The organism is Mesorhizobium sp. M0991, from assembly GCF_040318915.1.
Taxonomy (GTDB): domain Bacteria; phylum Pseudomonadota; class Alphaproteobacteria; order Rhizobiales; family Rhizobiaceae; genus Mesorhizobium.
Genome location: NZ_JAMYNE010000001.1, coordinates 614,308 through 724,381 on the forward strand (window position 1 = coordinate 614,308; position 110,074 = coordinate 724,381).

A 110,074-nucleotide genomic window follows, 5' to 3' on the forward strand; every position below is an offset into this window, starting at 1 on the left:
CCGGAACTGTTGGAAGGCGGTTGGGTCGATGATCACGCGGGCTCGCTGGCTGGTGCTTCGGCTCGCAAGGTCTAGGACATCGGCCCCAATGTGGAAACCGGTATTGCAGCGGCAATACCGGCTTGTGGCAATGTCGGCAGTGCGAGCGGCCGCCGTTACAGGGCGACCGCCCTGTTTGTATCGTCAGCGCACGACGTACACGATACGCCGGCTGCTCGGATCGACCAGCGCCGGCTGGCCGTTCACATAGACGTAGCGATAATCATAATCGGGTATCTCGCGCAGCTCGACGGTGTCGGGCAAAGTCGCGCCGGTAACCACCTCACCCTCGAGATAGACCGGATCGAGCCGGTTCGTTTCGACATAGGTGCGGATTTCCGCCGGTGGCCGCCGGATGGGCTCGATTGCCTCGCCGGCAACGATCGCTCCGGTATAGGTGTCGGAATATTCGGCGCTATCGGCAGGCGGTGTCACGACGGCAATGTCGGCGCTGGCCGGACGCTGTGTCAGGACCACACGGCTGCCGCCGAAATCGGCCGTCACATAGTCGGAATAGACCCAGCCCTGGCCGTTGGCCTCGGCGATGGTGCACCATTTGCTATTGGCGATGCAGCCGTCGAGCGTCGCCGACTGGCCGGCGGCGAGCACACCGATGACCGGATATTGCGGCCCGGGGCCGGCGCGTACATTGAGATCGGTGATGGCCGAGACCGCAGTGTCGGCCAAAGCAGAGCCCGACATCGCTATGAGCGCTCCGGCCACCACCGGAAGCAATATGCGTTTCATGGTTTTCTCTCCGTTTCACAGTCCCTCGGGACCGAAAACGAAGCAAAGCCGCATGCGTTCCGGCTAAAAGGCTTCGGCCGGCTCACGATTTGTTCCAGTAGTTTTCGGCAGGTCGGTCAAAAGCTCGTGAACAAAAGCAAGTTTTTGCGCCGCCACGTCCGAGATGACGAAGGGATAGAGATCGGGCAGGCCCATGCAGCGGTTGATCGAGTTGGACGCCTCCGACAGCACCAGCCAGCGGTCGAGAATCCTTTCGAAAGGCTCTGGCCTGGCGGCGGGTTCCGATGGTGCCGGCTGCAGCTCGCCGCCGGTGTCGGCGCGCGGCAGCTCGTTGGCTTCGACGGTCTCCAGCCGGCCGAGCGGGAAATTCAGGGCATGCACCATCTCCAGTGTGTCGGTGATGTGCATGTGATGCGCCCATGTCTCGGCCCAGTCCTCCCATGGGTGCGACGTCGCATAGGCCGAAATATGCCGCTGCTGCCAGTCGGGCGGCGCGCCATCGGCATAATAGGTTTTCAGCGCTTGTTCGTAGTCGGCGCGTTCGTCGCCGAACAAGGCGCGAAAACCGGCAAGCTTCTGCGGATCGTCGCGAATCAGGCGGTCCCAATAGTAATGGCCGAGCTCGTGGCGGAAATGGCCGAGCAGCGTGCGGTAGTTCTCGCCCATCTCGACGCGCCGCCGCTCGCGCTCAGCCGAGTCCGCCTCGGCGACGTTGAGCGTGATCAGGCCGTTGTCATGGCCGGTCAGGATGCGCTCGCCGCCGGGACCGCCACCGATCGGATCGGCAAGAAAATCGAACGCAAGGCCGATCTCGTCGCCAGGGTTCTGCTTGGGTGCGACCGGCAGGCCGAAGGCGAGCAGCGAATAGACGGCACGCTTCTTTGCCGCCTCGACACGGATCCAGCGGCGGCGATTGCCGTCGACCGACAGATCCGGGATCAACTGGTTCAGCGCACAGGCGCGGCAGAAGGCGTGGCCGGGCTCCGCCATCCAGTTGCAGGCGGATTCGTCGGCGTTGGTGCAGTGAAAGGCATCGGCGCCGGACAGCGCGAAGCGCGCATGCTCGGGATCGTAGAGCACGAGGCTGGCGCAGTTCAGGCATTGCGCGTTCTCGAAATAGAGACGGTGGCCACAATGCGGGCAGTCGAAAAGCTTCATTGGCGTCTCAAATCATTCGAAATGCGGAGGACGATGCGAGCAGGAGAACGCCAAACGCCTGTCAGCTGCCCGCGTTCCTGCCGGCCGATGCTATTTTGCCGCAAGCTGGGCGACGACCTCCTTGGCCACTGCCTCGCCCGATAGCCTGGCGCCGCCGCAGGTCTGCATCAGCGGACCGGCCAAATGCTCGCCGGCGAAGAAGATCTTTTTCGCCACCGGCTGCATCAGCGTGGCGCGCGCTTGCGAACGGCCGGGCCGCGCCGCCGCATAGGCGCCGCGCACGAACCGCTCTGCGCCCCAATTGGTCATCATCGCGCGTCCGACATGTTTTCGCACGTCGCCGCCGAAGATGCCGCAGAGCCGGTCGACGACGAAGTCGATGCCGGCCGCCTCGCCAGCCGCCGACATCTCCCAGGCGAAATCGCCGCCGACGAAACCGACCATCAGATCGAGGTCGAAGGGAAAGCAGAGGAAGTAGATGTCGTGCCTGGCCAGCCGCTCGATCAGCAAATCGTCGAACGGCTCCAGGCCGAGCCTTGTACCGGATATTTCGACCGGCAGCTTGGTCAGCATGCCCATCGGCAGGTCGAAGAAGGCAGCGAAATGCGCATCGGGGAGTGCAGGCGAGAACGCAATCTCCTCGAAGGCGAGCACTGCCGGCGAGGCGGTGACGACGATAGCCTTGGCGCGGATGGTGCCGCGATCGGTGACGCAGGCTACGCCCGGCCCATCCCAGATGATCTTGCGCACCGGTGTCGACAGCTCCACCGGCACGTCGGCACCGAAGCGGGCAACCAGCGTACCGAAGCCTTCCCTGGTGAAATAGTTCGGATCGAGATCGGCGGCGGCGTGAAAGTCGCGGATCGATATCTCGTCCTCGTCGGCGCCGAAATCCATCGGCCCGGCGAAGGTTGCGGCGGCGCGCGGCGCGTGTCCCTTGGCGAGCAACGCCGAAAGGCGATCATCGTCGCCTTCCCTCACCTGATGTGCCGCCACCAGTTCGAACAGCCTTGCGTCGGCCACCTTCATCGCGGCCTCTTCGGCTTCGCTTGCCTTTCGCTCACGGTAATAGAGATGATCGACATTCATGTCGTGGCGATGAAGTGTCCAGGCGGCGGCTTTCGCCTCGGGAAAGTAAGGGTTGCGGTCTGCGGCATGCAGCCAGGCGCAGCCGATGTCGAACGGCACGCCGAAATGCTGGTCGCTGGTCCAGGCGCGGCCGCCGATGCGGTTCATCGCTTCTAACAATTTGAAGGAAAAACCGGCGGCGCGCAGGGTCTTGGCAGCTGAAAGTCCGGCCGAACCGGCACCGATGATCACGACATCAACGTCTTCCATGCTTATTCTGTCCCCGCCACAATAATTACTTGATCGTAGGCAAATTCCCGGACATCCGCCAGTGTGGTGGATTTGAAGTTCCTGCTGTATTGAGTGCATCGGCGCAGCGCCGGGACAGTGACAAGCAGGTGTTTCGCTGGCAAATTCGCAATTGGGAACGTGATTCAGGCAACCAGGAGAGCAGCATGGCATTTCTTGCCAAGGGGAAGATGTTTGTAGTGGCCACGGTGGTGGCGGTGCTTGCGCTGGCGACGGGCGCGCAGGCGGCGGCCAGTTGTGGCAAAAACGGCGCCGGCTTCGAGGCGTGGAAACCGGAGTTTGCCGCGGAGGCCAAGGCCGACGGTGTCGGCTCGAAGGGTCTGGCCGCTCTGGCTCGCGCAACCTACGCGACAAAGACGATCTCCGTCGACCGCGCCATCCATAAGGCTTTCAGCGGCTCGGTGGAAGCTTTCATGAAGCGCCGTGGCGCGTCCGCGATCATTGCCAGGGGCCGTGCGCTGAAGAAGGCCAATGCTGCGCTGTTCGACAAGATCGAAGGGACCTACGGCGTGTCGCCGGGTGTGTTGCTCGCCATCTGGGGTATGGAGACGGGCTTCGGTTCCGCCATGGGCAACCAGAATACGGTCTCTGCCATTTTAACGCTTGCCTATGATTGCCGCCGTCCGGAGTTCTTCTATCCGCATGCCATTGCAGCCCTGAAGCTGGTTGATCGCGGAGCGCTGAGCGCCTCGTCGGTTGGTGCCGCGCATGGCGAGATTGGCCACACGCAGTTCCTGCCCGGAAATGTGTTGACGTATGGCGTAGGCAACAAAAATCTGCGCGACAAGAGCACTGCGTTGGCTTCCACCGCCAACTTCCTCAAGGGTCATGGTTGGCGGCCGGGCGCCAGCGCGCAGGCGAATATCGGCGCAATTGCTGGCTGGAATTCGGCGAGCGTCTATCAACAGGCCATCGCCCGCATGGCCACGGCGATCGATGCCGACTGACAGAAAACTCTAGAGCTTTGTTTTAACGCAATTCCGGACAGAAACCGTTTCACACTTTTCCTGGAATTGCTCTTCGGCAGAAAGCCCGGCCACGCGCCGGGCTTTCTATTTCACGTCGAGCGCGTAGGAGCAGCCGGCGAGCACCTTGCCGGGATGTGAATCAACGGTTGAGACATTGAGCGCAATGCGCGTGGAAAATGTTATGCCGTCGGCTTCCTCGCTGCTTTCAACGAGCACCTTCTCGCCAAGGAATTTGTCCGGTGTCGCGAGTTCGGGTGTGATGCCGAGCTCGCGGGCAAGGTCCGGTGCGGAAACGCCGTCAAACACCGCCATCGGCCCGGTTGCGGCAAAGACGACGGACGCCGTCTCGCGCCCGAAGACGTGGACCGGGACAGGCAACTGATATTGCCGGAGGAAGGGACTGCCGGCGGGAACTTCCTTCCAGCCAAGTTTTTCCGCCGCGCCGGGCTCACCGCTCAGCCACAAGGCGACCCGCTATAGGCCGGCACGTCGGCCCTGCATTCAATCAGCGACGCGAGGTCGAGCGAGGCGGGGTCATAGTCGTTGGCTTTGGCGACAGCCAAGTTCGCGAGAACAGCCAACGCGGGCAGGAAACCGGTTCTAAGAGTGGCCAGGCGCCTGGGCATATCACTCTCAATAATGCGCGTAGCCACTCAAGGGGCATTTCTGTGAAACGGGAGCCTGGAAGGTGCCGTCAACACCGTTGCAGGTGCGAAACTTGAGCGTCATGGCGCCGGGGTGGCCGCTTTTGGCTTGCCCTCGATGACTACCGGGACTCCGGAATCCTGCGCGTAGCCGCTCAACGGGCATTGCTGGGAAACGGGAATCTGGAAGGGGCCGTTAAAACTTTTGCAGGTACGGAATTTGGAGTTCAGCGGGGCCGGGGTAGCCGCCTTTGGCTTGCCCCCGATGACTGTCGGGACTCGGGGACCCTGCGCGTAGCCGCTCAACGGGCATTGCTGGGAAGCGGGAATCTGGAAGGGGCCGTCAAAACTTTTGCAGGTATGGAATTTGGATGTTTGCCCCGACGGGGGTTGCGTCGATTGACATCCGGTAAAGACGGCCACCGCCGCAAGCATAAGAAAAATTCTGTTTTTCACTTGTCAAAGCCCTCCGATCCGCAAGACAAGTAAGATTAAACCATCGAAAAGGTCAAACAGGAAACGATCTGAGAGCGCGGCCTCGATTATATTAGGTACGCCAAATAAAACCTGGCGTATTCACCGGGTTCCTAACTCGTCTAAGCATTTGGCCTGTTGGAATATCAGCCCTTGCGGTTGCGCGCCGCCAGCGTGCGCAGCCTGAGCGCGTTGAGGCGGATGAAGCCTTCGGCGTCCTTCTGATCGTAGGCGCCGCGGTCGTCCTCGAAGGTGACCAGCGCATCGGAATAGAGCGTCTTCCTCGACTTGCGGCCGATGATCATGACGTTGCCTTTGTAGAGTTTTAGCCGCACCGTGCCTTCGACGTCTTCCTGGCTCTTGTCGATCATCGCCTGCAGCATCAGCCGCTCGGGCGCGAACCAGAAGCCGTTGTAAATGAGCTCGGCGTAGCGCGGCATGAACTCGTCCTTGAGATGGGCGGCTCCGCGGTCGAGCGTGATCGATTCGATCGCCCGGTGGGCCGATATCAGGATGGTGCCGCCGGGGGTCTCGTAGACACCGCGCGATTTCATGCCGACGAAACGGTTCTCGACCAGGTCGAGCCGGCCGATGCCATTGTCGCGGCCGAGATCGTTCAGCGCCGCCAGCATCGTCGCCGGCGACAGCTTCTTGCCGTTGAGCGCAACCGGATCGCCCTTGAGGAATTCAATCTCGATCTCGGTGACCTCATCGGGCGCATCCATCGGCGAGATGGTGCGCTGGTGGACGAATTCCGGCGGCTCGCTCCAAGGGTCTTCCAGCACCTTGCCCTCGGAGGAGGAGTGCAGCAGGTTGGCATCGACCGAGAAGGGTGCGTCGCCCTTCTTGTCCTTCGGCACCGGGATCTGGTGCTGCTCGGCGAAGTTGATGAGGTCGGTGCGCGACTTGAACGACCAGTCGCGCCAGGGCGCGATGACCTTGATGTCGGGGTTGAGCGCATAGGCCGAGAGCTCGAAACGCACCTGGTCGTTGCCCTTGCCGGTGGCGCCATGGGCGATCGCGTCGGCGCCGGTCTCCCTGGCGATTTCGACAAGATGTTTCGAGATCAGTGGCCGGGCGATCGAGGTGCCGAGCAGATACGTGCCTTCATAGACAGCGTTGGCGCGGAACATCGGAAAGACGAAATCGGATACGAACTCCTCGCGGACATCGACGATGCGGATATCCTTGATGCCCATCATCTCGGCCTTGCGCCTGGCCGGCTCCAGTTCGCCACCCTGGCCTAGATCGGCGGTGAAGGTGACGACCTCGGCGCCGAGCTCGGTCTGCAGCCATTTCAGGATGATCGAGGTGTCAAGGCCGCCGGAATAGGCGAGCACGACTTTCTTGACGGCTTTTGCTTTCGACATGGTGGGCGGTTCCGCGACAGGGGTTCTTCGCGGGCGAGGTATCACGGCGTTTTAGGCCAGCGCAAGGGACGAACGATGCCTGGACCAGATGCTGCATCTCCCAGAGGCTGGCGAGAATACGGCTCTTGCGGTATGGCTGCGCCGTCTTTTTGCCGCTACGAGACGAGCCATGTCCTTCATCCCCGACAGTACGACGCTTATCCAGTTCTCCATCGCCACCTTCATCCTGGCGATCACGCCTGGGCCTGATATGACGCTGTTCGTGTCGCGCACGCTGAGTCAGGGCCGCGCCACCGGCTTTGCCTCGATGGCCGGCGCCTTGTGCGGCACGCTGATCCACACCACGCTAGTGGTGGTCGGCGTCTCGGCGCTGATCGTCGCTTCGCCGATGGCGTTCTTCGTGCTGAAGATTTTCGGCGCCGGCTATCTGGTCTTCCTGGCATGGCAGGCGATCACAAAAGGTTCGGCGTTTTCACCGGAGAAGAAGAGCGGGCCGCAGATCTCGCTGTTCCGCAGCTGGGCGGCGGGGCTCGGGGTCAATCTGCTCAACCCGAAGATCATCCTGTTCTTCATGACCTTCCTGCCGCAATTCGTCTCCGCGCATGATCCCAACGCGCCGGGAAAACTGTTCTTCCTCGGCGCGATGTTCGTCGTGCTGGCGATCCCGGTGACGGCGCCGATGGTGCTGGCGGCGGAAAAGTTCTCGGCCGCGATGAAATCCAGCCCGCGCGTGACGCGCGTCGTCGACTATCTCTTTGCCGGAGTTTTTTCGGCCTTCGCGCTCAAGATCCTGACGGCCCAGGCGAAATAGGGCGTCCGATCTGACGCCAGCTTCCGGCCGAGCGCCCGGCGCTCAGCCAGTAGAAAATACCGCCGACCATGCCGCAGCCGATCACCGCCAGCATGACGCTGGTGTTGGTAACCTCGAAATTGGCATCGGCCGTCTGGTGGACGAAGCCGAGGAAGACCGCCGCCACCGCCGCGCCCGCCAGTGCATAGAACAGCCAGTCGCGCCGGCCGAGGATTTCGGAAACCAGGATGGCGATCGCCGCCGGCATGAAAGCGAAATAGGCGACGAACAGCGCGACGAAAGGGACGGAAAACCACAGGGAGGCCTGCGCCGCCGGTTGCGTCTCGTCCGTCATCAGCCCAAGAGACGCCAGGAACATGATGTTAAGGAAGGCGCTTGCCGCCAGCGAAGCAACACCATAGCCGACAAGGATGACGGCGAAGCGGATCAGATAGGCGACGAGGCGATTCACGCCTCGCCGTGCCCCGCGATCATCATCGCTTCCAGCGCCAGCCGGTCGACTTTGCGCATGCGCTCGGAGTCCGACTTGAGCTGGCCGCAGGCGGCGAGGATGTCGCGGCCGCGCGGCGTGCGGATCGGCGAGGCATAGCCGGCATTGTTGATGTAGTCGGCGAATTTCTCGATCGTCTCCCAGTCCGAGCACTGGTAGTTGGTGCCCGGCCACGGATTGAACGGGATCAGATTGATCTTGGCCGGAATGCCCTTGAGCAGCTTGACCAGCGCCTTGGCGTCTTCGATGGAATCGTTGACGTCCTTCAGCATCACATATTCGAAGGTGATCCGCTTGGCGTTGGACAGGCCGGGATAGGCACGGCAGGCAGCGATCAGCTCGCTCAGCGGATATTTCTTGTTGATCGGCACCAAAAGGTCGCGCAGATCGTCGTTGGTGGCGTGCAGCGAGATCGCCAGCATGACGCCGATCTCCTCACCGGTGCGGAAGATCTCGGGCACGACGCCCGACGTCGAGAGCGTGATGCGCCTCTTCGACAGGGAAAGCCCGTCGCCGTCGGATGCGATAAGCAGCGCCTTCTTTACCGCCTCGAAATTATAGAGCGGCTCGCCCATGCCCATCATGACGACGTTGGACACTTTCCTGCCCTCGGCCGGGACGATGGCGCCGTCGGGCGTGTCGCGGTCGGGAAAGTCGCCGAGCCGATCGCGGGCGGTCAAAAGCTGGGCGAGGATTTCCTCGGCGGTCAGGTTGCGCACCAGCTTCTGCGTGCCGGTGTGGCAGAAGGAACAGGTCAGGGTGCAGCCGACCTGCGAGGAGATGCAGAGCGTGCCGCGGCCTTCTTCGGGAATGTAGACGGTCTCGATCTCGACCGGCCGGCCGGCGCCGCGCGGCGGAAAGCGGAACAGCCATTTGCGCGTGCCGTCGGAGGAAATCTGCTCCTCGACAATCTCGGGCCTGGCGACGGTGAAATGCTTGTCGAGTGCGGCGCGCAGATCCTTGGAGATGTTGAACATGCCGGCAAAATCGGAAACGCCGCGCACATAGATCCAATGCCAGAGCTGTTGGGCCCGCATCTTCGCCTGGCGCTCCGGCACGATGCCGGCAGCGACAAGGGCGGCCCCGAGTTCGGCGCGCGTCAAGCCGATCAGCGACGGCTTTTCAGGCGGCGTGCGGGAGCGCAACGCGTCACGCGCGCCTCCGGCGGTAAGATCGAATGAAAGGGTCATTGTTGCGCCAATATAAGCGATTTGCGGCCGAATACAGCATCGTGCCCGAAATGAAGCGCGGCGCATAGCACAGCTTGATGGCGGAGTCATGCTGGGGGTTCTCCCTTCTCCCGCAAGGGAAAAGGAAAGACCGCACGAACGCTGGGTCCTTTACGCTGCTGTGTTAGGTAGTGAACATCCCGGACGAGGACTCTACTTGCACTTGGCGATCGAGGCCAGCGCCGCCGAGATGCCCTTCAGCGAGAAGACGTAGGTGGTGGTGTTGCCGCGGCCGGACTTGGCCGACACCTTCATGTCGGTGCCGGTCTTCATTGCGGCGATCAGCACCGGCTCCTCGGCGGCGTTCTCGACCCAGGCCGACTTGCCGCGCGTGAACATCGAGAAAGACTTCTTGTCGATGGTGACGGTGGCCTTGGAACCCTCCTGGAAGGTATAGCCGGCGATGAATTGCGGCTCGTAGGACACTTGCTGCCCCGGCCGCTGGCTGACGAAGAAGAACATATCGCCGTGATCGAGCGTCGGCGGCTGCTTGTCGGTTGGCACCGTCAGGACATAGCAGACCTTGCCGCCGCCCGACGCCTGATAACTGTAGGTGCCCCAGGCATTGTGCTGGCCGATCTTGGTTGCCGACTGCGCCAGCGCGGGCACCGTCAAGGCCGCCAGGGCCAGGCTGGAAACTATAGCAATCAATCCGCGCATCGCTTTTCCCGTATTCCACTGGTGCGGCGGCAGGCCGGCCCGGCGTCCTGCCCGTCGCTTCATTTTGATTTAATCTGGGTTACCAAACGGTGAATTTCCCCTGAGAAAAGGATGTTCACGCCAGGAAACCGCCGCCGTCTTCGCGCTGCCGCTCGAAAAAGCGGCTGGCGCAATGTCCCTGCCGCGACTTGGAGGCCACGAAAACGGCAAGAGTTTGACTTTTCAAGCAGCTAGGTCTTGCGGCGATTCTCGCTTTTTTGAGGTGCGTGACGAATTTCCCTGCAGGCGGTACCATGTCTGCGTTCGCCGCCACGGCACTCGGCCAGGGTGCCCTCCTTGGCGGCTTACGGGAGATTTGGTCATGGCCATTTCCGAGACAGTTCTGATCCTGGCGGGCGGCACAGTCGTCCTGGCGATCGTGTTCGGCATTCGTGTCGCCGTCCGCGCGGCGGCCAGCGGCGCGGTGCCACGGTCGGATGGCGGAGAGATGGCAGGCGGATCGGGCGCGCCTGACGTGCCCGGGGTCATTGCGCTGCCGCCTTTGATCTTCCTCGGCTTCCTGGCGGCGGCAACCGTGCTCGAGGTGCTCGCGCCGCTCCCGGTCATGGCCGGGCAGGCCCTCGCCCGCTATCTGGCCGGCGCTGTGCTCGCGGTGTGCGGCTTTGTGCTCATCTTTATGGCGGCGGGCCGCTTTCAGGCCGCTGGAACCAACATACCACCGACCTTGCCAACGACCGCGCTGGTCGTCGACGGGGTCTATCGGCGGACCAGGAACCCGTTCTATCTGGGAGCGACCCTCATCTATCTGGGCCTCGGCGTCGCGGCCGGAAGTCTTTGGGCTATCGCGCTCGTCATCCCCCTGCTGTGGGTGATCAATACCGGCGTCATCGAGCCGGAAGAGCGCTACCTCGAGCGGAAGTTCGGAGATGTCTATCGCGCCTACAAGGCGCGGGTGCGGCGGTGGGTTTGACGGCCGGAAAGTCGGATCTCGCGCGATTTTTTGCGTCGCACCGGCTCAGCTCTTGTCGGCGATGGCCTGCTTGGCGGCGAGCCGGTGCGCCGGCGTGATGTGGGCGCTGACGGCAGTAATCGCGGCGGTCAGCACGGCGATGTCGTCGGTGAAGCCTAGCCCAAGGATGAAATCGGGGATGACGTCCGTCGGCAGCACGAAATAGCCGAGCGCAGCCAGCAAGGTGCCCTTGGCGCGCAGCGGCGTCTTCTTGTCCATGGCGCAGTAATAGGCGGCGACCACCTCTTCCATGAACGGGATCTGCCGGGCGGCCCTCTTCGCCGTACGCCAGAACTTTTCGCGCACTTCGCTCTCATTGCCCGGCTTGCTGCCGAGGCCGAAGAAATCAAAACCGGATTTTTGCGCCATCAATCTCTCCTTGCCGCCGTCGCGTGACTTCACGCGTGACCGCGAGGCAAAATGTGGTGAAAGCTGAACCTCGCTGCAAGGTGCAGATAGGCTCAGCCGCCGAAATAGCGGTTCATCTTCCTGGCCAGATCGAAATCCAGCGCCGTCAGGCCGCCGGCGTCGTGCGTGTTGAGGGTCACGTTTACCGTCTTGTAGACGTTCGACCAGTCGGGATGGTGGTCCATCTTCTCCGCCGCCAGGGCGACGCGGGTCATGAAGGCAAAGGCTTCGGAGAAATTCTTGAAGGTGAAGGTGCGCGAGATCGAGCCACCATCCTTGGCCAGCGACCAGCCGTCGAGGCCGGCAAGTTCGGCGCTAATCGCTTCCTTTGCAAGTTTCTCCCTGGCCATGTCCGTCTACCGCATGATCCGCGAAGCGTCGGCGGCACCGACCAAACGGCTGGCGGCCCGGCTGTCGGCACCCGAAAGCGGCCAAGCTTCCTCGACGACGTAAGGCCCGCCGCCGACCGAGTCGCGCGACGACATCAGCACGAAGCGGCCGACCCGGAACGGCAGCGTCGAAAAATTGCCGCGCGCCGACAGATACTGGGCGACGTCGAGCGGGCTCGAATTGCGCAGGCGGGCCAGCGTCACATGCGGCATGAACTTGCGCGGGTCGGCCGGGATGCCGAGCCGCTGGCAGATGCGCTCGATCTCGGCCTGCAATGCGGAAAGATCGGGCGAAGCGGCGACCCCGGCCCACACCGCATGCGGCTTTTTCTGGCCGAAGGCGCCAACGCCGGACAGCGTCAGCGGGAAGGACGGGCGGTGAACGCGGTCGAGCGCGTTGGCGATCTCGTCGGCGACATGGCCCTCGACATCGCCGATGAAGCGCAGCGTCAGATGATAGTTTTCGACGTCGATCCAGCGGGCTCCAGGCAGGCCGCCCCTGAGCAGGGACAACGAAAGAGCGGCATCACGCGGTATTTCGAGGGCGGTAAAAAGACGCGGCATGGGAAGCCTCCTGTCCTCGAATCGAACTCTTGCCCTAGCGAATCATCGATATTCAAACGGGGCAAGGGGTTTGTTGGTCGCAGGCCTGCCTAAAAGCTTCCCCTGCGGAAGGTGTTGCGGCGGCGAACCCTCCCCTTCAGGAATTGCCCCGGACCGCTTCAATGGTCTTCTCCACGCTGGGCAGGATACCTTCGACGATGCGGTCGACGCCTCGGGCGTTTGGATGAAGACCGTCTTCGAGCTGCAGGACGGATTGGCCGGCGATGCCCTCGAGAAAGAAAGGATAGAGCGGCACGCCGTATTTTTCAGCCAGTCTCGGAAAGGTCGCGTCGAAGGCGGTCTGGTAATCGGCGCCGAGATTGGGCGCCGCGCGCATCCCGGCCAGCAACACAGCGATCTTGCGCTGCTTCAGCTTTGCCAGCATGGCGTCCAGGTTCTTTTCCGCTATGGCGGGCGAAACGCCGCGCAGCATGTCGTTGGCGCCGAGCTCCAGGATGACCAGTTGCGTGCCGTCCGGCACCGACCAGTCGAGCCGCGACAGGCCGCCGCTCGTCGTATCGCCGGAGACGCCGGCATTGGTGACCGTGACATCGTAGCCCTTGGCGCGCAGCGCCGCCTGCAGCTTTTCGGTAAAGCCTTCCCCTGGCCCGAGCCCAAAGCCTGCCATCAAGCTGTCGCCGAAACCGACAATGGTGAAGGGCTCGGCGCGTGCCGACGGAATGGCGCCGCAGATTGTGAGGAAAAGGGCGAAGGCCGCGGCAAAGGTGTGTTTGAAAGCCATGCGGCAGGCCCCATATGACGAGGAACATCGGTTTGCGAAGGCAGGTTTTCATCTTTGTCGAGCATCTGATGCTCTGCCCTCATTCCCCCATATAGGACGATTTGATTTTGGAAGAAGCCGTCATTTCGCTGAAAGACGTATCGCTGACACTCGGCGAAGGTGCATCCTCGGTCCATGTGCTGAAGGGCGTCAGCCTTGATGTCGCGGCCGGCGAGGCAACCGGCATCGTTGGACCTTCAGGTTCGGGAAAGTCGACATTGCTGATGGTCTTGGCCGGGCTTGAAAGGGTCGATTCGGGAGCGGTACGAATTGCCGGCGAGCTGCTCAACGGCAAAAGCGAAGATCAGATCGCATCGTTTCGGGGACGAAACATCGGTATCGTGTTCCAGTCTTTCCATCTCATCCCCAATATGACGGCGCTGGAAAACGTCGCCGTCCCGCTGGAGCTTGCCGGTCATGTCGATCCGTTCGGCGTGGCGGCGCGCGAGCTGGCGGCGGTCGGTCTCAGGGATCGCGTCACCCATTACCCCGGCGAATTGTCTGGCGGCGAGCAGCAGCGCGTGGCGATCGCCCGGGCGCTGGCGCCGTCGCCGCGCATCCTGATCGCCGACGAGCCGACCGGCAATCTCGACCAGGCGACGGGGCGGCACGTCGCCGACCTGCTGTTTGCCAAGGCGGCCGAACGCGGCATGACGCTGGTGCTGGTCACGCATGACCCGGTGCTCGCGGCGCGCTGCTCGCGCCAGGTGTCGATGCGGTCGGGGCTGATCGAGGACGCGCCTGAGCCGGCCACCAGGGCCGGCAAGGTGACCGCCTGATGCCGCTGTCGCAAACGCTGAGGCTCGCCTTTCGGTTTTCTCTGCGAGAAATGCGTGGCGGGCTGTCCGGCTTCCTGATCTTCCTTGCCTGCATCGCGCTCGGCGTCGCGGCAATCGGCGGCGTCAATTCGGTGGCGCAAGCGATTTCCGCCGGTGTTGCCGACCAGGGCCAGACGCTGCTCGGCGGCGATCTCCGCTTCCAGCTCAACCAGCGCGATCCGACCAGAGCCGAACGCAGCTTCCTCGACCGGCTTGGCACGGTTTCGCACAGTGCCAACATGCGCTCGATGGCGAGGCTCGAGGACGGCTCCGACCAAGCGCTGGTCGAGGCCAAGGCGGTCGACGGCGCCTATCCGCTCTATGGCGCGCTGGAGACCGAGCCGGTGCTGTCGCGAGAGGATCTGTTCGACCACAAATCCGGAGTCTTCGGCGCCGCGGCGCCGGACCTTTTGTTCGAGCGGCTGAACCTTGGCATCGGTGACCGGCTGAAGCTCGGCAGCGCGACCTTCGAGCTGCGCGCCAGGCTGGTCAACGAGCCGGATGCGGTGTCGGATGGCTTCGGCTTTGCGCCGCGGCTGATGGTGTCGACCGACGGGCTTGCCGCTTCCGGCCTGATCCAGCCGGGCAGCCTGGTCGAGAATGCCTATAAGGTCCGCCTGCCCGGCGGCACTACTGAGACACAGATCAAGGCGATCCAGGAGCAGGCGGCAAAAGAGTTCCCGCAGGCCGGCTGGTCGATCCGCACGCGCAGCAACGCAGCGCCGGCGCTGTCCTCGAACATCGAGCGGTTTTCGCAATTCCTGACGCTGGTCGGGCTGACGGCGCTGGTGGTCGGGGGCGTCGGCGTGGCCAATGCCGTGCGTGCCTATCTCGACGGCAAGCGCGGCGTCATCGCCACCTTCAAGAGCCTGGGGGCTTCGGGAGGGTTCGTCTTTGCCGTCTATCTGGTGCAGATCCTGATGATCGCCGCCCTCGGCATCACGCTGGGCCTGGTGCTCGGCGCATTGATGCCGTTTGTTGCAAGTGCCGCGCTGCAGTCGGTCATTCCGGTGCCGGCGGAAGGTGGGTTCTATCCCGGCGCGCTCGGCATGGCAGCGCTGTTCGGGCTGCTGGTGACGCTGGCTTTCGCCTTGCTGCCGCTCGGCCGCGCCCGCGACGTGCCGGCAACGGCGCTGTTTCGCGAAATGGGTTTCGAGGGCCGGGGTTTTCCCCGCCCGCTCTATATCGCCGCGGCATTGGGTATCGCGCTGCTCCTGGCGGTACTGGCGATCCTGTTTTCCGGCGACCGCCGTATTGCCTCGATCTTCGTCGGCGCCACGGTCTTTTCGTTCCTGGTGCTGCGTGTCGTCGGCACGCTGGTGCAGTGGGCGGCGAAGAAAAGCCCGCGCGTGCGCTCGACCGCGCTCAGGCTCGCCATCGGCAACATCCATCGGCCTGGCGCCTTGACGCCGTCCGTGGTGCTGTCGCTTGGCCTCGGGCTGACGCTCCTGGTCACCTTGGCGCTGATCGACGGCAATCTCAGGCGGCAGATCTCGGGCAGCCTGCCCGAACGGGCGCCGAACTTCTTCTTCGTCGATATCCAGAGCGGCGACGTCGATGCTTTCTCCGCGCTGGTCGGCAAAGAGGCGCCGCAGGGCAGGCTGATCAGGGTCCCGATGCTGCGCGGCCGGGTGATGGCGCTCAACGGCGTCGCTGTCGACAAGGTCAAGGTTCCGGCCGAAGGCGCCTGGGTACTGCGCGGCGATCGCGGCCTGACCTATGACGCAAAGCTGCCGGAGAATGCGACGCTGACCGAGGGCAGCTGGTGGCCGGAGAACTATGCCGGCCAGCCGCTGGTCTCGTTTTCCGCCGAGGAAGGCAAAGAGATCGGGCTGAAGCTCGGCGACACCATCACCGTCAACGTGCTCGGCCGCAACATCACGGCGAAGATCGCCAATTTCCGCCAGGTCGAATGGGAAACCATGGGCATCAATTTCGTCATGGTGTTCTCGCCCAACACATTCGCCGGGGCGCCGCATGGCTGGTTGGCGACGCTGACCGAGACGAATGCGTCGGCGGCCGACGATGCGCGTCTTCTCAACGCCGTCACCCGGGCTTTTCCAGCGGTGACGACGGTCAGGGTCAAGGACGCGCTCGAAATCGTCAATCGGCTGGTGGCGCAGCTCGGCACGGCAATCAGGGCAGCGGCCGGCGTGGCGCTGATCGCCTCGGTGCTGGTGCTGGCCGGGGCGCTCGCCGCCGGCAACCGGGCCCGCATCCACGACGCGGTGGTGCTGAAGACGCTGGGTGCGACCAGGAAAACGCTGATCGCCGCTTTTTCGCTGGAATACATGCTGATCGGCCTTGCCACTGCGATCTTCGCGCTGGCGGCGGGCGGTGTGGCGGCGTGGTTCGTCGTCGCGCGCATCATGACGCTGCCATCGCACTTCATGCCCGAGGTGGCGGTGGCGACCATCGGCTTTTCGCTGGTGGTCACGGTCGGCATCGGCCTTGCCGGGACGTGGCGGGTGCTGGGCCACAAGGCGGCGCCGGTGCTGCGGAATCTTTGAGCCAGAGCCGGTTTTGATTAAATCTCGTTAATGTTTCGGCCGGGAAGGCCAATAAAACCGGATCTCCGGCACTTCACGGAGCATTACGTCCGGTTACGGTCTTGTCCTTTACGCCAAGAACCATCATATTTCGGCGCAGGCATGCTGGAGCCCCGCCAGCGGCGCCTGGGTTCAAATGGACCTGACACCGGACGGGGCAGAAGCAATATGAGGATTTCCATGGCTGATCCCGTTCGCAATTATCAGACGCGCGCCGTGCCCGGCGCCGGCGTCGATGCTGCCATCGACCAGGGCCTGCGCGCCTACATGATCAAAGTCTACAATCTGATGGGGCTTGGCCTCCTCATCACCGGCCTTGCCGCGGTCGGCACAATCATGCTGGCCACCACCAGCGATCCCGCCTCGGCGGTCGCGACGTTGCCAAGCGGCGAGATGCTGACCTCGTTCGGCTACGCAATCTTTGGTTCGCCGCTGAAATGGCTGGTGATCTTTGCCCCTCTGGCAGCGGTGATGTTCCTGTCGTTCCGCGTCCAGTCGATGAGCGTTTCGGCCGCGCAGACGACGTTCTGGGTCTATGCCGGCCTCGTCGGCCTATCTCTCTCGTCGATCTTCCTGGTCTACACCACCGCCAGTATCTCGCAGACCTTCTTCGCCACCGCCGCCGCCTTTGGCGGGCTGTCGCTCTACGGCTACACGACCAAGCGCGATCTCTCGGCGTTCGGTTCGTTCCTGGTCATGGGCCTGGTCGGCCTGATCATCGCGATGGTGATCAACATCTTCCTGCAGTCGTCGGCGCTTTCCTTCGCCGTTTCGGCGATCGGCGTGCTGATCTTCGCAGGCCTCACCGCCTACGACACGCAGAACATCAAGGAGATGTATTTCGAGGGCGACGAGACTGATGTCGCCGGCCGCAAGGCGATCATGGGCGCATTGAGGCTCTATCTCGACTTCATCAACCTGTTCATGTTCCTGCTGCAGTTCATGGGCGACCGTCGCTAGTACGGCGTTCCTTGTCGACCATGATCTTTTCCGAAAACCGGTTTCCACTTTTCGGGATCATGGTCTGACTGGACCAGCGAGTTTGGAAAGGGCGGCCCAATGGCCGCCCTTTTCTTTTGTGCCGGCTTTTGCTGAGATATAGGGCAGATGAACGACTTGCATAAATTATGAGCAGCATCACGTTACGGGCCGCAACGTCGGCCGATCTCGACCGGATCACGGAAATCTATGCCGACGCGGTGACGAGTGGCACGGCGAGCTATGAACTCGAGCCACCAAGCCGGACCGAGATGGGCGCGCGCTTCGACAGCCTGATGGCGGGCGGCTTTCCCTATCTCGTTGCGGAAAAGGCCGGCGGCGTGCTCGGCTATGCCTATGCCGGGGCGTTCCGGCCGCGCCCGGCGTACCGCTTCGTCGTTGAGGATTCCGTCTATGTCGCGCTCGAGGCCAAAGGGCAAGGCGTCGGGCTGCTCTTGATGCAAGGGCTGATCGAGGCGGCCAAGGCGGCGGGTTTTCGCCAGATCATCGCGGTGATCGGCGACGGCCGGCCCGACAGCGCCTCGGTACGGTTGCACGAGAAGCTCGGCTTTCGTCATTCCGGCCGCCTGGAAGGCTCAGGGTATAAGCACGGACGCTGGCTGGATACGGTGTTCATGCAGTTGCCGATCAATGGCGGGGCGTCCATCCCGCCCGATCCGCAATCGCTGCCCGAGCGGAAGTTCCGCGAACAAAAATAAGAGGTTACGCCTCGACCAGCTTCAGCGTTCGGTCGAACACGCCAAGTACCCGGCCGAGCTCCTGGCCGCGCTTGAGGATGCGCCCGCCGGCGGCGATGACGGCGAACGCGCCTTGCCGGCGCGCCAGCTTCGGATCCTTGACGATCTGGAAAAGCGGCACTTCGCTGGTGCGGCGGAAGACAGAAAAAACAGCGCGGTCGGCGAGATGGTCGATGGCATAGTCGCGCCACTCGTTGGCGGCAACCATACGGCCGTAGAGCCTGAGGATCTGGTCCAGTTCGCGCCGGTCGAACCGCACCGGCTGGTCGAGGCGTTCGCGTCTTGCCTCATGCAGCGGGATCAATATTGCGGATGCGTCCCCATCCTCCGTCCCGCTGCTGCGATCAGTCATGCCTGGATCCTCGCAATGAATCGTACGCCGACCAAAGTTGGCGCTTTCGCTGCGGAATTGCAAGGCCCGGCCGGGCAAGGCCAGCACCGCGCGGTTTCTCCAGCGTCCAGTCACGTTTGCGAAACGCCTGTTGGAATTGGTGATGCTTTGCCACAATCCTGCCATTTTTTATCCGTGCTCATGCCCCAATGTCCGACGAATTTATCGGCGTTGCCTGAGACGGTTCGGTCCGGCACCGGCTCGTAAACCCCAAGCCCCCCGCCCACGGGTCTGCGTCGGATCGAACCAACCTCGGTTTTTCCTTGGACAGATCGGGTGCGACGATCCCAAAACCTAAATGACCGGCGTCAGAAGCAAGCTGACGCCGGTTTTTTATTGGCCGGCCGCTGGGATCGCCTCCGAAAGCGGGGCACGTTAAGACGGCCATGCGAGGGCCCCTAATTGCGTTATGATCGTCGGTCTGCGCAGCCCCTCATTGCCCTGCCGGGCGTTTCTCCCCGTACAGCGACGGGGAGAAAGACGCAGTCGGCCACGGTTTTGCCAATCACCAGCGTTGCACGAAGAACGCCGATGCCGCGGCCAGTTCCGTTCTCCCCGTCACTATACGGGGAGAAGATGGCGGCAGGCGGATGAGGGGCAGCGCGACGTTTCAGTTCAAGGCTTGCGGATAAAGGCTGCACCCAGGATCGGACCGGGCATGCCGTCCTTGCCGACCGACTGCAGCAGCACGGCGCAGCCGCCCTTCTTGGCGATCTCGCTCATTGGCAGTTCGTAGCGCTGCGCCTTGCCGTGCCACATGCCGGCGGTCTGGATGCTGGAGACGGCGTTCCAGTAGGTCATGCTGCGGCCGCTGTTTTCGCCCTTGCCGATCTTTATCGTCTGCGGCGGATTGAAATAGACGATGACGACATGCGCGTCGGTGGGGCCGGTCACGGCGTCGCCGGCATCGATCATGACGCGATCGCTGGTCCGGCTGACCTTGATGCCGACGCGCATGCCTTCGCCGACCCTCTCCATGCGGGCCAGCGCGCCGTCGACTTCCTTGCGGCTGGCGCCGTTGACATGGCTGCGGCCGTTTATGACGGCTTGCGGGGTGTAGACGGAACGACTGCCGAAGGCGCGCATATACTCATATTGCCGCTCGGTATTTTCCTTGCGGCTCAGCGTGTCCTGCCAGCCGAGGTAATCCCAATAATCGACATGATAGGCGAGCGCGACGATGTCCTCCTTGGCGGCGAGCTCGGCGAAGAATTCGTCGGCCGGCGGACAGGAGTTGCATCCCTGGCTGGTGAAGAGCTCGATGACGCCTAATGGCTTGTCGGTTGGCTCGGCAAGGGCCCTGCCGGCAAACGCCGAGAGGGCCAGCGCAAGGGCCGCAAGCCGCAATGGTCTTCGAGATGGCATGACCGTTCCGATCCCGCCGGTGACGCCGGCTTTGTTCTGGTTATCGAAATATGTGGCAGAAGCGGCAGTCAACGGGAAGTCACGTTGCGGTGAAATTTTGCCGTTGCAACCGCTGGCAAGGGCGCAATAGGTGGACTTGCACTTCACCATGGAAGCGATTCGGGCGGCAATCAGCATGTGGCAATCTCTCCTGGCGCCGGTCGATCTTTATTGCGAACGGACGGGGCCGGAATTCTGGGCCGAACCGCTCAATGCGCTGAGCAATCTGGCTTTTTTTGCCGCCGGGCTATGGGGTGTCTGGCAGGTGCGCACGCGCGGAACCGGCACCTTCGCCGAAGTGCTGGCCTGGTGGGTGGTGGCGATCGGCGTTGGGTCGTCGCTGTTCCACACCTTTGCCACAAGGGCAATGATCCTGGCCGACGTGCTGCCCATTGCAGGGTTCACGCTGGCCTACACGCTGTTCAACCTGCGACGTTTTCTCGGCATGAAATGGGGCAAGGCGATCGCCATCTTCGTCGCCTTTTACGCCGTTGCCGGGCTGGTGACCTTTGCCGTGCCGGACTGGCTGCGCCAAGCGTCGAACGGGACGACCGGCTATCTGCCGCCGTTTCTGGCGCTCGCCTTCTTCGGCGCCTGGGTGGCGGCCAGCGGCAATCGCGCCGGCTGGTACAATCTGGCGGGTTCGGCGATCTTCGTCGTGTCGGTCATCTGCAGGATGATCGATCCGCTGGTCTGCGGCGGCTTTCCGCTCGGCACGCATTTCCTGTGGCACATATTCAACGGGCTGATGCTCGGCGTGCTGCTGGCGGCGACAGCGCGGTTTGGCAAGCCAAGAACAGGGCAAGTAGGGCAGTAGGGCAGTAGGGCAGTAGGGCAGTAGGTGGCTTGTCCTGGCTCCCTACTGCCCTACTCCCTTATTGCCCTACTCCCTTAAGCCGCAAGATCGCGCAGCACGTATTGCAGGATGCCGCCATTCTTGAAGTAGTCGAGCTCGTCCAGCGTATCGATGCGGCAGATGATCGGAACCTCTTTGACGCTGCCGTCGCCATAGGTGATCCCGGCGATCATCTTCTGCCGCGGCTTGATGTTGCTCAGTCCGTCGATCTCGACCAGCTCGTCGCCCTTGAGGTTGAGCGAGGCCCATGAGGTGCCTTCCTCGAAGACGAAGGGGATGACGCCCATGCCGACCAAATTGGAACGGTGGATGCGCTCGAAGGACTGGGCGATGACCGCGCGGACGCCCAGCAAATTGGTGCCCTTGGCCGCCCAGTCGCGCGACGAGCCGTTGCCATATTCGACGCCGGCGAAGATGACCAGCGGCACGCCCTCCTTCTTGTAGTGCATGGCTGCGTCGTAGATCGATTCCTCTTCCTTCGACGGGTAATGGATGGTGTAGCCGCCCTCGCGGCCGTTCTCGCCCAGCATATGGTTGCGGATGCGGATATTGGCGAAGGTGCCGCGCATCATCACCTCATGGTTGCCCCGGCGCGTGCCGTACTGGTTGAAATCGGCGACGCCGACGCCGTGGTCGGTGAGGTACTTGCCGGCCGGCGAGGCCGCCTTGATCGAACCGGCCGGCGAAATGTGGTCGGTGGTGATCTTGTCGCCGAACAGGCCGAGCACACGCGCGCCCTTGATATCGCCGATCTTGCCGAAGCCTGACGTCATGCCGGCGAAATAGGGCGGGTTCTGCACATAGGTCGAATTGTCGTCCCAGGCATAGGTCTGGCCTTCCGGCGCCTTGACGTTCTGCCAGTACTCGTCGCCCTTGAAGACGTCGGCATATTTGCGGGCGAACAATTCGCGCGTGACGTTCTTCTCGATGAATTCCTGGATCTCGGCCGAACTCGGCCAGATGTCCTTGAGATAGACTGGATTGCCGTTGCGATCCTCGCCGAGCGGCTCCGTGGTCAAATCCTTGGTCACGGTCCCGACCAGCGCGTGGGCGACGACCAGCGGCGGCGAGGCGAGATAGTTCGCCTGCACGTCGGGCGAGACGCGGCCTTCGAAATTGCGGTTGCCAGACAAGACTGCCGCCGCAATCAAGCCCTTATCGTTGATGGTCTTTGAGATCGGCGCCGGCAGCGGGCCGGAATTGCCGATGCAGGTGGTGCAGCCGAAGCCGACCAGGTTGAAGCCGATCTGGTCGAGCTCCTTCTGCAGGCCGGATTTCTCGAGATATTCGGCGACGACCTGGCTGCCCGGCGCCAAGGAGGTCTTGACCCACGGCTTCTGCTTGAGGCCGAGCCGGTTGGCGTTACGCGCCAACAGCCCAGCGCCGATCAGCACGCTCGGGTTCGAGGTGTTGGTGCAGGAGGTGATGGCGGCGATGACGACATCGCCATGGCCAAGATCGTAGTCCGTGCCTTCGACGGCATAGCGCTTGTCGATTTCGGCGGCCTTCTTGTATTCGGTCTCCATGGCCTTGGCGAAGCCGGCCGGAATGCCTTCAAGTGCGACCCGGCCTTCCGGCCGCTTCGGGCCGGCCATCGACGGGACGACACTGCCGAGATCAAGCTCGAGCAGGTCGGTGAAGACCGGATCGGCCGAGCCGGCATCGCGCCACAAGCCCTGTGCCTTCGAGTAGGCCTCGACCAGGGCAATACGGCTTTCGTCACGGCCGGACATGGTGAGATAGCGGATGGTTTCGCTGTCGACCGGGAAGAAGCCGCAGGTGGCGCCATACTCGGGCGCCATGTTGCCGATGGTGGCGCGGTCGGCCAGCGTCATGTTGGACAGGCCCGGCCCGAAGAATTCGACGAACTTGCCGACGACGCCCTTCTTGCGCAGCATCTGGGTGACGGTGAGCACCAGGTCGGTAGCGGTGACGCCTTCCCTCAGCCTGCCGGTGAGCCGGAAGCCGATGACTTCAGGCAGCAGCATGGAGACCGGCTGGCCAAGCATCGCGGCCTCCGCCTCGATGCCGCCGACGCCCCAGCCGAGAACGCCGAGGCCGTTGATCATGGTGGTGTGCGAATCGGTGCCGACGCAGGTGTCGGGATAGGCGGTGGTCTCGCCGTCTTCGCTGTTGGTCCACACGACCTGGCCGAGGTACTCAAGGTTGACCTGATGGCAGATGCCGGTGCCGGGCGGCACGACGCGGAAATTGCGGAAGGCCTGCTGGCCCCATTTCAGGAATTTATAGCGTTCCTCATTGCGCTCATACTCAAGCTCGACATTGCGGGCGAAAGCCATCGGCGTGCCGAACTCATCGACGATGACCGAGTGGTCGATGACCAGATCGACCGGCACCAGCGGATTGATCTTTTGCGGGTCGCCGCCGAGCGAGGCCATGGCGTCGCGCATGGCGGCAAGGTCGACCACGGCTGGAACGCCGGTGAAATCCTGCATCAGCACGCGGGCCGGGCGATAGGCGATCTCGACGCCGGCGGCGCCCCTGTCGGTCAGCCAGCCGGCGACCGCCTGGATGCTCTCCTTGGTAACGGAACGGCCGTCCTCGTTGCGCAGCAGGTTCTCCAGCAGCACCTTCATCGAATAAGGCAATTGGGCAATGCCGGTGAGGCCGTTCTTTTCGGCCTCGACAAGATCATAGTAGATGTACTCGGTGCCGCCGGCGGTCAGCGTGCAGCGGCAATTGAAGCTGTCGAGTGATTTGGACACGTGCGATCCCTAACTGTCGGTTGCCGGGAGGAAACGGACGCCAGTGGGCATGCAAATCACGCGCAAAGGTGCGGGTACGGCCATTTCCGCTGTCCGTTCCCAAGCGTCCGGGCCGTTCAAGGCGGCACGCGCGCTGGTTCGGCGCAAATTCGGTTCCCGTGCCGACCGCTGGCACGGATGATGCGGATATAGAGAATTTTCCGGAATAGTTCTAGACACGGAATTGCCATTTTTGCTGCGGCGCACCGAAGCCGCGCTTGAACTTTCGGCGAAGGGGAACGGATGCGGCTGATCGCCGAAAATCTGGGCGGCGAACGCGGCGGCGAGACGGTATTTTCCGGCATCGAATTCGCGCTGGGGGAAGGCCAGGCGCTGGTCGTCACCGGGCCCAACGGCGCCGGCAAATCGACGCTGCTCAGGATCATCGCCGGACTGTTGCCGGTGGCGGCAGGCCGTGTGCGATTCGAAGGTGGTGGCGAAGACTTTCCGTCGGCCGCCTCGGCCTGTCACTATCTCGGCCACCTCGACGCGATGAAGACGGCATTGAGCGTTAAGGAGAACCTGTGCTTCTGGCGCGATTTTTCGGGCGCAGGTTCCAAGGGTGTTGAAGAGGCGCTGGAGACCGTCGGGCTGGGCGGCATCGGCCATCTGCCGTTCGGCTATCTCTCGACCGGCCAGCGCCGGCGGGCGGCGATTGCAAAACTGCTGGTCAGCCACCGGCCATTGTGGCTGCTGGATGAGCCGACGGCAGGGCTGGACAAGGTTTCGGAGGAGAGATTCGGCGAATTGATGGGGAAGCACCTCAATGGTGGGGGGATCGTGGTTGCGGCCACGCATTTGCCGCTGGGGATCGCGGGGGCACAAGGGCTGGTGATGGGCGAGGCCGCTTGATGTTGGTGCTCTACGCGATGGAACTCCATCCTTTGCTTGGCCTTCACGCATGCATCGGGACCAAACAATAATGTGGTCACTCTTCCTGCGCGACATCCGCCTGAGTATCCGCGCCGGCGGCGGGGCGCTGACCGGCGTGATTTTCTTTCTCGCCGTGATCGCGACCATCCCTTTCGGCGTCGGTCCCGACCTGAGGCTGCTGGCCCGCGTCGGCCCGGCGATCCTGTGGATTGCCGCCTTGCTGGCCTGCCTGCTCGGCCTCGACCGGCTGTTCCAGGCCGACCGCGAGGACGGCTCGCTCGATCTTCTGGTGCTTGGCAACGATCGGCACATGCTGGCCTTGACCGTCCTGACGAAATGCCTGGCGCATTGGACGGGAAGCGTGCTGCCGCTGGTCATCGCCGCTCCGCTGCTCGGCCTGTTCATGAACATGGAGCCGGCCGGCATCGGCGCCACGGCGCTGACGCTTCTGGTCGGCACGCCGGCGATCACCTTCATCGGTGCTGCCGGTGCAGCGGTGGCAGTGGCGTTGCCGCGTGGCGGGCTGCTGATCTCTGTGCTGGTGCTGCCGCTGACCATTCCCGTGCTGATCTTCGGCGTATCGGCCAGCTATGGCGCGGTGGCGGACCCCGATCCCTTCCTGCAGCCCTTCCTCATTCTTGCCGCGCTGACCCTGTTCCTTGCCGTGCTCGGGCCGGTGGCGGCGGCGCTGGCGCTGCGGCACGGAACGGATTGATGTGTTGGCTTCGGCTCATGCCTGCGGCGCGGCGAACAATTGCGGAGCCGATGGCGCGGCGTTAAGAGAAGACATGTCGGAACAAGGCGAGACGGACCGGTTGGAAAGCGCCGCGGAGCGAAAAGCATGAGCGTACACGCGCTTTATGTCACCGCCGCCTATGCGATCACGGCCGTGGTGCTGGGCGGGCTGATCGGCTGGATCCTGCTCGACCAGCGCGGCCGCAGGCGAGAGCTCGCCGAGCTGGAGGCGTCCGGCTTGCGCAGGCGCTCCGATAAGGCAGCAAAATCATGAGCACGGAAACGGAAACACCGGCGCGCCGCCGCCTGATCGTGCTGGTGCCGCTGCTGGTCTTTCTCGGGCTGGCGGGATTGTTCCTGGCGCAGCTCTTGTCCGGGCGCGACGTGTCGGAAGTGCCGTCGGCGCTGATCGGCCTGCCGGCGCCGCAGACCAACCTGCCGGCGCTCGAGGGCACCAATTTGCCGGGCCTCGATTCAAAACAGTTCGTCGGCCAGGTGACGCTGGTCAACGTCTTCGCGTCCTGGTGCGCGCCGTGCCGCGAAGAGCATCCAGTGCTGCTGGCGCTGTCGCAGGACAGACGCTTCGTCATGGCCGCGCTGAACTACAAGGACCAGCCGGAAAACGCCCGTCGGTTCCTTGGCGATCTCGGCAATCCGTTCCAGGCGATCGGCGTCGACCAGGTCGGGCGCGCGGCGATCGACTGGGGTGTCTACGGCGTGCCGGAGACCTTCGTCATCGGCAAGGATGGCAAGATCGCCTACAAGCATGTCGGGCCGCTGACGCCGGACTCGGCGCAGACGCTGCTGTTGCCCGAAATCGAGAAGGCGCTGACGGCGCGTTGATATTCAGGTGATGCCGGCCTGCAAACGGCGGCTTCCTGCGCTTCCGGTGCTCGCGTACCCAAAGTACGCTCCGCTCCGGTTCTCGGAATCCACCTGTTTGGTCGCTGCGCGCTCGTCTTCGACTCCGACTCGGCCTGACCTGAATATCAACGCGCCTAGGCGCGGCCGAGTTACTCGACCGAAGATTCAGCCGTAGATCTGCTTGTGGACCTGATAGAGCATTTCGCTGCGGTCGGCGCGCATGTCGGCGAGGTCGCGGCTGCTGAAGCTGTCGATTTCGGCGACGAGGCGGTTGTAATGCCGGCGCTTGGCGATGCTGGCGCGAGCGCGGCTCATGAGGCTGTCGATGATCATAGCGAGTTTCCTTTGCGCCGCACTTCGCGGCAAGTGTTCCTCCCTTGATCGATACGAAGCATGACATAGTTATGGTGCGTTGCAAAAATAAGATGTTGCAATGCACCATTGCGCTGGGCGCATAGCCGGTTAACGGGACGTGACCTGCCGTCCGGGCCAGCATTCGCTTCCATAATGCTTCTGACGCATCATCGATCTTGCCATATCGATCGCAGGCTGGCTTGATCGTGCCTCGCCAAGCGACTGCTACCGGGAGGAACCATGGCCAGCGAATTCTACGAAGTTCTCGATCCGCGCTTTTCGCGGCTGTTCAATGGCAATGCACAGGTCGACAGGCTGTTTACCGGCTGCCGATGGGCGGAAGGACCGGCCTGGTTTGCGGCCGGGCGCTATCTGGTCTGGTCCGACATCCCGAACAATCGCATGCTGCGCTACGACGAGACCGACGGCAGCGTCAGCGTGTTCCGTCAGCCGTCCGGCAATTCCAACGGCAACACCGTCGACCGGCAAGGCCGGCTGGTTACTTGCGAGCATTCCGGCCGCCGCGTCAGCCGCACCGAGCATGACGGGTCGGTTATCACCATAGCGGACAAATGGCGCGGCAAGCGGCTGAACTCGCCCAATGACGCGGTGGTCAAGTCCGACGGTTCGATCTGGTTCACCGATCCGAGCTACGGCATCGATACCGATTACGAGGGCGACAAGGCCGAAAGCGAGATCGGCGCCTGCCATGTCTACCGGATCGATCCCGGCACCGGCGAGACCGAGGCGGTGATCACCGACATGGTCAGGCCCAACGGGCTCGCTTTTTCGGTTGACGAGAGCAAGCTCTACGTCGCCGATACCGGCCGCACGCATGGTGCACAAAACCCGGCGCACATCCGGGTGTTCAATGTCGGCCAGGGCGGCAAGACGGTCTCAGGCGAAAAGGCCTTTGCCGACTGCACCGCCGGCCTGTTCGACGGTTTCAGGCTGGATGCGGACGGCCGCATCTGGACCAGCGCCGCGGACGGCATCCATTGCTACGATCCAGACGGGACGCTGATCGGCAAGGTCAAGGTACCGGAAGTCGTTGCCAATTGCGTGTTCGGCGGCAACAAGCTGAACTGCCTCTACATCGCCGGCACGACCTCGCTCTACATGGTCCGGCTCATGGTCAACGGCGCCAAAACCTACTGAGCGGCCGCCAAGCATATCCAAGGGAGGGAACCATGCCATTCGTGAATATCCGCCTGGTCAAGGAGGTGATTGCCGATGACCCGGCCGGCAAAAAGGCCGCGATCGCCGCCCAGGTGACGGCGGCCATCACCGGCGTCACCGGCCTGACCAACAATGATGTCTGGGTGGTCTTCGAGGAGGTCGCTGCACGCGACTGGTTCGTCGGCGAGACCGACGTTGAGACGCGGAGACGGAAGGGCTAGTTCCAGAGTAGGCGCCATCGGCGAAGCTGCCAATCTCCCCCCTTGCGGGGGAGATGCCTGGCAAGGCAGAGGGGGGTGCTGTTCCTCCGACTTACCTGCCAATTATGGCACGCCCTTTCAGGCTGTTCCGGTTGGGAATGGCTGAAGTCGAAAGTTGGCGATCCGTCGCACCCCCTCTGTCCTGCCGGACATCTCCCCCGCAAGGGGGAGATTGGACGTCACTCGGCTTTCGCCAGATGCCAAGGCTATAAGGCCCCGACTGCTCATCGAGCGCCAATGAATTCGGCAAAAGCCGAAACGGCGCCGCGCATCGCCAGCCGGTTTTCCGGTTCCGCCAGGATTTTCTCCACCGCCGGCGGTCCCTTGCCGAGCAGACCGATTTCGAGCGCCCTGTCTTCGTAAAGCGCAAAAGACATTGTCCGCATGATCTCGGCCAGTGCGGCGCGAGCAAACAGCGAGCGCGGCGAGGCATGGACCAGCATGGCCGGTTTGCCGACGGCGGCATCGTGCGACACCAGCCAGTCGAGCGCGTTCTTCAGGCCGCCTGGCACACCGTGGGCATGTTCCGGGCAGGAGACGATGACGCCGTCAGCGGCGGTGACCGCATCGATCAGCGCCGCTGCTTGCGGCGGCGTCCGCTCGCCTTCGTCGTCGGGGTTGAAAATCGGCAGCCGGCCAAGCCCGTCGTAGACGGAGACGTGACAGTCCGGCGGCGCGTTTTGCGCGAGTGCCGCGATCAGGCCCGAATTGGTCGAGGCGGCGCGCAGGCTGCCGGAGATGGCGAGGATGTTGAGCAAAGGAATGGAGACCGGCTTGGGCGATTCGTTGCCGGGCACGCTACCACATGGTCTTCCTGTATTCCCCGTCCAACCAGCGGTCGGTCGCCTCGGCCGAGTCGGCGAGCGCCAGCTGGTCGCGCAGGATCTGGCCGAGCGTCGGCAGCGTCGCGCGGTCGTACCAGCTCTCCGGCTTCCATAGTTCGGAGCGCATGAAGGCCTTGGCGCAATGCATATAGGCGGCCTTGACCGTCACCACGACGACACTTTGCGGTGCCTTGCCGTCGACCGCCAGCCGCTCACGCAATGCCGCATCGACGGTGATGCGGGCATCGCCATTGACACGTAGCGTTTCGTTCATGCCGGGAATGAGGAAGAGCAGCCCGATCGAGGGATTGAGAAGGATGTTCTCCAGCGTGTCGAGCCGGTTGTTCCCGGGCCGGTCGGGGATGGCGATGGTCTTCTCATCGAGCACTGTTACGAAGCCCGGCCTGTCGCCCTTCGGCGTCACATCGGCATTGCCGGCACCGTCGGACGAGCCGATCAGCACGAAAGGGCTCTTGCCGATGAAGGAACGGCAGTGGCCATCCAGGGCCTTCAGCTCCTTGCGGATCGAGCCGTCAGTCGGCCGAGGCGTCTTGTAGATCGTCCTCAACTCGTCGCGCGTGGCGATGAATTCCATGCCCCTCTCCTCTTATTCTGACGCAATTCCGGACGGAAAACCGCTACACACTTTTCCTGGAATTGCTCTATTTGCCGGCCTTCTCTTCCTTGCCGGCCTTGTCCTCTAGTGAATGCCGCAGGATCAACGGCATTTGGCTTAACGTGAAGACAAGTGTAATGGGAATCGTGCCCCAGACCTTGAAATAAAGCCAGGCTTCCTCGGAAAAGTTGCGCCACACAACCTCGTTCAGGGCAGCCAGAAAAAGGAAGAAGAGCCCCCATCGGAAAGTGAGCTTGCGCCAGCCTTCGGCGTCGAGATTGAAGGCGGAATCAAAGACATAGCCCAACAGCGATCTGCCAAACGCCAACCCGCCAAGCAGCGTGATGCCGAACAGGCTGTTGATGATTGTCGGCTTCATGAACGCGAAGGTCTTGTCCTGCAGCCACAGCGCCAGCGCGCCAAACACAAACACCACGATGGCCGAGACCAACGGCATGATCGGCCAGCTGCGCGTCAAAATCCACGAAACGCTGAGCGATAGCGCCGTCGCCACCATAAAGAACGCCGTGGCAATCAGGATAGGCTCGCCGATATGGCCGAGGATCGGAAACTTCCCGACAAGCCACGCGCCGCGGATGGTGGTGAAAAAGAACACCAGGCCAGGCCCGAGTTCGAGCAGGAATTTCAGGCCCGGGTTCAACGCCTTACGTCGCGGATCGGACGGATCGCCTTCGAGGATGGGTGGGTTCATAGGGTCCTTCTTACGCACGATCCAATCCAAAAAGCCTGCAGCTTTTTGGGATCATGCTCGTCAAGCTACGCCAGCGATCGCCCTGGCGAATTCGCTTGCGGAAAAGGGTTCGAGGTCGTCGACCTGTTCGCCGACGCCGATGAAATAGACCGGCAATTTGTGCTTTGCCGCGATCGCCACCAGAATACCGCCGCGCGCCGTGCCGTCCAGCTTGGTCATCACCAGGCCGTTGACGCCGGCGACATTGCGGAAGATCTCGACTTGGTTGAGCGCATTCTGGCCGGTGGTGGCATCAACCGTCTGCAGCACGGTGTGCGGCGCTTCCGGATCGAGCTTGCCCAGCACCCGGACGATCTTTTCCAGTTCCGCCATCAGCTCGGTCTTGTTCTGCAGCCGCCCGGCGGTGTCGATGATCAGCACGTCGGAGCCGGCCTCCTTCGCCCGCTCGAATGCGTCATAGGCGAGGCCGGCGGCGTCGGCGCCGAGCTTCGAGGCAATGACCGGCGAGTTGGTACGCTCGCCCCAGATCTTCAGCTGCTCGATCGCGGCGGCGCGGAAGGTGTCGCCGGCCGCGAGCATCACCGAGAGGCCGCCATCGGTGAGCTTTGCCGCCAGCTTGCCGATGGTTGTTGTTTTCCCCGTGCCGTTGACGCCGACGACCAGGATGACATGCGGCTTGTGGCTGAGGTCCAGCTCCAGCGGCATGGCGACGTGGGTCAGCACCTTTTCCACTTCGGCCGCCATGATGGCGCGGACTTCGGTGTCGGAGACGTCCTTTCCGTAGCGGCTGGCGGAGAGCGCGTCGGTGACGCGCAACGCCGTCTCCATGCCGAGATCGGCGCGGATCAGCACATCCTCCAGGTCCTGCAGCGTGTCGTCGTCCAGCTTGCGTTTGGTGAAGACGCCGGCGATGTTGCCCGACAATTCTCGGGAAGAGCGGGCAAGCCCGTCTCGCATTCGCTGGAACCAGGAGCGCCTCGGAGCCGGTTCGGGCGCCTTCTGGGGCTCGGCTTTCTGCTCGACCTTCTTAGTTACGGTCACCTTACCGGGGGCGGGTTTTGGCTCCGGCGATGGTTGCGAAATGGCCTCTGGTTCGGGCGCGATCTCGGTCAAGACCGGTTTCGTTTCGACCGGGGCGGGCTGGCGGATTGGAGGCGGGATTTCGGCCGGCGGCGCTTCGGGCGCTGGTGGCGTGACTTCGGCCGCGGGTGCCGCGTCTTGCGCAGGTTGGAGCTGCCCTTCACCCTTACCCTCTCCCCGTGAGGTACGGGGAGAGGGGGGCGTCAGCGTTGCAGCTTCTTCTTCGGCGTCCGTGGAAGGGGCTTCTGCGTTACGATGAGCCCCCTTCTCCCCGTCACTATACGGGGAGAAGGTGCCGGCAGGCGGATGAGGGGCAGCGCCAGCTTCCGTGGACGGAGGCTCGGGCTGAACGATCTCCGGCTGCTCCGCCTCAGGAACTGGCTCGGGAGCGACGGGTCCGGCCCGGATCTCCTCCGGCTCTTCAGCAGGCGTTTCCGGCTCCGGCTGGATGTCTGGCTCGGGTGGAATGGTCGGCGACGGTTCGGGCTTCGGCTCTTCCGCGGGCGCCGGTTGCGGTGCCGGAGGCAACTCTGGTTCGACTGGCGGTGGAGGTACGGCTTCGACTTCGGGCCGCGGCTCTTCGCGTTTCAAAAACTCCGGGACGGCCTGCTCTGCGGCCGGCTTCAGCGCTTCCAGTTCATCCCATTTGATCGGCGGCAGCGGTGCGGCCTCGTCGGGCCGCTCTTCGACGACTTCCTTCTTGCCGAACGAAAATATCTTCTTGAAAAACCCAGCCATGTCTTGCGCTCTCAGGCGGCGCGAGCGGCAAGCGGCGCGGCGATCAGTCTGATACCGTCATCGCCGGCGATATCAGCCTCGACGATGTCGCCCGGCGTGCCCGCCGACAATACGGCCAGTGTAAACCCCTCGGTGCGGCCAAGGCCGTCACGCTCGACCAGGATCGACTGACGCGTTCCAGCGAGCGAGGCAAGATGGCGGCGATGGGCGACCTCGCCGGTGGCGCGCAGGCGTGCCGCGCGCTGCTTGACGACGTCGCGGCGGAGCTGCGGCATGCGCGCGGCGGGCGTGCCCTGGCGCGGCGAAAACGGGAAGACATGGAGATGCGTCAGGCCGCATTCCTCGACGATCTTTTCCGAGTTTTCGAACATTGCGTCCGTCTCGGTCGGGAAGCCAGCGATAATGTCGGCGCCGAAAACGATGCCGGGGCGCAGTTTGCGCACATCCTCGCAAAAGCGGATCGACTGGTCGCGGCTGTGCCGGCGCTTCATCCGCTTCAGTATCATGTCGTCACCCGATTGCAGCGACAGATGCAGATGCGGCATCAGCCTCGGCTCGGTGGCGATGGCGTCCAGCAGATCGTCATCGGCCTCGATCGAGTCGATGGAGGAAAGCCGCAGGCGTTTCACGTCCGGCACCTGCTTCAGGATGGTCTTGACCAATTTGCCAAGCTTCGGCGCGCCCGGCAGATCGGCGCCGAAACTGGTCATGTCGACGCCGGTCAGCACGATCTCGGCATAACCATTGCCGACGAGTCGCTTGACCTGCTCGACCACGGCGCCCATCGGCACCGAGCGCGAATTGCCGCGACCGTAGGGAATGATGCAGAAGGTGCAGCGGTGGTCGCAGCCGTTCTGCACCTGGACAAAAGCGCGTGCCCGGCCCTCGATGGCGTCGACCATGTGGGCGGCCGTCTCGCGCACCGAAAAGATATCGTTGACGCGCGCCTTCTCGGTGTCGTTGACGCCGAAATCCGGCAGCGCGCGATAGGAATGCGCCCTGAGCTTTTCCTCATTGCCGAGGACGAGATCGACCTCGTCCATGGCGACGAAATCCTGCGGGCCGGTCTGCGCGGCGCAGCCGGTGACGATGATGCGGGCCTGTGGGTTCTCGCGGCGAGCTTTGCGGATTGACTGCTTGGCCTGGCGCACCGCCTCACCGGTGACGGCGCAGGTATTGAAGATGATGGCGCCGCCTTCGAGGCTACCGAGGCCGGCACTTTCCGCCTCGCGCCGCATCACCTCGGATTCATAGGTGTTCAGCCGGCAGCCGAAGGTGACGACGTCGATACCCCTGTTGCCAAGAGGAGCCATCAGGCGGCGCTTTCGGTGTCGCGCGCCCACGCCCCGGTCGACGGATCGAAGCTGCCGGAAAATTCCCATTCGGCGGCACCGGTCAGGATGACTTGGTCGTCGTCGCGCCACAAAACATGCAGCGAGCCGCCGCCGGGCGTCATCAGCGTGACGCTGCGGCCGGTGCGCCGGGTGCGGGCCGCAGCGACCACGGCGGCGCAAGCGGCCGAGCCGCAGGCCTTGGTCAGGCCGGCGCCGCGCTCCCAGGTACGGATGACCATGGTCTCAGGCGAAGTCACCTGCGCGACGGTGATGTTGGCGCGCTCGGGGAAGATCGGGTGGTTTTCGAGCAGCGGGCCGAAGCGCTCGAGCTCGTAGGACCAGACGTCGCGGTCGACCCAGAAGATGGCGTGCGGATTGCCCATCGAGACGACCGAAGGCGAATGCAGTACCGGGGCATCGATCGGGCCGATCTGCAGCTCGATCATGCGGGTGTCGCGGAATTCCTCGGCCAGCGGGATGTCCTGCCAGCCAAAGCGCGGCCTGCCCATGTCGACCGAGATCATTCCGTCGGCATGTTCCTCGGCATTGAGGATGCCGGCGACTGTTTCAAAGGCAAATGTCTTCTGGCCGGTCTCAGCCGCGAGCGCCTGGACGACACAACGCATGCCGTTGCCGCAGGCTTGCGCGCTGGTTCCGTCGGAATTCAAGATGTCGATGAAAAAGGCGGTGCCCGGCGTCCTGGGGTCGTGGATCGCCATGATCTGGTCGAACCTGGTCGCCGCATCGGCATTAAGCGCGACGGCTGCCGCAGGCGTCACCCGATCGGCACGGCCACGCATATCGGCAACGATGATTTCGTTGCCGATGCCGTTCATCTTGGCGAAAGGGGCCGCGCTTGCCATCGATCGAAAGGTCTCTTGCCGGTTTGGCGCCTATATGGCGGATAGCGGCAGAAATTACCAGCGCGGCGTGATTTTCAAGTCACCACGAAGACGCCAAGCACGATCAGCAGGAAGATGATCAGCACGATGCCGATGAGGATGCGCGCGCCGGTTGCGGCGGCTCCGGCCAGTGCCGGCATGCCGAGCAGGCTCGCCGCGGCCGCGATAATCAAAAGAATGATGATCCACCTGATCATGAGAGACCTCGCAGCCGACAGGTTTGAACACCTACAAACGTCTATGTGATGCCTTAGGTTCCGCCGCGCTAGACCTCCGGCACGTCCCAGACTTCGCCCGGCCGCAAGGCGCGAAAACGTTGCCGCGGCAGGCCGGCAGCATCGAGCGCTTCGCCGAGCTTTCTGGGCGGCTCATCGATCGACTCGTTGGTGAGCCGGAACGTGCCCCAGTGACAGCCGGCGGCATAGGCGGCGTTGCACAAAAGCATGCCTTGCACCGCCTCTTCCGGATCCTGGTGATGCGGCGCCATGAACCAGCGCGGCTCGTAGGCGCCGATCGGCAGGATGGCGAGGCGGAAGCCGCCGTGCTTTTGCGCCATCAGCCGGTAATTGATGCCGCCGTGGAAGCCGGTGTCGCCGGCGAAATAGATCTTTGCGCCGGGTGTCTCGACGACGAAACCCGCCCACAGCGCCATGCGCCGGTCGCGAGTACCGCGGGCCGACCAGTGGTGCACCGGCTCGACATGGACGGCGACGCCATCGCCGATATCGACCCGGTCGCCCCAGTCATGCGCCGAAAGCCGCATACGGGGCACGGCAGCGCCGATGATTGTGTCGTTGCCAAGCGGCGTCAGCAGCAGCGGGTCGTGTCTTGTCTTCAGGCGCTTCAACGTGGCGAGGTCGAGATGGTCGTAATGGTTGTGGCTGACCAGCACGAGGTCGATCGGCGGCAAATGCGAAAAGGCGATGCCCGGTGGATTGACGCGTTTCGGACCGGCGAAGGAGAGCGGCGAGACGCGTCGCGACCAGACCGGGTCGGTCAGGATGTTCAGGCCGGCTGTCTGGACGAGCAGCGAGGAATGACCGACCATGGTGAGGCGCAGCGCAGAACCATCGAGGCGCTCGACCGGTCTTGCCGGTGGAAACGGGCTCGGATCCGCCGCCGGCCATTTCGAGCGCTCGCGACTCAATTGCCATTTCAACAGATCGGCAAAGCGACCCGGCGGCCGGCCGTCGGGATTGAAGAACAAGGTGCCGTCGAAATGATCGCTGGGCGGGCCGCTGTAATAGCGGTTGGCGGCTCTCTTTCTCGCGGCCAAGAAATCGGCTCCCTGCAGTTTGCTGATCGCCAAGAGATAATGCCGGAGCCGGCCCGCGCAAGCATTTGAGGTGAACGCCAAGGTTTTGGCGCCGGTGCGCCGTATCGCATCAACCGGAGGTGCCGGCCAAACGGCCAAGGCGTAACGCAATTCAGGCAATGTGCATTTTGCGACAAATTTGCAACATTAGCGGCGCAAACCGTATTTTAACCATATCGGGTTGAAATTTCGCCACCTTCTCCATCTTGGTGAGGGGGACATTGCGCGGACGGCACCCCCAGCCCGATCCGACGGAGGTTGAGAATGAAATTTTCGAAAACCGGCCTGCTGGCCGTATCGCTGGCCGCGCTCGTTGCGAGCGGCTGTTCAACCTCACGGTTCACATCAATGGACGACCAGCAGCCGGCGCCCCTGGAACCTGCGCCTGCCGGCAAGGTGACCGCAAACCAGCTGCCGCCGCCGGCAACACCCGGCCCGGCCGATCCGTCGAAATTTCCAACCGCACCGCAGAACACCCAGGTCGCCTCGCTGCCGCCGGACGGGACGGCTCCGGCCGGTGCGGCCGACCTTACCGCGTCCAGCGTCGCCGGCGTGTGGAAGGCAAGCGTGTCCGGCCAGAGCTGTCAGGTGGCGACGCCGCAGACGAAATTCGGTTCGGGCTACCGCGCCGGACCGCTGCATTGCCCGGCGCCGCTCGACGGCATCAAATCTTGGAACGTCGCCGGCAAACAGCTGACGCTCTTTGACGAGAACGGCGGCACGCTGGCACGGCTCTATTCCTCGGGCGGCGAGAAATTCGACGGCCAGACTTCCAACGGCCTGCCGATCTCGCTTACAAGGTAAGAGAACGGCCCCCATTGTTACGCAAATCCGGACGGAAAACCGTTACACACTTTTCCTGGAATTGCTCTCTTTTGTTTTTTACGCAATTCCGGACAGAAAACCGCTACACACTTTTCTTGGAATTGCTCCGGACGACGTGACCGATGCATCTGCGTGACGGCCTCCAGACCCATGCGACCGTCAAGCAGCGCTACGACCATCTGGTCGAGACGGGCGCCATCGGGCGCGACCCGGCGCAGGAGCGGATCGCCGCTGCGCTCGACCGGCTGATCGACGAAATATCGGCCAAGCGGCTGGCGCATAAATCAAGCGCGCTGGGGTGGCTGTTCGCCCGCAAGCGCGAAGTGCACGAGGCGGTCAAGGGCCTCTATATCCATGGCGGCGTCGGCCGCGGCAAGACCATGCTGATGGACATGTTCTTCGAGCTGCTGCCGGCGCGGCGCAAGCGCCGGGTGCATTTCAACGACTTCATGGCCGACGTGCAGGACCGCATCCAGAAGCACCGGCAGGCGCGTAAAGAGGGCACGGCCAAGGAGGACGACCCGATCCCGCCGGTGGCGCGCGCGCTGGCCGAGCAAGCCTGGGTGCTGTGCTTCGACGAGTTCTCCGTCACCGACATCGCCGATGCGATGATCCTGTCCAGGTTGTTTTCGGCGTTGTTTGCCAATGGCGTGGTGCTGGTCGCCACCTCCAATGTCGCGCCGCAGGATCTCTACCGCGACGGCCTGAACCGTCAGCTGTTTTTGCCGTTTGTCGCTATGCTGGAGCGCCACGCGCAGGTGCTGGCGCTTGACGCCGACAAGGATTACCGCCTCGACAAGCTCAGCCACATGCTGGTCTACATCACCCCCGCCGATGCCGCCGCTGACCATGCGCTCGACGACGCGTGGGCTGTGATGACGCATGGCAGGCCGACGGCCGAGACGATGCTGACGGTTAAGGGCCGGCACGTCGTAGTGCCGCGTGCTGCCGGCGAGGCGGCGCGGTTTTCCTTCGCCGATCTCTGCGAGAGGCCGCTCGGCGCCCGCGACTATCTTGCCATTGCCAGCCGTTTCTCGACCATCTTCATCGACCATGTGCCGGTGCTCGGCGAAGGCAAGCGCAACGAAGTCAAGCGCTTCATCCTGCTGGTCGATACGCTCTACGATCATCATGTACGGCTGGTGATGAGCGCCGCGGCACCGCCGGCGCAGCTCTATACGGCCAAGCGCGGCAACGAAGTCTTCGAGTTCGAGCGCACCGCATCGCGGCTGATCGAGATGCAGAGCCACGACTGGCTGGAGGACTGGGCGGAGAGGCAGAGGGCGCAGGGATCATCGACGGAGGCACGGCAGGCTCAGGCGTGAAGGATAGTACAGAAGGGGCGCTGCCGCCGGCGCCTATAACCGATAGACATACATGACGAACCCCTCCGCCGGCCCATGCGGCTCTTTTCGCGACGCGTAAAGTGCGCGAGCAGCAACATTGTCCGGCTCGGTGCCGACCCACGCCTCCTCACAGCCATGCTCGCGACCGAGTGCGAACATGGCGCCGAGCATCCTCGTCGCAATGCCCTGGCGTTGAAGGGCCGGCGCCACGCCGACCTCGTCTATGTAGAGTTCGCTCACCTTGTCCGGGTGGCGGTGGATGACGGCTGCGCATTGGCCAACGACGATGCCGTCGGCGAGGGCTACGACCATGAAATGACCGGGCTCCGCGAGATAGGCGGAGAGCCGATCCGGCCTGACCGACTCGTCGAAGACGTCGTCGGCAACCCGCATCACAAGGGCGTCATCGCCAGGAAACAGCCTTCTGATTTCCAGTGCCATTGTGTAGAATTCCTCAAGTCGGCTTCAGAATTTTGACGTTTACGTAATTCCCATTGTTTCTAACCGATTGAAATTACTCACTCCAAAATAATCGTTTGAATTTTTGTGCGACCGGGGCTATTGCGTGCGGCGAATTTCGCGGTTCCGCAGCATTCCGGCCTCTTCCTCCGACGCCGTCATCAAATCGTCAAGGATTTGGGCGCCGTCATAGTCAAAGGGAAAACATCCTGACATGGCACGCAACAAGATAGCGCTCATCGGCTCGGGCATGATCGGCGGCACCCTCGCCCACATGGTCGGCCTCAAGGATCTCGGCGACGTCGTGCTGTTCGATATCGCCGAAGGCATCCCGCAAGGCAAGGGGCTGGACATCGCGCAGTCGTCGCCGGTCGATGGGTTCGACTCCAGGCTGACCGGCGTCAACGACTATGCCGGCATCGAGGGCGCCGACGTCTGCATCGTCACCGCCGGCGTGCCGCGCAAGCCCGGCATGAGCCGCGACGATCTTCTGGGCATCAATCTGAAGGTGATGGAGCAGGTCGGCGCCGGCCTCAAGAAATACGCGCCGAAAGCCTTCGTCATCTGCATCACCAATCCGCTCGACGCCATGGTCTGGGCGCTGCAGAAGTTTTCCGGCCTGCCGAAGAGCCATGTCGTCGGCATGGCCGGCGTGCTCGACAGTTCGCGCTTCCGCTATTTCCTGGCCGAGGAATTCAAGGTCTCGGTCGAGGACGTCACCGCCTTCGTGCTCGGCGGCCACGGTGATTCCATGGTGCCGATGATCCGCTATTCGACGGTTGCCGGCATCCCGTTGCCCGACCTCATCAAGATGGGCTGGACCTCGAAGGAGCGGCTCGACCAGATCGTGCAGCGCACCCGCGACGGCGGCGCCGAGATCGTCGGCCTGCTCAAGACCGGCTCTGCCTTTTATGCGCCGGCCGCCTCGGCCATCGCCATGGCCGAAGCCTATCTCAAGGACAAGAACCGGGTGCTGCCCTGTGCGGCGTACCTCTCCGGCCAATATGGCGTCAAGAACACCTATGTCGGCGTTCCCGTGGTGATCGGCGCCGGCGGCGTCGAGCGGATCATCGAGATCGAGCTCGCGAAGAGCGAGCAGAAGATGTTCGATAATTCGGTCGCGGCGGTGCAGGGCCTGTGCGACGCCTGCGTCAAGATCGCTCCGCATCTCGCGGCCAAGTAAGCCGGCAACCAAGCCCGCCAAGCAAGCTGGAGACATAGCGCATGAACATCCATGAATATCAGGGCAAGGCGCTGCTGAAAGGCTTTGGCGCACCAGTGGCCGAGGGCGTGCCGGTGTTCAAGGCGAGCGAGGCGGAAGCCGCCGCCAAAGCGCTGCCCGGCCCGCTCTATGTGGTCAAGAGCCAGATCCATGCCGGCGGCCGCGGCAAGGGCAAGTTCAGGGAACTCGGGCCCGATGCCAAGGGCGGTGTCAGGCTGGCGAAGACGGTGGCCGAGGTCGTCGCCAACGCCAAGGAGATGCTCGGCCACACGCTGGTCACCAAGCAGACCGGCCCGGCCGGCAAGCAGGTCAACCGGCTCTATATCGAGGACGGCGCCGACATCGAGCGCGAGCTCTATCTGTCGATCCTGGTCGACCGCTCGGTCGGGCGCGTCGCCTTCGTCGTCTCGACGGAGGGCGGCATGGACATCGAGGCGGTCGCCCACGACACGCCGGAAAAGATAATCACCGTCGCCATCGACCCGGAAAAGGGCGTGACGGCCGACGATGTGAAGAAGCTCAACGCCGCACTGAGGCTCGACGGCGACGCGGCCAAGGATGGCGCCATGCTGTTTCCGATCCTCTACAAGGCGTTTGTCGAGAAGGACATGAGCCTGCTCGAGGTCAATCCGCTGATCGTCATGAAGAGCGGCCGGCTGCGCGTGCTCGACGCAAAAGTGTCGTTCGACAACAACGCGCTGTTCCGTCACCCGGACGTGCTCGAATTGCGCGACACCTCCGAAGAGGACGAGAAGGAGATCGAGGCGTCGAAATACGACCTCGCCTATGTCGCGCTCGACGGCAATATCGGCTGCATGGTCAACGGCGCCGGCCTCGCCATGGCGACGATGGATATCATCAAGCTCTACGGCGCCGAACCGGCCAACTTCCTCGACGTCGGCGGCGGCGCGTCCAAGGAAAAAGTGACGGCGGCGTTCAAGATCATCACCAAGGATCCGGCGGTCAAAGGCATTCTGATCAACATCTTCGGCGGCATCATGAAGTGCGACATCATCGCCGAGGGCGTCATCGCCGCGGTCAAGGAGGTCGGCCTGCAAGTGCCGCTGGTGGTGCGGCTGGAAGGCACCAATGCCGAACTCGGCAAGAGGATCATCAACGACAGCGGGCTGAACGTCGTGTCGGCCGATGACCTCGATGACGCAGCCAAGAAGATCGTGGCGGCGGTGAAGGGCTGAGCCTGTGCCTCCGCACAAGATAAACCTCGTCGAGGCGGCGGATACGAAGATCAAGAAGGTCTTCGATCCGCATATTGCCGGCGACGTCAACGATTCCCAGGTCAAGATCGCCAAGTTCGGCGACGTCTTCGACTGGCATGCGCACGACAATGAAGACGAGGCCTTCCTTGTGCTGCGCGGCCGCATCGCCATCGATTTCCGCGACGGCACGGTGGAGCTTTCCAGCGGCGAGTTCATCGTCGTGCCGCGCGCCGTCGAACACCGGCCGCGCTCGCTGAGCGAGGAGCCGGTGGTGCTGATGTTCGAGCCGGCGACGACGCTCAACACCGGCAATGCCAACAGCGACCTCACCGTCGCGGATCTGAAGCGGTTGTGACCATGAGCGCGCGGCCTTCCCCGATCAACGGTTTTTGAAAAGGACCATCATGTCCATTCTCGTCGACAAGAACACCAAGGTGCTGGTGCAGGGCCTGACCGGCAAGACCGGCACGTTCCATACCGAACAGGCGCTGGCCTATCACGGCACAAAAATGGTCGGCGGCATCCACCCCAAGAAAGGCGGCGAGACCTGGACCGGCGCCAAGGGCGAGGCACTGCCGATCTTCGCCACCGTAGCCGAAGGCAAGGCCAAAACCGGCGCCAACGCTTCGGTCGTCTACGTGCCGCCGGCGGGTGCTGCAGAAGCGATTCTGGAAGCGATCGAGGCCGAGATCCCGCTGATCGTCTGCATCACTGAGGGCATACCGGTGATGGACATGATCAAGGTCAAGGCGAGGCTCGACCGCTCGAAATCGCGGCTGATCGGACCGAACTGCCCCGGCGTGCTGACCCCCGACCAATGCAAGATCGGCATCATGCCCGGCAACATCTTCCGCAAGGGTTCGGTCGGCGTTGTTTCGCGCTCGGGAACGCTTACCTATGAGGCGGTGTTCCAGACCACCAATGTCGGCCTCGGCCAGACCACCGCCGTCGGCATCGGCGGCGACCCGGTCAAAGGCACGGAGTTCATCGACGTGCTGGAGATGTTCCTCGCCGACGACGAGACCAAGTCGATCATCATGATCGGTGAGATCGGCGGTTCGGCCGAGGAAGACGCCGCGCAGTTCCTCAAGGACGAGGCAAAGCGCGGCCGCAGCAAGCCGATGGCCGGCTTCATCGCCGGCCGCACCGCGCCGGCGGGCCGCACCATGGGCCATGCGGGCGCGGTCATCTCCGGCGGCAAGGGCGGCGCGGAAGACAAGATCGCGGCGATGGAATCGGCCGGCATCAAGGTTTCGCCATCGCCGGCACGGCTGGGCACGACCCTGGTCGAAGCGATCAAAGGTTAGGGGAGTAAGGGAGTACGGGAATAGGGGAGTAGGGAACAAGACGAGGGCATTTGCCCTACTCCCTTACTCCCCTATTCCCGTACTCCCCTCCAACAAAGGAGACGAAGCAAAGGCTTCGACAGTGACATGGCAAGACAAGATCAGGCCAACGACCAGTTTTCGCTTACCTCTTTCCTCTATGGCGGCAATGCCGATTATATCGACGCGCTCTATGCCGCCTATGAGGACGATCCCGCGTCGGTCGATCCCGAATGGCAGGACTTCTTCGCGGCACTGAAGGACGACGCCGGCGACGTGCGCAAGAATGCCAAGGGCGCGTCATGGGCCAAGCCCTCCTGGCCGATGCAGGCCAATGGCGAGCTTGTCTCGGCGCTGGACGGCAATTGGGGCCTGGTCGAAAAGCACATCGAAAAGAAGGTCAAGGACAGGGCGGTCGGCAACGGCGCAGCGCTTTCCGACGCCGACGTACATCAGGCGACGCGCGATTCCGTCCGCGCCATCATGATGATCCGCGCCTTCCGCATGCGCGGCCACCTGCACGCCAATCTCGATCCGCTCGGCATTGCCAAGCCGCTCGAGGATTATAACGAGCTGTCGCCGGAGAATTACGGATTCACCGAAGCCGATTACGACCGGCCGATCTTCCTCGACAATGTGCTCGGGCTGGAATTCGGCACCATCCGGCAGATGCTCGACATCCTGACCCGGACCTATTGCTCGACGCTCGGCGTCGAATTCATGCATATTTCCGATCCCGAGGAGAAGGCCTGGATCCAGGCGCGCATCGAGGGCACCGACAAGGAGATCTCCTTCACTGCAGCCGGCAAGAAGGCGATCCTGCAGAAGCTGGTCGAGGCGGAAGGCTTCGAGCAGTTCATCGACGTCAAGTACAAGGGCACCAAGCGCTTCGGCCTCGATGGCGGCGAGTCGCTGATCCCGGCGCTGGAGCAGATCATCAAGCGCGGCGGCCAGCTCGGCATGAAGGAGATCGTGCTCGGGATGGCGCATCGCGGCCGGCTGAACGTGCTGTCGCAGGTGATGGCCAAGCCGCACCGCGCCATTTTCCACGAGTTCAAGGGCGGCTCGGCCGCGCCCGACGAGGTCGAAGGCTCGGGCGACGTGAAGTACCATCTCGGTGCCTCGTCGGATCGCGAGTTCGACGGCAACAAGGTGCATCTGTCGCTGACCGCCAATCCCTCGCATTTGGAAATCGTCGACCCGGTGGTGATGGGCAAGGCGCGCGCCAAGCAGGACTATTTGTTCGGCCGCAGCCGCGAGGAGATCGTGCCGCTGGAAGAGCGCGCCAAGGTGCTGCCGCTGCTGTTGCATGGCGACGCCGCCTTTGCCGGCCAGGGCGTGATTGCCGAAATCCTCGGCCTGTCGGGCCTGCGCGGTCACCGCGTCGCCGGCACGCTGCATTTCATCATCAACAACCAGATCGGCTTCACCACCAACCCGCGCTTTTCGCGCTCGTCGCCCTATCCGTCCGATGTGGCCAAGATGATCGAGGCGCCGATCTTCCACGTCAATGGCGACGATCCGGAAGCTGTGGTCCATGCGACCAAGGTGGCGATCGAATTCCGCATGAAGTTCCACAAGCCTGTCGTGGTGGACATGTTCTGCTATCGGCGATTCGGCCACAATGAGGGCGACGAGCCCGCCTTCACCCAGCCGATCATGTATCGCAAGATCCGCAACCAGAAGACGACGGTGCAGATCTATGCCGACCGGCTGATTTCCGAAGGCCACATCACCCAGACCGAGTTCGAAAAGATGAAGGCCGATTGGCGGGCGCATCTCGAGCAGGAATTCGAGGTCGGCCAGCATTACAAGCCAAACAAGGCCGACTGGCTGGACGGCGCCTGGTCCGGCCTGCGCTCGGCCGACAACCAGGACGAGCAGCGGCGCGGCAAGACCGCCGTTTCGGTCAAGACGCTGAAAGAGATCGGCAAGAAACTGACCGAGGTGCCGAAGGATTTCGAGGCGCACAGGACGATCATCCGCTTCCTCGACAACCGCCGCCAGGCGATCGAGTCCGGCGAAGGCATCGACTGGTCGACGGCCGAGGCGCTGGCCTTTGGCGCTATTCTGCTCGACGGCAATCCGATCCGGCTGTCCGGACAGGATTCGGAGCGCGGCACCTTCTCGCAGCGCCATTCCGTGCTCTACGACCAGCGCGACGAGACACGCTATATCCCGCTCAACAATCTGTCGGCGGCGCAGGCCGGTTTCGAGGTCATCAACTCGATGCTGTCGGAAGAGGCCGTGCTCGGCTTCGAATATGGCTACTCGCTGGCCGAGCCGAAGGCGCTGACGCTGTGGGAAGCGCAGTTCGGCGACTTCGCCAACGGCGCCCAGGTGGTGTTCGACCAGTTCATCTCGTCGGGCGAGCGCAAATGGCTCAGAATGTCGGGCCTCGTCTGCCTGCTGCCGCACGGCTATGAAGGCCAGGGGCCTGAGCATTCGTCGGCCCGGCTCGAGCGCTTCCTGCAGCTTTGCGCCGAAGACAACATGCAGGTCGCCAACGTTACGACGCCGGCCAACTACTTCCATATCTTGCGCCGGCAATTGAAGCGGGACTTCCGCAAGCCGCTGATCCTGATGACGCCAAAGTCGCTGCTGCGCCACAAGCGGGCCGTGTCGACGCTGCCGGAGATGTCGGGCGAAAGCGCCTTTCACCGGCTGTTGTGGGACGACGCCCAGCTGCTGTCGGGCCAGGCCATCAAGCTCACCAAGGATTCGAAGATCCGCCGTGTCGTGCTCTGTTCGGGCAAGGTCTATTACGACCTCTACGAGGAGCGCGAGAAGCGCGGCATCAACGACATCTATTTGCTGCGCGTCGAGCAGCTCTATCCGTTCCCGGCCAAGGCGCTGATCACCGAACTGTCGCGCTTCCGCAATGCCGAGATGGTCTGGTGCCAGGAGGAGCCCAAGAACATGGGCGCCTGGTCGTTCATCGATCCGTATCTCGAATGGGTGCTGGCGCATATCGACGCCAAGCATCAGCGGGTGCGCTATACCGGCCGGCCGGCTGCCGCTTCGCCGGCGACCGGATTGATGTCGAAGCATCTCGCCCAGCTTGCAGCCTTGCTCGACGACGCGCTTGGTGAATAGAACAGAACCGAAAAGAAACGGACAGGCACAATGGCAACCGAAATCCGCGTCCCGACACTTGGTGAATCCGTCACCGAGGCGACCATCGGCAAATGGTTCAAGAAGGTCGGCGACGCGATCGCCGCCGATGAGCCGCTGGTCGAACTCGAAACCGACAAGGTGACGGTGGAAGTGCCGGCCGCCGCCGCGGGCACGCTCGCCGAGATCGCCGTCAAGGAAGGCGAGACGGTCGGCGTCGGCGCGCTGCTCGGCACGATTTCGGCAGGCGCCGGCGCGGCAGCCAATGCCGCCGCCGCTCCGGCAACGAAGCAGGAGGCGGTGTCGCAGGCCTCGGCTCCGACTGCGGCCTCGAGCGTCAAGCAGGCCGCGGCTGAGACGGCCAAGATCGCCGGCGACGCCGGCGCAATCGAGACGCGCACAATGCCGCCGGCACCGTCGGCAGCAAAGCTGCTGGCCGAGCACAATCTCGCAGTCGACCAGGTGTCGGGCTCGGGCAAGCGCGGCCAGGTGCTGAAAGGCGACGTGCTCGACCTGATCGCCAGGGGCGCGCCGTCGCAGCCGGCAGAAATGCCGAAGGCAGCGCCTGTTCCGGCACCTGCCGCAGCGCGTGCGCCGTCCTCGGCCGACGATGCGTCGCGCGAGGAGCGCGTGCGCATGACCAAGCTGCGCCAGACCATCGCGCGCCGCCTCAAGGAAGCGCAATCGACCGCCGCCATGCTGACCACCTTCAACGAGGTCGACATGAGCGCGGTGATGGCGCTGAGGAGCAAATACAAGGACGTGTTCGAGAAGAAGCACGGCGTGAAGCTAGGCTTCATGGGCTTCTTCACCAAGGCGGTCACCCATGCGCTGAAGGAGATACCGTCGGTCAATGCCGAGATCGACGGCACCGACATCATCTTCAAGAACTACGCTCATATCGGCGTTGCCGTCGGTACAGAGAAAGGCCTCGTCGTGCCGGTCGTGCGCAATGCCGACCAGATGTCCATCGCCGAAATCGAGAAGGACATCGGCAGGCTGGGGCTTGCGGCGCGCGACGGCAAGCTGTCGGTTGCGGATATGCAAGGCGGCACGTTCACGATTTCCAACGGTGGCGTTTACGGGTCGCTGATGTCGACGCCGATCCTCAATGCGCCGCAGTCGGGCATTTTGGGCATGCACAAGATCCAGGAGCGGCCGATGGTGGTCGGCGGCCAGATCGTCATCCGGCCGATGATGTATCTGGCGCTGTCCTACGACCACCGCATCGTCGACGGCAAGGAAGCGGTGACGTTCCTGGTGCGGGTCAAGGAAAGCCTGGAGGATCCTGAGCGGCTGGTGCTGGATTTGTGACGGCCGAGCGCGCCGTGAGCGGCTGGCTGGAGCATTTAGGATTCAAGCTGGGTCGGGCAGCGGGTCGCATGCTACGAATTTCTCGGCCTACTGCCTCGACCGCTATCTCTTCGCCGGCGACATCGACTGAATGGGATCCGACGCAGGCGAGCAGCAATCTCGGCCTTTTCGCCCTGAGCGAGGCGCAAATGGCCGAGCGGAAGATCACCGTCACCTCGATCGGTGACCTCGAACTGCCGACGGGCGAGATCATCGCCTGCGATCCGCTGACCACCGGAACCGACTGGCCGGCTTTGAGCCGCAACGTCAGACCCGGGCACTACCCCGTTTCGCTGTTCGAGGCGCGAGGCCGTGTGGCCGTCGCTGTGCTGCGTTTCAGGCCCGGCATGCCGGTTCGTTGGGAACTCGCCACTTTGCCCGACCAGGATGTCGCGACATTGAAGGATGACGAGATATTCGGTTATCCCGTCGACGCCGGCCTTGGCTCTTTCATGGACAAGACAGCCATGGCGCTGTTGGACGAGCGGCAGGACAAGCTGGAATACGGCGACTACTACGGTGAGGTGCTGGTCGCCGAGTTCGCTTCCAATCAGGACAGGTTCGCGTTGCATCGCCCGGTTGCCGGCAACCCGCTCAATATTGCGATTTTCTGGAGCGGCTGGGGCGACGGGCTTTATCCATCGTTCTGGGGACTAGACGCGGCGGGCGAACCGCTGCTCTTGATGACCGATTTCGGCGTTCTGGAAAACGCCGATGGCCGCGAGAGCGAGTAAGCCGCCCCGATGCAAAGCATCTCGCCCATCATAGGATCTTTAGCTGGGCTATTGGCCGTTTTGTTTGCGAGTTCTACCTCTCACGCCGCCTGTCCCATCGAGCTCGCCGTCTATGGCGATCCTGAGAACGCCGCCGAGATCGATTTCAGGCCGACCGGCGAGTCTGCTGCCGTCACCAACACCTTCAAGATGGTGCTCGACAACGGCGTCGTGCTCGACGGCATCGTCATGTGGACGGAGGGCGTGGCGCGGCCGCATGGCTCGCTGATGTATAAATGCCCGGCCGGCGACGTCACCGGCGACGAGCTCGCCGCTTGCACCGTGTGGGAGGGCGTCATCTACACTGCCGACGACCAGGGCAATATCGCGCTGCTGCCGGGCGAAGGAAAGGATGCGCCGAAGAAGCTGATCCTTCCCGACTTGGGAGCGTCGTTGCAGATGTCGGCGGCCTATGGCGCCAACGGCTTTTCCAAGGTGCCCTGGGACGTCTTTGCCCTGAAGGGATGTCAGGAATGAGCGCGAGCGGAAAAATCCTGCTGGTGACCGGCGGCAGCCGCGGCATTGGCGCCGCTACATGCAGGCTTGCCGCCAAGGGCGGCTACCGCATTGCGGTCAATTACGCGTCGAATGCAAAAGCAGCCGAAACGGTGGTCGCCGACATCGAGGCCGCTGGCGGAGAAGCCTTCGCAGTCAAGGCCGATGTCGGCAGCGAGACCGACGTGTTGGCCATGTTCGAGGCTGTCGATGCCCGTTTCGGTCGGCTCGACGCGCTCGTCAACAATGCCGGCGTGGTCGACCAGAGCGCGCGCGTCGACGAGCTGAGCGCTGCAAGGCTGGAGCGCATGATGCGCATCAATGTGATCGCGCCGATGCTTTGCGCCCGCGAGGCGGTGAAGCGCATGTCGACCAGGCATGGCGGCAAGGGTGGCGCGATCGTCAATGTTTCTTCGATCGCGGCAAGGCTTGGTGGGCCGGGTCAATATGTCGATTACGCCGCCTCGAAGGGCGCGGTCGATTCCTTCACCATCGGGCTTGCCCGCGAAGTGGCCGGCGAAGGCATTCGTGTCAACGCCGTCAGCCCGGGCATCATCGACACCGAAATTCATGCCTCCGGCGGGCAGCCGGATCGCGTCGAGAGAATGCGCAAGGTGGTGCCCATGCAGCGCGTCGGCACCGCCGAGGAAGTCGCGGCCGCAATTCTCTGGCTGCTGTCGGACGAGGCGTCCTACACAACAGGCGCCAATCTGGAAATCGGCGGCGGCCGCTAAAGCAAAAGGGACAGTATTATGGCCTATGATGTCGTTATCATCGGATCGGGACCAGGCGGCTATGTCTGCGCCATCAAGGCGGCGCAGCTCGGCCTGAAGACGGCGGTGGTCGAAAAGAACCCGACTTTCGGCGGTACCTGCCTCAACATCGGCTGCATCCCGTCAAAGGCGCTGCTGCATGCGTCCGAGGTGTTCGCCGAGGCCGGCCATTCCTTCGATGCGCTTGGCGTCGAGATCGGCGCGCCCAAGCTCAACCTTGGGAAGATGATGGCGCACAAGGATGCGACAGTGACGGCCAACGTCAATGGCGTGGCCTTCCTGTTCAAGAAGAACAAGATCGACAGTTTTCGTGGCACCGGCAAGGTGGTTGCGGCCGGCAAGGTGTCGGTGACCTCCGATGACGGCAAGGTCGAGGAGATCGAGACCAAGAACATCGTCATCGCCACCGGCTCCGACGTCGCCGGCATTCCCGGCGTCAAGGTCGATTTCGACGAGAAGGTGATCATCTCGTCGACCGGCGCGCTGTCGCTGGACAAGGTGCCGGGCCATCTGGTGGTGGTCGGCGGCGGTGTCATCGGTCTGGAGCTCGGCTCGGTATGGGCGCGGCTCGGCGCCAAGGTCACCGTGGTCGAGTTCCTCGACACCATCCTGGGCGGCATGGACGGCGAGATCGCCAAGCAATTCCAGCGCCTGCTGTCGAAGCAGGGCTTTGAGTTCAGGCTGGGCGCCAAGGTGACCGGCGTCGCCAAGGCCAAGAAGGGGGCGACGGTCACCTTCGAACCGGTCAAAGGCGGTGCGGCCGAGACGATCGAGGCGGACGCGGTGCTGATTGCGACGGGACGACGGGCCTATTCGGACGCTCTCGGGCTGAAGGATGCCGGCGTCGACGTCGATGAGCGCGGCCGGGTCAAGACCGACGGTCATCTCAGAACCAATGTGCCCGGCATCTACGCCATCGGCGATGTCATCGCCGGGCCGATGCTTGCCCACAAGGCCGAAGACGAGGGCGTGGCGGTGGCCGAAACCATCGCCGGCCAGGTCGGTCATGTGAACTATGAGGTGATTCCGAGCGTCGTCTACACCACGCCGGAAATCGCCTCGGTCGGCAAGACCGAAGAAGAATTGAAGAAGGCCGGCATCGACTACAAGGCCGGAAAATTTCCGTTCAGCGCCAATGGCCGCGCGCGCGCCATGCTGCACACCGACGGCTTTGTGAAAATCCTGGCCGACAAGGCCAGCGACCGTGTGCTCGGCGTCCACATCGTCGGCTTCGGCGCCGGCGAGATGATCCACGAGGCGGCCGTGCTGATGGAATTTGGCGGCTCGTCGGAAGACCTAGCCCGCACCTGTCACGCCCATCCGACAATGTCGGAGGCGGTAAAGGAGGCGGCATTGGCGACGTTCTTCAAGCCGATCCATATCTGAGCAAACGCGGTGAATCGCAAACCTTAGAGATTGGCTGAAACATCCGCGCTTCGTCATCCCAGGGCGGAGCAGGAGCGAAGCGACGTCGCGGAGACCCTGGGATGGCGAAGCCATCGACGGCTGCTCCCAAAAACAAAACGGCCCGCCTTTCAGCGGGCCGTTCATATATTAAGTCGGCAGTCTGATCACTGAGGGGCCGGTGCTGGTGCCGGGGCCGGGGCCGGGGCTGGCGCAGGGGCCGGAGCGGGTGCAGGTTCTGCCGGTGCGGGAGCCGGAGCGGGTGTCGCCGGAGCTGGCGCAGGAGCCGGTTCGGCTGGCTTCATCGGCTCGGCAGGTGCTGGAGCCGGAGCCGGTGTGCTGGCTGCGGGCGGTTCGGCAGGCGCAGGTGCCTCGCTACGTCTTCCAAAAACATAATAGGCGACAATTGCCAGGATAACGACGACCAGGGCAATCAGCCAGCCACTGCCGCCGCCGCGTGGCCGTGCGGTACCCGGTGAGGTGAATGGGTCGTTCGGATTGGGTGTGTTCGCCATAAAAGTGTCCTCCGTGGATGAAAAACATCAAGTAATAGCCATCAACGTACAATCGTTGAATCGGTTTCACATTAGGCGTTGAAAACGCCGAAAACAGGGCAATTCTGATCCGGAATCGCTTGCAGGCATGCATTTCCACCGCAAAATGGGTACGATCGAGCCAAACCGAACCTTTTTCAGTTTCTTGGCACGAAGCGCAGCTGGTCCGCCGTCGCGCCACGAGTAAGGACTGACCCCGCCTTGGCAATGATTCGGTGTGCAACTCCGCAGTGTTGTTCAGTTGACGGCGGTCACAGTATAGCCGGCCTTGCGGAAACCCTCGACCAAGCCTTGCGCTCCGGGAAGGTGCATGGCGCCGACCGCCATGAAGACGTTGCCGTGGGCGAGGATCGGCGCGGCACGATCGACCATCACCTTGTTGCGGCTGGTGATCATGGTCTGCTCGAATTCGGCGTAACCCGATTGGTCGTCGACCTGTTCGGGAATGACGGTCCGAAACAGCGGTACGTACATGCCAGTGTCGCCACGCCGGTAAAGCACGATCATGGTTTCGTTGACGTCGTTCACCTTGTCGCCAAGCTTCAGCGTATCGACCAGCCCCTTCAGGTGAAAGGCGATCGGCAGCGAAGCCATGGCGCGCAGCTGGTCGGCGATTGTCTCCAGCCCCTCGACTGATTTGCCCGCAGCCTCGGCGTCCTTGGCAAGCTTGACGTCGAGCACCGGCGCACCGCCAGCCTGGCGGGCGACTTCGCATGCAGGCAGCGCCACCATCGCCGACAGCAACCAGGGCTTCATCTTGGCGACGGTCGCTGGCGGGATGCCACGCGCATCGAGCGCCTTGTTGACCACCGCCGCATCGTCCGGCGACAGCAGCGACGAAAGCGTCGTCTTGTCGGTGAACATCATCAGATCCGGCTCTTTCAGCAGTACTGCCATCATCTTCTGCTTGTCGAGCACTTCGGTGGTCTCGATGATGACAGTGCCAGCCGCATCGAATGCCTTCTGCGCGGCGGGTGGCAGCGTGGTGACGCGCGGGTCGGTAACGTGCATGGTGCCGAACAGGAAGGACGGTTTTTCGCCCGATTTTTCGAGCTTCCACAGCAGGCCCTTGCCGTTCGGCGTCGCTGCCGCGTCTGCCTCGATCTTGCGGTAGGCAGCCGGGTCGTCCTTTTGCAGCGCGCTCAGCATGTCGGTACCGGCGCAGGCCGAAGTCTCGGCGCGTGCCTTGCCCGCGGCGAGCAGCGCGATGATGAGGAAGGAGAGGAAAAACAGGGCGTTGAGCGCGACAAGCAGCTTCAGCGACATATGGGTCGCGCGGTCGGCGATGGCGATGAGGCGTTTCATGCTGCGGTTCTAGGCGCAAAAAGCGGCAAAACGGTTAATCGGCGCATCAAAATTGTTGCGAGATGGCCACCGATTCAAGCATCCATCACGCGCGAGGATGAGCTGCTTCGTAAATCTCGAGCAGCCTCGCGGTGTCGACGCCGGTGTATATCTGGGTTGTCGACAGGCTGGCGTGGCCGAGCAACTCCTGGATGGTGCGTAGGTCGCCGCCGCGCCCAAGCAGATGCGTGGCAAAGGAATGGCGCAGTGCATGCGGCGTCGCCGTGTCGGGCAGGTTGAGCGCCGAGCGCAGCTTGGCCATGTCGCGCTGGACGATCGCCGGGTTGAGCGGGCCGCCGCGGGCACCGCGAAACAGCAAGCCCTTGGGATCGAGATGGTAGGGACACAAGCGGCGGTATTCGGCAATCGCGCGCAGCGCCACCGGCAGCACCGGCACCAGCCGCGTCTTGCCGCCCTTGCCGGTGACGCGCAGCACGGTCTCACCAGGCGAGGACAGATCGGCGCCCGACAGCCCGAGTGCCTCGGAAATGCGCAGACCCGACCCATAGAGCAGGGTCAGCACGGCGGCGTTGCGGGCGGCGATCCACGGCTCCTCCGCCAGCTGGCCTTCTACCGAGACAACGTGTTTTGCATCGCTTGCGGTCAGCGGCTTGGGCAGCGATTTCGGCTGTCGCGGCGCGCGCAAGGCTGCCGCACCCGCCGCATTGGCGAGGCCGCGCCGTTCCAGGAAACGCAGCAGCGAGCGGATGCCAGCCAGCCCGCGTCCGAGCGTGCGGGCGCCGGCGCCCTCGGCACGGCGGGCAGCGAGAAAGCCGCGCAAATCAGCGGGGCGCAGATCGGCGATGTCGGAAATGCCGGGCGAGCCGCTGCGATGGCCGGTCAGAAAATGCAGGAACTGGCGTGTGTCGCGCTCATAGGCCTCGACGGTTTCGGGCGACAGCCGGCGTTCGCGCGCCAGCATCTTCAGCCAGGCCTCGCGCGCCGCCTGCAGGTCGGGTTTTGCCGGTATGAGGAATTCCTGCATTTGCGCTCTTCCAATTCCCCGCCATCTTCCGGCACGCGGGTTAGGAAGCGGTGAAGAGCGGCATCATTGAAATGACGACGGGCTGGGGTTAGAGCAAGGCAAAGGATTTTCCGCAGATGAGCAAGCCGCAAAACCCCGTCCAGATGGCCGTGATCGGTGCCGCGCATGGCATCAAGGGCGAATTGCGCGTCAAGAGCTTTACCGGCGACCCGCTGGCGCTGGCCGATTACGGTCCGCTCTACGCCGGGGATGGCCGCGCCTTCCAGATCGTCGATATCAGGCCCGCCAACACCGTGGTGGTGGTGCGGTTCAAAGGCGTCAACGACCGCAATGCCGCCGAGGCGCTCGCCGGCACCGAATTGTTCGTCGATCGTTCGGTGTTGCCCGATGAGGGCGAAGAGGACGAATTCTACCATGCCGACCTCGTCGGGCTGGAGGTCAAGGACGATACCGGTGCGGTCATCGGCAAGGTCGTCGCCGTGCATAATTTCGGCGGCGGCGACATTCTCGACGTGACGCTTGCCGGGCGCAAAGGCGTGCTCATCCCGTTCACGCAGGCCGCCGTTCCGGAAGTGTCGATCGCCGGCGGCTTTGTCCGCGTTGATCCAGCCGCCGCAGGGTTGGTCGAGGACGAGGACGGCGAGCCTGCCGGTGACGACGGTTTCGACCCGAAGGGCAGGCCGCGCGGGCCGAGGGACGCCGGAGGCAACCGGTGAGTTTTTCGGCTTCGGTGCTGACGCTCTATCCCGAGATGTTTCCCGGCGCGCTCGGCCTGTCGCTGGCCGGACGCGCGCTCGAGACCGGCATTTGGTCGCTCGAAACAATCCAGATCCGCGACTTTGCCAGCGATCGTCACCGTACCGTCGATGACACACCGGCCGGCGGCGGCGCCGGCATGGTGATGCGGGCAGACGTGCTGGCCAGCGCCATCGACCGTGCCTCGCCGACAGGCGATCCACGTCCGCGCCTGCTGATGAGCCCGCGCGGCAAGCCGCTGACGCAGCGCCGTGTGCGCGAGCTCGCCGCCGGGCCGGGTGCGGTGATCGTCTGCGGCCGCTTCGAAGGCGTCGACCAGCGGGTCATCGAGGCGCGCGGCCTCGAGGAAGTTTCGATCGGCGACTTCATCCTGTCCGGCGGCGAGCCGGCGGCACTCGTGCTGCTCGATGCCGTGGTGCGCCTGCTGCCCGGCGTCATGGGCAATGCGGTATCGGGCGAGGAAGAGAGCTTTGAAAACGGCCTGCTCGAGCATCCGCATTATACGCGGCCGCAGGAGTTCGAGGGCCGGCCGATTCCCGAAGTGCTGATTTCGGGCAATCACAAGAAGATCGCGGCGTGGCGGCGCGGGGAGTCCGAGAAGCTGACGAAGGAGCGGAGGCCGGATTTGTTGGAAAGTGGCAACAATGGCTGAGATCGCCCAAAGCTCGGCAGGTCTGAGGCTCTTTGGCGACGACCTAGATCCCGTTGAGCTCTCCAGATTGCTAGGCGGAAAACCAACCTATGCAATCAAGAAAGGGGATCTTCATACCTATCCCCCAAATCGACCACCTCGGATTGCGCGGACCGGTTCCTGGAGGCTGTCGTCGGAATACGACAAAGGCGATCAACTCGATCGTCAGATCGTCGATATCCTAAAAGCGCTCACGTTGGACCTTGCGGTCTGGGCCGATCTCGCCCGGCGGTTCAAGGTCGACATGTTCTGCGGCGTTTGGCTTGACGAGGAGAATCAAGGCCTGGGATTGGCTCCGGGTACACTGCAAATGCTGGGCGATCGTGGCATAGAGCTCAATCTGGACATCTACTACGAACCACCCGAGGCCGATGATGGTCCGGAGTCGGAGTGACCTTCTTAGCCCTTGTCGAAATAGTAAAAAGCCAGGAACAGGCCGACGGCGATGACGAAGCCGCGCACCGCGTTCTGCGGCACGCGCCTGGCGATCCAGACGCCGGCATAGCCGCCGAGCGCGCCACCCGGGATCATGATGATCGCCTGCAGCCAGGCGATGACGCCGCCCGAGACGAAGACCAGGATGGCGACCGCAGCGATGACCACGGCCAGCATGTTCTTCAGTGCGTTCAGCCGATGATAGTCGCCGGACTGGGTGAGACCGAGCGTCGCCAGCATCATGACGCCCATGCCGGCGCCGAAGAAGCCGCCATAGACGGCGGTGGCGAACTGCGCCAGCGACCCGACCAGCGAACCCACCGCGGCCTCATGCTCCGGCTTGGGCGCCGGCTTCAGCCATGGCCCGGCAGCGAACAACGCGGTTGCCGCCAGCAGCAGCCAGGGCACCAAGGCGCGGAACGCCGGGTTGTCGAGCCCTAGGAGGATGAGCGCGCCAGACAGCGCACCAAGAGCCGAAATGAGGCTGAGCAGCAGTGCGCCGCGCCAGAAATGCTTGATGTCGTGCCAATAGGCGAGCGTCGAGGTGATGTAGCCAGGAAATTGCGTCACCGATGATGTCGCATTGGCGACGATCGGCGGCAGGCCGGCCAGGGTCATGGCGCCAAAGGTAATGAACGTGCCGCCGCCGGCAACGGCGTTGACCGCGCCTGATAGAAAGCCGGCGAGAAAGAGCAGGACCGCGTCCAAGATTGGCATGAGGGGTGTCGTCGCTGGAGGAAAATGCTTATCTTCCGGCTTAGAAAGCTTGACGCGTGGGCGCAACCCCCTGGACCACAAGCGATCATGGGATTGCCACAGCGGGCGCCAGCCAAAAAGAAGCAGCGCCAAAAAAGAAACAGCGAAGGCGTGACAAAGCGCCGAAATAGCTGTATGTGCGCGCCGAACCGGAAGAAAATTTGCCAAGAGCGATCTTCTGGCCCGTCAACAATGACGGTGTAGTCGCCCCTGCCCGATGTTCTCGAACAGATGTTCTCGAACGAAGGGCATAGCCGAGCGGTCGATGCGACTGCAAGGCGAGTGTCGGACGCTCTGACTGTCGGAAGAACAAGAAGTGGATCTATGAGATGGACATCCTCCGTCAGATCGAGGCCGAGCAGGCCGCCAAGATCGAAGCCAAGCGCAAGCTCCCCGAATTCCAGCCCGGCGACACCGTGCGCGTCCAGGTCCGCGTGACCGAAGGCACCCGCACCCGCGTCCAGGCCTACGAGGGCGTCGTCATCGCCCGCGCCGGCGCCGGTTTCCAGGAGAGCTTCACCGTCCGCAAGATCTCCTACGGCGAAGGCGTGGAGCGTGTGTTCCCGGTCTATTCGCCAATGGTCGAGGGCGTCGAGATCGTGCGCCGCGGCAAGGTGCGTCGCGCCAAGCTGTACTATTTGCGTGACCGTCGCGGCAAGTCGGCCCGCATTTCGGAAAACACCGGCGTGCGCGCCCGCAAGCTGAACGACGAAGAGCGCGATGCGCTGAACGCCGAGAAGGCGCGTATCGAGGCCGAGAAAGTGGCCGCCGCCCAGGCGCTGGCCGCCGAGAAGGCGGCGCAGGACGCCGCCGAGAAGAAGGCCGCCGACGAGGCCGCCAAGGCCGCGGAAGCAGCTGCCGCCGAATAAGGCGTCTTCAAAACCCATGTTTTCGGAAAGGCGGCTTCGGCCGCCTTTTTGTTTCGCGAGGTGGAGTCGATTTTGCCGGGCCACGTAGGTCCGCTATCGAAACGGATCGTTCCGTAATCCCTTCCTTGAAAGCATTGGAATCCATTTTCGTGCCGAACGCCGCATCGGAGCGGCTTGCAAGGCGCCTGCGGAAAGCTAAAGTCGGCGCCGGATTTCCTGCATGCCTCGGTCGATCGAGGCGGTTCAGTTCCTGGGGAGCATAGTCATGATCAATTCGAAACTGCTGCTGGCCGGCCTGCTAGCTTGCCTTCTCGTGCCCGTCGCGGCTCTGGCGCAGGCGCTGCCCGACCTCGGCGGCAAGAAGGTGGTGGTGGTGACCGAAAATGCCTATCCGCCGCTGCAGTTCATCGATGCCAAGACCGGCAAGCAGATCGGCTGGGAGTATGACGCGATGAACGAGATCGCCAAGCGGCTGAACTTCAAGGTTGAGTACCAGAATACCTCCTGGGACGCGATGATCCAAGCGGTTTCCGACAATCAGTACAACATCGGTATGACCGGCATCACCATCAAGGACGACCGCAAGCAGAAGGTCGACTTCTCTGACCCCTATATGCGCTCGGAACAGTTCATGCTGGTGCGCGGCGACGAGAAGCGCTTCAGCGATGCCAAGACGTTTGCCGCCTTCAAGGACGGGCTGATCGGCGCGCAGGCCGGCACCACGCCCTTCTACACCGCCGTCTACAGCGTGCTCGACGGCAATGAGCAGAACCCGCGCATCAAGCTGTTTGAGACATTCGGCGCGACGGTGCAGGCGCTGAAGGCCGGCGACGTCGACGTCGTGCTCACCGACGGCACTGCCGGCAAGGGCTATGTCGATGCGTCCAATGGTGGCCTTAAGCTGATCGGCGGGCCGCTCGGCACCGAGGATTTCGGCTTCATCTTCCCCAAGGGCTCCGACCTGGTGAAGCCGGTCAACGCGGCAATCGCCGCGCTCAAGGCCGATGGCACGCTCGACGCGCTCAACAAGAAGTGGTTCCTCGACTACAAGATGGGGCAGTAGGCCTGCTTGTTGCGCGCATTTCATGACGATTGTGCGCGGGAACTCGCGCTGACTCTGCGCTCGTACACCCCCCTCTGGCCTACCGGCCATCTCCCCCTCAAGGGGGGAGATCGGATTTCGCATCGGTTTTCGCCAATTTTCAGTGTTGCAGAACGGGCGGCGAGGTCAAAGCTGCCGATCTCCCCCCTTGAGGGGGAGATGGCCGGCAGGACAGAGGGGGGTGTGACAGAACGCAGCTTTCGCAACTCTTCCGGCGCCAGCAACGCCTGATGGCAACGCCCCCAGCTCCCACCGCCAAATCCGACTTCCCCTGGTGGCTTGCCGTGGCCGTGGCGATCGCCTTGGCCGCCGCCATCTTCATCGCTTCCAGCGACCTCTATGCCCAGGTGTTCGCGACCGTCGCCAAGGGCATCGGCGTCACCATCTTCGTCACTGTAGTCGCCTTCGCGCTGGCTTGCGCGATCGGGCTCGGCGTCGCGCTGATGGGCCTGTCGGGCTCACGCTGGCTCAGCCAGATCGGCCGCTTCTACGTCGAGATCATCCGCGGCGTGCCGATGCTGGTGCTGTTGTTCTGGATCGCCTTTGCCGGCGCACCGGCCTTCGTCGCGGCGTGGAACGCGCTGACGGCGCCGCTGCAAAGCGCCGGCCTCTTCGGTGAGCTGCTGGTACGCGACGTCTCGCTTTTATGGCGCGCCGTCATGGCGCTGACCATCGGCTATTCCGCCTTCATCTCGGAGGTGTTCCGCGCCGGTATCCAGGCGGTCGAGAAGGGCCAGATCGAGGCGGCGAAGGCGCTCGGGCTGACGCGCACGCAGCGCTTCCGGCTGGTCGTCTTTCCGCAGGCGATCCGCACCATCCTGCCGCCGCTCGGCAATGATTTCGTCGCCATGGTCAAGGATTCCTCGCTGGTCTCGGTGCTCGGCGTCGCCGACATCACCCAGATGGGCAAGATCTACGCCGCCGGCTCGTTCCGCTTCTTCGAAACCTATTCGATCGTCGCCTATATCTATCTCATGCTGACCGTCGGCCTGTCGCTGGCCTTGCGGGCGCTGGAGAAGCGGCTGCGCCACCAGCATGAGGAATAGAAGGCAGGCGAAAACGGCGATACCATCGAGCGGACGCGACCGGGGAGGACCCATGATCATCGACAAGGCCAATGCGGCGCTGGAAGCCGTCTATACGGCCGACACGCCTGAGGCGCTGGCCAAGGCCTATGCGGAATGGGCCGCGACCTATGACGGCGAAACCGCGGCGCTCGGCTATCTCCTGCCGTTCCTGATCACCGCCTGGGTGGCGCGCCACGTGCCGCCGGGCGAAGGGCCGCTACTCGACGCCGGCTGCGGCACCGGCCTGTCGGGGCCGTCGCTCAAGGCGCTCGGCTACCACGATATAGCCGGGCTCGACCTGTCGCAGGACATGCTGAAAATCGCCGGCAGCCGGCAGGCCTACAGCGAGCTGAAACAGGCGATGCTCGGCGGGCCATTGCCCTGGCCGGACGGGTATTTCCGCGCCTTCTTCTCGACCGGCGTGTTCACCATCAGCCACGCGCCGGCGTCGGGCCTGCATGAACTGGTACGCATCACCAGGACGGGCGGCCACGCCATCTTCACAGTTCGCGACCAGGTTTTTGAAAGCGGCGGGTTCAAGGCTGTGCTTGGCGAACTGGAGCAGGCGAAAAAATGGCGGCCGATCGAGGAGAGCCCGTGGTTCCGCTGCTACGCAATCGCCGAGCCCGACGCGCTGGTGAAGACGTTTGTGTTCGAGGTGATTTGAGTAGGCGGTTGCTCCTCGCCCCCGCAAAGCGGGGGAGAGGTGGCCCGGCGAAGCCGGGACGGAGAGGGGGACGGCATTCGCGAAGCCAGAGCCCGGTGAGGATGGGGCGAGAGACCGGCCATATGCGAATCCGCCAAAATGCTCCAACGCCGCGAAGGCCCCTCTCCGTCCCGGCTTCGCCGGGCCACCTCTCCCCACTTCGTGGGGCGAGGAACCCAGGTTCCGGGAAGGCAGACGCGATTGCTGAAAAGCCAAAACATTGATATGAGCAGCGCCATGGAAGAGCTTTTTGGCGATCCGGCCTATACGGGTTTCGTGCTGCAGGACAGAAAACGCCTGCCGTCGCGATTTTCGGCGCGCATCTGCGGGGCGCTGACCAGCCGACTTAGCTAGGGCAGACTCGCCAGGCTGTTTCGCCGGGCCGACCGGCGTCCTTTTCCCTTTTTAAAATCGACGGATTTACGCACATGAGCGCACCGCGCACCCTCTACGACAAGATTTTCGACGACCATGTCGTCGACCGCCAGGATGACGGCACCTGCCTGCTCTACATCGACCGCCACCTCGTCCACGAAGTGACCAGCCCGCAGGCTTTCGAAGGCCTGCGCATGACAGGCCGCAAGGTTCGGCATCCGGAAAAGACGCTGGCCGTGGTCGACCACAATGTGTCGACCTCGCCGGAGCGCAAGTTCGGCATCAAGAACGAGGAAAGCCGCATTCAGGTCGAGGCGCTGGCCAAGAACGCCAAGGATTTTGGCGTCGAGTATTATTCCGAGAAGGACATCCGCCAAGGCATCGTCCACATCATCGGTCCCGAGCAGGGCTTTACGCTGCCCGGCATGACCATCGTCTGCGGCGACAGCCACACCTCGACGCATGGCGCGTTCGGGGCGCTGGCGCATGGCATCGGCACCTCGGAAGTCGAGCATGTGCTGGCGACGCAGACGCTGATCCAGCGCAAGGCCAAGAACATGCTGGTGCGCGTCGACGGCGCGCTGCCGGAAGGCGTCACCGCCAAGGACATCATCCTCGCCATCATCGGCGAGATCGGCACGGCCGGCGGCACCGGCTATGTCATCGAATATGCCGGCGAGGCAATCCGCGCGCTGTCGATGGAAGGCCGCATGACGATCTGCAACATGTCGATCGAAGCCGGCGCGCGCGCCGGCCTGATCGCGCCCGACGAGACCACCTTCGCCTATGTCAAGGACAAGCCGCGCGCCCCTAAGGGCGAAGCCTGGGACGCCGCGCTCGCCTATTGGAAGACGCTGCAGTCCGACGAAGGCGCGCATTTCGACAAGGTGGTCGTGCTCGACGCGGCAAAGCTGCCGCCGATCGTCTCCTGGGGCTCCTCGCCCGAGGACGTGGTCTCGGTGCAAGGCATCGTGCCGAACCCGGACGACATCACCGACGAGAACAAGCGCACGTCCAAGCAACGCGCACTCGACTATATGGGCCTGACGCCGGGCACCAAGATCACCGATATCGAACTTGACCGCGTCTTCATCGGTTCCTGCACCAATGGCCGCATCGAGGATCTGCGCGCCGCCGCCAAGGTGATCGAGGGCAAGAAGGTCAACCCACGGGTCAGTGCGATGATCGTGCCGGGCTCCGGTCTGGTCAAGGAACAGGCAGAGGCCGAAGGCCTCGACAAGATCTTTGTCGCCGCCGGCTTTGACTGGCGCGAGCCGGGCTGCTCGATGTGCCTTGCCATGAACGACGACCGGCTGAAGCCGCATGAGCGCTGCGCCTCGACCTCGAACCGCAATTTCGAAGGGCGCCAAGGCTTCAAGGGCCGCACGCATCTGGTGTCGCCGGCAATGGCGGCGGCGGCGGCGATCGCCGGCCATTTCGTCGACATCCGCGAGTGGAAATAGCGCAGGGCGCGCGCAGTCATGAGGTGCCCGAGCCGCAATGCGGTTCGGGCATTCTTCAGCCGGGCCGTCTGACGAATTCGTGGAATCCCTCACGGCGGCCGGGTTGATCCTTTGCGACGACCAGCGCCAGTTGGCGCTCGTCGAAGAGTTTGAACCATTCGTCCCATTCGACCAGTTCGTAGCCGCCGGCATTGACCGGGCGTTCGGCCTCATCCTGGTCCTGGTAGGCATGCTGGCCGAAGACCAGCCTCAGCATGGGCTGCGTTCCGGCTTCGGGCGACACGTCGACGATCGCCGGAAAGCCGGCGCGCGCCGCGGCCCATGAGCGAATTGCATCGTGATCGGTCAGCATGATCGTGTCGGCCATCGGAGCGTCTCCTGGTTGCCGTCGTGAAACGCCGCTCGCCGTTCGCGGTTCCGCCCAGCGGCTTTGTCGACGCACCCGTCGTATATTCGCTTTCGCTTAACCGCTTGTTTGGGCTTACGCTCTAAGGTCCTCCAAGGGGAAGCGAGGGGAAATTACAGCGCTTGGACACCGGCCTGCTCATAGCGCTGCTCAATCCAGGCATCGCCCTCACACTCGGCGCGGCATTTCTCGTGCTGTGGTTCTATCAGCGCCACCGTTCCTATCTGGCTGTGCTGGCGGCGGGCTACTCGGCCTCGGCCGCAGGCTTCCTGCTCCAGTATTTCACGCTGCCGGTCGGCATGGCACCGACCAAGCTCATCTCGATCCTGTGCTTCACCTTCGCCACCTGCTGTCTCGCCGGCGCGGTCATTGCGCGCTATGGGCGGCGCGTGCCTTACCCGGCGGTCGGCATTCTGGCCTGCGGCGGCCTGGCCGCGTTCTCGTGGTTTCTTTTTGCCCGGCCGGATCTCACCTGGCGCATCCTTGCCATCAATTTCAGCTTCGGCGGCATCAGCCTGGTTGTCGCCGCCGAGTTGCGCGTGGTGCGCAACAACGGCCCGACAGAAATGATCCTGTTCGTGCTGTCGCTGCTTTCCCGCCTGAACTTCCTGGCGCGGACGCTTGCCGTCGTCATCGCGCATGGGCCGTTCACCAGCTATGAAGGGCTTTACACCTCGTCCTATTGGACGACGGCGCTGCTGTCGCATGCATTGCTGTCGCTGCTTATTGCACTTTGCCTGTTCGGCGCCGCCGCGCTCTATGTGATGAAGGCCCTGAAGACCGAAACCCTGACAGACCCGCTGTCGGGCCTGCTCAACCGCCGCGGCTTCGAGGAGCGCGCCATGCTTGTCCTGCAGCACTGTGCCACGGCGCAATTGCCGGTTGCGCTGGTGCTTGCCGATCTCGATCATTTCAAGGCACTTAACGATCAGCATGGCCACGCGGCCGGCGACCGCGTCATCGCCGACTTCGCTGCCAAGCTTCTGTCGGCTGCAGGTACGCGCGGCGTTGCCGGCCGTATCGGCGGCGAAGAGTTCGCCGTGCTGTTGCCGCTCAGCGACCTTGGTGCGGCAAGACTGTTTGCCGAAACCATTCGCACGCTCTATTCGGCGGGCAGAATCGACGGGCTTCCGCCCGAGACAAGAGTGACCGCGAGCTTCGGCGTGGCCGCCCGCACTAGCGACGAAGGGCTGGACCCGCTGATGCGGCGCGCCGACGAAGCGCTCTATAAAGCCAAAAGGAGTGGCCGCGACAGCGTATGCCTGTCCTATCAGCGGCCTGAAACGGTCGTCCTTCCCAATCGGACCAGTGCTGGCTGAGCGTCAGCGGCGGCTTCGAATTAACGTCTTTTTCGCGCGTCGGTGATTTGCTGTTCGGGGGGAGTGCCAAAACGCCATGGGCAGCGCTAATTTCATCCTGGTGATCAACCTGTTCGTTGCCGGGCTGCTGGCGGCGGCGTTCATGACGATAGCGGTCTATGACGCCGGACGTGTATCGGCGCGCTGGCTGGCGTTCGGCTATGCGCTCGGCATGGCCTATTTCGCGATTGAGTTCAGCATCCCTGCCTTCGACAATGCGCGCCCCGTGGTTGTCGCCGCCTTTGCCGCCTTCCTTGGCGCAACCGTCGCCTTCAATGGCGGGCTTGCCCATAAATACCGCGTTTCGCCGCCTTGGCTGCCGATGCTGTTCTTCCTGGTCTTCGCCACCCTCGCGGTCTACTTCGTCCAGGACCTGCCACGCCAATCCTTTGTGCGAATGGCAGCCTACCAGCTTCCCTATGCGGCCATGCAATTCACCGGGCTGGCGATCGTCTTGTCGTCCAGGCAAAGACGCGAGCGGCTCGACTATATGCTGATGGCTGTCCTGGCGGCCAGCACCTTGCAGTTCGCCAGCAAACCCTTCATCGCCCATGCGCTTGGTGGCTGGGGTGCCAACCCGCAATCTTATTTGCAGACCAGCTACGCGTTGGTGTCGCAGTCTATCGGCACCGTGTTCGGCCTGGCGCTTGCGCTGGTGACGCTGGCTATCCTGGTCCGCGACGTGCTCGCCGAGGCGACGTCGAAGTCGGAAACCGACACGCTTTCGCGGCTGCTCAACCGTGGCGGCTTCGAGCGCCATGCCGAGATCGCACTGCGCGATGCCATGCGGCGCGCCGTTCCGGCGGCACTGGTCATTGCCGATCTCGACCATTTCAAGCGCATCAACGATACTTACGGCCACGCGTCCGGCGATCGGGTCATCGAGACCTTTTCCGGTTTCCTCCGCGAGGCCGCGGCCGACCATCATGTCGCCGGCCGCATCGGCGGCGAGGAATTCGCTATTTTCCTGCCGGGGACCAACCTAGCCGCCGCCCGGCTCTTTGCCGAGGGCACGCGTAGCGCCTTCGGTGCCACGCCGATCGACTGCCTGCCGGCGGATCATCGCTGCAGCGCCAGCTTCGGCGTTGCCGAGCTTGGTCCGGGCGAAAGCTTTTCCGACCTGCTGCGGCGCGCCGACAAAGCGCTCTATCAGGCGAAGGGCAGCGGCCGCGACTGCGTGCGTGTCTCGGTGGGGTCGGCTGTAGCCCTGCCGGCGCCGTCGACAAAGGGCGGCGTGGCCGTCAGCGGCAGGGGCTGAGCTCCGGCATCTCGCCGTCGGAGAGGCCGTACATATAGCTGCGGCCCTTCACGAAAACCGGCGGCCTGTAGCAGTCGCCGCTGCGAACATCGTCCGATTCGTTTTCGTAGATCACGTCGGGCTGGCCGGCGCCGGTGTAGTCGGACAATTCCTTGGCCAGCTTGCCCTCGCCGACGAGGATACGCTTGTAGCCGGCGGCGCTTTCGATGACCAGATTGCCGAAGGAATCGGCATAGACGCGGTCGTGGTGGCGCGTCCCGGCGAATGCCGGTGCGGCGATGCCGAAGGCGAGCGCCGCCACTAGGAACCAGGGAAGGCGCGATCCTGCTGAATTCGAATGCATGGCGTGCTGCTCCATTGCTGAGAGGCAAGCCTCCTCGAATCAGAAATTAACCTTTTATTAACCTTTGTTAAGAGGGCAACCGCAGCCGGGGCGAGGTCTCGGAAAACATGGTTAATACTCGATCACCCACCGGCCATCATTCGGCCATGCCTTGTTCCCACCATCGCCGGCATCGAGCGCGACTTAAAAAGCATGAAATCCGGTGGCCTGCCGAAGCATCGCGGCGGGCTCGATGCGCGCGGGGGAAAGCAGCATATGAGATTACGCCGCACGTTTCGGATGGCGCTGGCCATTCCGCCGCTGCTGGCTGCCGCCGCCTGCGCGCCGCAGACCAGCGCGCCCAAGCTCGGCAATACGCCCGCCGCTTCCGTGTCGCTTGCTCCCGCCGCTAGCGAACCGACGGCACCGCAGCCGCGCACTGCAACCTACAAATGCACCGACGGTAGCGTGATGACCATCGAGAACCTGGGCACGTCGGTGCGCGTGCTCGGCCCGGACGGCACCAGCTCCGAGCTGCCGGCGTCACCGGCCAATCAGACCAGCCGTTACGGCGAGGCGCATGACGCAATCGTGATCGATGGGCGTGATGCGCTGGTGATGAAGGGCGGTGCATCACCGCTGGCCTGTAAACGCTGATCCGCCCGGTGCGGCAGCCATATTTTGCAGTGCAGCGACATTGTGCCGGCTCAAGGCGACAGTCCTAATCGATTGAAGCTGAAAGCGTCGCTTTCATCAGACTAAATTACGTTTTCGAAACGGTTTTCCGGCTTTGACGCGGTGCAAAAAGAGCATTAGAAACCGGCTGTCCGAAGTCGCAACCGGAAGCGGCAATGCCGCATTCCCACCTGAGGCTCCAGAGACGCCGAACTGGGGGAGCCATGAGCAAATCACCAGCCACCCGCGAATTTGCCAGACGTGAACGGCCGCTTTCGCCGCACCTGACCGTCTATCGGCCGCCGATCACCATGACGATGTCGATCGTCCACCGCATCACCGGCGGGGCGCTCTATTTCGGCACGCTGCTGGTCGCGCTGTGGCTGATGGCGGCGGCGAGCTCGGAGGCGACCTTCAATGCCGTCAACTGGGCTTTCGGCTCGTGGCTGGGACGGCTGGTGCTGTTCGGCTACAGCTGGGCGCTGATGCACCACATGCTGGGCGGCGTCCGGCATCTTATCTGGGACACTGGGGCAGGGCTGGAAAAGCATACCGCCTCGAGGATCGCCTGGGCGACGCTGGCAGGCTCGGTCACGCTGACGCTGCTGATCTGGATCGCCGGCTACATGGCGCGGGGGAGCCTGACATGAACGGCAAGAACACCGATATGCGCACGCCGCTGGCCAAGGTCCGCGGCCTCGGTTCCGCCCGCGAGGGCACCGGCCATTTCTGGCGCCAGCGGCTGACAGCGATTTCCAACATCCCGCTGGTCCTGTTCTTCGTCGGCTTCCTGATTGCACTCAACGGCGCCAGCTACCTCGAGGTGCGCGCCGCACTTGCCAATCCGTTCGTGGCACTGGTCCTGGCGCTGGTGCTGTTGTCGGTCCTCTACCACATGCGGCTCGGCATGCAGGCAATCATCGAAGACTATGTGCATGGCGAGGGCACCAGGCTGGCGCTGCTCGCTCTCAACACATTCTTTCCCGTAGTCGTCGGCGTCGCTTCGGTCTTCGCCCTGCTTAAACTGGCATTTGGAGGCTGATTTTTGGCCAAGGACGCGAAGAACGCCAACACGGCTTCCGCCTATAGCTATGTCGATCACAAATTCGACGTCGTGGTCGTCGGCGCCGGCGGCGCCGGCCTGCGCGCCACGCTCGGCATGGCCGAGCAGGGCCTGCGCACCGCCTGCATCACCAAAGTGTTCCCGACGCGCTCGCATACGGTGGCGGCGCAGGGCGGCATTGCCGCCTCGCTCGCCAATATGGGGCCAGACAACTGGCAGTGGCATCTCTTCGACACGGTCAAGGGCTCGGATTGGCTGGGCGATACCGACGCTCAGGAATACATGGTGCGCGAAGCGCCGGCGGCTGTCTACGAGCTCGAGCATTACGGCGTTCCCTTCAGCCGCACTGAGGACGGGAAAATCTACCAGCGGCCGTTCGGCGGCATGATGATGAATTTCGGCGAGGGGCCGCCGGTGCAGCGCACCTGTGCGGCCGCCGACCGCACCGGCCACGCCATGCTGCACACGCTCTACGGCCAGTCGCTGAAGCACAATGCGCAGTTCTTCATCGAGTATTTCGCGCTCGACCTGATCATGGAGCCGGACGGCACCTGCACCGGCGTCGTCGCCTGGAACCTCGACGACGGCACCATCCACCGCTTTTCGGCGAAGATGGTGGTGCTGGCGACCGGCGGCTATGGCCGCGCCTATTTCTCGGCCACCTCGGCGCATACCTGCACTGGCGATGGCGGTGGCATGGCCGCACGCGCAGGCCTGCCGCTGCAGGACATGGAGTTCGTGCAGTTCCACCCGACCGGCATCTACGGCGCCGGCTGCCTGATCACCGAGGGTGCCCGCGGCGAGGGCGGCTATCTCGTCAATTCCGAGGGCGAACGCTTCATGGAGCGCTACGCGCCGTCAGCCAAGGATCTGGCTTCCCGAGACGTGGTCTCGCGCTGTATGACGCTGGAGATCCGCGAGGGCCGCGGCGTCGGCCCGAAGAAGGATCACATCTTTCTGCATCTCGACCATCTTGACCCGGCCGTGCTGCACGAGAGGCTTCCCGGTATTTCGGAATCGGCAAAGATCTTTGCCGGCGTCGACCTGACCAAGGAACCGATCCCGGTGCTGCCGACGGTCCACTACAATATGGGCGGCGTGCCGACCAATTATTGGGGCGAGGTGCTGAACCCGACGGCTTTGAACCCGGACCAGGTGTCACCCGGGCTGATGGCGGTCGGCGAAGCCGGCTGCGCCTCGGTGCACGGTGCTAACCGGCTGGGCTCCAACTCGCTGATCGACCTGGTGGTGTTCGGCCGTGCGGCGGCGATCCGGGCCGGCCAGGTGATCGACCGCACATCGGCGATCCCCTCGCCCAACGAGGCCGCCGTCGAAAAAATCATGGACCGCTTCGACCGGCTGCGCCACGCCAACGGCTCGACCCCGACAGCGGTTTTGCGCGAAAAGATGCAGAAGGCGATGCAGGAGGACGCAGCGGTGTTCCGCACCCAGGAATCGCTGGAAAGCGGCTGCAAGCGCATTTCGCAGCTGTGGGGCGAGCTCAAGGACGTAAAAGTGTTCGATCGCTCGATGATCTGGAACTCCGATCTGGTCGAGACGCTGGAGCTGGAAAACCTGATGGCCAACGCCATCACCACCGTCTACGGCGCCGAGGCGCGCAAGGAAAGCCGCGGCGCGCACGCGCGGGAGGACTTTTCGGCCCGCGACGACGCGAACTGGCGCAAGCATACGCTGGCCCGGCTCAACGAAGCCGGCGAGGTGGCGCTCACCTACCGGCCCGTGCACACTGAGACGCTGCTCAAGGAGGCAGACGGCGGCATCAACCCGGCCAAGATTGCACCGAAGGCGAGAGTGTATTGACGATGGCGCTGGCGGTTGCGGGATATTCCGGCACGCCCCTTCCGGCCAAGCTCGGCCTGAAGGACGGGATGATTGCCGCTTTCGTCGCCTTGCCGGCCGAGCTGGACGACCTTGCCGAAGCCGTGGACTTTGCCGAGCTCGACCGGCTGGCTGACTGGTCGGCGATTTCGGGCGTTCATGAGAAATACGATGCCGTACATGCTTTCACCCGGCAGCGCGTCGAGATCGAGGACCGTCTTGGCGACGTCGAAGCGGCGATCAAGCGGAACGGCATGGTCTGGGTGTCATGGCCGAAAAAGGCATCGAAAGTGCCGACCGACGTCACCGAGGACGTTATCCGCGCCGAGGCGCTGAAGCTCGACCTCGTCGACGTCAAGGTCGCCGCCATAAACGAGATCTGGTCCGGGCTGAAGCTCGTCATCCGAAAGGACCTGAGGTAATGGTCGAACTCACGCTTCCGAAAAACTCGAAGATCATGGCCGGAAAAACCTGGCCGAAGCCGGAGGGTGCGACCAATCTGCGCGAATACCGCATCTACCGCTGGTCGCCGGACGATGACGAGAACCCGCGCATGGATACGTATTTCGTCGACATGGACGATTGCGGGCCGATGGTGCTCGACGCGCTGCTCTGGATCAAGAACAAGATCGACCCGACGCTGACGCTGCGCCGCTCCTGCCGCGAAGGCATTTGCGGCTCCTGCGCCATGAACATCGACGGGTCGAACACGCTGGCCTGCACCAAGGGCTGTGACGACATTTCCGGCGCGATCAAGGTCTATCCGCTGCCGCATATGGCCGTGGTCAAGGACCTGGTGCCCGACCTCACCAATTTCTACGCCCAGCACGCCTCGATCGAGCCGTGGCTGAAGACGGTATCGCCCGAGCCGGCCAAGGAATGGCTGCAGAGCCATGAGGACCGCGAAAAGCTCGACGGGCTCTACGAGTGCATATTATGCGCCTGCTGTTCGACCTCCTGCCCGAGCTACTGGTGGAACGGCGAGCGCTATCTCGGCCCGGCGACGCTGCTGCAGGCCTATCGCTGGCTGATCGATTCCAGGGACGAGGCGACGGGCGAGCGGCTCGACAACCTCGAAGACCCGTTCCGGCTCTACCGCTGCCACACCATCATGAACTGCGCCCAGACTTGCCCCAAGGGGCTCAACCCGGCCAAGGCGATCGCCGAGATCAAGAAGATGATGGTGGAGCGACGGGTATAGGCGGCGGGCGGGTTGCAGCCGAGATCGTCTCGTCCGTAGCGATCCTTCGCGCCCCCCTCTGTCCTGCCGGACATCTCCCCCTCTAGTGGGGAGATTGGCAGTTTCGGCCCGGGGCTTTATTCGGCAACGCTGGAGATTGGCGAAATCGGCTATGTTGCCAATCTCCCCCCTAGGGGGGAGATGTCCGGCAGGACAGAGGGGGGCGCTGTCCCGCCGACTTCAAATGGATACCATCTATGACCGACTCCGATCTTCCCATCCTCTCCCCCATCGAAGCGCGCGTCCTCGGTTGCCTGATCGAGAAGAAGGAGCTGACGCCGGACGTCTATCCGCTGACGCTCAATGCGGCACTTGCCGCGGCCAACCAGAAGACGGCGCGCGAGCCGGTGATGTCGGTCGAGCTTGGCGAGGTTAGGCGGGCACTTGGCCAGCTTGAGCAGAAGGGCCTGGTCAGGCAGGTGTTCGCGTCGCGCGTCGAGCGCCATGAGCATGTCGTGGCACAGCGCTTTTCACTGACCTCGGCGCAGATCGCGCTGCTCGGCCTGTTGCTCCTGCGCGGCCCGCAGACGGCCTATGAATTGCTGGCACGAAGCGAGCGCATGGCGCGGCTGCCGTCGATCGACGAGCTTCGCGGCAACCTCGATCTGCTGATCGGCCGCCGGCCACCGCTGGTGCAGCAGATCGATCGCGGGCCAGGCCAGCGCGAGGATCGCTATGTCCATCTGCTCAGCGGACCGCCGCAGCTGCCGGCTGCCGCAGCCCTGCAGTCGTCCTCGCCGGCGTCGGATCTGGAGACGCGCGTGCACGCCCTCGAGCAAGAGGTCGCGGCATTGCGCGCCCGCCTCGACGCGCTGTCCGGCGAAGGCACTACATAGTCACTCGAATGCCGGCGGGACAGCGCCCCCCTCTGTCCTGCCGGACATCTCCCCCTCAAGGGGGGAGATTGCGCTGTCATCTCCACTTTCGCCAATCACCAAGGTTGAAGGACGAGAGCCGTCGCCAAAACTGCCAATCTCCCCACTTGAGGGGGAGATGCCCGGCAGGGCAGAGGGGGGCGCGAAGGATCGCCGACGTTCGTTTGGCGGCTCACCCGAGCCTGGCGTCGAGCGATACTTTGATGGCGCCGAGCGCTTTCGAGACCGGGCATTCGGCCTTGGCCTTCTCGGCCAATTCCTTGAACTTGTCGGCATCGATGCCCGGCACCTTGCCGACCAGCGTGATCGCGCTGCCGGTGATGCCGGTGCCGGGGACCAGCGTTACCACGGCCTTGGCGTCGAGCTCGGCGGCCGGCGTGCCGTTCTCGGCGAGAAAATGCGAAAGCTGCATGGCGTAGCAGCCGGCGTGGGCGGCGGCGATCAGCTCTTCCGGGTTGGTGCCGGATTTGCCGCTTTCGTCCTCGAAACGCATCTTGGCCGAATAGGGCGTGCCCTTCAGCACCCCGCTCTGGGTTTCGAGTGTGCCTTTGCCTTCCTTGAAACTGCCTTTCCAAACGGCGTTGGCGGTGCGGTCCATCAATTCCTCCTTGATTGTCGTGACTGAGCCCGTGATCGGCATCCAGTCGACTATAGCGCGCGCGGGAGCGAAGGCCACCCGCGCTTTCGTATCGGCGGCAGCGTGACACATCATGGTCGGGCAAAAAACGCTCGGGCGAAAAATTCGAAAAAAAACGCGTGCAAAAATGTCGACTTCCATCTGTCCCGGCCGTCCTGGGGGCGGCCATGGAATTGGTGGCCGGATGGAGGACCACATGAACAATCTGTTTTCTGCTCACTGGACAAACACCTGCCGCGGGACCGGTGAACAGCAAGCCGACTGGTCGCGCCTGCGGCCTTCCGGTTTTGGCCGACTGCTTGCGGCGATTGCCATCATCGGCATTGCGGTGTCCTTTCTCGATTATGCAGCGGGTCTCGATTATGCAGCGGGCAAAGGCCCGGCCGATGTTTCCGTAGCCTCGTCCTACGGTCCAACCCAGGAATGGAGGTAAAGATGAAATATGTTTGCCTGGTCTACGGTGAAGAAAAAGATCTCTACGCAATGACGCCTGCGAGGCTGGCCAAGCTCGACGCCGATTCGCTGGCCTATGACAAGTCGGTGGCGCAAAGCGGCCGGCTGATCATCGCGCAGGCGCTGCAATCGGTGCAGACGTCGAAGACCGTGCGCCGGCGCAAAGGCAAGCGGCTGGTCACCGACGGCCCTTTCGCCGAGACCAAGGAGCAGTTGCTCGGTTTCGTCATGATCGAGGCCGAGGACCTCGACGAGGCGCTGGAGATCGCAGGCGGCATTCCGCTGGCGGAAATCGGCACGATCGAGGTGCGGGCGATCTACAACGTGCCGGGGTCGTAGAGATGTCGGCGGCCGGCGACTGGCGCAGGCTTTCGTTTTCTTCAATTGACGCAACTTTTGCGTGTTGAAGCGAAGCAATACTTCTCCTATCGTCACCGAGATTGGGGATCTTGGGGCATGCATATATTGATTGCTGCAATCGGCCTACTGGGGGCAGCGGCGTTCTGGTGGTACCGGCTGAAGACCATGAACGACGCGGCGCGTGAGGTTGCCGACGTCGTTGGCCGCGTCCAGGGCAATATCCGCCGCAAGAAACTGCGCAAGCAGGCGGCGCTCTCGCCGCTGACGGCGATCGACGATCCGGTCGTGGCCGCCGCGACGCTGATCACCGCGATCATTTCGGAACACGGCCCTGTGCTGCCGCAACGCGAAGCTGCCATTCGATCGGTGATCTCGGAGATTGCCGACAAAAAGCAGACCGATGAAGCGGTGATCTACGCCAAATGGGCGGCATCGCAAATCGACGACGTCACGGTCGTCATCGACAAGCTGGCGCCGTTCCTGCGCGAGCGGCTCGACGCGGCCGAAAGGAGCGATCTGCTGCAGATGGTCAGCCGGGCGGCGGAAGCCGACGGGCAAAGCCTGCAGATTTCCGACCAGCGAATGCTGCGGCTCCGCCAGAAACTGGGCTTCGAGGTCAACTGACCGAACGCCAGTAAAACGCGCGCTTGCCGGGGCTAGAGCGGTTCGCCCTTCAACAGTTTCGGCGTGTCGCCGGACAGACCCGACGCCTGGCGGATGAAGAAGCCCTTCAGGCGGGGCATGCGTTCGACAAGGCCGAGGCCGATGTCGCGCAAAGCGCGCAGCGGGCCGAAATCGTTGGAAAACAGCCGGTTCAGCACATCGGTGGTGATGCCCATCTGCACCGTGTCGAAGCGCCGCCATTGCTGGTAGCGTTCGAGCACATCGAGCGCGCCGATGTCTTGGCCGAGCCGGTCGGCCTCGACCACCACTTCGGCAAGTGCAGCCACGTCCTTGAAGCCGAGATTGAGGCCCTGGCCGGCGATCGGATGGATGCCGTGGGCGGCGTCGCCGGCCAAGGCGATGCGCGGCGCGACGAAGGCGCGCGCAATGGTCAGCCCGAGCGGCCAGGCGCGGGGCTTGTCGGCGATATGGATTTCGCCGAGCTTGAGGCCAAAGCGGTGCTCGAGCTCATACTCCAGGACCAGGGTGTCGCCCGCGACCAGCTTTTCGGCATCCTGCGATCGTTCGACCCAGACGATCGACGAACGGTTGGTGCCGTCCTTGCCCGGCTTGAGTGGCAGCGTGGCAAAGGGGCCGGCTGGCAGAAAATGCTCTTCGGCGCGGCCGTTGTGCGGCCGCTCGTGCGCCACCGTGCAGACGATGCCGGACTGGCCATACTCCCATTTCACCGTCTTGATGCCGGCCATGTCGCGCAGCTTCGAGTTGACGCCGTCGGCCGCAACCAGCAGCCGCGCCTTCAGCGTCGCGCCATCGGCAAGATGCACGGTGATGCCGGCACCGTTGATGTCGAAGGCGCTGACGGCGACGCCTTCGATGATGCCGATGCCGAGTTGTTCGGCGCGCCGGCGCAAGGCGCCGTTCAAATCCTTGTTGGCGACCATATGCGCAAAGGGTTCGCCGGGCGCGACCTCGCCGTCGAAGGTGAGGAACACCGGACGGACCGGATCCGTCGTGCGCGAATCGGTGACGATCATTTCGGTGATCGCCTGCGCCTCCGGCGCGATCTCGTTCCAGACGCCGAGCTGGTCGAGCATGCGGCACGCGGCGGCGGCAATCGCCGAGGCGCGGCCGTCCTTCTGCCAGACGCCGGCGGGTGCTGCATCGACGACGGCAACCGCAAGGCTCGGCCGCGCCTGCTTCAGCGATACGGCGGCGGCCAGGCCGATATAGCCGGCGCCGGCGACCAGAACGTCGAGCGAATTCTTGCTGTCCACCATGGCAATTCCTTTCGCAGCCTGACTGTCGCCGGGCATTCCGCCCTTGACTGCCCGCTGTTCCTGTCGGAAACCGCCATGGTAATTTTGCGGCGAGGTCAAGATGACGGCAGCCATGGACGAGCTTCTCGGCATTCTCGACCTCGAGCAGCTGGAACACAATCTGTATCGTGGTCGCAGCCCCAAGCTCGACTGGCAGCGCATCTTCGGCGGCCAGACCATCGCCCAGGCGCTGGTCGCCGCGCAGCGAACGGTCGAGCCCGAGCGCCACGTGCATTCGCTGCATGGCTATTTCATGCGGCCGGGCGACACCAAGGTGCCGATCATCTACGAGGTCGACCGCATCCGCGACGGCGGCTCCTTTACTACGCGCCGCGTCGTGGCGATCCAGCACGGCCAGGCGATCTTTTCGCTCGAAGCTTCGTTCCAGCAGGATGAGGTCGGCCTGGAACATCAGGTGCCAATGCCGCAGGACGTGCCGGCGCCCGACACGTTGCTGTCGCAGCGCGAATTGCTGGGCAAGTTCGGCGAAGCCGTGCCCGACGGCATCAAGCGCTATTGGGAGCGCGACCGGCCGATCGAGATGAAGCCGGTGATGCTGAAGCATTATACCAGCCGGGAAAAGCTCGAGCCGAAGCAGAACATCTGGATCCGCACCACCGGCCCGGTGCCGGCGGACCGCGCCACGCAGGCGGCCGTGCTCGCTTACCTCTCCGACATGACGCTGCTCGACACCTCGACCTTTGCCCATGGCCGCGCCATTTTCGATCGCGATATCCAGGCAGCCAGCCTCGACCACGCCATGTGGTTCCATCGCAGCCATCCGCTCGACGACTGGATGCTGTACACGCAAGACAGCCCGTCGACGCAAGGATCGCGAGGCTTTACCCGCGGCTCGCTGTTTGCGCGCGACGGCACGTTGATCGCCTCGGTTGCCCAAGAAGGACTCATCCGGCTGAAGCGGCCGCCTGCGGAGTAGGCATTTTTCGAAATTTGCCTATTTTTTAAGCATATGCACTGCCGCGCCTGTGAACAGGCAGTCGGCAAACCTTCCCGATTTCGTTGTTTAACAACAGCTTAACACCCTGCTTCGGCAATTGGCACGGAGCTTGAATCCTAGCGGGCACTCTCCGGCTCTCATGGGGATCGGCGAAGTCGTGCAAACGCGGGGACCCGCAACAGCAAAGGGTGAAACCTTATGAAGATCGTGATGGCAATCATAAAGCCGTTCAAGCTCGACGAGGTGCGCGAGGCGCTCACCGCAGTCGGCATCCAGGGCCTGACCGTCACCGAAGTAAAAGGCTACGGACGTCAGAAGGGGCACACGGAAATCTATCGCGGGGCGGAATACGCGGTCAGCTTCCTGCCGAAGATCAAGATCGAAGTCGCGGTCGCCGTCGACATGGTCGACAAGGCCGTCGACGCCATCACCGCGGCGGCCAAGACCGGCCAGATCGGCGACGGCAAGATCTTCGTTTTCGGCATCGACCAGGCGGTGCGCATTCGCACCGGCGAAACAGACACCGACGCGCTTTGAGCCGCGGATACGTATTCCAATGGAGAGTTCAATGAATATTCCTTCCACCTTGAAGATAACGGGACGCGCGGCCGTTTTGGGCTCGCTCGCTCTCGCTGCACTGGGCACGGTTGCTGCGTTCGCGCAGGAAGCAGCTCCGGCAGCACCGGCTGCCCCTGCGCCCGCGCTCGACACCGGCAACACCGCCTGGATGCTGACCTCGACGGCCCTGGTGCTGATGATGACCGTACCGGGCCTGGCGCTGTTTTATGGCGGCATGGTGCGCAAGAAGAACGTGCTCGCCACGATCATGCAGAGCTTTGCCATCACCTGCCTGGTGACGGTGCTGTGGTTCATGTTCGGCTATTCGCTGGCTTTCTCGGATGGCGGCGGCATGAATGCCTATCTCGGCGGCTTCTCGAAGTTCTTCCACAATGGCATCACCACCTCGTCGCTGTGGCTGCCGGGGGTGGCGAACATCCCTGAGTTCGTCTTCTCGATGTTCCAGATGACCTTCGCCATCATCACGCCGGCGCTGATTGCCGGGGCCTTCGCCGAACGTATGAAGTTCTCGGCGCTGCTCATCTTCATGGGAGCGTGGCTGCTGGTCGTCTATGCCCCGATCGCGCACTGGGTGTGGGGCGGCGGCTTCCTCGGCACAGCCGGCGTTCTCGATTTCGCAGGCGGCACGGTCGTTCACATCAATGCCGGTGTTGCCGGCCTGGTCTGCGCGCTGGTTCTCGGCAAACGTGAAGGCTACGGCACCACCAACATGGCGCCGCACAACCTCGTCTACTCCGTAATCGGCGCTTCGCTGCTGTGGGTCGGCTGGTTCGGCTTCAACGCCGGCTCGGAACTGGCCGCCGACGGCCTTGCCGGTGCCGCGATGCTGAACACCCAGGTTGCCGCTGCCGCTGCGGCGCTCGCCTGGATGTTCGCCGAATGGATCGTCGCCAAGAAGCCGAGCGTTCTCGGCATCATCTCGGGCGCCGTCGCCGGCCTGGTCGCGGTGACACCGGCTTCCGGCTTCGTCAATCCGACGGGCGCCTTCATCGTCGGCATCGTCGCCGGCGTGCTGTGCTACGTCTCGGCCGTCAAGCTCAAGCACGCGTTCGGCTATGACGACTCGCTCGATGCATTCGGTGTGCACGGCATCGGCGGCATCATCGGCGCGTTGCTGACCGGCGTGCTCGCCGATCCGGCGATCAACAGCCTCGGCTCGGGTGCTTCTGTCGGCAAGCAGCTCTACGGTATCGTCTTCACCATCCTGTGGACGGCGATCGCGAGCTTCGTGATCCTCTACATCGTCAAGGCGCTGGTCGGCCTGCGTCCTTCCACCCAGGAAGAGGTCGAAGGGCTCGACATCAGCCAGCACGGCGAAGTGGTGCCGTAAAGGTATTGGCTGGCACCGGCGTTTTGCCGGTGCCGGGGAAGATCCCGTCGTGATGCTCCCGCAAGGGCTCACGCCTTGAGGCCCGGAAACCTTCCGGGCCTCTTTTTTTGCGCGGATGGCCGTGATGGCTCGATCACGATCGCTTGATCAAGGTGCCCGATCCGCCGGCGGCGTGAAACATCGGCCGCAGCGGCTCCGAACTGTGGTGCGATCGTCATTTGGACGCTCGTCAAAAACCATGGGGAAGGAACCATCATGAACATCAAGACAATCTGCCTCGGAGCTCTCGCTCTTGCCCTGGTCAGCGGAACGGCGCTGGCCGGTGCGCTGGACGAGCCGGACAACATGGCGCCGTTCTTCACGGACTCCAGCATGAAAACCATGAAGCCGATGGCGGAATTCAAGACCGCGTTCATGGCGATGCCGAAGGAAAAGCAGGAAGCCATGAAGAAGGAATGCAACGATGCGGCGATGAGCAAGCCGCATGCCGAATTCTGCGCCAATGTGCAGGCGCTCGGCGGCGCCAACTGACAATCCCAATCAGGCCGCGGCCTGATTGTTTCATCGCCACGATTCGGACAATGGCGAGCCAGCGTGCCCGCCATTTTCGCCGAGTCAGCGTGGTTTCCAATGCCTGTCGCAGGATCACCGCCGCGTTTGAACAGGAAGTCAGACGTGACATCCTGCGCCCGTTCCGCAGACGCAGACTGCCCATGGTTAATGCGCCCTTAACCTTCCCGCCGCTAGTCTGACAGCCGAATCTGCCGTGTTGCGCGTCCGCGCCCGGCCGGGCAACGACAGACGAGGAAGAGCATGCGTTCAGGGGCTTCAGCACCGCTTGCGCTGGCCGATACGGGGCACGGCATCCGGGCGTTCGCGAGGCGCCAGGTCGGGCGGCTGGTCGGTGCCGGGCTGTTTGCTCTGGTTGGCTTCGGCGTCGCCGCCCTTGCCACCTGGAACGTCGCCGATCCGAGCTTTTCGCACGCCACCGATAATATCGTCACCAATGCAATGGGTTATGCGGGCGCCGTCTTTTCCGACATTGCCATGCAGTTCTTCGGACTTGCCGCCGTTGCGGCGCTGGTGCCGGCGGTGATCTGGGGATTTCTGCTGTTTACCGCGCGCGGTGTCGACCGGCTGCCGAAACGGGCGCTGGCCTGGTTCGGGTTTTCGCTGCTTGGCGCCGCAATTGCCGGCTGCGTGGTGCCGCCCAAGACCTGGCCGCTACCGACCGGCCTCGGCGGCGTATTCGGCGATATGGTACTCAACATTCCCGGCCTGGTCATCGGCGGCTATCCGACCGGCCTCGTCGCCAGCGTGCTCGCCGTGCTCCTGGCAGCGCCGGCGCTGTGGGTATTCTTGTATGGCTCGGCGCTGATTTCGCGCAAGAACGGCTTTGCCGTCCTCGAACAGCCTGCCGTGCCCGATCCGCAGGACGACCTGCTTTTCGACAATGAAGAGGACGAGGGCGACGAAGGTATATTGGCGCTTGGCGCCATCACCCACTGGTGGCTGTCGCTGCGCGCCTATCTGCGCCGCCGCGCCGCGCGCCGGCGCGAGCACGACGATTTCGAGCCGGAGATGGAGCCGCGCCCCAGCGCCTGGCGGCGGGCGGCCGAACGGGTCGAGTCGGCCGAGTTCGCCGAAGCGCGGATGAGCCCGGGCGGGCGCGCCCGCGTCGAGCCGGAATTCTTCGCCGCCATGGTCAACGACCGCAGTGCCTCGATCGACCCCGACGATGCCGACGTCTTCGACAACGATGACAATGACGACATGGATTTTGCACCGGAGCCCGTGGGCCAACGGCGCAGCGCCCCGACAGCGCAGGTTCAGAATTTCCGATCCGATGCGGCCACGCGCGTCGCAGCGCCGGCACCCCGCCCGGCTCCGGGCGCCCGCGTCCAGCGCGAAGCGCAGACCACACTGATCGGCTCGGAAAGGTTTGAAATGCCGTCGCTGCATTTCCTGTCCGAGCCGAAGAATGTCGTGCGCGATGCCAGCCTGTCCAAGGACGCGCTGGAGCAGAATGCCCGCCTGCTCGAAGGCGTGCTGGAGGATTTCGGCGTCAAGGGCGAGATCATCCATGTGCGTCCCGGCCCGGTCGTCACGCTTTATGAACTGGAGCCGGCGCCCGGCATCAAATCGTCGCGGGTCATCGGCCTTTCCGACGACATCGCCCGCTCGATGAGCGCCATCGCCTGCCGTGTCGCCGTGGTGCCAGGCCGCAACGCCATCGGCATCGAGCTGCCGAACGCCAAACGCGAGACCGTCTATCTCAGGGAGATACTCGCCAGCCGCGATTTCGAAACGACAAAGTCCAAGCTAGCGCTGGCGCTGGGCAAGACCATCAATGGCGAGGCGGTGATCGTCGACATCGCCAAAATGCCGCACGTGCTGGTCGCCGGTACCACCGGCTCGGGCAAGTCCGTCGCCATCAACACCATGATCCTGTCGCTGCTCTACCGGCTGACGCCGCAGGACTGCCGACTGATCATGATCGATCCAAAGATGCTGGAGCTCTCGGTCTATGACGGCATTCCGCATCTTCTGACGCCGGTGGTCACCGATCCGAAGAAGGCGGTGGTGGCGCTGAAATGGACCGTGCGCGAGATGGAGGACCGCTACCGCAAGATGTCGAAGGTTGGCGTCCGCAACATCGACGGCTTCAACGCGCGCGTGCAGCAGGCCGAGAAAAAAGGCGAAAGGATCTCGCGCACCGTGCAGACCGGCTTCGACCGCCAGACCGGCGAAGCGATCTACGAGACGGAGAACCTCGACCTCGAGCCGATGCCCTACATCGTCGTCATCATCGACGAGATGGCCGATTTGATGATGGTCGCCGGCAAGGACATCGAAGGCGCGGTGCAGCGCCTGGCGCAGATGGCGCGCGCCGCCGGCATCCATGTCATCATGGCGACGCAGCGTCCGTCGGTCGACGTCATCACCGGCACCATCAAGGCAAATTTCCCGACCCGTATCTCGTTCCAGGTGACATCGAAGATCGACAGCCGCACCATCCTGGGCGAGCAGGGCGCCGAACAGCTGCTCGGCATGGGCGACATGCTCTACATGGCCGGCGGCGGCCGCATCCAGCGCGTGCACGGTCCCTTCGTCTCCGACGACGAGGTGGAGAAGATCGTCGCGCATCTGAAGCTGCAGGGCGTGCCGGAATATCTCGACGCCATCACCGAGGACGACGACAAGGACGACGATGAGCCGTCGGGCAAAGGCAGTGGCGGCGGCGACGGCGGCAATTTTGACGATTCCGACGACCCCTACGACCAGGCGGTTGCGGTGGTGCTGCGCGACGGCAAGGCCTCGACCAGCTACATCCAGCGCCGGCTCGGCATCGGCTACAACCGCGCCGCCTCGATCATCGAGAAGATGGAGAAGGAAGGCATTGTCGGCCCGGCCAATCATGCCGGAAAACGCGAAATCCTGGTACCGACGGAGGACGACAAGTTCTAGAGCGCATCAGCGCCGGCAACTTTGAACCTTTTGGCGCGTTGCAACGGATGAGCGCCGTGCGGCCCGCCAAACTTAAGCCCAACTGGGGGGCCAGACCAATATAACGAGCAAGCAATCAAATGATGGTGACCGGCATGAAAAACGCAACTCTCGCCCCAAGCAGGGATTTCGCCCCAACCCGCCGGCATGTGCTCGGCCTCGGTCTGGTCCTGGCCGGTGCGGCGGCCGCCAACCTCGTGCCCGGCTTCCAGTTGCTAGCGTCGGCGCAAGCAGCGGTTCCGGCGACGGCGCAGAAAATCGCCGATCATTTCTCCTCGGTCAAATCGATGAGCGGCGAGTTCGTGCAGTTCGGACCCAAGGGCGAGCAGACCGGCGGCAAGTTCTTTCTGGAACGGCCGGGCAAGATCCGCTTCAATTATGACGGCGCCTCGAATTTCAGGGTGATTTCCGACGGCAAGTCGGTGGTCATCCTCAACAAGAAGCTGCGGACCTCCGACCTCTATCCGCTGTCGAAGACGCCACTGAAGCTGCTGCTCGACGACAAGATCGATCTCTCGGGCGGACGCGTCAGAAGCGTCAAGGAAGAAAACGATCTCACCACTATCCAGCTTGCCGACAAATCCGTGTTCGGCAATTCGAAGATCACCATGATGTTCGATCCGAAATCCTATGAATTGCGGCAGTGGACCATCACCGATGCGCAAGGCAAGGACACAACGGTGATGATCTTCAACACCAAGGAGGGCGTCAGCTTCGCCCCCGACACCTTCGCCATCGACTATACGGCCAACCGGGAACTGAACACCAAGACTAGGTAGCTTTCTACCGCTGCGGGATGGCTTTCCGCGTTGGTGCGGGCGGCTTGTCTTTACGGTGCGCGGCTGGCAGTAGTTTCCGCGATTGACTTCCGTCGGAGCCATCCGGCGGATCTTGCGTTGTCCGGAACCCCACATGCCGTTTTCCGTCGCTACCTGGAACATCAACTCCGTTCGGCTGCGCATGCCGATTGTCGAGCGCCTGCTGGTCGAGCAGGCGCCGGACGTGCTTTGCCTGCAGGAAACCAAGGTTCCGGACGAATTGTTTCCGGAGAAGGCGTTCCGCAAGCTTGGCTACGAGCACATCGCCTTCCATGGCCAGAAGGGCTATCACGGCGTTGCGACCATAGCGCGTCGTCCGATCGAGATCGTCGAAAAGCGCCGCTTCTGCGACATCGACGACAGCCGGCATCTGTCGGTCACCGTCAACGTCGGCGGCAAGACGATCCTGCTGCATAATTTCTACGTTCCGGCCGGCGGCGACGAGCCCGACCCGACCGTCAACCGCAAGTTCAAGCACAAGCTCGATTTCGTTGCCGAGATGAACGCCGTCCGCGCCGAGCATGACGAGCACTCCGGCTCGATCCTGGTCGGCGATCTCAACATCGCGCCGCTCGAGCACGATGTCTGGTCGCACAAGCAGCTCCTCAACGTCGTTAGCCATACGCCGGTCGAGACGGAAAATTTCGAGGCAATGCGGCTCGCCGGCGACTGGATCGACCTGATGCGGCTGAATGTGCCTTACGAGGAGAAACTCTACACCTGGTGGAGCTATCGCGCCCAGGATTGGCAGGCCTCAAATCGCGGCCGCCGCCTCGACCATATCTGGTCGTCGCCAAACCTGGTGCCGCATTTTGCCAGCTATGAAATCCTGCGGCCGGCGCGCGGCTGGGAACGGCCCTCGGACCATGTGCCGGTGATCGGGCGTTTCAACCTGGATTAGCTTTGTCTCGCCTTAACAACTCAGCGAAACCTGAAGCTATCCGCGATGTAGTCGGGACGGGCGTTGAGCGTGGCGAAAACGTCCTCCAGGTCAGGCGCCCCCGCCAATATGCCTGACAGGACCAGCGTCGTCGCGACGCCGACGCCGTTGCCGCCGGCGATGTCGTGCTCGACGCTGTCGCCGACGCAGACCACGCTGTCGCGCTCCGGGTGGCCCGCCAGTGCCAGCGCTGCCTCGAATATCTGCGGATTGGGCTTGCCAATGCGCGCCACGCTGCCGCCGAGGCTCTCATAGAGATCGGCGAGCCGGCCGGCACCGAAGCGAGGGCCGACGGCAGTCAGCATGATCTTGTCGGGGTTGGTGCAGAAGCATGGCACCCGGCGCGCCGCCGCCGGACCAAGAAGCCGGCGATAATGGTCGAGGTCGTAGCGATCGCCCTCGCTGGCGGAAATCAGCACCAGTTCCGCATCGTCGCCGTCCTTGGCCAGGACGAAGGGCAGGCCGTCGACAGCCGAACGGTCATTGTCGCGGCGGATCAGCAGGCATTTTGTCTGCGGGCGCAGGGCTCCGGATGCCGCCATTTGATGGAAGGAGCGCCACGCCACCTCGCCGGAGGAGACAAAGTGATCCCAGCTTCCCGGTTCGAAGCCGAGCTTCAGCAGGCGGCGCTCATTGGGTTGCGCCCGCTTGCCGGAATTCGAGATCAGCACGATGGTCTTGCCGGCGCGCTTGAGTGCCGACAAGGCTTCGACAGCACCTGGATAGGCGCTGGTGCCGTCGTGCAGCACACCAAATTGGTCGAGCAGGAACACCTGATAGCGGTCGGCCAGCGCGGCGATGCCGTCGAGGTGTTGAATTGCCTTGGCCGTCATAAAAGCCCCGCTGCGCTTGCGCCCATCAGCGCCAGCCGCGCCGTACCGGCAGCGGCCTCGTCCGACAGAGCCGGCAAGAGGGCGACGCCGAGCTTGCGCTGCCGGATCGCCGTCCAGGCCGGATTGGCCGCACCGCCACCGACGCTCCTGACCGATGTCAGCCGGGGGGCGCCGAGTTCGGCAAGCCGGCGATAGCCGAGCGCTTCGATCGCCGCAATACCCTCGAACATCGCTTTCAGATAGTCGGCGTCGTCGGCGGGCCGCGGCTCGAGGCGCGGCGGCAACGCCGGATCGGCTATGGGGAAGCGTTCGCCCGGCGCCGGCAGCGGGTAATAATCGAGGCCGGTCTCGGTCGCCGGGTCGATTTTTTTGCTGAGTTCGACAATGCGGGCGACGGGAAAATGCTGGGCTAGCACCTTGCCGCCGGAGTTCGAGGCACCGCCCGCCAGATAGATGTCTCCCAGCCTATGGCTATAGATGCCGAATTGCGGCGCCGAGATCGGCCGGTCGGAGAGGATCTTGATGGTCAGCGATGAGCCGAGCGCGGTGACGCCGTCGCCCGCGGTAGTCGCACCGGTCGCCAGGAACGACGCACAGCCGTCGGTGGTGCCGGCGACCACGACCAGGTCACGCGGCAGGCCGAACATTTTCGCAGCGCTGGCGGTGAGTGTGCCCGTGACATCGCCCGGTCGCACGACTCGGGGCAGAAGATCCACACGCATTCCGGTGGCCGCGATCCAGTCGGGCCAGCGGCGGGTTTCGACATCGTAGCCGGTTTTCAGGGCGTTGTTCTCGTCGCTGCCGTCGAAGCGGCCGGAAAACTGTCCGGCGATCCAGTCGGCCTGGTGCAGCACAGTGGCGACGCCGGGCAGGTGCTGGAAAGACAGCGCCTTGGCGAGACCGGACGTCGCCCCAAGTGCAGCGCTCGTTGCCGGTGCCGCGCCAGCTATTGCAGTCAGAATAGTGTCGTCAGCGACCTTGTCGTTGTACATCAGCGGTTCGGCCAGCGGCCGCCCGGCGCCGTCGACCGGCAGCAGCGTGCCCGACGTACCGTCGACGGCGATCGAGCGCACTGCCGCGCGATCGATACATTTGAGCAGTTCCGCCAACGTCGCGCCGACCGCCTCCCACCATATGGCGGGGTCGCGGCCGTTCAGCCCAAATCGCTCGAGGGCAATAGCGGAATGCGCGGCAATGGAAAAGTCCGGGCGCATGGCGACGGCGCGCGCGCCGGATGTGCCGATGTCAATGCCGATGGCAAGCGGGCCAGACGAACGCGGCATGTCAGTTGCCTCCGGCATTGAGTCTCTGGCGATATTTTTCGGCGTCCCAGTTGATCAGTTCGTCATTCTCTGCCGCTGTCAGATAATTCAGCTTCGCCGCGACATCGACCCGCGCCGTCACGTCGGCGAGGCAGCGCTGCATGGCGTCGGCACCGGCGCCGGCGTCGCCGCGCATCAGCACGCCGAGGCCGGGAAACAGGATCGCCACGGGTGCGGCGCCGCTGCGCTCGATGACGCGCTTCACACCCTCGTCCGGTCTCGCCACGACCGAACCCTCGCCGAGAAAGATGACGTGGTCGGGGTAGAGGCTGCCCCCTGACGCCATGCGGCAGCTTTCGGGGTCGATCGCCACCGCATGCGCCTCGACGTCGGCCGGTAGTCTGTAGTCGCTGTCGCCGGCCAGCGCCGTCAGCGCCACGATGTCCGGTTCTGCCACCTGGCGCGGCGGTCGCGCCAACAGCCTTGTCACGCGGCGCAGCAGCATGGCGGCCGCGGCGACGGTCTCGGCTGCAACGACCAGGCCGTGATTGCCGAGGATCAGGACGTCCACGCCTGGCCGCAGGCGCTCGGCGATACCCTGGGCGAGCGGCAGTCCCGGCCGGCGATAGGGAACATACGCCCATTGGTGGCCGTCGAGCCGCCTGGCGGCCTCGGCCTCGCAGTCGGCCTGCACGGCCAGCGAAATGGTCTCGACGCAGTGGACATGCAGAACGATGCGTTGCGGCATCAGCGCATGCACGGTGGTCTCGATCGACGGGCGCAAGCCGCGTGGATTGAAGGCGCCGATGGCGAAGGCCTGTGGCTGTTCGGCGGCCGGGTCGCCCCGTTCAATGGCGTCGAGCAATGGCGGGATGCCGACCGGCACCATGATGTCCGCGATGAGCGCGTCCTTCAGCCAAGTGCCGGAGGCCTTGATCCAGAGCGTGTCACCGGCTTTCAGCGAGGTGTTGCCGCCGGCGGCCTGGGTCAGATGCGGCTCGCTGCCGATCTCCGCCGAAAGCGACCGCAGCGCTGCCAGTTCCTGCGCATCCGCACTGATCGTCATCGAAATTCCTCCACAAACCGGCCGCGTGGCCACGGCTTTGGACGTCCCATTGCCGGGACGAAGACCGACGCTGGTATCGCAGATGCGAGTAAGTTACGTCAACAGTGATGTTATCGCGTCAAATCAGGCTTGCAATCGGAGGCACTTTGAGTAAGTTGCACCAATTGCCGTGCAAAATGGCAATGCCGTGCAAAATGGCTTGGGAGGCAAGCGCATTGGGAGGTAAGGGTTGAGCGACTCCGGCCGCCAGCGTCAGATTGTCGAGCTTTTGCGGGACCGGCCTTTCGCATCGGTGCGCGAGCTGCAGGAGCGGCTTGGCGTGTCGGCGGCGACGGTGCGGCGCGACATCGACAAGATCGACGAGGCCGGCGAAGCGCGCAAGGTCTATGGCGGCATCTCGGCGCTCGATGGCGCTTCGCAAGCCGGCGTCGCCTATGCCAGGCCCTATGACGAGAACCGCGACCTCGCCGTCGAGGCCAAGCGGCAAATCGCCGCTCTCGCCGCCACCATGGTGCGCGACGGCGACGCGGTCATCGTGCATGGCGGCTCGACCTGCTTCCATCTCGGCGTCAAGCTCGCCGACCGCAATATCCGGCTCTACACCAACTCGATGCCGCTCGCGGCCTATCTCAGCGACCACGGCCATTGCAGCCTCACTGTCGCCGGCGGCGAACTGCACCGCGAGCCGGGCATCATCCATTCGCTGACGCAGACGGTGCCGTTCTATGCCTCGAAGTTTTTTCTCGGCGCGCAAGGCATCGGCCAGGAAGGTCTTCTGGAATCGCATCCGCTGCTGGTCCGCTCGATCGTCGAGCTCAGCCTCTGCGCCGACCAGATCGTCGTGCTGGCCGACAGCCGCAAACTGTCGATCCACGCGCGCAACGTGGCGCTGCCGCTGTCGCGGATCGGCACGCTGGTCACCGATGACGGCCTGTCCGACGCCGATGCGCGCATGCTCGAAGATGCCGGCGTCATGGTGCGGATCGCCGCTTCCTCGGGAGGCGCCCAGTGAACATCGCCGTCCTCGATTTCGGCAAGACCAATTCGAAGCTGTTCGTCTTCGGCCAGGACGGACAGATCCTCGACGAGCGCCGCACCCAGCCGAGCTGGATCCGCAAAGGCGGCTTCAGCGTGCTCGACGAGCCAGCGCTGCACGACTGGGCGGCTCGCGCCATCGATGACGCCGTCGACACGCATGGCGTCGGAGGTCTGATGGTATCCGGCCATGGCTGCACCTTCGCGCTGGTCGACGACGCCGCGCTGACGCATCCGATCCTCGACTACGAGCAGGAACCGCCGGCCGAAATCGCCGCGCAGATCGACCGCCGCATTCCGGATTTTGCCGAGACTTTTTCGCCGCGCCTGCCGCTTGGCTTCAACTACGGCCGCCACATGTTGTGGCTGAAGGAGGTGGAGCCCGGTGCCTTCGCCGCAGCGAAATCGATCCTCGGCTATCCCCAATATTGGAGCTGGCGTTTTGGCGGCCGGCCGGTGTCGGAAGTGTCGTATCTCGGCTGCCACTCGCATCTGTGGGCGCCGCGCAAACGCGATTTCAGCTCGCTGGTCGATGCCGAGGGCTGGCGCAGCCAGATGCCCGCCTTCGAGCGTGCCGGCGCGGTGATCGGCGAGCAGCGCTTCGGCCAGGCCGCGAAGCCGGTCGCCATCCATAATGGCGTCCACGACAGCAATGCTGCGCTCCATGCCTACCGCCGGCAGCAGCTCGGGCCGGTGACCGTGGTCTCGACCGGCACCTGGGTGGTCGTGCTCAATCCGGACTGTCCGCTCGATGCACTCGATGGCGAGCGCGACATGCTGGTCAATGTCGATGTCGACGACGGCCCGGTGCCGACCATCCGCTTCATGGGCGGGCGCGAATTCGCCACGATCAGCGCCGGCTGGCAGGGCGCAATCGCGCCCTCCTCGGTACAGCGGGTGATCGACGCCGGCATCATGGCGCTGCCGAGCTTCGCGCCCGGCGGCCCGATTCCACACCGCCGCGGCGAACTGGTCGGGCGTACGCCCAATGCCGAGGAACGCGCGGCCATGGCGCTGCTCTATGTCGCGCTGATGGTGGATTTGTGCCTCGAGCTGATCCATTCGGACAATACGGTGATCGTCGACGGCGGCCTGAACAATGGCGGGCTGCTTGCCGCGTTGCTGGCGCAGTTGCGTCCCGGGCAGGCCTTCCTGCAGGGCGCAACGCTGGAGGGCAGCGCCACCGGTGCCGCCGCACTTGCCTTCGAAAGCGTCGGACGCGAGTTTGCCACCGAGGCGCCGGAGGCGGTGCATGCGGCAAGTTTCAGCGGCCTTGCCGGCTATCGCAATGATTGGCGCGGCCTTGCCGCCGACCGGGGTGTGGCCAGGGCAGGTGCGGGAGGTGCGCGATGAGCGCCGCCGCCAGGAGCGAGACGGCCCGCCAGCCCGTGCTGGAGATGCGCCACATCTCCAAGACGTTCGGTGCGATCCGCGCCTTGCACAATGTCTCGCTGACCGTTCATGCCGGCGAACTGCACGCGCTGATGGGCGAGAACGGTGCCGGCAAGTCGACGCTGATGAAGGTGCTGTCCGGCGCCTACCGGCCGGATCCCGGCGGCGAGATCCTGATCGACGGCGTGCCGGCCGCCACGGGCGACCCGATCAAGGCGCGCGCCGCCGGCATTGCGGTCATCTATCAGGAGCTGTCGCTGGCGCCCAATCTGTCGGTGGCGCAGAACATTTTTCTCGGCAACGAGCCGCGACGGTTCGGCGTCGTCGATCGCGAGCAGTGCAATCGGCGCGCCAGCGAGATCATCGCGCGGCTCGGCGTGACCTTTTCGGCGCGCACTCCGGTCGCCAGCCTGTCACTCGGCGAACGCCAGCTGGTCGAAATCGCCCGCGCGCTGTCGACCAATGCGCGCATCATCGTCATGGACGAGCCGACCACGTCGCTGACCTCGCGTGAGACCGACCGGCTGTTCGAGGTGATCGCGACGCTGAAGGCGCAAGGCATCGCCATCATCTACATCAGCCACCGCATGGAAGAGGTCTACCAGCTCGCCGACCGCGTCAGCGTGCTGCGCGACAGCGGCTATGTCGGCACGCTCGACCGCGCCGATCTGAACGCCTCGCGCCTGGTATCGATGATGGTCGGGCGCGATCTGTCGACCTTCTACAAGAAGGATCACCGCCCACCGGACAGCAAGCGCGCCGTCGCGCTGTCGGTGCGCGGCATGTCGGACGGCAATCTCATAAAGAATTGTTCCTTCGATCTCCACAAAGGCGAGGTGCTGGCACTGGCCGGCCTGGTCGGCTCCGGCCGCACCGAACTGGCACGGCTGATCTTCGGCGCCGACAGGCACACATCAGGCACGCTGGAGCTCGGCGGCAAACCGATATCCATCGGTTCGCCAAGCGAGGCGCTCGATGCCGGCATCGCCTACCTGACCGAGGACCGCAAGCAACTTGGCCTGTTCCTCGACATGTCGATCTCCGACAACATCAGCATGGGCGTGCTGGCAAAGGACGCGAACGCCGGCGGTCTGCGCGACTTCACGGCAGCCGAAAAGCGCGCCGCCAAGGCGGTATCCGACCTCTCCATCCGCACCGGCTCGGTGCAGGCCAACGCCGGCTCGCTGTCAGGCGGTAACCAGCAGAAGGTGCTGCTCGCCCGCCTGCTGGAAACCGAGCCGCAGGTCGTCATCCTCGACGAGCCGACCCGCGGCGTCGATGTCGGGGCGAAGTCGGAAATCTACCGGCTGATCGACAATCTGGCCAAGAAAGGCATCGCCATCCTGATGATCTCCAGCGAACTGCCGGAGGTGATCGGCATCGCCGACCGCGTGCTGGTGATGCGCGACGGCATCATTGCCGGCGAGGTGACGGCGTCGGAGGGCGAGCCGCTGCGGCAGGAAGCGATCATGGAACTTGCAACGGGAGCGGCTCAGCGATGACCGACAAGGTGGCCGACACGATGAAAGCGGACGACCGGGCGGTCGGCAGGAGCACAAGGTGGCGCACCGCCATCGCTGCGCTCGGCATGCTGCCGATCCTGATCCTGCTGGCGGTCGGCTTCCAGTTCATCAACCCGCGCTTTTTCACCCAGACCAATCTGCTGATCGTCATGCAGCAATCGTCGATCAACATCGTGCTGGCGGCCGGCATGACCTTCGTCATCCTGACCGGCGGCATCGACCTGTCCGTCGGCTCGATCCTTGCCGCCTCGGCGATGGTGGCGGTGATGGTGTCGCTGGTGCCCGATTGGGGACTGCTGGGCGTGCCGGCCGCCATTCTCGTCGGGCTCGGCTTCGGCGTCATCAACGGGCTGCTGATCGCCTATATCAAGCTGCCACCCTTCATCGTCACGCTGGGGTCGCTGACCGCCGTGCGCGGCGTCGCCCGCCTGCTCGGCCAGGACACCACGGTGTTCAACGCGGACCTGCCGTTCGACTTCATCGGCAACGGGTCGCTGTTCGGCATTCCGTGGCTGGTCATCATCGCGCTGGCGGTCGTGGTGCTGTCCTGGCTGGTGCTCAAGCGCACCGTGCTCGGTACCTGGATCTACGCCGTCGGCGGCAATGCCGAGGCCGCCAGGCTGACCGGCATCAAGGTGCCGTTGGTGCTGCTCTTCGTCTACGGCGTTTCCGGCCTTCTGGCCGGCCTTGGCGGCGCCATGTCGGCGGCCCGGCTCTATGCCGCCAACGGGCTGCAGCTCGGCCAGTCCTACGAACTCGACGCCATTGCCGCGGTCATCCTCGGCGGCACCAGTTTCGTCGGCGGCGTCGGCTCGATCTGGGGCACGCTGATCGGCGGCCTGATCATCGCCGTGCTGTCCAACGGGCTTATCCTCGCCGGTGTTTCGGACATCTGGCAGTACATCATCAAGGGATTGGTCATCATCGTGGCGGTCGCCCTCGACCGTTACCGGCTCCAGGCAGGAGCAAGAACGTGATGGCCCTTAGTCGCCGGCATCCAACGAGCCGGTTTCATGTGTAACGCACCGTGAGAGGCGCGGGGCATCAGGAGGAAAACAAAACAATGAAGACCATCGCTAAACTGCTCTGCGGCGTCGCCCTTGCGGCCGCCGTCATCGCGCCGGCATCGGCCAAGGATCTGAACAAGGTCGGCATCTCGGTCGGCCTGCTCGGCAACCCGTTCTTCGTCGCCACCATCAAGGGCATCGAGGACGCGGCCAAGAAGATCAACCCGAATGTGCAGGTGACCTCGGTATCGGCCGACTACGAGCTCAACAAGCAGGTGTCGCAGGTCGATTCCTTCATCGCCGCCGGCGTCGACGTCATCATGCTCAACGCCGTCGATGCCAAGGCGATCGCGCCGGCGGTGAAGAAGGCGCAGGCGGCCGGCATCGTCGTTGCCGCCTTCGATGTTTCGGCGCCGGGCGCCGACGTCACCGTGATGACCAACAATGTCAAGGCCGGCGAAGAGGCGTGCCAGTATCTGGTCGATCGTACCGGCGGCAAGGGCGACTACGTCATCCTCAACGGCCCGGCCTCGTCGTCGATCCTGGAGCGGGTCAAGGGCTGCAAGGACGTGCTGGCAAAACACCCGGACATCAAGGTTCTTTCCGACGACCAGAACGCCGAAGGCTCGCGTGACGGCGGCCTGAAAGTGTTCCAGTCGCTGCTGACCCGTTTCGACAAGATCGACGCGGTCTTCGCCATCAACGATCCGACAGCGATCGGCGCCCAGCTTGCGGCCAAGCAGCTCAACCGCTCGGAGTTCATCTTCACCGCGGTCGACGGTGCGCCGGATATCGAGAAGGAACTCGCCTCCGGCACGTCGATGATCAAGGCCTCGGCCTCACAGGATCCCTATGTGATGGCCGGCCAGTCGCTGACGATGGCGGCTGACCTGCTTGCCGGCAAGAAGCCGGCCGAGCCGACGGTGCTGCTCGACCCGAAGCTGATCACCGCCGACAATTTGAAGGATTACAAGGGCTGGACCGCAGCTCGCTAAGCCTCCCAAGCCTGGTGCGGCGGGGATGACCGGCCGCACCTTTTTTGTTCGAGCAACGGATTGCCAAAACCGATTTGGACTTACGTCCGCTACTCCTGCAATAACCGGAGACAATCATGTCGCGCATCGGAATCCACTCATTCGTCTGGTCGGCGAGCTCGGCGCAGGGCGACCTCGAGCGGACGCTGGCCAACACCAGGGAAGCCGGCTTCGACCTGATCGAATTCTCCTATCTCGACCCCGCCAATGTCGACATTGATGGGTTGGCCAAGCGGATCGCCGATCTCGGCCTCGGTGTTGCGATCAGCATCGGACTGCCGGCCGACGGCGATATTTCGAGCGCCGACAAAACGATTGCCGCGCACGGCGTCGAAATCCTGAAACGTACGATCGCGCTGACCCGCGATCTCGGCGGCCAGAAGGTTGCCGGCATCCTCAGCACCAGCCACGGCTTGCAGAGCGAGGCGCCGACGCGCGACCAGTGGAACCGCAGCGCCGGCACGCTGGCCGAGGTGGCGGAGACGGCAAAATCAGCCGGCGTCACCCTCAACCTCGAAATCGTCAACCGCTTCGAAAGCAATCTGCTCAACACCGCAGCGCAAGGCATGGCCTTCATCGCGGACAGCGGCTCCGACAACATTTTCCTGCATCTCGACAGTTTCCACATGAACATCGAGGAGGCCGATGTCAGCTTGGCCATTCGCAACGCCGCAAGGAAGATTGGCTATGTCCATATCGGCGAGAGCCATCGCGGCTTCCTCGGCACCGGCAATATCGATTTTGCGGGGATATTCGATGCGCTGACCGCCATCGGCTACAGCGACGACCTCAGCTTCGAATCCTTCTCCTCGGAAATCGTCGACGAGAACCTGTCGCGGAAAACCGCGATCTGGCGCAATCTGTGGACCGACAATATGGAGTTGGCCAAACATGCGCGCCGCTTCATTGCGCTCGGACTGGAGACGGCGCGGCGCAAGGCCGAGCTTGTTTCCGCAACGCACCGGCCTTGAGCCCTCGCGGTTCCAATCTGGTTAGGCCAGAGGCGCTACATTAGCCGGCAAAACGCGGCCCAAGTTCCTCGATCCGGCGGATCATCGCCTGGAAATCCTCCGAGATGCGCTGGTGCAGGTGAACCGCCAGCTCCGGATATTCCTCGAGGATGCGGCGGAACATCTTGCGGCTGAGCCGCAGCACTTCCGAATCGATTTCGGCGGAGGCGCTGGTCAGCCGGTTGGTGTCGGCGATCAGCGCCAGTTCGCTGAGCATGGTGCCGGGGCCGGCGGTGCCGATCGGGATGCGCTCGCCATCGTGCTCGCGGTAGAGGACGATGCGGCCGCTGATCACGATATAGGCGCAATCAGCCTCGTCGTCCTCGCGGTAAAGCTTGTGGTCGGCTTGCAACTTGGTGGTTTCGGCGCCGAAGGCGAGCAGACGCAGCTGTTCCTGCGTGAAGCCCTCGAAGAGCCTCACGGCGGACAGGATGCGGATGTCGTCATCCAGCGCCATCTAGCTATGTCCCCGAACCGTCAGTCCGACTCCTCCCCTACGAGGCCGATCCAGAACCACCTCCAGCCTCAGGACCGTACCCGAAAAGCGCCCCGCCCGGATCGCTTATTTGAATAATGAAATGTTTAAGGAACCAGCTTGTAGCCGCCGCTTTCTGTCACGAGAATTTCCGCGTTGGAAGGATCGCGCTCGATCTTCTGGCGCAGCCGGTAGACATGCGTTTCCAGAGTATGCGTGGTGACGCCGGAATTGTAGCCCCAGACTTCCTCCAGCAGCACGTCGCGGGTCACCACCTTCTGGTCGGCGCGGTAGAGATATTTGATGATCGAGGCTTCCTTTTCGGTCAGCCGAACCTTGGCGCCGCGCGGGTCGATCAGAAGCTTCTGGCTGGGCTTGAACGTGTAGGGGCCGACCGAGAAAGTGGCGTCCTCGCTCTGTTCGTGCTGGCGCAGCTGGGCGCGGATGCGGGCCAGCAGCACGGCAAAGCGGAACGGCTTCGTCACATAGTCGTTGGCGCCGGCCTCGAGGCCAAGGATGGTGTCGGAATCGGTATCATGGCCGGTCAGCATGATGATCGGCGCCTTGTAGCCGCCCTTGCGCAATATCTTTACCGCCTCGCGGCCATCCATGTCGGGCAGGCCGACATCCATGATCAGCAGGTCGATGAGCCCGCCGCGCGCCGTGGCGACGCCTTTGGCGGCGGTCGCTTCCTGCAGGACATCGAATTCCTCATAAAGCGACAATTGCTCGACAAGGGTGCCGCGCAGGTCGTCATCGTCGTCGACGATCAGAATGGTGCGTGAAGTCATGGATCAATCCGTTGTTTTGAAAAGAGATTTCAGTTGACCGCTGCCTGTTTATGCGGAAGCTGACCGGCACAACAGCCGTTCACAGTGATTTGTTCCGTGGCACGATCATACAAGAAAAAACACGATCGCAATGCAGTCGGCGCAATTTTGCCGAAAGGGCTCACCGTGCTCACCGTGCGCGCGCGCCCAGGCCAGCCCAGCCAAGGCTTTCTGCAGGCTGGCAAACTCGTGTTTCCATGTGCGCTGGGGCATGGCGGCATCTCGGCCGGCAAGCGCGAGGGCGACGGCGCCACCCCGCTTGCCTCGATGCGGATATTGTCGGGATATTTTCGCGGCGACCGTTTTGCCGGCGGCCGCCGGACGCGGCTGGCGATGACGCCGATCGGCCGCGATCTCGGGTGGTGCGAGGTGCCTGGGGACCGCAACTACAACCGTCCGGTAAAAATCCCGTATGGCGCCAGCCATGAGCGGATGCTGCGGGCCGACGACCTCTATGACGCCTGCCTGGTGCTGGACTGGAACTTTGTGCCGCGCCGGCGCGGGCGCGGCAGCGCCATCTTCTTCCACCTGGCGCGCCCCGGCTTCACGCCGACGCAAGGCTGCGTCGCGGTAACGGCCCGCACCATGGCACGGCTGCTGCCGCTGCTGTCGGAGCGGACGGTGGTAAGGGTGGTAAGGTAAGGGAGTAGGGGAATAAGGGAGTAGGGGAATAGGGCAGTAAGGGTAAGACAGGCGCGGGCGCGCCGCTTAGCTTTTCCTACTCCCCTACTCCCCTACTCCCCTACTCCCCTACTCCTTTGCCACCCTATGTCGAGAAGGCCGAGCCGGCCGAGTTCCCGGTCCATGGCGCGTGCGATGTCCTTGCGTTCGCCGCCAATGTCGCGCAGCTGGCGGTCGGAGAGATTCTCGACATTCTCGTAGGGAAGACTGACCGCGATTCTCGCGTGCCGAAGCCAGTCAAGCACGGCGCGCAGCCAGGCCGGGCGGAGGCTTACAGAGCGCAAGGTGATGTCAGACATGGTGCAATCCGCTTCTCCGGACATCAAATCCGGTTTGATGTTTCTTTGATGCTCAGATCATGGCGGATTGAAATTCAAACGGGAAACGAGTAGTTTTTTCCGCATCTTCAAGTTTTGTTTGAGGATTGGAATGCTCGACCGAACCCTCCTCGTCTGGCACTGATGGCGCGCCTGTTGCCTGGAACCCGTGCGCTGCGGACGCTGGAGGCAGCGGCCCGGCACCTCAATTTCACCCGCGCCGCCGACGAGCTCGGCCTGACCCCGGCAGCGGTCAGCCACCAGATCAAGGAAATCGAGGATCAGCTCGGCATCGTGCTGTTCACACGCACCAGCCGCACGATCCGGCTGACCGAGGCGGGCGCGGTGCTGTTCGAAGCTTCGACCGATGCGCTCGACCTGCTTGGTCGGGCCGTCTCACGGGCGCAGAAGACAGCGCGCGGATCGGCGCTGCTGAAGGTCACCCTCGATGCGCAATTCGCGACGAAGTGGCTGATGCGGCGCGTCGACGATTTTCGCAAGCAGCATCCGGCGATCGAGCTGCGTTTCGACATCAGCTACGAGGTGCGCGACTTCGATCGCGACGACGTCGATCTCGGCATCCGTTTTGGCACCGGCAAGTATCCGGGGCTTCGATCGCACCGGCTGTTCGAAAACGTCATTATTCCCGTCTGCAGTCCGGCCTTGCTGCGGTCAGGGCCGCCGCTCAAGGAGCCGCGCGACCTGTTCCATCATACGCTGGCCCATATCGAGTGGTCGCGCCAAGGCGTCACCTGGCCGAATTGGAGCATATGGATGGCGGCGGCGGGCGTCGACGATTTCGACGACAGCCGGACCATCGTGTTCGGCAACTCGACGGATGCCGTCCAGGCCGCGCTCGACGGCAACGCGGTCGCGCTCGCCGATTTCGCCATGGTGGCAACCGACCTGTCCGAAGGCAGGCTGATCCGGCCCTTCGAACTCGGCATCAAGGTCGCGCCCGAATTCGCCTATTTCCTGGTCTATCCCGAAAGTGCGGCGAATGATCCGCGCATCGTCGCATTTCGCGATTGGCTTCTCGAGGAAATCGCCAAGACCCCGACCTGACGGTCAGCCCACCGCCGCGCCGAACCAGCCGATCACCGCGCCAATGAGAAGCAGCACGCCGAGCCAATGGCCGACATCGATGAGCGTCAGATCCCAGCCGAAGCCTTCGTAGCGATGGTTGACTGAAAGCGTGGTGGCGACGAACCCCAGCCAGAGAACGAAGCCGAAGATCACCCCGGCAAGCAGGCTCGGTTCGCCGCCGGTCACCGCGCCGATGATCAGCGACATGACCAGCGCCATGACGAGGTCCGCGATGAAGGAGACGACGAAGGGCAGCATCGATTTGCTCATCGTCGCCGGATCAAGCTTGGCGGCCTTCAGCCACGGCTTGCTCAAGCCCATGTACCAGGCCGCGCCGAACAGCCATGCCACGACGGCGGCGACGATTACCGCCAGCCAATTGATTGCTGAAAAATCCATGGTTCCCTCCGGTCGATTGCGCGATGGAACGCCTGTTCGGCGATGCCGTCAAGCAAGACGCCAGACGGTCGTGCGCTTGACCTCGGCGTCCTCCAGCGCCCGGGTCACCGCCACTTCATAGACGGCAAGCGGTTTCAGTCCCGCCCTCGGCAGATAGGAACGGCCGGGATCGCCGACGAGGATGTCGGCGCCGCGCGCCTTCAGAGTGACGAACCACGGCATCAGCCTGTCGGCAAAGGACTTGTCGTAGAAGACATCGCCGGCCAGCACGACGTCCCACCCGGCATCGCTGCCGATGCAGTCGCCGATGAGGAATTTTATCTCGGCTCCATTTGCCTCGGCGTTGAGGCGGATCGCTGTCGCGCAGAGCGGGTCGATATCGGCGGCGATCACCTCCGCGGCGCCAGCTTTGGCCGCGGCAATGGCGACAAGGCCGGAGCCGGAGGCGAAGTCGAGCACGCGCCTGCCGCGCACCGCCGCCGGATTGTCGAGGATGTAGCGGGCAAGGCCCTGGCCGCCGGCCCAGGCAAAAGCCCAGAAGGGCGGCGGCAGGCCGATTTCGGTCAGCTCGTCCTCTGTCCGCTGCCATAATTCATGTGCCTCGTCGGCCAGTTGAAGGCGGATCTCCGGCACATGCGGCGGCGCCATCAGCGCCGTGTTGTCGAGGATGAATTTCTTGGCGCTGTCCGGCGTCAGCGCCGTCATGGCGCCGGCGTCAGGCCGCCCATGCGGCAAACTTCTTGCCATTCGGCCGGCGTCACCGGCTGCACGGACAGCCGCCCGAGCCGCACCAGCGCCATGTCGGCCAGCTTTGGATTGGCCTTGGCCTGCTCCAGCGTCACTGGCTTCGGCATGTCCTTGAAGGCGCGGATATCGACGCACTCCCAGCGGGGGTCGTCGGTGGTGCTGTCCTGATGGGCCAGAGCGCAGACTTCGGCGATGCCGACGATGTCGAGCCCGTCATTGGAATGGTAGAAGAAGCCGAGATCGCCGATCTGCATCGCCTTCATGTTGTTGCGCGCCGCATAATTGCGCACGCCGTCCCATTGCGTGCCGGCCTTGCCCTTGGCCTTCAGCATTTCGAAGGAGAAGACCGAGGGTTCGGATTTGAACAGCCAGTAGTTCATTGTTTTGCTCCTCCTCAGGTGCCGCCTCGATTAGATATCCGCCGGTTTGTTGAAGCTCCAGTTCCACTGCCGGATTTCGACGCTTTCGAACAGCCCTGCCTTGGTATAGGGATCGGCCGCCGACAGGGCTTTTGCCGCAGCCAGATCGGGCGCCTCGACAACGGCGAGAGTGCCGTTCGGCTTGCCGTCGGCGTCGAGGAACGGGCCGGCGAAGGCCAATTTCTTGTCGCCGTTCAGCCCTTCCAGGAAGGCAAGGTGCTTGGGCCGCGTATCGAGCCGCACCTGCAGGCTTCCTGGCTTGTCCTTGCAAATCAACGCAAACAGCATCTTTCCATCTCCGCAATCGTTCGGGATTACATGTCGGTTTCGGTCTTGAGCGGCCTTGTCATCAACGCCGACACAGCCTGGTCTATGGTTATGGTGCCGTCCAGTATGGCGGCGACGGCGGCGATGATCGGCGCGTCGATCCGGCGCTCGCCGGCGATGCGGGCGGCGATTGCCGCCGTCGGCACGCCTTCCGCCAGAGGCAGGCCGGCGAGCGGCTTGCCTTGCCCCAGCGCCAGCCCATAAGCGAAATTGCGCGACTGGGCGGACGAGCAGGTGAGCAGCAGGTCGCCGAGGCCTGAAAGCCCCATCAGCGTCTCCGGCTTGGCGCCAAAGGCGGCGCCGATGCGGCGCAATTCGACGAAGCCGCGCGTCACCATCGCCGCCTGGGCGCTGGCACCGAGCCCGGCGCCGGTGACGGCACCCGCGGCAATGGCAAAGACGTTCTTCAGCGCGCCGCCGATCTCGACGCCGATTAGATCGTCGCTCGAATAACAGCGCAGATTTTCCGCCGAAAAGCGGGCGGCAAGGTCGGTGGCCAGAGCCTCGTCGCGGGCGGCGACCACGACGGCCGTCGGCAGGCCCCTGGCGACGTCGGTGGCAAAGCTTGGGCCGGACAAAGCGGCGACCGGATTTGCCGGCAGGATTTCCTCGGCAATGGATGACAGCAGCGCGCCGGTGTCGCGCTCGATGCCCTTGGCGCAGAGGACCAGCGGGACGCCTTTCGGCATATGGCTGGACGCCGCCGTCAGCATAATCCGCAACGATTGCGCCGGCGCCACCGCCAGCACGCAGTCCGCGCCGTCGAGCGAGGCCTCGATGTCGCTCGTCGCCACGATGCCGGGATCGAGCGCGATGCCCGGCAAATAGCGCGGATTTTCGCCACGGTCGATCGCCGCGACGGTCTCCGGGTCGCGCGCATAGAGGCGGACGAAATGACCGGCTCGCAGCATGGCCAGCGCCAGTGCCGTGCCCCAGGCGCCGCCGCCGAGCACGGCGACGCGCCAGCCGCTTGGCGCCTTGTGTTCGCTGCCGGTCACGCCTTGGCCCCACGCCGGCCCGAGCCGACCATCGGGGCCGAGACGCTGTCCAGCGGCCAGCGCGAGCGCGGCACGAAATCGGCCGCGTTTTCGCCTGATATGCCGGCGCGCAGGCGCTCGATGCCGGCCCAGGCGATCATCGCCGCATTATCGGTGCAGAGGTTAAGCGGCGGCGCGACGAAGCTGAACCCGGCCTGCTCGCACAGGCCCTGCAATGTCGCCTTGATGGTCCGGTTGGCGGCGACGCCGCCGGCGACAACCAGCGCAGGCTCGGCCTTGTCCGGGAATTGCTGACGGAACCGGGTCAGCGCCCGCGCAACACGGTCGCCCAGCGCATCCGCCACCGCCGCCTGGAACGAGGCGCAGATATCGGCAACATCCTGGTCGCTCAGCGGGGCAATCGCGGTTGCCGCCTGGCGCACCGCGGTCTTGAGGCCGGAGAAGGAAAAATCGGGCTGCGCCGAGCCCTTCATCGGGCGCGGAAACGCAAAACGCGCCGCATCGCCATTTGCCGCCGCCTGCTCGACATTCGGTCCGCCCGGATAGGGCAGGCCGAGCATCTTGGCCGTCTTGTCGAAGGCCTCGCCAAGCGCGTCATCGATCGTCGTCGCCCAGCGCTGGTAGTCGCCGACGCCGCGTACGGCGACGATCTGGGTATGGCCGCCGGAGACCAGCAGCAAGAGGTAGGGAAAGCCGAGCCCGTCGGTCAATCTGGCCGTCAGCGCGTGGCCTTCGAGATGGTTGATGGCGATCAGCGGTTTTTTGGCTGCCGCGGCGATTGCTTTGGCCGTCATCAGGCCGACGATCAGCCCACCGACAAGACCGGGACCGGCGGTGGCGGCAATCGCATCGATGTCGGCGAGCTCGACGCCGGCATCGGCCAGCGCTGCCTCGATGATGCCGTCGAGCGCCTCGACATGGGCGCGCGCGGCGATCTCCGGCACGACGCCGCCGAAAGCAGCATGCTCCTCGATCTGGCTGAGCACGATGTTCGACAGGATTTGCGGCGTGCTGCGACCGTCCAGCGCCACCACGCTGGCGGCGGTCTCGTCGCAACTCGTCTCGATGCCCAGAACGCGGATCAATTCGTCGCTGTCCTCGATGATTGTGCAACCGGCCTTTCCCCGATAGGAGAAAGCCCGGAAAACGGCCTCGATCTGCCGGGGGTTATCACGGACGGCGCGTCATGCAAACAACCTTGAAAATCGGAACACGCGGCAGCCCGCTGGCGCTGGCGCAGGCGCATGAAACGCAGGCGCGGCTGATGGCCGCGCACGGCATGCCGGCCGAGGCGTTCGAGGTGGTCGTCATCTCGACCAGCGGCGACCGCATCCAGGACCGGCCGCTGTCGGAAGCCGGCGGCAAGGGCCTGTTCACCAAGGAGATCGAGGAGGCGCTGCTGGCGCGCCGCATCGATATCGCCGTGCATTCGTCGAAGGACATGCCGACGCTGTTGCCCGAAGGGCTGGAACTGTCCGCCTTCCTGCCGCGAGAGGACGCGCGCGATGCCTTCATCGGCAAGGCGGCGCGAACGATTGCCGGCCTGCCACAAGGCGCCAAGGTCGGTTCGTCGTCGCTGCGGCGCCAGGCGCTGATCCGGCGGATGCGGCCGGACGTCGAAGTGGTGATGTTCCGCGGCAATGTGCAGACGCGGCTGCGCAAGCTCGACGACGGCATCGCCGACGGCACCATCCTCGCCTATGCCGGGCTGAAGCGGCTCGGGCTCGAAGATGTCGTCACCGACCTGATGCCGCTCGACGTCTTTCCGCCAGCGCCGGGACAAGGCGCGATCTGCATCGAAAGCCGCATCGGCGACCGCGACGTGGAAGCGATGCTGACGGCGATCCACGACGGGCCGACCGGCGAGGCGCTGGCCTGCGAGCGCGCCTTCCTGGCGGCGCTCGACGGGTCCTGCCGCACGCCGATCGCCGGCCATGCGACGATATCGGGCGGGACGATTTCCTTTGCCGGGCTGATCATCTCGCCCGATGGCACGCAGTCGCATGAAGTCAGGCTGCAAGGGCCGGCGCAGGAGGCGGCGCGCATCGGCGCGGAAGCCGCCGCGACCGTTCGGGCCAAAGCCGGCGAAACATTCTTCGACGGCTGGACCTGACATGCTCCGCGTCCTGGTGACGAGGCCCGAACCGGGCACCTCGCGCACGGCGCGCCGGCTTGCGGATGCCGGCTTTCAGCCGATCCTGCTGCCATTGACCGAAACCGTGGCGCTGGCGGTCGATGCCGGCGCGGTCGCCGATGCCGCCGCCGCGGTCGCGGTCACCAGCGCCAATGCCGTTCGCCATGCGCCGAAAGAGGTCATCGCGGCGCTCGCGGGCTTGCCGTGCCACACCGTCGGCAGGAAGACGGCGGAAGCAGCCCGCGCTGCCGGGTTTCTGTCGGTCAGCGAAGGCCCGGGCAATGCCGAGGCGCTGGCCGATGCACTTGCTGGTGGTTTTGCCGGGCAGACGATCGTCTATCTCTGCGGGCGGGTGCGGTTTCCGGGTTTCGAGGAGCGGCTGCAGGCGGCGGGCGTTCAGGTCCGCGCCGTCGAGACCTACGACGCCGTTGTGCTGGATTACTCCGATGAGGCCGTGCTTGCGCGCCTGTCCGCCCGGCCGGTCGAGGCGGTGCTGCTCTATTCGGCCAAGGCGGCCATGGCGATGCAGGCCCTGGCTGGCCGGCCGGCGCTGCGTGGCCTTTTTCAGGACACGCGCTTTTTCGCGTTGTCGGGGCGCATTGCCGCGGCCCTGGGCGATGTCGCCGGCGAAAGGATCCGGATAGCGCCGGAGCCCAGCGAGGATGCCTTGCTGGGGCTTTTGCAGGCGTCGCGCTGACCGGCACTCGAGGCGGCTCTATCCCTGTCCTCCAGATGTTGACGCCGCCCCTCACCTGCCTGCCGGCATCCTCTCCCCGTATAGTGACGGGGAGAGGGGTGCCTTCGCCGAGGATTTCGCCAATCTCCAGCGTTGCAGAAGAAGCGTCGAGCCTCGTGACAGCCCCTTCTCCCCGTCACTATACGGGGAGAAGTGCCCGGCAGGGCGATGAGGGGCAGCGCCAACATGGACGATTGCCCTCGAGTCACATTTTGTTCTTGCTTTGTGCCGGCAGCTATGCTAGAAAATCACTGATGGTGCTGATTCGCCCCAACGACCCGCCGCCGAGGCGGGTTTTTTGTTTCTGGCCCCGCATGCCGTATCCCAAAACCACTGCGGCGTTTTGCCAAAACTGAACTCCAAGCCGTGGCGTCATCACGCCGCCCCTTTTCACCGCTTGGTGATGTGCTAGACCCTTTCAACCATCCCGAAGCGAATTTTGCGGAGCCCGAGTATGGTCAAGACGCCGAAGATGCGGCATTCCAAGAGCCGCCGTGAGCCGGTGACCATCGAGCTCGAGCCCGGCGCCGTCTCGCGAGTCGCCGACGAACAAGATGTCGCGACCTCGCAGACTGACGAGGCGCGGGCCGAGGAAGCGGCGAACGCCTCGCAGCCCGAGCCGCCTGAAGAGCCGGTGCATGCCGACCAGACCGATCTCGAGCCATGGGAACACGCCGACGCAGCCGCGCGCGCCGGCACGGAAGAGCCGGCGGATGCCGGCACCGATTCTACCAGGGAAACGGAAACCCCTTATCCCGCCGGTTCGGATGCGCCGCCCGGTCGCTCCACGGCTTCCGACTACAGTTTCGAAGATGCATCCAGCGGAACCAGGGCCAACGAACCGGGGATCCCGGGCTCCGGCGAGAAGACAGCCGAGACGAGGGACGACCATATGGCAGCGCAGCCGAAGCGGAGCGGCATCAACGGCATCGCCGCCGGTATTGTCGGCGGCGTCATCGCGCTCGCCGCGGCCGGCGGGCTGCAATTTGCCGGCCTGCTCGGTGCGCCGGGGTCGGGCCCCGTGTCGCTCGACGCCGTCAATGGTGAGATCGTTTCGCTGAAACGCGAGGTCGCGGACCTCAGACAGGCCGGCGCCAACAATGACGCATCGGCCAAGGTGGACGGGCTGTCATCGGCGCTGGACCAGGTCAGGGCGGACGTCGCGGCGTTGAAATCGACGGTCGAACAAGGCGGCGCCGGCGACAATGCCGGGGTGGCAGCACTTGGCGACAAGGTCAGGCAGATCGAGACGGCGGTCGCGGCCCTCGGCAAGGCCGGCGGCACGGCGCCCGTCGATCTCGGCCCGCTCAACGAAAGGCTGGCCGCGCTCGACGCGCTGGTGAAATCCGCCGGCGACACGGCAAAGGCGCAGGAAGGCCGGCTTGCGGCCCTGGAACAGTCGGTTTCACAGCTCTCGGGCAAGGTCGATGCACAGGCTTCGCAGCCGAAGATCGCGCTGGCCATTGCCGCCTCGGCGCTCAAGGCAGCGCTCGACCGTGGTGCGCCGTTCGCCGCCGAGCTCGAAACCTTTGCCGCCATCTCACCCGATGCACCCGAGATCGCGACGCTGCGCGCCTTTGCCGAAAAGGGCGTCCCGACGCGGGCCGAGATCGCCGCCGAAGCGGACACCGCCGCCAACGCCATGGTCGCTGCCGCGACGCCCGTCGAGCAGAATGCCGGCATCCTGCAAAAGCTGCTGTCGAGCGCCGAATCGCTGGTCAAGGTCAGGCCGATCGGCGCCGTCGAAGGCACCGGCGTCCCGGAAACCGTCGCCCGCATGGAGGTCGCGGTCAATCAGGGGGACTACGCCAAGGCGCTCAGCGAATACGAAACCCTGCCTGACGCGGCCAAGGCCGCCGGCGCCGACTTTGCCGGCAAGCTGAAAGCTCGGATGGAGGTCGAGATGCAGATCGAGTCGCTCATCGCCGGCGCGATGAAGGCGTGAGGAACCCAATGATCCGCATCCTCGCCTTCCTCGCCGTCGTCTTTGCGCTCGGGCTCGGCTTCGCCTGGCTGGCCGACCGGCCGGGTGAAATGCTCGTCACCTTCAACGGCTATCAATACCAGGTCAGCCTGATGGTCGCGGCGGTGGCGGTCGTTGCCGTGGTTGCCGCGGTGATGATCGTCTGGTGGCTGGTCAAGGCGCTGTGGAACAGCCCCTATACGATCTCGCGCTATTTCCGCGTGCGTCGCCGCGACCGCGGCTATCAGGCGCTGTCGACCGGGATGATCGCGGCTGGTGCCGGTGATGGCGCGCTCGCCCGCAAGAAGACTAAGGAGGCGGCAAAGCTGATTCGTTCCGACCAGGAGCCGCTGATCCAGCTGCTCGACGCGCAGGCCTCGCTGCTCGAAGGCGACCATGAGGGCGCCCGTGAAAAATTCGAGACCATGCTCGACGATCCCGAAATGCGGCTGCTCGGCCTGCGTGGGCTTTATCTCGAGGCCGAGCGGCTCGGCGACCGCAATGCGGCGCGCCACTACGCGGGTCGTGCCGCGGCAGTGGCGCCGCAACTGGCATGGGCGGCCGAATCGACGCTGGAAGACCTGACCGGCCGCGGCGATTGGGACGGTGCGCTGAAACTGGTCGACGCCCAGAAGTCGACCCGGCAGATCGAGCGCGATGCGGCCAACCGACGCCGCGCCGTGCTGCTGACCGCCAAGGCGCAGGCGTTGATCGACAGCGATGCCAATGCCGCCCGGACGGCGGCTCTGGAAGCCAACCGGCTGCGGCCGGATTTCGCGCCGGCGGCGGTCGTCGCGGCAAAATTGCTGTTTCGGCAGAACGACGTGCGCAAGGGCTCGAAAATCCTCGAGGCGGCGTGGAAGGCCGAGCCGCATCCCGAGATCGCCGAGCTCTATACCCATGCCAGGCCGGGCGATGCCGTGCTCGACCGGCTGAACCGGGCAAAGAAGCTGCAGGACCTGAAGAAGAATCATGCCGAGTCCTCGCTTGCCGTGGCGCGCGCCGCGCTCGATGCGCAGGATTTTTCAACCGCCCGTCGGGAGGCGGAAGCCGCCATCCGAATGGATCGCCGCGAAGGCGCCTATCTGCTGCTCGCCGACGTCGAGGAGGCCGAGAGCGGCGACCAGGGCAAGGTGCGGCAGCTGCTGTCGAAGGCGGTGAGGGCGCCGCGCGACCCGGCCTGGGTCGCCGACGGCGTCGTCTCCGAACGCTGGACTCCGGTATCGCCGATCACCGGCAGGCTCGACGCATTCGAATGGCGGGCGCCGATGGAGCGGCTCGGCCAGTTGATCGACAGCCATGAGGATACGCCGGAGGCGCCGGTGCCGGCCATCGCGGCTCCAGCCAAGCCGGTAGAGGAAACAGCCGAGGCGATCGAGCCCACAGCGGTTGCTGCCGAGACGCCGAGCGCGGCGACCGAGGAGAGGCCGGAAAACCGTGCCGGCGAGGATCATGTGACACCGGTCACCGCGGCGGCATTTGCCGCGGTGCCGGACGATGCCGAAGCCGTCGAGCCGGCGCAGGAATTGACGCGGCTGCCTGACGACCCCGGCGTCGATCCCGACGACGCGGCGGATAAATCGGCGCGCCGGTTTCGTTTGTTCTGATCAGGGTCGAGCGGACCCGGGCTTATTGGGAATGATTTGATGTTCGAACGCGTTCTGTCGTTTCTAAGGGATCTGCCGTCCGGTGGTGGCGACAGCCCCAGCGCCGACGATCCGCGCATTGCGGCGTCCGCCCTGCTTTTCCATGTGATGAACGCCGACGGGGTGCGCCAGGATACCGAATGGGAGCGGTTCAAGAAGGTGCTGGCGGAAAGCTACTCGATCAGCGGCGACGAACTCGACGCGTTGGCGGCTGCCGGCGAGCGGGCCGACAATGAGGCGATCGACCTCTACGCCTTCACCAGCGTGCTCAAGCGCCATCTCGACGCCGAGGCGCGAAAGGCCTTCATCGGCCTGATGTGGGAGATCGTTTATGCCGATGGCGAGCTGCACGAACTCGAGGACAATACCGTCTGGCGGGTCGCCGAGCTGATCGGCGTCGAACGTCGCGATCGTGTCGAGGCGCGCCTCAAGGCGGCCGCCGCGGCTCCTGGTGCTGCCGGAACGTCGAGCGACGAATAGACAGGATCCCGCCTTCCAATGCCGCCCAAGCCAAGCCCGAGACCAAAGATCCTGATCGTGCTGCATCAGGAGCATTCGAGCCCGGGGCGGGTCGGCCATATGCTTATCGAGGAAGGCTTCGATCTCGACATCCGCCGCCCGCCGCTCGGCGAGGCCTTGCCGCAGACGCTGGATGGCCATGCCGGCGCCGTGGTGTTCGGCGGGCCGATGAGCGCCAATGACGGCGACGAGTTCGTCCGCCGCGAGACCGACTGGCTCAAAATTCCGCTCAACGAGAACCGGCCGCTGCTTGGCATCTGCCTCGGCGCGCAAATGTTGGCCAAGCATCTTGGCGGCAGGGTCGAGGGCCATGGCGAGGGCCTGGTCGAAATCGGCTGGTATCCGCTGAAGGCGACCGAAGCGGGCAGCAGGCTGATGCATTGGCCGGAGATGGTCTATCAGTTCCATCGCGAGGGCTTTTCGCTGCCCAAAGACGCGACGCTTTTGGCGACGGCCGAAACCTATCCCAACCAGGCCTTCCGCTACGGCGACAATGCCTGGGGCATCCAGTTCCATGGCGAATTGACCCGGGCGATGATGCAGCGCTGGGTGGTGCGCGGCGCGCACCGCTTCGAACTGCCCGGCGCGCAGCCCGGCCGCGACCATCTCGGCGGCCGGCTGATCTGGGACATGCACCTCAAGCGCTGGCTCGGCGAGTTCCTGCCGATGATTTTTGGCAAGCCGGCGCTGCGGTGAAGTCGGTGCATGTGCCCAAAAGTGTGCAGCGGTCTTGGGAAAACGACATGCACAACAAACGAACTAAAGCGCGTCGCGCTTTAGTTTCGTCCCCTGAGATGACGCACCTTGCGCAGCTGGGGGAACAGCACCGCCCATAGACCGGCGACAGCGATCGCCCCGACGCCGCCGACCACCACGGCCGGAACCGTGCCAATCAACGCCGCCATGGTGCCGGCGCGGAATTCGCCGAGCTCATTGGAGGCGCCGACAAACACCTGGTTGACAGCGTTGACGCGGCCGCGAACGTCGTCCGGCGTCCACAGCTGGATCAGCGTCTCGCGGATGTAGACGCTGAACATGTCGGTGGCGCCGAGCAGGGCAAGGGCTGCGATCGACAGCCAGGTGATGGTCGAGAGGCCGAACAAGACGGTGAACGCGCCGAACAGCGCAACGAAGCCGAGCATAACAAGGCCGGCATGGTTGCGGATCGGGTGTCCGGCCAGCCAGATGGCGACGCAGATGGCGCCGACGCCGGGCGCCGAGCGCAACAGGCCGAGCCCCCACGGGCCGAGTTCGAGGATATCGCGCGCATAGACCGGCAGCAGCGCCGAGGCGCCGGACAGGAGCACCGCGAACAGATCGAGCGAAATCGCGCCGAGCACGATCTTTTCGCTCCAGATGTAGCCGAAGCCGGCGAACAGGGTCTGCACCGTCGGCCTGTCGGTCCGGCTGCGCTGGGCAGGCTTCGGGATGGTGAAGATCAGCACGGCGGCGATGAGCATCAGCACGGCCGCGGTGGTGTAGGCGGCTTCGGCCGAAAGCCCGTAGAGCAGGCCGCCGGCGACCGGCCCGACGATGGTTGCCGTCTGCCAGGCGGACGAGTTCCAGGCGATGGCGTTGGCGAAATCCTCCGGCGGCACCAGATTGGCGAACAACGATGACGAAGCCGGCCCGAAGAAGGCGCGCGCGATGCCGAACATGGCGAGCACGATGAAGACCGGCATCGGCCCGGAGAGGCCGCGCAGCGTCAACAGCAGAAGGGCCAAGGCGCAGCCCGCCTCGACCAGCACTGCCAACGCCATGATCAGGCGGCGCCCGAAACGGTCGGCAACGTCGCCGGTGACCAGCACCAGCAGCAGCGAAGGCAGGAACTGGACGATGCCGACAAGGCCGAGGTCGAACGGGTCGCGGGTGAGATCATAGATCTGCCAGCCGACGGCGACTGACACGATCTGGGTGGAGAATGTCGAGAGAAAACGCGCCGCCCAGTAGCTCAGGAACGGCCGGTGGCGAAAGGCTGCATAACGCTGGTCAGGCGGTACTTGGGATTCTGTGGTCATGGAATAAGGCCCCGTGGCGGCGATGTCGGCCGGCGGGGCACTTCCACGATGGGCGCTGGTCCGGCCAAAAGAGCCTTTAGCGCAGTTCGGCGCGGGACGCGCGCAAAAATCCGGCCTGGATCAACAATTTCCGCTCCGCCGGGCGTTGCCGCTGGCGGAGCGACCGGACCTGATCCGAACGCTTTTAGGCCGTCGCCTTGGCCTTCCTGCCCCTGCCCTTGACGGGCGCGGGCGGGGCGGCTTTGCGGCCGAGGCCGATCGCCTTGGCGAGCTGCGAACGCGAGGCAGCGTAGTTGGGGGCGACCATCGGGTAGTCGGACGGCAGGCCCCATTTGGCGCGATAGGCGTCGGGCGTCAGCCCGAAATGGACGCCGATATGGCGCTTCAAGGATTTGAACTTCTTGCCGTCCTCGAGACAGATGATGTAGTCCGGCGTCACCGATTTCTTGGGATTGACGGCAGGCGTCAGCGGCGCGGCGACCGGCACTGCCGGTTGCCCGAGCCCGCCTATGGAGGCGCTGACGCTGGCGATGAGATCGCCGAGGCCGGAAGCCGGCAAGCGGTTCTTCTCGACATATGCGGACACGATATGGGCGGTCAGCTCGAGCAGGTCGATGTCTTTGCGAGCGTTGTTGTTGTCGTCGATCAATCTATTTCTCCGTCCGTGGGGGTCGCAGAAATTCCTAGTCGGCAAATCTGCGCAATGCAATGACGCCGCACCACGTCACACATTATTTTGAATAATAATACTAACGGCAGCGCGGGATTAACAACCCTGAGCCGGTGCTCGATAATATCAGACAATCAGCAATATCAGATAATCAGGGATTTGTCGCGCCATAGTCGAAATCCGCCTTCGAAGGCGCGTGTGTTGTCGCCGCGTCTGCAATCGGCGGGCAAGTCGGTGAGTTCGTCGACATTGCCGCCGCCGATGACCACGTAATCCGGCTGCATCGCGGTGCGAAGCCGGTCGACGACGTCGAAGACGTATTTGCGCCATTTCTTCTTGCCGCGCTTTTGCAGGCCGCGTTCGCCGACATAGTCTTCGAAACTGCCGCGCTTCTTGTAGGGAAGATGGGCAAGCTCCATCGGCTGGGCGACGTTATCAACGATCATCGCGGCCCCCAGGCCGGTGCCGAGGCCAAGGAACAGCATGCGGCCGCCCTCATAACTGCCGATGGCCTGCATGAGCGCATCGTTGACGACCTTCACCGGCTTGCCGAGCTCAGCGGCGAAATCGCAGCCGACCCAGCCCTTGCCGAGATTGGCGGGTTCGGTCAGCGGCCGGTTGTGGTGCACCGGACCCGGATAGCCCATCGAGACGACATCGTATTGCAGCCCTTCGGCCAGCGTCTTCACCGCCGCGACCATCTGCTGCGGCGTCAGCTCCGGTCCGGAAGCGGTCTTGCGCTCGTCGCCGCCGGCGCTGGTGCGGATCTTGACGTGCGAGCCGCCGATATCGATCGCAAGCACGATCTTTTCTTCGTCCGATGCCTGTTGCTTCACCGCTTTGGCCACCGCTTTCGCCTCCCAGAAATCATTTTGTTGGATTGATCCAGCCGTTCGGCGGCCCGAATCCAGCCATGGCTTCGGCCGGCCCCCACGTCTTTGGCGCGTAGACAGGGGGCGGCGTGGTGTCGCCGAGCACCGGACCGACGATGCGCCAGGCGAGCTCGCTGGCGTCCTGGCGGGTGAACAGCTGGCCGTTGCCGTTCATGGCGTCGCCGATCAACCGCTCGTAAGGCGGCATGTCGCCCTTCGAATCGTCGAGCGCGGTGAGCTCGACCTGCTCGCCGACCATGTCGTCGCCGGGCGCCTTGCGCCGGGCTCCGATCGAGATCGCCACCTGCGGGTCGATGCGGAAGCGCACGTGATTGCAGTCGCCGGGTTTGATTGGATCGAAGACGTCGAGCGGCGGCCGCTTCAGCCGCACGATGACCTCGGTGGCGTGCACCGGCAGGGATTTGCCGGCGCGGATGAAGAACGGCACATCCTGCCAGCGCCAGGTATCGACGAAAAAGCGCACTGCCGCGAAGGTCTCGACCGGCGAATTCGGCGCCACGCCCGGCTCGCTGAGATAGCCGTCGAACTGGCCGCGCACGACATCGTCCCTGGTCAGCGTCCGGATCGCCCGCAGCACCTGCACCTTCTCGTCGATCAGATCGTCGGCCGAGCGGCCGACCGGCGGCTCCATGGCGAGCAGCAAGAGGATGTTGAGCAGGTGGTTTTCGATGACGTCGCGGATGCAGCCGACCTCGTCATAGAAGCGGCCGCGGCCCTCGACACCGAAATCCTCGGCCATGGTGATCTGCACGCTCTCGACGTAATTGCGGTTCCAGATCGGCTCGAGGAAGGAATTGGCGAAGCGGAAATAGAGTAGGTTCTGGATCGCCTCCTTGCCGAGATAATGGTCGATGCGAAAGATCGACTTCTCGTCGAAGACCAGATGCAGCACCCGGTTCAGCCAGCGCGCCGATTGCAGATCGTGGCCGAACGGCTTTTCCACCATCAGGCGCGCGCCCTGGGCGGCGCCGGACTGTTCCAGCCCCTGGACGACGACCTCGAACATGGCCGGCGGCACTGCCAGATAGTGCAGCGGCCGCTCAGCGCTGCCGAGTGCGGCTTTCAGCTTCTCGAAGGTCGCAGACGCACGGTAGTCGCCGCTGACATAGCGCAGCAGCGATGCAAGCCTGGCGAAGATCTTCTCGTCGATGCTGCCGATGGCGTTGACGATGCCGTCGCGGGCGCGCGCCTGCAGCTTGGCGAGGTCCCAGGGATCGAAGGCGACGCCGATCACCGGCTCGCTCAGCGTCCCCTTGGCCACCATGGCGTAAAGGGCGGGGAAGATCTTCTTGTGGGCGAGATCGCCGGTGGCACCGAAAAGCACCAGCGTGTCCGATCGTTCCTGGCTCATGGGCGTGCCTCCCTGTCGCCCGTCACGAGCCGGCCTTGGGTTTTTCGACATGGCCGCCAAAGGCATAGCGCATGGCGGACAGAAGCTTGTCGGCGAATTCGGATTCGCCTTGCGAGGAGAACCTGTCGAACAGCGCCGACGACAGCACCGGCGCCGGCACGCCGGTGTCGATCGCCGCCTTCAGCGTCCAGCGTCCTTCGCCGGAATCCGAAACCCGCCCGCCGAACTGCGTCAACGACGAATCGGCCTTCAGCACGCCGGCCGTCAAATCGAG

118 protein-coding genes (2 of these 118 running past the window's edge) are annotated in these 110,074 nt (G+C 63.9%); 68 read left to right on the forward strand and 50 right to left on the reverse strand.

The features are described 5' to 3' along the window. The 4 genes from NKH70_RS03060 to NKH70_RS03075 all read right to left on the reverse strand — a co-directional run. Window positions 1-36, reverse strand: the start of a protein-coding gene (locus tag NKH70_RS03060; RefSeq protein WP_352913036.1) for a CPBP family intramembrane glutamic endopeptidase. Its footprint begins 927 nt before the window's first position; only the first 36 of its 963 coding nucleotides appear in the window; the start codon lies at window positions 34-36; its stop codon lies off the left edge, out of view. A gap of 147 nt (window positions 37-183) precedes the next feature. Further along, entirely contained in the window at window positions 184-786 is a 603-nt protein-coding gene (locus NKH70_RS03065; protein WP_353024802.1) for a DUF1236 domain-containing protein, read from the reverse strand. A 63-nt stretch (window positions 787-849) separates the two neighbouring features. Next, window positions 850-1,944, reverse strand: coding sequence for a zinc-binding metallopeptidase family protein (locus NKH70_RS03070; RefSeq protein ID WP_352977040.1), 1,095 nt, complete (start codon window positions 1,942-1,944; stop codon window positions 850-852). 90 nt (window positions 1,945-2,034) lie between these two features. Then, window positions 2,035-3,282, reverse strand: coding sequence for a flavin monoamine oxidase family protein (locus NKH70_RS03075; protein ID WP_352913030.1), 1,248 nt, complete (start codon window positions 3,280-3,282; stop codon window positions 2,035-2,037). A gap of 185 nt (window positions 3,283-3,467) precedes the next feature. Between NKH70_RS03075 and NKH70_RS03080 the strand changes: the two genes are divergently transcribed. Next, window positions 3,468-4,268: a lytic murein transglycosylase gene (locus tag NKH70_RS03080; RefSeq protein ID WP_352466610.1), complete on the forward strand. Its 801-nt coding sequence runs from the start codon at window positions 3,468-3,470 to the stop codon at window positions 4,266-4,268. A gap of 105 nt (window positions 4,269-4,373) precedes the next feature. On the opposite strand, the gene NKH70_RS03085 is transcribed toward NKH70_RS03080, so the two are convergent. Beyond that, window positions 4,374-4,754 carry a hypothetical protein gene (locus tag NKH70_RS03085; RefSeq protein ID WP_352913028.1) on the reverse strand — a complete coding sequence of 127 codons (381 nt, stop codon included), beginning with the start codon at window positions 4,752-4,754 and terminating at the stop codon, window positions 4,374-4,376. Window positions 4,755-5,553: 799 nt separating this feature from the next. Next, window positions 5,554-6,777: an argininosuccinate synthase gene (locus NKH70_RS03090; protein ID WP_352913027.1), complete on the reverse strand. Its 1,224-nt coding sequence runs from the start codon at window positions 6,775-6,777 to the stop codon at window positions 5,554-5,556. A 169-nt stretch (window positions 6,778-6,946) separates the two neighbouring features. Between NKH70_RS03090 and NKH70_RS03095 the strand changes: the two genes are divergently transcribed. Further along, a complete protein-coding gene (locus NKH70_RS03095) occupies window positions 6,947-7,588 on the forward strand; it encodes a LysE family translocator (RefSeq protein ID WP_352479689.1) in 642 nt (213 codons plus the stop codon). Here NKH70_RS03095 and NKH70_RS03100 read toward each other — a convergent pair. The 3 genes from NKH70_RS03100 to NKH70_RS03110 form a co-directional block, all read right to left on the reverse strand. Continuing rightward, entirely contained in the window at window positions 7,560-8,039 is a 480-nt protein-coding gene (locus NKH70_RS03100; RefSeq protein WP_352913025.1) for a hypothetical protein, read from the reverse strand. The genes NKH70_RS03095 and NKH70_RS03100 overlap by 29 nt on opposite strands. Then, window positions 8,036-9,268 (reverse strand): dual-specificity RNA methyltransferase RlmN, encoded by a 1,233-nt coding sequence (rlmN, locus tag NKH70_RS03105; RefSeq protein ID WP_352913023.1) that lies wholly within the window; start codon window positions 9,266-9,268, stop codon window positions 8,036-8,038. The genes NKH70_RS03100 and rlmN overlap by 4 nt, the downstream gene beginning before the upstream one ends. 192 nt (window positions 9,269-9,460) lie before the next feature. Further along, window positions 9,461-9,967, reverse strand: coding sequence for an invasion associated locus B family protein (locus tag NKH70_RS03110; RefSeq protein ID WP_352977041.1), 507 nt, complete (start codon window positions 9,965-9,967; stop codon window positions 9,461-9,463). A 361-nt stretch (window positions 9,968-10,328) separates the two neighbouring features. Between NKH70_RS03110 and NKH70_RS03115 the strand changes: the two genes are divergently transcribed. Continuing rightward, window positions 10,329-10,937: a methyltransferase family protein gene (locus NKH70_RS03115; RefSeq protein ID WP_352719381.1), complete on the forward strand. Its 609-nt coding sequence runs from the start codon at window positions 10,329-10,331 to the stop codon at window positions 10,935-10,937. A 45-nt stretch (window positions 10,938-10,982) separates the two neighbouring features. Here NKH70_RS03115 and NKH70_RS03120 read toward each other — a convergent pair whose 3' ends face one another. From NKH70_RS03120 to NKH70_RS03135, 4 genes are all read right to left on the reverse strand, one after another. Next, the gene (locus NKH70_RS03120; RefSeq protein ID WP_352719380.1) at window positions 10,983-11,345 is read right to left on the reverse strand and encodes a YkvA family protein; all 363 of its coding nucleotides are present in this window, start codon (window positions 11,343-11,345) and stop codon (window positions 10,983-10,985) included. Window positions 11,346-11,437: 92 nt separating this feature from the next. Then, window positions 11,438-11,734 (reverse strand): 4a-hydroxytetrahydrobiopterin dehydratase, encoded by a 297-nt coding sequence (locus NKH70_RS03125; protein ID WP_353024803.1) that lies wholly within the window; start codon window positions 11,732-11,734, stop codon window positions 11,438-11,440. 6 nt (window positions 11,735-11,740) lie between these two features. Then, window positions 11,741-12,337 (reverse strand): RNA 2',3'-cyclic phosphodiesterase, encoded by a 597-nt coding sequence (gene thpR / locus NKH70_RS03130; RefSeq protein WP_352466496.1) that lies wholly within the window; start codon window positions 12,335-12,337, stop codon window positions 11,741-11,743. A 136-nt stretch (window positions 12,338-12,473) separates the two neighbouring features. Next, window positions 12,474-13,118: an arylesterase gene (locus tag NKH70_RS03135; protein WP_292665168.1), complete on the reverse strand. Its 645-nt coding sequence runs from the start codon at window positions 13,116-13,118 to the stop codon at window positions 12,474-12,476. Between the two features lie 107 nt (window positions 13,119-13,225). On the opposite strand from NKH70_RS03135, the gene NKH70_RS03140 reads away from it, so the two are divergent. The 4 genes from NKH70_RS03140 to NKH70_RS03155 all read left to right on the forward strand — a co-directional run bounded on the left by NKH70_RS03140 (window position 13,226) and on the right by NKH70_RS03155 (window position 18,221). Then, on the forward strand, window positions 13,226-13,936 hold the full coding sequence (locus NKH70_RS03140; protein ID WP_352913020.1) for an ABC transporter ATP-binding protein: 711 nt from the start codon (window positions 13,226-13,228) through the stop codon (window positions 13,934-13,936). After that, window positions 13,936-16,485: an ABC transporter permease gene (locus NKH70_RS03145; RefSeq protein ID WP_353024804.1), complete on the forward strand. Its 2,550-nt coding sequence runs from the start codon at window positions 13,936-13,938 to the stop codon at window positions 16,483-16,485. Before NKH70_RS03140 ends, NKH70_RS03145 begins: the two co-directional genes overlap by 1 nt. Before the next feature lie 219 nt (window positions 16,486-16,704). After that, window positions 16,705-17,484: a Bax inhibitor-1/YccA family protein gene (locus NKH70_RS03150; protein ID WP_254817871.1), complete on the forward strand. Its 780-nt coding sequence runs from the start codon at window positions 16,705-16,707 to the stop codon at window positions 17,482-17,484. Window positions 17,485-17,651: 167 nt separating this feature from the next. Continuing rightward, a complete protein-coding gene (locus NKH70_RS03155; RefSeq protein WP_352913018.1) occupies window positions 17,652-18,221 on the forward strand; it encodes a GNAT family N-acetyltransferase in 570 nt (189 codons plus the stop codon). Between the two features lie 4 nt (window positions 18,222-18,225). Here the strand turns inward: NKH70_RS03155 and NKH70_RS03160 are convergent, their stop codons facing one another. Both NKH70_RS03160 and NKH70_RS03165 read right to left on the reverse strand, forming a co-directional pair. Beyond that, window positions 18,226-18,612: a DUF2794 domain-containing protein gene (locus NKH70_RS03160; RefSeq protein ID WP_031212724.1), complete on the reverse strand. Its 387-nt coding sequence runs from the start codon at window positions 18,610-18,612 to the stop codon at window positions 18,226-18,228. A gap of 654 nt (window positions 18,613-19,266) precedes the next feature. Next, window positions 19,267-20,016, reverse strand: a complete 750-nt coding sequence (locus NKH70_RS03165) for a DUF1223 domain-containing protein (RefSeq protein WP_352913017.1) — start codon at window positions 20,014-20,016, stop codon at window positions 19,267-19,269. Here NKH70_RS03165 and NKH70_RS03170 point away from each other — a divergent pair. After that, window positions 20,015-20,146, forward strand: coding sequence for a hypothetical protein (locus NKH70_RS03170; RefSeq protein ID WP_352913016.1), 132 nt, complete (start codon window positions 20,015-20,017; stop codon window positions 20,144-20,146). The genes NKH70_RS03165 and NKH70_RS03170 overlap by 2 nt on opposite strands. A gap of 45 nt (window positions 20,147-20,191) precedes the next feature. Continuing rightward, on the forward strand, window positions 20,192-20,872 hold the full coding sequence (locus NKH70_RS03175) for a ceramidase domain-containing protein (RefSeq protein ID WP_352977042.1): 681 nt from the start codon (window positions 20,192-20,194) through the stop codon (window positions 20,870-20,872). A 74-nt stretch (window positions 20,873-20,946) separates the two neighbouring features. On the opposite strand, the gene acnA is transcribed toward NKH70_RS03175, so the two are convergent. Then, window positions 20,947-23,637: an aconitate hydratase AcnA gene (gene acnA / locus NKH70_RS03180; protein ID WP_352913014.1), complete on the reverse strand. Its 2,691-nt coding sequence runs from the start codon at window positions 23,635-23,637 to the stop codon at window positions 20,947-20,949. Window positions 23,638-23,919: 282 nt separating this feature from the next. Here acnA and ccmA point away from each other — a divergent pair, with 282 nt between their 5' ends. The 4 genes from ccmA to NKH70_RS03200 all read left to right on the forward strand — a co-directional run bounded on the left by ccmA (window position 23,920) and on the right by NKH70_RS03200 (window position 26,127). Beyond that, a complete protein-coding gene (gene ccmA / locus NKH70_RS03185) occupies window positions 23,920-24,528 on the forward strand; it encodes a heme ABC exporter ATP-binding protein CcmA (protein WP_352913013.1) in 609 nt (202 codons plus the stop codon). Window positions 24,529-24,598: 70 nt separating this feature from the next. After that, complete coding sequence (ccmB, locus tag NKH70_RS03190; RefSeq protein WP_352913012.1) at window positions 24,599-25,264, forward strand: heme exporter protein CcmB; 666 nt, start codon at window positions 24,599-24,601, stop codon at window positions 25,262-25,264. Between the two features lie 126 nt (window positions 25,265-25,390). Continuing rightward, on the forward strand, window positions 25,391-25,558 hold the full coding sequence (ccmD, locus tag NKH70_RS03195; protein ID WP_352913011.1) for a heme exporter protein CcmD: 168 nt from the start codon (window positions 25,391-25,393) through the stop codon (window positions 25,556-25,558). Beyond that, a complete protein-coding gene (locus NKH70_RS03200) occupies window positions 25,555-26,127 on the forward strand; it encodes a DsbE family thiol:disulfide interchange protein (RefSeq protein ID WP_352913010.1) in 573 nt (190 codons plus the stop codon). Before ccmD ends, NKH70_RS03200 begins: the two co-directional genes overlap by 4 nt. A 186-nt stretch (window positions 26,128-26,313) precedes the next feature. On the opposite strand, the gene NKH70_RS03205 is transcribed toward NKH70_RS03200, so the two are convergent. Further along, window positions 26,314-26,481: a hypothetical protein gene (locus NKH70_RS03205; RefSeq protein WP_023721879.1), complete on the reverse strand. Its 168-nt coding sequence runs from the start codon at window positions 26,479-26,481 to the stop codon at window positions 26,314-26,316. Between the two features lie 261 nt (window positions 26,482-26,742). Between NKH70_RS03205 and NKH70_RS03210 the strand changes: the two genes are divergently transcribed. After that, window positions 26,743-27,660, forward strand: coding sequence for an SMP-30/gluconolactonase/LRE family protein (locus tag NKH70_RS03210; RefSeq protein WP_352913009.1), 918 nt, complete (start codon window positions 26,743-26,745; stop codon window positions 27,658-27,660). Window positions 27,661-27,692: 32 nt separating this feature from the next. Next, a complete protein-coding gene (locus NKH70_RS03215; protein ID WP_352913008.1) occupies window positions 27,693-27,902 on the forward strand; it encodes a tautomerase family protein in 210 nt (69 codons plus the stop codon). Window positions 27,903-28,165: 263 nt separating this feature from the next. Here NKH70_RS03215 and NKH70_RS03220 read toward each other — a convergent pair whose 3' ends face one another. From NKH70_RS03220 to NKH70_RS03255, 8 genes are all read right to left on the reverse strand, one after another. Further along, window positions 28,166-28,699, reverse strand: coding sequence for an NADPH-dependent FMN reductase (locus NKH70_RS03220; RefSeq protein ID WP_353024824.1), 534 nt, complete (start codon window positions 28,697-28,699; stop codon window positions 28,166-28,168). Between the two features lie 40 nt (window positions 28,700-28,739). Then, the gene (locus NKH70_RS03225; RefSeq protein ID WP_352719366.1) at window positions 28,740-29,360 is read right to left on the reverse strand and encodes a pyridoxamine 5'-phosphate oxidase family protein; all 621 of its coding nucleotides are present in this window, start codon (window positions 29,358-29,360) and stop codon (window positions 28,740-28,742) included. Window positions 29,361-29,427: 67 nt separating this feature from the next. Continuing rightward, the gene (locus NKH70_RS03230; RefSeq protein WP_352468104.1) at window positions 29,428-30,093 is read right to left on the reverse strand and encodes a septation protein A; all 666 of its coding nucleotides are present in this window, start codon (window positions 30,091-30,093) and stop codon (window positions 29,428-29,430) included. 60 nt (window positions 30,094-30,153) lie between these two features. Further along, window positions 30,154-31,911, reverse strand: coding sequence for a signal recognition particle-docking protein FtsY (ftsY, locus tag NKH70_RS03235; protein ID WP_352913007.1), 1,758 nt, complete (start codon window positions 31,909-31,911; stop codon window positions 30,154-30,156). An 11-nt stretch (window positions 31,912-31,922) separates the two neighbouring features. Next, window positions 31,923-33,224: a tRNA (N(6)-L-threonylcarbamoyladenosine(37)-C(2))-methylthiotransferase MtaB gene (mtaB, locus tag NKH70_RS03240; protein ID WP_352913006.1), complete on the reverse strand. Its 1,302-nt coding sequence runs from the start codon at window positions 33,222-33,224 to the stop codon at window positions 31,923-31,925. Continuing rightward, window positions 33,224-34,108, reverse strand: a complete 885-nt coding sequence (gene dapF, locus NKH70_RS03245) for a diaminopimelate epimerase (RefSeq protein ID WP_353024805.1) — start codon at window positions 34,106-34,108, stop codon at window positions 33,224-33,226. Before dapF ends, mtaB begins: the two co-directional genes overlap by 1 nt. Window positions 34,109-34,182: 74 nt before the next feature. Next, the gene (locus tag NKH70_RS03250) at window positions 34,183-34,344 is read right to left on the reverse strand and encodes a DUF1328 domain-containing protein (RefSeq protein ID WP_352719361.1); all 162 of its coding nucleotides are present in this window, start codon (window positions 34,342-34,344) and stop codon (window positions 34,183-34,185) included. A 68-nt stretch (window positions 34,345-34,412) separates the two neighbouring features. Then, the gene (locus NKH70_RS03255; protein ID WP_353024806.1) at window positions 34,413-35,423 is read right to left on the reverse strand and encodes an MBL fold metallo-hydrolase; all 1,011 of its coding nucleotides are present in this window, start codon (window positions 35,421-35,423) and stop codon (window positions 34,413-34,415) included. A gap of 303 nt (window positions 35,424-35,726) precedes the next feature. On the opposite strand from NKH70_RS03255, the gene NKH70_RS03260 reads away from it, so the two are divergent. Both NKH70_RS03260 and zapE read left to right on the forward strand, forming a co-directional pair. Then, window positions 35,727-36,266, forward strand: a complete 540-nt coding sequence (locus NKH70_RS03260; RefSeq protein ID WP_292660650.1) for a protease inhibitor Inh/omp19 family protein — start codon at window positions 35,727-35,729, stop codon at window positions 36,264-36,266. Between the two features lie 143 nt (window positions 36,267-36,409). Further along, on the forward strand, window positions 36,410-37,612 hold the full coding sequence (gene zapE / locus NKH70_RS03265; RefSeq protein WP_352913003.1) for a cell division protein ZapE: 1,203 nt from the start codon (window positions 36,410-36,412) through the stop codon (window positions 37,610-37,612). Window positions 37,613-37,645: 33 nt separating this feature from the next. Here zapE and NKH70_RS03270 read toward each other — a convergent pair whose 3' ends face one another. Further along, window positions 37,646-38,074 carry a GNAT family N-acetyltransferase gene (locus tag NKH70_RS03270; protein WP_353024807.1) on the reverse strand — a complete coding sequence of 143 codons (429 nt, stop codon included), beginning with the start codon at window positions 38,072-38,074 and terminating at the stop codon, window positions 37,646-37,648. 232 nt (window positions 38,075-38,306) lie between these two features. On the opposite strand from NKH70_RS03270, the gene mdh reads away from it, so the two are divergent. The 10 genes from mdh to lpdA all read left to right on the forward strand — a co-directional run bounded on the left by mdh (window position 38,307) and on the right by lpdA (window position 49,750). Beyond that, window positions 38,307-39,275: a malate dehydrogenase gene (gene mdh, locus NKH70_RS03275; protein ID WP_352913001.1), complete on the forward strand. Its 969-nt coding sequence runs from the start codon at window positions 38,307-38,309 to the stop codon at window positions 39,273-39,275. Between the two features lie 41 nt (window positions 39,276-39,316). Further along, a complete protein-coding gene (sucC, locus tag NKH70_RS03280) occupies window positions 39,317-40,510 on the forward strand; it encodes an ADP-forming succinate--CoA ligase subunit beta (protein ID WP_353024808.1) in 1,194 nt (397 codons plus the stop codon). A gap of 4 nt (window positions 40,511-40,514) precedes the next feature. Then, window positions 40,515-40,886, forward strand: a complete 372-nt coding sequence (locus NKH70_RS03285) for a cupin domain-containing protein (protein WP_352912999.1) — start codon at window positions 40,515-40,517, stop codon at window positions 40,884-40,886. 49 nt (window positions 40,887-40,935) lie between these two features. Continuing rightward, complete coding sequence (sucD, locus tag NKH70_RS03290; protein ID WP_352719356.1) at window positions 40,936-41,838, forward strand: succinate--CoA ligase subunit alpha; 903 nt, start codon at window positions 40,936-40,938, stop codon at window positions 41,836-41,838. A 126-nt stretch (window positions 41,839-41,964) separates the two neighbouring features. Further along, complete coding sequence (locus NKH70_RS03295; RefSeq protein ID WP_352912998.1) at window positions 41,965-44,952, forward strand: 2-oxoglutarate dehydrogenase E1 component; 2,988 nt, start codon at window positions 41,965-41,967, stop codon at window positions 44,950-44,952. A gap of 30 nt (window positions 44,953-44,982) precedes the next feature. Beyond that, entirely contained in the window at window positions 44,983-46,284 is a 1,302-nt protein-coding gene (gene odhB, locus NKH70_RS03300) for a 2-oxoglutarate dehydrogenase complex dihydrolipoyllysine-residue succinyltransferase (protein WP_352719354.1), read from the forward strand. A gap of 68 nt (window positions 46,285-46,352) precedes the next feature. Continuing rightward, the gene (locus NKH70_RS03305; protein ID WP_502908309.1) at window positions 46,353-47,057 is read left to right on the forward strand and encodes a DUF4241 domain-containing protein; all 705 of its coding nucleotides are present in this window, start codon (window positions 46,353-46,355) and stop codon (window positions 47,055-47,057) included. Window positions 47,058-47,066: 9 nt separating this feature from the next. Then, a complete protein-coding gene (locus NKH70_RS03310) occupies window positions 47,067-47,573 on the forward strand; it encodes a hypothetical protein (protein ID WP_352912997.1) in 507 nt (168 codons plus the stop codon). Beyond that, window positions 47,570-48,325, forward strand: a complete 756-nt coding sequence (locus NKH70_RS03315) for an SDR family oxidoreductase (protein ID WP_352912996.1) — start codon at window positions 47,570-47,572, stop codon at window positions 48,323-48,325. Before NKH70_RS03310 ends, NKH70_RS03315 begins: the two co-directional genes overlap by 4 nt. Window positions 48,326-48,343: 18 nt before the next feature. Further along, window positions 48,344-49,750 carry a dihydrolipoyl dehydrogenase gene (gene lpdA / locus NKH70_RS03320; protein ID WP_352912995.1) on the forward strand — a complete coding sequence of 469 codons (1,407 nt, stop codon included), beginning with the start codon at window positions 48,344-48,346 and terminating at the stop codon, window positions 49,748-49,750. Window positions 49,751-50,559: 809 nt separating this feature from the next. On the opposite strand, the gene NKH70_RS03325 is transcribed toward lpdA, so the two are convergent. Then, window positions 50,560-51,627, reverse strand: coding sequence for a TraB/GumN family protein (locus NKH70_RS03325; protein ID WP_352977044.1), 1,068 nt, complete (start codon window positions 51,625-51,627; stop codon window positions 50,560-50,562). 85 nt (window positions 51,628-51,712) lie between these two features. Next, entirely contained in the window at window positions 51,713-52,651 is a 939-nt protein-coding gene (locus NKH70_RS03330) for a tyrosine recombinase XerC (protein WP_352719348.1), read from the reverse strand. 116 nt (window positions 52,652-52,767) lie between these two features. Here NKH70_RS03330 and rimM point away from each other — a divergent pair, with 116 nt between their 5' ends. From rimM to NKH70_RS03345, 3 genes are read left to right on the forward strand one after another with little or no spacing between them, the layout of a single operon-like run. Next, window positions 52,768-53,367 (forward strand): ribosome maturation factor RimM, encoded by a 600-nt coding sequence (rimM, locus tag NKH70_RS03335; protein ID WP_352719347.1) that lies wholly within the window; start codon window positions 52,768-52,770, stop codon window positions 53,365-53,367. After that, entirely contained in the window at window positions 53,364-54,059 is a 696-nt protein-coding gene (gene trmD, locus NKH70_RS03340) for a tRNA (guanosine(37)-N1)-methyltransferase TrmD (protein WP_352977045.1), read from the forward strand. The genes rimM and trmD overlap by 4 nt, the downstream gene beginning before the upstream one ends. Next, window positions 54,052-54,492, forward strand: a complete 441-nt coding sequence (locus NKH70_RS03345; protein WP_352719345.1) for a DUF4279 domain-containing protein — start codon at window positions 54,052-54,054, stop codon at window positions 54,490-54,492. Before trmD ends, NKH70_RS03345 begins: the two co-directional genes overlap by 8 nt. Window positions 54,493-54,497: 5 nt before the next feature. Here NKH70_RS03345 and NKH70_RS03350 read toward each other — a convergent pair whose 3' ends face one another. Beyond that, entirely contained in the window at window positions 54,498-55,250 is a 753-nt protein-coding gene (locus NKH70_RS03350; protein WP_352493212.1) for a sulfite exporter TauE/SafE family protein, read from the reverse strand. Window positions 55,251-55,618: 368 nt separating this feature from the next. On the opposite strand from NKH70_RS03350, the gene rplS reads away from it, so the two are divergent. The 5 genes from rplS (at window position 55,619) to leuC (ending at window position 60,871) form a co-directional block, all read left to right on the forward strand. Then, window positions 55,619-56,158, forward strand: coding sequence for a 50S ribosomal protein L19 (rplS, locus tag NKH70_RS03355; RefSeq protein ID WP_352977046.1), 540 nt, complete (start codon window positions 55,619-55,621; stop codon window positions 56,156-56,158). A 265-nt stretch (window positions 56,159-56,423) separates the two neighbouring features. Further along, window positions 56,424-57,221 (forward strand): transporter substrate-binding domain-containing protein, encoded by a 798-nt coding sequence (locus NKH70_RS03360; protein WP_352468079.1) that lies wholly within the window; start codon window positions 56,424-56,426, stop codon window positions 57,219-57,221. A 269-nt stretch (window positions 57,222-57,490) separates the two neighbouring features. After that, on the forward strand, window positions 57,491-58,306 hold the full coding sequence (locus NKH70_RS03365) for an amino acid ABC transporter permease (protein ID WP_352977047.1): 816 nt from the start codon (window positions 57,491-57,493) through the stop codon (window positions 58,304-58,306). Window positions 58,307-58,358: 52 nt separating this feature from the next. Beyond that, window positions 58,359-58,994: a class I SAM-dependent DNA methyltransferase gene (locus NKH70_RS03370; RefSeq protein ID WP_352977048.1), complete on the forward strand. Its 636-nt coding sequence runs from the start codon at window positions 58,359-58,361 to the stop codon at window positions 58,992-58,994. Between the two features lie 467 nt (window positions 58,995-59,461). Further along, on the forward strand, window positions 59,462-60,871 hold the full coding sequence (leuC, locus tag NKH70_RS03375) for a 3-isopropylmalate dehydratase large subunit (protein WP_352468076.1): 1,410 nt from the start codon (window positions 59,462-59,464) through the stop codon (window positions 60,869-60,871). A 55-nt stretch (window positions 60,872-60,926) separates the two neighbouring features. On the opposite strand, the gene NKH70_RS03380 is transcribed toward leuC, so the two are convergent. After that, on the reverse strand, window positions 60,927-61,238 hold the full coding sequence (locus NKH70_RS03380; protein ID WP_352468075.1) for a hypothetical protein: 312 nt from the start codon (window positions 61,236-61,238) through the stop codon (window positions 60,927-60,929). 161 nt (window positions 61,239-61,399) lie between these two features. Between NKH70_RS03380 and NKH70_RS03385 the strand changes: the two genes are divergently transcribed. Continuing rightward, window positions 61,400-62,596, forward strand: a complete 1,197-nt coding sequence (locus NKH70_RS03385) for a GGDEF domain-containing protein (protein ID WP_353024809.1) — start codon at window positions 61,400-61,402, stop codon at window positions 62,594-62,596. 76 nt (window positions 62,597-62,672) lie between these two features. Then, the gene (locus tag NKH70_RS03390) at window positions 62,673-63,893 is read left to right on the forward strand and encodes a GGDEF domain-containing protein (protein WP_353024810.1); all 1,221 of its coding nucleotides are present in this window, start codon (window positions 62,673-62,675) and stop codon (window positions 63,891-63,893) included. Here the strand turns inward: NKH70_RS03390 and NKH70_RS03395 are convergent. After that, window positions 63,877-64,236 carry a hypothetical protein gene (locus NKH70_RS03395; protein ID WP_352977050.1) on the reverse strand — a complete coding sequence of 120 codons (360 nt, stop codon included), beginning with the start codon at window positions 64,234-64,236 and terminating at the stop codon, window positions 63,877-63,879. The two genes, NKH70_RS03390 and NKH70_RS03395, sit on opposite strands and share 17 nt — an antisense overlap. A gap of 192 nt (window positions 64,237-64,428) precedes the next feature. Here NKH70_RS03395 and NKH70_RS03400 point away from each other — a divergent pair, with 192 nt between their 5' ends. The 7 genes from NKH70_RS03400 (at window position 64,429) to NKH70_RS03430 (ending at window position 69,868) form a co-directional block, all read left to right on the forward strand. Further along, window positions 64,429-64,872 (forward strand): hypothetical protein, encoded by a 444-nt coding sequence (locus NKH70_RS03400; protein WP_352977051.1) that lies wholly within the window; start codon window positions 64,429-64,431, stop codon window positions 64,870-64,872. A 242-nt stretch (window positions 64,873-65,114) separates the two neighbouring features. Further along, on the forward strand, window positions 65,115-65,540 hold the full coding sequence (sdhC, locus tag NKH70_RS03405) for a succinate dehydrogenase, cytochrome b556 subunit (RefSeq protein WP_352479640.1): 426 nt from the start codon (window positions 65,115-65,117) through the stop codon (window positions 65,538-65,540). Further along, complete coding sequence (gene sdhD / locus NKH70_RS03410; protein ID WP_292663226.1) at window positions 65,537-65,932, forward strand: succinate dehydrogenase, hydrophobic membrane anchor protein; 396 nt, start codon at window positions 65,537-65,539, stop codon at window positions 65,930-65,932. The genes sdhC and sdhD overlap by 4 nt, the downstream gene beginning before the upstream one ends. Before the next feature lie 3 nt (window positions 65,933-65,935). Then, complete coding sequence (gene sdhA, locus NKH70_RS03415) at window positions 65,936-67,774, forward strand: succinate dehydrogenase flavoprotein subunit (protein ID WP_352912985.1); 1,839 nt, start codon at window positions 65,936-65,938, stop codon at window positions 67,772-67,774. A gap of 2 nt (window positions 67,775-67,776) precedes the next feature. Beyond that, entirely contained in the window at window positions 67,777-68,214 is a 438-nt protein-coding gene (locus tag NKH70_RS03420; RefSeq protein ID WP_352913179.1) for a DUF3052 family protein, read from the forward strand. Next, the gene (locus NKH70_RS03425; protein WP_292663232.1) at window positions 68,214-68,993 is read left to right on the forward strand and encodes a succinate dehydrogenase iron-sulfur subunit; all 780 of its coding nucleotides are present in this window, start codon (window positions 68,214-68,216) and stop codon (window positions 68,991-68,993) included. The genes NKH70_RS03420 and NKH70_RS03425 overlap by 1 nt, the downstream gene beginning before the upstream one ends. A 236-nt stretch (window positions 68,994-69,229) precedes the next feature. Next, complete coding sequence (locus tag NKH70_RS03430; RefSeq protein ID WP_352912984.1) at window positions 69,230-69,868, forward strand: YceH family protein; 639 nt, start codon at window positions 69,230-69,232, stop codon at window positions 69,866-69,868. A gap of 211 nt (window positions 69,869-70,079) precedes the next feature. Here NKH70_RS03430 and NKH70_RS03435 read toward each other — a convergent pair whose 3' ends face one another. Next, window positions 70,080-70,505, reverse strand: coding sequence for an OsmC family protein (locus NKH70_RS03435; RefSeq protein WP_352912983.1), 426 nt, complete (start codon window positions 70,503-70,505; stop codon window positions 70,080-70,082). A 112-nt stretch (window positions 70,506-70,617) separates the two neighbouring features. Here NKH70_RS03435 and NKH70_RS03440 point away from each other — a divergent pair, with 112 nt between their 5' ends. The 3 genes from NKH70_RS03440 to NKH70_RS03450 all read left to right on the forward strand — a co-directional run bounded on the left by NKH70_RS03440 (window position 70,618) and on the right by NKH70_RS03450 (window position 71,981). Next, window positions 70,618-70,977 (forward strand): hypothetical protein, encoded by a 360-nt coding sequence (locus NKH70_RS03440; protein WP_352977053.1) that lies wholly within the window; start codon window positions 70,618-70,620, stop codon window positions 70,975-70,977. Between the two features lie 2 nt (window positions 70,978-70,979). Beyond that, window positions 70,980-71,336 (forward strand): YciI family protein, encoded by a 357-nt coding sequence (locus tag NKH70_RS03445; RefSeq protein WP_352912981.1) that lies wholly within the window; start codon window positions 70,980-70,982, stop codon window positions 71,334-71,336. Between the two features lie 117 nt (window positions 71,337-71,453). Next, window positions 71,454-71,981, forward strand: a complete 528-nt coding sequence (locus tag NKH70_RS03450; RefSeq protein WP_352912980.1) for a hypothetical protein — start codon at window positions 71,454-71,456, stop codon at window positions 71,979-71,981. Between the two features lie 32 nt (window positions 71,982-72,013). Here NKH70_RS03450 and NKH70_RS03455 read toward each other — a convergent pair whose 3' ends face one another. After that, window positions 72,014-73,258, reverse strand: a complete 1,245-nt coding sequence (locus NKH70_RS03455) for a ubiquinone biosynthesis hydroxylase (RefSeq protein WP_352913177.1) — start codon at window positions 73,256-73,258, stop codon at window positions 72,014-72,016. A gap of 100 nt (window positions 73,259-73,358) precedes the next feature. On the opposite strand from NKH70_RS03455, the gene tesB reads away from it, so the two are divergent. The 7 genes from tesB to NKH70_RS03490 all read left to right on the forward strand — a co-directional run bounded on the left by tesB (window position 73,359) and on the right by NKH70_RS03490 (window position 81,390). Beyond that, window positions 73,359-74,234 (forward strand): acyl-CoA thioesterase II, encoded by an 876-nt coding sequence (gene tesB / locus NKH70_RS03460; RefSeq protein WP_031212697.1) that lies wholly within the window; start codon window positions 73,359-73,361, stop codon window positions 74,232-74,234. A gap of 219 nt (window positions 74,235-74,453) precedes the next feature. Further along, the gene (locus tag NKH70_RS03465) at window positions 74,454-74,792 is read left to right on the forward strand and encodes a P-II family nitrogen regulator (protein WP_292664109.1); all 339 of its coding nucleotides are present in this window, start codon (window positions 74,454-74,456) and stop codon (window positions 74,790-74,792) included. Between the two features lie 49 nt (window positions 74,793-74,841). Further along, entirely contained in the window at window positions 74,842-76,164 is a 1,323-nt protein-coding gene (locus NKH70_RS03470; RefSeq protein ID WP_352540949.1) for an ammonium transporter, read from the forward strand. Window positions 76,165-76,419: 255 nt separating this feature from the next. Further along, on the forward strand, window positions 76,420-76,695 hold the full coding sequence (locus tag NKH70_RS03475; RefSeq protein WP_352912979.1) for a hypothetical protein: 276 nt from the start codon (window positions 76,420-76,422) through the stop codon (window positions 76,693-76,695). 282 nt (window positions 76,696-76,977) lie between these two features. Continuing rightward, window positions 76,978-79,632, forward strand: a complete 2,655-nt coding sequence (locus tag NKH70_RS03480) for an FtsK/SpoIIIE family DNA translocase (RefSeq protein WP_352912978.1) — start codon at window positions 76,978-76,980, stop codon at window positions 79,630-79,632. A gap of 134 nt (window positions 79,633-79,766) precedes the next feature. Beyond that, complete coding sequence (locus NKH70_RS03485) at window positions 79,767-80,450, forward strand: outer membrane lipoprotein carrier protein LolA (RefSeq protein ID WP_352718507.1); 684 nt, start codon at window positions 79,767-79,769, stop codon at window positions 80,448-80,450. Between the two features lie 133 nt (window positions 80,451-80,583). Continuing rightward, window positions 80,584-81,390 (forward strand): exodeoxyribonuclease III, encoded by an 807-nt coding sequence (locus tag NKH70_RS03490; protein ID WP_352977054.1) that lies wholly within the window; start codon window positions 80,584-80,586, stop codon window positions 81,388-81,390. 20 nt (window positions 81,391-81,410) lie between these two features. On the opposite strand, the gene NKH70_RS03495 is transcribed toward NKH70_RS03490, so the two are convergent. From NKH70_RS03495 to NKH70_RS03505, 3 genes are read right to left on the reverse strand one after another with little or no spacing between them, the layout of a single operon-like run. After that, window positions 81,411-82,262 (reverse strand): TIGR01459 family HAD-type hydrolase, encoded by an 852-nt coding sequence (locus tag NKH70_RS03495; protein ID WP_352977055.1) that lies wholly within the window; start codon window positions 82,260-82,262, stop codon window positions 81,411-81,413. Next, complete coding sequence (locus tag NKH70_RS03500) at window positions 82,259-83,545, reverse strand: FGGY-family carbohydrate kinase (protein ID WP_352912975.1); 1,287 nt, start codon at window positions 83,543-83,545, stop codon at window positions 82,259-82,261. The genes NKH70_RS03495 and NKH70_RS03500 overlap by 4 nt, the downstream gene beginning before the upstream one ends. A 1-nt stretch (window position 83,546) precedes the next feature. Then, window positions 83,547-84,590, reverse strand: coding sequence for a class II aldolase/adducin family protein (locus tag NKH70_RS03505; protein WP_353024811.1), 1,044 nt, complete (start codon window positions 84,588-84,590; stop codon window positions 83,547-83,549). Window positions 84,591-84,819: 229 nt separating this feature from the next. Here NKH70_RS03505 and NKH70_RS03510 point away from each other — a divergent pair, with 229 nt between their 5' ends. From NKH70_RS03510 to NKH70_RS03535, 6 genes are all read left to right on the forward strand, one after another. Next, entirely contained in the window at window positions 84,820-85,602 is a 783-nt protein-coding gene (locus NKH70_RS03510; RefSeq protein ID WP_292663773.1) for a DeoR/GlpR family DNA-binding transcription regulator, read from the forward strand. After that, window positions 85,599-86,978, forward strand: coding sequence for an FGGY-family carbohydrate kinase (locus NKH70_RS03515; RefSeq protein ID WP_352977056.1), 1,380 nt, complete (start codon window positions 85,599-85,601; stop codon window positions 86,976-86,978). Before NKH70_RS03510 ends, NKH70_RS03515 begins: the two co-directional genes overlap by 4 nt. Continuing rightward, on the forward strand, window positions 86,975-88,519 hold the full coding sequence (locus NKH70_RS03520) for a sugar ABC transporter ATP-binding protein (protein WP_352912972.1): 1,545 nt from the start codon (window positions 86,975-86,977) through the stop codon (window positions 88,517-88,519). Before NKH70_RS03515 ends, NKH70_RS03520 begins: the two co-directional genes overlap by 4 nt. A 20-nt stretch (window positions 88,520-88,539) precedes the next feature. Then, window positions 88,540-89,517: an ABC transporter permease subunit gene (locus NKH70_RS03525; RefSeq protein ID WP_502894527.1), complete on the forward strand. Its 978-nt coding sequence runs from the start codon at window positions 88,540-88,542 to the stop codon at window positions 89,515-89,517. Between the two features lie 86 nt (window positions 89,518-89,603). Continuing rightward, entirely contained in the window at window positions 89,604-90,542 is a 939-nt protein-coding gene (locus NKH70_RS03530) for an ABC transporter substrate-binding protein (RefSeq protein WP_353024812.1), read from the forward strand. A 116-nt stretch (window positions 90,543-90,658) separates the two neighbouring features. Then, window positions 90,659-91,552 (forward strand): sugar phosphate isomerase/epimerase family protein, encoded by an 894-nt coding sequence (locus tag NKH70_RS03535; protein WP_352912970.1) that lies wholly within the window; start codon window positions 90,659-90,661, stop codon window positions 91,550-91,552. Between the two features lie 40 nt (window positions 91,553-91,592). Here the strand turns inward: NKH70_RS03535 and NKH70_RS03540 are convergent, their stop codons facing one another. Together NKH70_RS03540 and NKH70_RS03545 are read right to left on the reverse strand one after the other, a co-directional pair. Beyond that, window positions 91,593-92,048, reverse strand: a complete 456-nt coding sequence (locus tag NKH70_RS03540) for a Crp/Fnr family transcriptional regulator (protein ID WP_352718480.1) — start codon at window positions 92,046-92,048, stop codon at window positions 91,593-91,595. A 125-nt stretch (window positions 92,049-92,173) separates the two neighbouring features. After that, a complete protein-coding gene (locus NKH70_RS03545; RefSeq protein WP_023680479.1) occupies window positions 92,174-92,857 on the reverse strand; it encodes a response regulator transcription factor in 684 nt (227 codons plus the stop codon). A gap of 144 nt (window positions 92,858-93,001) precedes the next feature. On the opposite strand from NKH70_RS03545, the gene NKH70_RS03550 reads away from it, so the two are divergent. Beyond that, window positions 93,002-93,538 carry a L,D-transpeptidase family protein gene (locus tag NKH70_RS03550; protein WP_352913174.1) on the forward strand — a complete coding sequence of 179 codons (537 nt, stop codon included), beginning with the start codon at window positions 93,002-93,004 and terminating at the stop codon, window positions 93,536-93,538. Between the two features lie 92 nt (window positions 93,539-93,630). On the opposite strand, the gene NKH70_RS03555 is transcribed toward NKH70_RS03550, so the two are convergent. Further along, entirely contained in the window at window positions 93,631-93,876 is a 246-nt protein-coding gene (locus NKH70_RS03555) for a hypothetical protein (RefSeq protein ID WP_352912969.1), read from the reverse strand. A gap of 162 nt (window positions 93,877-94,038) precedes the next feature. On the opposite strand from NKH70_RS03555, the gene gcvA reads away from it, so the two are divergent. Next, window positions 94,039-94,959 (forward strand): transcriptional regulator GcvA, encoded by a 921-nt coding sequence (gene gcvA / locus NKH70_RS03560; RefSeq protein ID WP_352912968.1) that lies wholly within the window; start codon window positions 94,039-94,041, stop codon window positions 94,957-94,959. Between the two features lie 3 nt (window positions 94,960-94,962). Here the strand turns inward: gcvA and NKH70_RS03565 are convergent, their stop codons facing one another. The 6 genes from NKH70_RS03565 to tsaD are packed head-to-tail and all read right to left on the reverse strand — an operon-like array spanning window position 94,963 to window position 98,952. Next, the gene (locus tag NKH70_RS03565; RefSeq protein ID WP_352912967.1) at window positions 94,963-95,379 is read right to left on the reverse strand and encodes a DUF1761 domain-containing protein; all 417 of its coding nucleotides are present in this window, start codon (window positions 95,377-95,379) and stop codon (window positions 94,963-94,965) included. 48 nt (window positions 95,380-95,427) lie between these two features. Further along, window positions 95,428-96,126 (reverse strand): class I SAM-dependent methyltransferase, encoded by a 699-nt coding sequence (locus NKH70_RS03570; RefSeq protein WP_502908310.1) that lies wholly within the window; start codon window positions 96,124-96,126, stop codon window positions 95,428-95,430. Next, complete coding sequence (locus tag NKH70_RS03575) at window positions 96,081-96,506, reverse strand: EVE domain-containing protein (RefSeq protein ID WP_352468158.1); 426 nt, start codon at window positions 96,504-96,506, stop codon at window positions 96,081-96,083. Before NKH70_RS03575 ends, NKH70_RS03570 begins: the two co-directional genes overlap by 46 nt. Before the next feature lie 30 nt (window positions 96,507-96,536). Continuing rightward, on the reverse strand, window positions 96,537-96,833 hold the full coding sequence (locus NKH70_RS03580) for a YciI-like protein (protein WP_292663798.1): 297 nt from the start codon (window positions 96,831-96,833) through the stop codon (window positions 96,537-96,539). A 26-nt stretch (window positions 96,834-96,859) separates the two neighbouring features. Continuing rightward, window positions 96,860-97,870, reverse strand: a complete 1,011-nt coding sequence (locus NKH70_RS03585; RefSeq protein WP_352912966.1) for an NAD(P)H-dependent glycerol-3-phosphate dehydrogenase — start codon at window positions 97,868-97,870, stop codon at window positions 96,860-96,862. Beyond that, on the reverse strand, window positions 97,867-98,952 hold the full coding sequence (gene tsaD, locus NKH70_RS03590; RefSeq protein WP_352718534.1) for a tRNA (adenosine(37)-N6)-threonylcarbamoyltransferase complex transferase subunit TsaD: 1,086 nt from the start codon (window positions 98,950-98,952) through the stop codon (window positions 97,867-97,869). The genes NKH70_RS03585 and tsaD overlap by 4 nt, the downstream gene beginning before the upstream one ends. Before the next feature lie 104 nt (window positions 98,953-99,056). Here tsaD and hemC point away from each other — a divergent pair, with 104 nt between their 5' ends. From hemC to NKH70_RS03620, 6 genes are all read left to right on the forward strand, one after another. After that, window positions 99,057-99,983: a hydroxymethylbilane synthase gene (gene hemC, locus NKH70_RS03595; protein ID WP_352912965.1), complete on the forward strand. Its 927-nt coding sequence runs from the start codon at window positions 99,057-99,059 to the stop codon at window positions 99,981-99,983. Between the two features lies 1 nt (window position 99,984). Beyond that, on the forward strand, window positions 99,985-100,701 hold the full coding sequence (locus NKH70_RS03600; protein ID WP_352912964.1) for a uroporphyrinogen-III synthase: 717 nt from the start codon (window positions 99,985-99,987) through the stop codon (window positions 100,699-100,701). Between the two features lie 493 nt (window positions 100,702-101,194). Then, window positions 101,195-102,685 (forward strand): COG4223 family protein, encoded by a 1,491-nt coding sequence (locus NKH70_RS03605; protein ID WP_352912963.1) that lies wholly within the window; start codon window positions 101,195-101,197, stop codon window positions 102,683-102,685. Between the two features lie 8 nt (window positions 102,686-102,693). Beyond that, window positions 102,694-104,310, forward strand: a complete 1,617-nt coding sequence (locus tag NKH70_RS03610; RefSeq protein WP_352912962.1) for a heme biosynthesis protein HemY — start codon at window positions 102,694-102,696, stop codon at window positions 104,308-104,310. Window positions 104,311-104,349: 39 nt separating this feature from the next. After that, on the forward strand, window positions 104,350-104,829 hold the full coding sequence (locus NKH70_RS03615; RefSeq protein ID WP_352468165.1) for a tellurite resistance TerB family protein: 480 nt from the start codon (window positions 104,350-104,352) through the stop codon (window positions 104,827-104,829). Window positions 104,830-104,847: 18 nt separating this feature from the next. Then, on the forward strand, window positions 104,848-105,564 hold the full coding sequence (locus tag NKH70_RS03620; protein ID WP_353024813.1) for a glutamine amidotransferase: 717 nt from the start codon (window positions 104,848-104,850) through the stop codon (window positions 105,562-105,564). Window positions 105,565-105,644: 80 nt separating this feature from the next. On the opposite strand, the gene NKH70_RS03625 is transcribed toward NKH70_RS03620, so the two are convergent. The 5 genes from NKH70_RS03625 to gnd form a co-directional block, all read right to left on the reverse strand. Then, window positions 105,645-106,886 (reverse strand): MFS transporter, encoded by a 1,242-nt coding sequence (locus NKH70_RS03625; RefSeq protein ID WP_352977058.1) that lies wholly within the window; start codon window positions 106,884-106,886, stop codon window positions 105,645-105,647. Window positions 106,887-107,070: 184 nt separating this feature from the next. Beyond that, window positions 107,071-107,535, reverse strand: a complete 465-nt coding sequence (locus NKH70_RS03630) for a Ros/MucR family transcriptional regulator (RefSeq protein ID WP_352468167.1) — start codon at window positions 107,533-107,535, stop codon at window positions 107,071-107,073. Window positions 107,536-107,699: 164 nt separating this feature from the next. Next, window positions 107,700-108,404 carry an ROK family protein gene (locus NKH70_RS03635; protein ID WP_352912960.1) on the reverse strand — a complete coding sequence of 235 codons (705 nt, stop codon included), beginning with the start codon at window positions 108,402-108,404 and terminating at the stop codon, window positions 107,700-107,702. A gap of 19 nt (window positions 108,405-108,423) precedes the next feature. Continuing rightward, window positions 108,424-109,800 carry a glucose-6-phosphate dehydrogenase gene (gene zwf, locus NKH70_RS03640; RefSeq protein WP_352912959.1) on the reverse strand — a complete coding sequence of 459 codons (1,377 nt, stop codon included), beginning with the start codon at window positions 109,798-109,800 and terminating at the stop codon, window positions 108,424-108,426. A gap of 22 nt (window positions 109,801-109,822) precedes the next feature. Next, a protein-coding gene (gene gnd / locus NKH70_RS03645) for a phosphogluconate dehydrogenase (NAD(+)-dependent, decarboxylating) (RefSeq protein ID WP_352912958.1) crosses the window boundary here: on the reverse strand, window positions 109,823-110,074 show its end. 765 nt of this gene lie beyond the right edge of the window; 252 of the gene's 1,017 nt are visible here — the last part of the coding sequence; its start codon lies beyond the right edge, outside the window; the stop codon is at window positions 109,823-109,825.

Coding starts and splice junctions, on each gene's coding strand:
- NKH70_RS03065 (WP_353024802.1), bottom strand. CDS start 786: ATGAAACGCATATTGCTTCCGGTGGTGGCCGGAGCGCTCATAGCGATG.
- NKH70_RS03070 (WP_352977040.1), bottom strand. CDS start 1,944: ATGAAGCTTTTCGACTGCCCGCATTGTGGCCACCGTCTCTATTTCGAG.
- NKH70_RS03075 (WP_352913030.1), bottom strand. CDS start 3,282: ATGGAAGACGTTGATGTCGTGATCATCGGTGCCGGTTCGGCCGGACTT.
- NKH70_RS03080 (WP_352466610.1), top strand. CDS start 3,468: ATGGCATTTCTTGCCAAGGGGAAGATGTTTGTAGTGGCCACGGTGGTG.
- NKH70_RS03090 (WP_352913027.1), bottom strand. CDS start 6,777: ATGTCGAAAGCAAAAGCCGTCAAGAAAGTCGTGCTCGCCTATTCCGGC.
- NKH70_RS03095 (WP_352479689.1), top strand. CDS start 6,947: ATGTCCTTCATCCCCGACAGTACGACGCTTATCCAGTTCTCCATCGCC.
- rlmN (WP_352913023.1), bottom strand. CDS start 9,268: ATGACCCTTTCATTCGATCTTACCGCCGGAGGCGCGCGTGACGCGTTG.
- NKH70_RS03110 (WP_352977041.1), bottom strand. CDS start 9,967: ATGCGCGGATTGATTGCTATAGTTTCCAGCCTGGCCCTGGCGGCCTTG.
- NKH70_RS03115 (WP_352719381.1), top strand. CDS start 10,329: ATGGCCATTTCCGAGACAGTTCTGATCCTGGCGGGCGGCACAGTCGTC.
- NKH70_RS03120 (WP_352719380.1), bottom strand. CDS start 11,345: ATGGCGCAAAAATCCGGTTTTGATTTCTTCGGCCTCGGCAGCAAGCCG.
- NKH70_RS03125 (WP_353024803.1), bottom strand. CDS start 11,734: ATGGCCAGGGAGAAACTTGCAAAGGAAGCGATTAGCGCCGAACTTGCC.
- thpR (WP_352466496.1), bottom strand. CDS start 12,337: ATGCCGCGTCTTTTTACCGCCCTCGAAATACCGCGTGATGCCGCTCTT.
- NKH70_RS03135 (WP_292665168.1), bottom strand. CDS start 13,118: ATGGCTTTCAAACACACCTTTGCCGCGGCCTTCGCCCTTTTCCTCACA.
- NKH70_RS03145 (WP_353024804.1), top strand. CDS start 13,936: ATGCCGCTGTCGCAAACGCTGAGGCTCGCCTTTCGGTTTTCTCTGCGA.
- NKH70_RS03150 (WP_254817871.1), top strand. CDS start 16,705: ATGGCTGATCCCGTTCGCAATTATCAGACGCGCGCCGTGCCCGGCGCC.
- NKH70_RS03155 (WP_352913018.1), top strand. CDS start 17,652: ATGAGCAGCATCACGTTACGGGCCGCAACGTCGGCCGATCTCGACCGG.
- NKH70_RS03160 (WP_031212724.1), bottom strand. CDS start 18,612: ATGACTGATCGCAGCAGCGGGACGGAGGATGGGGACGCATCCGCAATA.
- NKH70_RS03170 (WP_352913016.1), top strand. CDS start 20,015: ATGACCGTTCCGATCCCGCCGGTGACGCCGGCTTTGTTCTGGTTATCG.
- NKH70_RS03165 (WP_352913017.1), bottom strand. CDS start 20,016: ATGCCATCTCGAAGACCATTGCGGCTTGCGGCCCTTGCGCTGGCCCTC.
- NKH70_RS03175 (WP_352977042.1), top strand. CDS start 20,192: ATGTGGCAATCTCTCCTGGCGCCGGTCGATCTTTATTGCGAACGGACG.
- ccmA (WP_352913013.1), top strand. CDS start 23,920: ATGCGGCTGATCGCCGAAAATCTGGGCGGCGAACGCGGCGGCGAGACG.
- ccmB (WP_352913012.1), top strand. CDS start 24,599: ATGTGGTCACTCTTCCTGCGCGACATCCGCCTGAGTATCCGCGCCGGC.
- ccmD (WP_352913011.1), top strand. CDS start 25,391: ATGAGCGTACACGCGCTTTATGTCACCGCCGCCTATGCGATCACGGCC.
- NKH70_RS03200 (WP_352913010.1), top strand. CDS start 25,555: ATGAGCACGGAAACGGAAACACCGGCGCGCCGCCGCCTGATCGTGCTG.
- NKH70_RS03205 (WP_023721879.1), bottom strand. CDS start 26,481: ATGATCATCGACAGCCTCATGAGCCGCGCTCGCGCCAGCATCGCCAAG.
- NKH70_RS03210 (WP_352913009.1), top strand. CDS start 26,743: ATGGCCAGCGAATTCTACGAAGTTCTCGATCCGCGCTTTTCGCGGCTG.
- NKH70_RS03215 (WP_352913008.1), top strand. CDS start 27,693: ATGCCATTCGTGAATATCCGCCTGGTCAAGGAGGTGATTGCCGATGAC.
- NKH70_RS03225 (WP_352719366.1), bottom strand. CDS start 29,360: ATGGAATTCATCGCCACGCGCGACGAGTTGAGGACGATCTACAAGACG.
- NKH70_RS03230 (WP_352468104.1), bottom strand. CDS start 30,093: ATGAACCCACCCATCCTCGAAGGCGATCCGTCCGATCCGCGACGTAAG.
- ftsY (WP_352913007.1), bottom strand. CDS start 31,911: ATGGCTGGGTTTTTCAAGAAGATATTTTCGTTCGGCAAGAAGGAAGTC.
- mtaB (WP_352913006.1), bottom strand. CDS start 33,224: ATGGCTCCTCTTGGCAACAGGGGTATCGACGTCGTCACCTTCGGCTGC.
- dapF (WP_353024805.1), bottom strand. CDS start 34,108: ATGGCAAGCGCGGCCCCTTTCGCCAAGATGAACGGCATCGGCAACGAA.
- NKH70_RS03250 (WP_352719361.1), bottom strand. CDS start 34,344: ATGATCAGGTGGATCATCATTCTTTTGATTATCGCGGCCGCGGCGAGC.
- NKH70_RS03260 (WP_292660650.1), top strand. CDS start 35,727: ATGAAATTTTCGAAAACCGGCCTGCTGGCCGTATCGCTGGCCGCGCTC.
- zapE (WP_352913003.1), top strand. CDS start 36,410: ATGCATCTGCGTGACGGCCTCCAGACCCATGCGACCGTCAAGCAGCGC.
- NKH70_RS03270 (WP_353024807.1), bottom strand. CDS start 38,074: ATGGCACTGGAAATCAGAAGGCTGTTTCCTGGCGATGACGCCCTTGTG.
- mdh (WP_352913001.1), top strand. CDS start 38,307: ATGGCACGCAACAAGATAGCGCTCATCGGCTCGGGCATGATCGGCGGC.
- sucC (WP_353024808.1), top strand. CDS start 39,317: ATGAACATCCATGAATATCAGGGCAAGGCGCTGCTGAAAGGCTTTGGC.
- sucD (WP_352719356.1), top strand. CDS start 40,936: ATGTCCATTCTCGTCGACAAGAACACCAAGGTGCTGGTGCAGGGCCTG.
- NKH70_RS03295 (WP_352912998.1), top strand. CDS start 41,965: ATGGCAAGACAAGATCAGGCCAACGACCAGTTTTCGCTTACCTCTTTC.
- odhB (WP_352719354.1), top strand. CDS start 44,983: ATGGCAACCGAAATCCGCGTCCCGACACTTGGTGAATCCGTCACCGAG.
- NKH70_RS03305 (WP_502908309.1), top strand. CDS start 46,353: ATGCTACGAATTTCTCGGCCTACTGCCTCGACCGCTATCTCTTCGCCG.
- NKH70_RS03310 (WP_352912997.1), top strand. CDS start 47,067: ATGCAAAGCATCTCGCCCATCATAGGATCTTTAGCTGGGCTATTGGCC.
- NKH70_RS03315 (WP_352912996.1), top strand. CDS start 47,570: ATGAGCGCGAGCGGAAAAATCCTGCTGGTGACCGGCGGCAGCCGCGGC.
- lpdA (WP_352912995.1), top strand. CDS start 48,344: ATGGCCTATGATGTCGTTATCATCGGATCGGGACCAGGCGGCTATGTC.
- NKH70_RS03325 (WP_352977044.1), bottom strand. CDS start 51,627: ATGAAACGCCTCATCGCCATCGCCGACCGCGCGACCCATATGTCGCTG.
- NKH70_RS03330 (WP_352719348.1), bottom strand. CDS start 52,651: ATGCAGGAATTCCTCATACCGGCAAAACCCGACCTGCAGGCGGCGCGC.
- rimM (WP_352719347.1), top strand. CDS start 52,768: ATGAGCAAGCCGCAAAACCCCGTCCAGATGGCCGTGATCGGTGCCGCG.
- NKH70_RS03345 (WP_352719345.1), top strand. CDS start 54,052: ATGGCTGAGATCGCCCAAAGCTCGGCAGGTCTGAGGCTCTTTGGCGAC.
- NKH70_RS03350 (WP_352493212.1), bottom strand. CDS start 55,250: ATGCCAATCTTGGACGCGGTCCTGCTCTTTCTCGCCGGCTTTCTATCA.
- rplS (WP_352977046.1), top strand. CDS start 55,619: ATGGACATCCTCCGTCAGATCGAGGCCGAGCAGGCCGCCAAGATCGAA.
- NKH70_RS03360 (WP_352468079.1), top strand. CDS start 56,424: ATGATCAATTCGAAACTGCTGCTGGCCGGCCTGCTAGCTTGCCTTCTC.
- NKH70_RS03365 (WP_352977047.1), top strand. CDS start 57,491: ATGGCAACGCCCCCAGCTCCCACCGCCAAATCCGACTTCCCCTGGTGG.
- NKH70_RS03370 (WP_352977048.1), top strand. CDS start 58,359: ATGATCATCGACAAGGCCAATGCGGCGCTGGAAGCCGTCTATACGGCC.
- leuC (WP_352468076.1), top strand. CDS start 59,462: ATGAGCGCACCGCGCACCCTCTACGACAAGATTTTCGACGACCATGTC.
- NKH70_RS03380 (WP_352468075.1), bottom strand. CDS start 61,238: ATGGCCGACACGATCATGCTGACCGATCACGATGCAATTCGCTCATGG.
- NKH70_RS03390 (WP_353024810.1), top strand. CDS start 62,673: ATGGGCAGCGCTAATTTCATCCTGGTGATCAACCTGTTCGTTGCCGGG.
- NKH70_RS03395 (WP_352977050.1), bottom strand. CDS start 64,236: ATGCATTCGAATTCAGCAGGATCGCGCCTTCCCTGGTTCCTAGTGGCG.
- NKH70_RS03400 (WP_352977051.1), top strand. CDS start 64,429: ATGAAATCCGGTGGCCTGCCGAAGCATCGCGGCGGGCTCGATGCGCGC.
- sdhC (WP_352479640.1), top strand. CDS start 65,115: ATGAGCAAATCACCAGCCACCCGCGAATTTGCCAGACGTGAACGGCCG.
- sdhD (WP_292663226.1), top strand. CDS start 65,537: ATGAACGGCAAGAACACCGATATGCGCACGCCGCTGGCCAAGGTCCGC.
- NKH70_RS03420 (WP_352913179.1), top strand. CDS start 67,777: ATGGCGCTGGCGGTTGCGGGATATTCCGGCACGCCCCTTCCGGCCAAG.
- NKH70_RS03425 (WP_292663232.1), top strand. CDS start 68,214: ATGGTCGAACTCACGCTTCCGAAAAACTCGAAGATCATGGCCGGAAAA.
- NKH70_RS03430 (WP_352912984.1), top strand. CDS start 69,230: ATGACCGACTCCGATCTTCCCATCCTCTCCCCCATCGAAGCGCGCGTC.
- NKH70_RS03435 (WP_352912983.1), bottom strand. CDS start 70,505: ATGGACCGCACCGCCAACGCCGTTTGGAAAGGCAGTTTCAAGGAAGGC.
- NKH70_RS03440 (WP_352977053.1), top strand. CDS start 70,618: ATGGTCGGGCAAAAAACGCTCGGGCGAAAAATTCGAAAAAAAACGCGT.
- NKH70_RS03445 (WP_352912981.1), top strand. CDS start 70,980: ATGAAATATGTTTGCCTGGTCTACGGTGAAGAAAAAGATCTCTACGCA.
- NKH70_RS03450 (WP_352912980.1), top strand. CDS start 71,454: ATGCATATATTGATTGCTGCAATCGGCCTACTGGGGGCAGCGGCGTTC.
- NKH70_RS03455 (WP_352913177.1), bottom strand. CDS start 73,258: ATGGTGGACAGCAAGAATTCGCTCGACGTTCTGGTCGCCGGCGCCGGC.
- tesB (WP_031212697.1), top strand. CDS start 73,359: ATGACGGCAGCCATGGACGAGCTTCTCGGCATTCTCGACCTCGAGCAG.
- NKH70_RS03465 (WP_292664109.1), top strand. CDS start 74,454: ATGAAGATCGTGATGGCAATCATAAAGCCGTTCAAGCTCGACGAGGTG.
- NKH70_RS03475 (WP_352912979.1), top strand. CDS start 76,420: ATGAACATCAAGACAATCTGCCTCGGAGCTCTCGCTCTTGCCCTGGTC.
- NKH70_RS03480 (WP_352912978.1), top strand. CDS start 76,978: ATGCGTTCAGGGGCTTCAGCACCGCTTGCGCTGGCCGATACGGGGCAC.
- NKH70_RS03485 (WP_352718507.1), top strand. CDS start 79,767: ATGAAAAACGCAACTCTCGCCCCAAGCAGGGATTTCGCCCCAACCCGC.
- NKH70_RS03490 (WP_352977054.1), top strand. CDS start 80,584: ATGCCGTTTTCCGTCGCTACCTGGAACATCAACTCCGTTCGGCTGCGC.
- NKH70_RS03495 (WP_352977055.1), bottom strand. CDS start 82,262: ATGACGGCCAAGGCAATTCAACACCTCGACGGCATCGCCGCGCTGGCC.
- NKH70_RS03500 (WP_352912975.1), bottom strand. CDS start 83,545: ATGCCGCGTTCGTCTGGCCCGCTTGCCATCGGCATTGACATCGGCACA.
- NKH70_RS03505 (WP_353024811.1), bottom strand. CDS start 84,590: ATGACGATCAGTGCGGATGCGCAGGAACTGGCAGCGCTGCGGTCGCTT.
- NKH70_RS03520 (WP_352912972.1), top strand. CDS start 86,975: ATGAGCGCCGCCGCCAGGAGCGAGACGGCCCGCCAGCCCGTGCTGGAG.
- NKH70_RS03525 (WP_502894527.1), top strand. CDS start 88,540: ATGAAAGCGGACGACCGGGCGGTCGGCAGGAGCACAAGGTGGCGCACC.
- NKH70_RS03530 (WP_353024812.1), top strand. CDS start 89,604: ATGAAGACCATCGCTAAACTGCTCTGCGGCGTCGCCCTTGCGGCCGCC.
- NKH70_RS03535 (WP_352912970.1), top strand. CDS start 90,659: ATGTCGCGCATCGGAATCCACTCATTCGTCTGGTCGGCGAGCTCGGCG.
- NKH70_RS03540 (WP_352718480.1), bottom strand. CDS start 92,048: ATGGCGCTGGATGACGACATCCGCATCCTGTCCGCCGTGAGGCTCTTC.
- NKH70_RS03545 (WP_023680479.1), bottom strand. CDS start 92,857: ATGACTTCACGCACCATTCTGATCGTCGACGACGATGACGACCTGCGC.
- NKH70_RS03555 (WP_352912969.1), bottom strand. CDS start 93,876: ATGTCTGACATCACCTTGCGCTCTGTAAGCCTCCGCCCGGCCTGGCTG.
- gcvA (WP_352912968.1), top strand. CDS start 94,039: ATGGCGCGCCTGTTGCCTGGAACCCGTGCGCTGCGGACGCTGGAGGCA.
- NKH70_RS03565 (WP_352912967.1), bottom strand. CDS start 95,379: ATGGATTTTTCAGCAATCAATTGGCTGGCGGTAATCGTCGCCGCCGTC.
- NKH70_RS03570 (WP_502908310.1), bottom strand. CDS start 96,126: ATGGCAAGAAGTTTGCCGCATGGGCGGCCTGACGCCGGCGCCATGACG.
- NKH70_RS03575 (WP_352468158.1), bottom strand. CDS start 96,506: ATGAACTACTGGCTGTTCAAATCCGAACCCTCGGTCTTCTCCTTCGAA.
- NKH70_RS03580 (WP_292663798.1), bottom strand. CDS start 96,833: ATGCTGTTTGCGTTGATTTGCAAGGACAAGCCAGGAAGCCTGCAGGTG.
- hemC (WP_352912965.1), top strand. CDS start 99,057: ATGCAAACAACCTTGAAAATCGGAACACGCGGCAGCCCGCTGGCGCTG.
- NKH70_RS03600 (WP_352912964.1), top strand. CDS start 99,985: ATGCTCCGCGTCCTGGTGACGAGGCCCGAACCGGGCACCTCGCGCACG.
- NKH70_RS03605 (WP_352912963.1), top strand. CDS start 101,195: ATGGTCAAGACGCCGAAGATGCGGCATTCCAAGAGCCGCCGTGAGCCG.
- NKH70_RS03610 (WP_352912962.1), top strand. CDS start 102,694: ATGATCCGCATCCTCGCCTTCCTCGCCGTCGTCTTTGCGCTCGGGCTC.
- NKH70_RS03615 (WP_352468165.1), top strand. CDS start 104,350: ATGTTCGAACGCGTTCTGTCGTTTCTAAGGGATCTGCCGTCCGGTGGT.
- NKH70_RS03620 (WP_353024813.1), top strand. CDS start 104,848: ATGCCGCCCAAGCCAAGCCCGAGACCAAAGATCCTGATCGTGCTGCAT.
- NKH70_RS03625 (WP_352977058.1), bottom strand. CDS start 106,886: ATGACCACAGAATCCCAAGTACCGCCTGACCAGCGTTATGCAGCCTTT.
- zwf (WP_352912959.1), bottom strand. CDS start 109,800: ATGAGCCAGGAACGATCGGACACGCTGGTGCTTTTCGGTGCCACCGGC.